Origin of the sequence: Pseudomonas sp. 10S5 (assembly GCF_035019745.1) — a bacterium.
Taxonomy (GTDB): domain Bacteria; phylum Pseudomonadota; class Gammaproteobacteria; order Pseudomonadales; family Pseudomonadaceae; genus Aquipseudomonas.
On record NZ_JASJVL010000007.1, the window covers coordinates 171624 to 272450 of the forward strand.

Below are 100827 nucleotides of genomic sequence, written 5' to 3' on the forward strand. Positions count from 1 at the left end.
TTACAGTTCGCCGATATCGGCTTCCTCCAGCCGGTCGATGCGCAGTAACGGGAACGGTAGGCGCCTAACGCAAGGGGTTGAATCAATACGTAATATCATCGTAATCGACTTGAACGATCTCAATAGCTAAGTCGAGGATAATTTCGATACCATCAGGGCACTCCACCAACTCGACCTCGTCGATGCTTTGAGTATTGGAGCAGTACTCAGCCGTGACACGCCATACGACAGGTCCAGCCTGGGTAGACCCAGTGAACACGACCGTGGAGGTTTCACGATCCTCCTTGAAATCGGGTGCTTCTACCAGCTCAGATGAGGACTGAACTATCGAATCTGCCGACATGGTTACCTTCTTGCCTGAAAGCTCGTAAACCACATCCTGAGTCACTTTGATCTCTGTTGCCATGGTGCCACCCCCTAATAAAAGGGCACCAGTGTAGTGACTATTAGCCAGTTGGTGTCAGTCCCGATGCAAAACTGACCCACTTGGGCAAAATGCAGTTCTCGTGAGCTGAACGACCCCACTCATATTTCTGATCCAACGCTTAAGGCAATAGTTTCCAGTTCAAAATGATCTGACCCGAAATGGTGGACACCTTAGGCACGACTCAGTGGAGCAACCTCGTCGACCAACCTCAACGGCCTGCAAATCGCTGCATAGTTCAGGGCACTGATTGCAAACAGCCATAAGTTGGATAGGACGTTTGGGTGATAGGTTGACAAAGGAGAAAATCTGCACAAAAATGCCGGTTGACAGTATTTGTTTTTTGCACGTTTTTATGGAGAGATCGCATGCCCCGAGTCCAACACCCGAGTGAGCGGGAACCGAAGCTGAAGCAAGAGTACCTTGATCTGGTCTGCAATAACGTTCTGGAGGTGGCTTACCGCGCGTTGGAGGTTACCTCTACAGATGATGACACCAATTGGACGATGGGGACGCTGCCATATGGCCGTGTTCATGGCCGATTCAAACGTCTGCATAAAGATCCCACTCTACCTTGGCTGAAACTCACAAATAGCACCATGGATTACACGGTGAGTGTGAACGGAGTACTCATGCAGGTGGTGATGGACGACCCTAATGTCCGCAAAAAAGGTCATCGTCTGCTGTCTAATCGGGTCGAGGTTTACCAGGCGAGCCTGCTAGGGCCATCCATCGACAAGAACATCACCTGGCGTCTCTATGTCGATAACGACGGTAACTTTGATGGGCCGACCTTGACCGCATCGATTCTGGGTTTTGACACCAATCGGAACGTGGTCTGTCAGTGGGTTCATGATTACGTTCCTCTGATCGCCCCTCGTACAACAGAGATGCCGCCCGAGGTTGAGATCGAGGACCCATTTCCGACTCGCCGGGACAAAAATGCCGACCAAAACGCACCACGAGATGCTGATTTAATAGATGAATGACAGAACAGGCCTTTTGCCTCTAGGCGATGAGTTCTCGCCCGATAAGCTCCGCCTTGCTAGATGCGCGGCGGGGCGCTCGCTTGCCGAAATCGGTGAGCTGTTAGGCGTAACACGTCAATACGCTCACAAGCTTGAAGTAAATGCTGTTCCTTCCAGAATGCAGCTTGCCCAGTTGTGTGAAACTCTGGGTGTCCACGAGAGCTTTTTTTTCGCCCCTCGGCGCGGTTCAGTAGAGTTAGAGCAGTGTCATTTTCGAAGCGTAAGAGCTTCCTCACAGACCCTGAAGAAGACCATTGCTGCGCAGGTCGAAATGTTCGAGCTGCTAATTGATGAGCTGGACAAGGAGGTAGCCTTTCCTACAGTGAGCTTCAGCATGCTTGATGAGCCAGTATCTGGCATAGGCAAAATCGAACAGGTTGCTGAAAAGTTCAGACGCGAGCAGGGGCTGGGAATCGGTCCTCTTTCCAGTGTGACCAAGCTGGCCGAGAAGGTTGGTGCACTGGTGGTGAATCTGGCTGAAGCCGATGACAAAGTGGATGCGTTCTCGTTGTTCAACAAACGACCTTTGATTGTCAGGAATACCGCGAAGCTCAACCCATGCCGGCAACGCTTTGACCTTGCCCATGAGCTGGGCCATTTGATTATGCACCAGGGCATAGAGACGGGATGCCGTGACACCGAGGATCAGGCCAACCAGTTCGCAAGTGCTTTGCTGATGCCCCGCGCAAGCTTTGCCGCAGAGTTTCCTCCAATGCGGGGCAAATACCTCAATTGGTCCGCACTCAAAGAGCTGAAGCTTCGTTGGAAGGTGAGCTTCAAGGCGCTCATCTATAGGGCTCAAAGCCTTGACCTACTCACGGCAGAGCAGGCCAAATCTGGCTTTACGTACCTCAACCGTAAAGGCTTCACGAAGCACGAGGAGTTTGATGAGCTGATTCCAATGGAGTCGCCCATGCTCGTTCAACGAGCGCTCAATCTGCTGGATTACGGTTCATGGAAGCGAGTTCTGACAGCTTCAGGTTTAGCCTCGGATACGGTGAGCATGCAGTACATGCTTCAGGTGCCTGCCTCTCCGCTCAGGCTCGTCCAGTGAGTGCGCCAAAACTGAACGAGGACGTCGCGAGTTGCACGACCCGGATCTTTGCAGTCCCACCCTTCAATCAATGATCGGATGCGGGCTGCCCAGCCTGGTGGCTTTCACATCGGTGCGACCACAAAAGCTTTAAAGGGCTTGGGATCAGGAAGCTGAGTTGGCCGGACGGTTACGTCTGAATAACGAACTCTAGGTAGAGACATAGGGATTTTATACAGGGCCTTATGCCTCTACATTGCCCCTAGCTGACCAGGCGAGCAGTTTGTGGATCGTAGATCACTTCGGTAATAGATCCATTTCGGATGCGCTCAACCGCTTCGTCAATCACATGGAGCGGTACTAGGAACCACTCTCTTGGTTTGACCGGATTTCCAAAGCGGTCTTCGATGGTCAGATCAAGCTGCACTGTGCCAAATAAGCGGTGGAAAATATTCTCTAGCCTAGTCCTATTCAGGTTGTGCAGCGTGTAGGCCGCGACCACCTCCACGCCGGCCAGCATATAGGTGGCGTCTTTTTCCGCGCCTGCGATGCGGGCTTCCACCTTGCCGCCAGTCACGCCGATCTTGTGGATCAGCTCGCGGTGCTCGGCTACGAATGGATGGCTAGATAAGCTCCGCAGTACATAGATAGTTCCGCTCTCAATGTCGTCAGGCTCTGGAGCATCGCCAAACAACGGCCCCATGTCAGGATCGGTAAGTCGGCGACCGGTGTCATCCTTGTAAAGCGCCCGTTGTAGCGAGCGACGCAACAAGTTACTTTCCGTGCCGTTGGCGTAGATGACGCGTAAACGTGCATCGCTTTCCCCATTAGGAGCCTTGATGGTTTCTCCTATTTCGGCCACATACGCTAGCTGTCCACCTACGATGAAGTAGTTTCCGGTTTCAACGCTGGTATCGCGTCCAAAACGCAGGGTTTTTCGAACGCCCGATTTCAGATCCCTCTCAGCCAGCTCGAATAGCGGTTGGAACTTGTCAAAATCCGCGCATGGAGCACGGTCGGCAATCTCCTCAGCTGCACGCTTTTCAGTGCTCGAACGTACGTGGCGCAGCACCGTGATGTCGTCCTGGTCGGCGGACTCACCGCCAATACCCAGCTCGGCAAGCAATGCGTCTTCATCCAGCTCATCCACATCCACCGAAGCCACTAAGGCACCAGAAAGCAGGCCGGGGCCATCCAACTCAGCCAGCAGGGTTTGCGCTTCCGGCAACTTGCGTAGCTGATCCAGGCGCACGGCATACAAACGCTCGAATATGTCGCGGTCTTCACTATGCAGTGGTGTGCGGCCGTGGATCTGATAAAAGCGCAGGATGTCCTCGAAGGCAGCGATGATACGCTCTTCACGCGGGGTTCGGTTTGCTGCCTTGAGTGGAGTAATTTCTACACCAAGCGCGTCCAGCAGTTCATCATCGTTCATATCAGCCATTGTCGGATTCTCTCAGAGCCTGTGCTGCCTTAGCCTGCGCACGGTAACGCGCTAGCACAGCCACTCCTTCGGCCATACGCTTTTCCCACGAATCGGCGGAATTGATGTCTGGCAGGCGACCACGTTCATTCTTGAACTGCAAAGCGCGCCTTGCCAGCTGGCGGGCTTCGTCTTCGGGTATACTCAACTTCTTGGCGGCAATGCTGGCCTGCACCTGGCGTAGTGATTTCTTATCCATCGCTTTCGCCAGCACCGCATAGGCTGCATCGAATGGGTTGATGCGGTCGATCAGGTCAATGTCCAGTTCGCGTACGTTAACGAACTTGCGCACTCCATCCAGCAGCGCTGTACTTCCTTGCACGGTGTCACCACCATTTGCATCGGCCTGCCCCAAGACCAACTTGGCCTGTTGGGTAATGTTCATGGCCGCGATGGCGTGCTGGCGGATGGCTTCCTGATCAACTTCGCTCAAGTCTGGGTAACGTTCGCGCACGATCTTACCCATGCGCAGCTGGGTCAGCTCCTCGGGCAGGGTGTTTTCCTTGTCGAACAAGCCGCGCTCTAACACAGTTCTGTCTTGCAAGAAGCTGGTCACCACTTCATTCAAGTCTTCTTTGCAAATGCGCGTAGCTTCTGTGCTTTGCGGCGTGGCCAGACCGTTGATCTCGACATGGAATTGACCTGTGGTTTCATTTACGCCCAGGTTAGTGCCGCCTAGCTGATAACCATCGACCCCATAATTGAAGCCCTCTTTCGGCCCTGTATCTTTAGGAGTGAACTCATATCGGGGAGCCAGCACCTGCTCCATCAGCAAGCTGGCGGAAATAGCCTTGAGCATATCGTTCACCGCCTCAGCAACAGCGGCTTGATCGGCTGAGGGCTCGGCGATTAGATTGGTGAAGCGTGAGCGCTCCTTGCCCTCGGCATCACGTGTTGCGCGGCCAATGATCTGCACAATCTCCGTCAAGCTCGAACGGTAGCCAATGGTCAGCGCATGTTCGCACCAGATCCAGTCAAAGCCTTCCTTCGCCATGCCCAGCGCAATGATCACATCTACGTTGTCTCGATTGTTCTTCTGCACAGGGTCTTTCAGCGCGGCAAGCACTTTGGAGCGTCTAGCCGCATCGCTGTCATCTACCAGATCGGCCAATTTCAGGGTACGACCATCCTTGGACTTAATGATATGGAAGCCGGTGGCCGGATCGACACCCTGCCAATCCCCCAGCGAATTCATTATTTCGTTGACCTCGCGCTCTTTGTCTTTGAGGCTTTCGCGGGCATTCACATTGGGGATATGGATGATAGTTTTCAACGCTGGGTCCAGCACCTTGGCGACGGCATCCACATACTTACCGGTGTAGAAAAAGTAGCCAATGTCCAGTGACTTGAGCCAACGGTAGCCGTTGAGCTGCTCGTAGTAGGTATAAGTGACCGTCTCAAACTTAGCTTCTTCCGCTGGGGCCAGCACTGCCTCGCTGTCGCCACGGAAATAAGAGCCGGTCATGGCTACTAGATGCACTTTATCGCGACTGATAAAGGCGCTCAGTTGGCCGCCTAGCTTGTTGTCTGGGTTCGCGGAAACGTGGTGGAATTCGTCGATGGCAATCAGACGGTTGTCGAAGGCTTCGATGCCCAACTCCTCCACAGCGAAACGGAAGGTGGCATGGGTACAAACCAGCACCTTATCAGCACTTTCCAAAAACTTGCCTACCGCGCCCACCTTGGACTTGGCTACACGTGGCTCGTCGATGCCAGGGGCATTGCACAGGTTCCACTGCGGAGATACCTGCCAATCCCAGTAGAAGCCAAACTTGCTCAGAGGCTCATCCGCAAAACTGCCCCCAATGGAGCGTTCTGGTACCACGACTATGGCCTGCTGCAAACTTTGGTTGTGGAGCTTGTCCAACGCTATAAACATCAGTGCACGGGATTTACCCGACGCCGGCGGTGATTTGATCAGCAGGTACTGCTCGCCACGTTTGGCATAGGCGCGTTCCTGCATGGCGCGCATACCCAGCTCGTTGGCTTTGCTAGATGCCCCCGTGCGCGCTGTGCTGATGGACACCGACGGCACGGTGTAGGTGTTAGTTGGATTGCCGGCTAGTTCCGTCACGCTTTCGCTTCCCTTTTTGCTTTGGGTGCGGCTTTGGCTGCACCTGCCGTCATCTTGCTGTAGAGGTCAAACAGTTTTTCCAGACGCTCGGTATCGTTCTTAAAGCGACGGCCGATGTAGATGCGTTCGAGCACTTCGTCGTTACGCTCGTGGGCACGACGGAGGTTGTCCGGCATCTTGTCAGGGTCGTACAGGTCGGCGATGGTGGCGGGAAAATGGACCTCACGGGCCAACAAGATGTCCTCGGCGCAGGCGGTCAGATCAGCCCTGTTTTGCTCGGTAAGCAGCGGCACGGGAAAGGTGTTCCAACCGAGGGTGTTCGAGTATCGGAAATCTGTTTTTAGCTTGCCGCAAACCGTTCCCACCCAGACTAGGTGCAGCCGCGAGACGATTAACGCAATGCTCCAAATGGAAGCGTTGTAGATCACAGAAGCAAGATTTGAGACAACTGTGGAGTAATCCGTGATCTCGCAAGGCAAATATTGCCTCCGTTCCGAGGACGCATTTGGGACCGCAACCGCGCCGTGGTCGTTATGGGGGGCAAATACGAAGCGATGAGGTGTATTGGCGTTGTCATTGGCCTGCGTCCCATCACTACTCAGCCGCAGCTGCCGCACCCTCTCAAAGCGAACTCGAAACTCATGAATTTTCCTGGCTTCTTCAAGTTCAGAGTCTTCGACCCAAATACACCAGCGACCGCCGCCATTGATTAGCTCTCGTGAACCAACGTAGCGTTTGATGAAGCCTGCAGCAGCTGGGTTTCCAGCTACGATCTGATTTTTCTCCTCGGTGGAGAGCACCAGTACTCCACCATCAGTGGGCTTATTCCCTGACTGCATGTGCCCAATGTCTGATAGCGCGCGCGATCTCTTCGTGACGATCACAGTATCAGTCGCGACAAGATAGGGGCTGATATTCGGCACGCTCCGGACGCTTTCTTGGTCAAACAGCTTTCTATCGCCCCTTGGCTTCGTGGAAAGGCCAAGAATGACGCAAGTGACCGCAGCTTTATTGCTCGCGAGATTGCTCCAAAGAAACGATGTGTGAGCAAAATTGATGAAGTTTGCCTCTTGAAAAATGAGCGGCCACAGCATCCCAACCTGCTCACCTTGAGTAACCGAATTAGTTGTCACAAACGCACTCGAAGCGCCCGTTTGCCTATTGAACTGAGCGGCCTTGAGAACGAAGGCAGCAACGTAGTCTAAATCCTTGTAGCGTTTGAGGTGGAGCGCGAATATTCTGGCCATATCCTCTTTTTGTTCCGCTGTCTGGTTTACGCTCCCTTGATATGGCGGGTTGGCACAGAGGTAGGTCTCACCACCTTCGTTCTGGAAGTTGATTTCCGTCTGATCGAGCGGTGTGCCAAACAAATCATCCGCCACTAGCTTCACGCCCGTTCCCGTGGGAGGGCAGATGCTCAACCAATCCAGCCGTAGCGCATTGCCGCAAATGATCCAGTTCTGCGCATCCAGCGGCAGAAACTCTGCTAGCGCGTCCTTCTGGCCGCGATACAGCACGTCGCACTGGTACTCGGCAATGATGAGCGCAAGCCTAGCAATCTCCGCCGGAAAATCGCGCAGCTCGATGCCCCGGAAATTGGTAAGCGGAATCTCGCTGCCCAGATGGGGTTCTCCCCGCCGGCGATTGATTTCCGCCTCGATCTCGCGCATTTGTTTGTAGGCGATTACCAGGAAGTTACCGGAGCCGCATGCCGGATCGAACACGCGGATGCGCGCCATACGCTTGCGCAGGTTCAGCAGCTTGCGCTCGTTGTGACCGGCCTCGGCCAATTGCGCGCGCAGGTCGTCCAAAAAGAGAGGGTTCAACACCTTCAGTATGTTGGGCACGCTGGTGTAGTGCATGCCCAATGCGCCACGCTCTTCATCATCGGCCACGGCCTGGATCATGCTGCCGAAGATATCCGGATTGATCTTTTTCCAGTTCAGGTTACCGGCGTGCAGCAGGTAAGTGCGCGCCATGCGCGTGAAACGCGGCACTTCGGTACTGCCGGAGAACAGGCCGCCATTCACATAGGGGAAGCCGTTGGCCCAGTTTGGCAAGCGGGGCTGGGCATTGGCGCGCTCGGTAGCTTTGATGTTCATTGCGCGGAAGATTTCGGACAGCACCTGATGGGTGTTGGAACCATCGCGCTCGCTGTACTGGTCTACAGTCCGGGTGAACAGGCCCTCTCCATTGAAAATGTCGGTGTCTTCCGCAAAGAAGCAGAACACCAGCCGTGCCATGTAGTGGTTCATGTCGGCGCGGCGATCGTCCTTGGCCCAGTCCGGGTTTTCACCCAGCAGCTCGATGTACAGTTTGTTCAGCCTGCTGGTGGCTCGCACATCGATGGGATTGTCCTTGATCTCCTTGATGGTGGAGATGCCGGCCAACGGCAGCAGGAAGCCGAAATGGTTAGGGAAGTCCGGGTAGTCGCATGTGATGGTTTCACCCGTGATCAGCTCTTCGGCCTCAAGGGTTTGGCCATCGGTGGCGAGAATGAACTTAGCTTTGCCTTTTGTGGTAGCCGGGCTGGCGAGTAACACCTTAAGAGTTTCGCCTACGGTACCAGCTTCGCATACGGCGATATGAATGTTACTGCGCAGCAGCACTCCACCGGACACATCCGATGCGTTGTTGTTGCCTGCACGCAGACGCTTGAGGGCCGTGTCTTTGCTACCGAATGCGGCCAGGAAGGCAAACGGGAACTCCGTCGCGTCGAAAGGCTGGAGAGCCAACTCCGATATTGCGGACTCGATTTCTACTGCGTTCATGGTTTACCACTGTCCAGATCGCTCAAAAGCGAATGCGGCCACTTTAGCCGCTGATTTTGATGGTTATTGCGTGGCCTCAGAGGGTGCTTGCTTTCATGCCGACAATTCTCCCGACAGCCTCTAGCGAGATGGCATCGCGCGTGCCACACGCAATCAGGGAATTGACGAGGCGGAGACATTCCACCCGAGTCAAAACGCATCGACTCAAAACAGGCTCGTAAGGAGCAGTGAAAAAAACTTAAATCAGTATCCAGAATCAATTTTTCAACCACTCCACGGTGCCGTGGATTGTAAAGGAAGGTTCTTCCTTATGGTAAACAACCGTAGTCTACTCGCAGTACGGAGCGGTCGGAGACTGCCGAGGCAGGGAGGTGATGGGAAAAGGACGAGAAGCGTCCGCCCCTCTTCCCGGCCCAACCCTACTCTGATATCGCTGCGATTCATTTGGCTTTTGTGCGTATCCGAGCTAATGGTAGAACTCCTAGCCAATAGCCATCCTAGGGCACTGGCGAACGAATGGTGATTAGCCCCCACACCTCGATTTTTCAGGTGAGGGCTGAATCAAATATCTGGAGTATCAGTCAGTGGCCTTCAACGCTTAGGACTCACTCGCACTCAGAGTGGGGGGACAAATGGGGGGGCAGAAATTTAAACCCTCACACAACCCAGTAAAACTTGGCTAGAGCTCAACAATAACGCCGCCCACAAGCCGGCTTTTTAATGTCTGCTTGTCCCGTCCTGAATAAGGTTTACACCTTCTGACCTATCCTCAGGAGGACGTAATGGATTCAGGAAAAAGGCGCAGTCAGCGCGATTACACACTGGCTTTTAAATTGTCGGTTGTTGACCAAGTCGAAAAAGGCGAGTTGAGTTATAAAGATGCTCAACGGCGCTATGGCATCCAAGGCCGGTCGACGGTGTTGGTTTGGTTACGTAAGCATGGTCGGCAGGATTGGAGCCAAGGCGCGTCTATTCGCGTGCTGAGGGTCAAGCCCATGACCGAGCCAAACCTACCGCTGACACCCGAGCAGCGGATCAAAGAACTTGAAGAACAACTCGTACTGAGTAATCAAAAGGCGCAGTTTTTCGAAGCCGTCGTGAATGTTTTGAAAAACGACTACGGCGTCTCTATCGTAAAAAAGCGACCCGGCAAGTCCTCTCGCAAGGGCAAATCCAAGACCTGAGCATCGCCAGGGCTTGCCTGTTCATGGGCATTTCGCGTCAGGCGTATTACAAGCGCAACCGAACGTATGATGCGCGTGTTAATAGTGACCAAAAAGTAGTGGATTTCGTTTTGGAAAAACGCCGCCGCCAGCCAAGGCTCGGTACGCGCAAGCTGCACTATTTACTGCATACCGAAGCAGAAGCAGCGCTGCAGGTGGGGCGAGACCGCTTGTTTAACATCTTGCGTGACGCTAGAGAACTTGTGCTCCCCAAACGCGCTTATCACAAGACGACACACTGCCATCACCGCTTCCGTCGCCATCCCAACCTGCTCAAGGCAGGTCCTGATCAGATCGTCGCCAGCGGCCCTGAGCAAGTTTGGGTTGCAGATATAACGTACTTGCCCACGCAAGAAGGCGTGGCGTATTTGAGCCTGATAACAGACGCTTACTCACGCAAGATAGTGGGTCATCACGTGCATGAGAGTCTGCATACGGAATCAGTGATCAAGGCATTCAAGAACGCAATTGAAGAGCGAAAAACCACACAGGCGCTGGTTCATCATTCTGACCGCGGCGCCCAGTACTGCTCTGATCTGTATCAGCGCACGCATATCAAATACGGGATCACCTGCTCGATGACAGATGGCTATGACTGCTATCAAAACGCTCTGGCCGAACGAGTAAACGGGATTTTAAAGACTGCATTCCTGCTACACCGTCCGAAGAATTTGGAAGAAGCCGTAAAAATGGTGGATGAATCGGTACGGATCTACAACGCTGAGCGCCCGCATCTGGCCCTAAAATACAAAACGCCCGATGCAGTGCACCGAGCGTTTTAAGACTGAGATAGGTGAAACCTATTTCAGGACTAGACAGTTAACAACCTGTTCGTCGTTTGAAACTCGTTTTTGTCGAAAAAAGTATTTGATTGCGCACCTAGAGCCCCGGGAATGCAGACCCCCGACAAATCAAACTTAACCACGCAACCATCGCGAAACACTTCCTCCGGTTTGTGCCCCCGTTGATGGCGCCTTCACGGTGAGCTTCACGCGATTGGTTTTTTCGTAATCAGGAGCGATGGCGTGCATTGTATTCATGAAGCCACTTGAGCTGAGCAGCTTCAGCGGCGCTGGGGCAGTTTTTGGTGCATCGGCGGCGTGACTCACGCAAGGAATCAACAGGGCACAGGACAGTAACAAGGGTTTAAATAATCGGCTCACGGCAGGTAATTCCTCGTCTGGAAAGGCCGTCACGCTAGCTCAGGCCTCTTCTCCCACCGCGTGAACCCGGGTTAAGAAAAATTTAGTTTACCTGCCCAACGTACCCGCCCAAGGTTTCCTGCCTTAGAATAAATGCCGCTTTTCGCCTGGAGATTCGAATGAATCGTGCATTGGTCATCGAGGATGACGAAGTCACGGCACAGGCCATTATTGCTGAGCTTGCGGCTCACGGTTTCACTACGCAGTGGGCCGACAACGGCCGCGAAGGCCTTGCGATGGCTATTGCCGGTGGCCACGAAGTCATTACGCTGGACCGCATGCTGCCAGACTTCGATGGGCTGACCATCGTCAGCACGTTGCGCCAGTTGGCAATCCAAACGCCCGTTCTGATGATAAGTGCTCTGTCGGACGTCGACGAGCGCGTGCGCGGTCTGCGCTCCGGTGGTGATGACTATCTAACCAAACCGTTTTCAATGGTGGAAATGATCGCGCGTCTGGAAGTTTTGTTACGTGATCCTGCCCCAGGCAACGCTGATCGCTGCCTGAGTTTTGGCTGTTTGCAGGTCGATTTGATTGAACAGTCAGCGACGCTCAACGGCGATGCAATCACTCTCCTCCCCACCGAGTTCAAGCTCCTGAGATACCTGATGCGCAACGCTGGGCAGCTGGTGACCCGTACCATGTTGTTTCAGGAAGTATGGGGGTATCACTTCGATCCCGGCACCAACATCATCGACGTCCACATCGGTCGGTTGCGTAAGAAAATAGAAGGCGCGACTGCACCGGCCATTCAGACGATTCGCGGGTCAGGTTATGTTCTGGTCGAAAAAAACTGATCGCTGGCGCTCCAGCAATAGCCGTCTGATCGGACTGTATGCAGTGTTTTTTGTCGCCTGGGGCGCGGTATTTACCGGCGTGCTGTATTGGGAAATTTCCCGCTACTTGGGCACCGTGGCCGAGCGCACCCTGATGCAGCGCGCGCATTACTATCAAAGGGTGGACGACGCCATGCTGGAGGCTGAACTGGCTGGGAGCGAGGTGTACTCCGTACCAGGAATCGACGCTTATGGCCTGTTTAAAGCCGATGGCAAGCACCTGACCGGGGATCTGCTCAAGCTACGTTTGAATCTCCCGGACGACGGCCAAGTGCATTATCTGGAACGTGGTTTGAGCATTGCGTTGCCCAGCGAGGAAACTCGCAGCAGTTACGCGCTCAGGCTGAACAGGCCCGATGGCAGAATCCTGATTCTGGCCCGTGATGGGGGCTCTATTTCCGCAGTGGGCGGCATCATTGGACAGGCGCTGTTTTGGGGATTGTCATTGACGCTGATTCCCGGCTTGGTTGGCTGGCGCCTGTTGCGCAGGCGGCCCATTCGCCGAGTGGAACGGCTACAGCGCAGTACCGAAAGTATCGTCTCAGGCAACCTGCGCGAGCGTCTGCCACTGTCTGCTCGCCGCGACGAACTCGACATGCTCGCTAACGCGGTGAACACCATGCTCGAACACATCGAGCAACTGATGCTGGAGGTCAAAAGCGTGTGCGACGGTATCGCTCATGACCTTCGAACCCCGCTGACCCGCCTTCGCGCGCGACTGTACCAACTGCAAAAGTTGCCGTTGCAACAGGCTCACGCCGATACGCTTAGCCTGGCGCTGGAAGAAAGCGAGTCAATCATGTTGCGGTTTCAGGGTCTGCTGCGAATCTCAGAACTGGAGGACACCCGGCGACGTTCGGCCTTCGAGTCGTTCCAGCCCGAAGCATTGCTGCAGCAGGCGCACGAGTTCTATGAACCGCTGGCTCAAGAAAAGGGTCAACGACTGATCCTGCACATGAGCGGTCACTATCCGACGCTACGCGGTGATGTATCGCTCCTGTTCGAGGCGCTGGTGAATCTCATGGATAACGCGATCAAGTTCACTCAGCCTGGGGGCGAAATACACCTGAGCTGCCTGCAAAAAGAGCACAGCCTGAGTATTGAAGTGCTCGATAACGGCCCCGGTATCCCGGCCGCCGAACGCAACAGTGTCACCCGGCGCCTCTATCGCGGCGACGCAACGCGACAGCAACCCGGCAACGGACTAGGCCTGTCGCTGGTCGCCGCCATTGCGCGCCTGCATGGGTTTGGCTTGCACATCGAAGAAGGCAATCAGGGTCGCGGCACTCGAATTATCCTTGACTGCCCATTACGTGGCGCTCAATACGAGGATTCTTAAATAATTCTTAACCCTGCTTAATTTGAGCGGGTCAGACAGCTCGCCTAGGTTGATGGACCTTCCGTCGACCCAAGGCTATATGTTCGTGAAACGCCCGATACTGCAGCTCGTTCTGACACTTGTTTGCGCTCACTGGATGCCGGCGTCTGCCGCACCTGTTCCCTCAGGACCAATGACCCCTTCACCGCCCCAGTTGAACGCCAAGTCCTGGGTACTCATGGATGCCGCCAGCGGTAACATCATTACCAGCCACGACCCGCAAGAACGCTTGCCGCCTGCCAGCCTGACCAAACTGATGACGGTGTACGTAGCCACCAACGAGATTCAGGCGAGCCGTCTGAAAGACGATGATGTAGTAACCATCAGCGAGAACGCCTGGCGCACCGGTGGTTCACGCATGTTCCTTGACCCGCGCAGCAAAGTGCCGGTACACGATCTGCTGCGCGGCATTGTGATTGACTCTGGCAACGACGCCAGCGTTGCCCTGTCGGAACATATCGCGGGAAGTGAAGAAAGCTTTGCCGGTTTAATGAATGCCACGGCCCAACGCCTGGGGCTGGAAGATACCCACTTCATGAATCCTACTGGCCTGCCTGTACCCGATCATTACTCGTCCGCCCTAGACATGGCGAAACTCGCGCGGGCGATCATCACTGACGAGTCGGCCTACTACTCGCTGTACAAAAACAAATACTTCACCTGGAACGGCATCCGCCAGCCCAATCGAAACCTGTTGTTGTGGCGCGATAGCTCAGTTGATGGCCTGAAGACCGGCCACACCGAGGCTGCTGGTTATTGCATGGTCACCTCTGCGGTGCGAGACGGTCGTCGCTTGATCACCGCAGTTTTCGGCTCTAGCTCCATGCGCAATCGTGCCAATGACGCCGAAAAATTGCTGACCTATGGATTCCGATTCTTCGATACCCAAACCTACGCGAAAGCCGCTGAAGTGCTGGCAAACCCAATGGTCTGGAAGGGTGAAAACCGCACACTGGCGGTGGGCTTACTGGACGATATTTCGCTGACCCTGCCGAAGACTCGGGATCGCAAAATCGAAACTCGTTTGAACATCGATAAACGTCTTGTGGCACCCGTTGCAATGGGCGCGGTGGTCGGCAGTCTTGAGCTTTACGACGGCGAGCAGAAACTGGCAACCCGCCCCTTGATTGCTCTCCAAGCCGAAGCACCAGGGCCTTGGTGGACCCGCGCATGGGATACGGTGCGGCTGTTTATTCTCGACCTGCTGGGTATCGTGGTTCCGACGGAGTGAGGGCGACACACCCGTCCAGAACCAACGTCGAAGCCCTCCCTGCGCTGCTCAGCGAGGATAACTTCGACCGTGCGTTGATGGCGCCGGGTCAGGCCGTTTCCAAGTCGTACTCCGCGGCCCCGGTAAACGAATAAAAAAACTTAAGCCCGCAACGCTTTTTCCCCAAACCGATACGTCGCCAAGCAACACACCAACAAACCGCTCACCGCAATCAATCCACCCACCAAGCCGATATTCGCAATACCCAGTTGGCTGATCACCATGCTGCCCAACAACGCACCGCCGCCGATGCCGATGTTGTAGATAGCCGAGTGCAGGGACATTGCCACGTCGGTTGCGTCTGGCGCCATGGCCAAGACTTTGGCTTGCATGACCAAGCCGAAGCACATGATTGCCATGCCCCAGACCACGCTCATGGTCGCGAGCCAAGAGGCTTTGCCGGAGAGCGGCAATAACAACATCAAGCACAGGGCCAGGGCGCCGATGGCGGTGATTAACATGCCTTTCGGGAAGCGGTTGTTGTAGCGGCTGAACACCACGGAGCCGAGGATACCGGCGCCGCCGAACAGCAACAACAGGATGGTGGTCATCTCGCCGCTCATGTGGGCGACGACTTCCGCGAAGGGCTCAATGTAGCTGTAGGCGGTGAATTGCGCGGTGATCACCAGCGCGGTCAGGACGTACAACGACACCAGTGCCGGGCGTTTGAAGAGAATCGGCAGACTTCTTAGGGAGCCGGAATTCTGACTGGGCAGTAGCGGTAACGATTTGATCAAGCACAACACCGTCACGCCGGCGGCGACGGCAATTGCCAGAAACGTGGTGCGCCAGCCTAGCGCTTCGCCTAACACGCGACCCAGCGGTATTCCGAGCACCATGGCCAACGACGTGCCGGTTGCCAGCAATCCCAGCGCCTGCACGTGTTTACCCGGCGGAGCAACGCGCACGGCCAAGGACGCGGTGATCGACCAGAACACCGCGTGGGCAAAGGCGATTCCGATGCGGCTGATCAGCAGCATGCTGAAGCTGGTCGCCATGCTGGAGAAGATGTGGCTGGCGATGAACAGCATGAAGACGAAGACCAGCAATTTACGCCGCTCAATGTTGCGGGTGAGCAGCATCATCGGCAGCGACGTCAAGGCCACCACCCACGCGTAAACCGTCAGCATCAGGCCGACCTGGGCCGTGGTCATGTTGAAGCTGTGGCCAATGGCGCTCAGCAGCCCGACCGGAACGAATTCGGTGGTATTGAAAATAAAAGCTGCTAGAGCCAGCGCGATCACGCTAAGCCAACTGCCGGTGCGAGCGTCCAGGATGCTGTTCATTGGATGCCGTGCAAACCTCAAATTAAAATCGATTAAAGCGGCCGCTCTTCAACACTCAAAAATCTTGCGTACAAAAACGCTACCCGAGGCTGGTTGCCGGGGCAGTGCATAGAGTAAGCAAAATATTATGAGTATGAGGGGTGCTGCGGGATGCCGAGAATTCTACGCGACTGCAAACGTTGTCACAACACGACACACTCAGGCTCAGGCCACAGAATGACGACTGGCACATGAACGCAAAATCGAAACGGGCCAAGCCCTGGACCTTCGACGTAAACAAAAGCCGGTTATGAGCTTCGCCAGGCTGTGCACAATCGCGCCGCCAGATCCGCTAAACGCGCCTCGAATTAGCGGGGATATTAAAATTTGGGCCGGAATCGCGCGCCAATAATCCAAGTGACTGAATCGACTGTCACACGACGTACACATCATAAGGCCACTATCCCAGTTCTCATTCAGTGTGATGGTTGGGTATGGACACTACTTTTTCGCCGTTCCGTCGTCCCGAAGTGCCGGGCGATCATCGGTGCGCCGGCGATTTGTGTCAGAACATGCCGACCATCGACGTAGCCGGTGCCAACTCACAAGTGATGGAAATGTTCTCCTCCCATCGTGACCTGGCCAGTTTGGCGGTGTTGGAAGATGACAAACCTATCGGTTTGATCAACCGCACCATTTTCCTGTCGCAGATGAGTAAACCGTTTCATCGCGAGTTGTATGACAAAAAAAGCTGCATCGCATTCATGGACAAAGAACCGCTGATTGTCGATGCCGCCATGAGCATCGAAGCGCTGACGTTCAAGACTGTGGAGTTCGGCGAAAAAACCTTGGCTGATGGTTTCATCATCACCCGCGAAGGGCGCTTCCTCGGGTTGGGCAGTGGGCTGCAATTGATGGGCGTGGTCGCCGCGTTGCAGGCGGAAAAAAATCGTCAGATCATGCAGAGCATCGAATACGCCAGCGTGATTCAGCGGGCCATGCTCCGCGCGTCTCGTGAAACCCTGGCTTTGACCCTGCGTGACGCGGCCTTGGTCTGGGAACCTCGGGACGTGGTGGGTGGCGATTTTTATCATTTCGCCACTCACGCCGATGGCTGGTTCGGCGCGGTCGCCGATTGCACCGGCCACGGTGTGCCGGGGGCGTTCATGACCTTGATCGCTTCATCATCGCTGTCCAAAGCCCTCGAACACCTCGGTCCACGCAACCCCGCAGCGTTGCTGGCGGCGGTGAATCGCAGCGTCAAAGGCCTGCTGGGGCAGGTCAATGGCGTCGACGAGACCCCCGAATCAGACGACGGCTTGGATGCCGCGTTTTTCTGGTTCGACACTGGACGTTCCGAGCTGACCTTTGCCGGGGCCAGAATTGCCCTACATATCCTCAGGCCCGACGCCGACCAGTTCGACACCCTCGCAGGTCAGCGCATGGGCGTTGGATACGTAGACAGCCACGCCGACTACGAATGGACTCAAAGCACCGTTGCCGTGCCGCCCGCAAGCGTCTTATTCATCGCCACCGACGGCCTGATCGACCAAATCGGCGGGCCGCGTAACATTGCATTCGGCAAGCGTCAAACCTGCGACGTAATCCTTGAGCACCGTGGCGAACCGGCGAGCGTGATCTGCGAGCAGTTACGGCAAAACCTCGGAACATGGCAGGCGACTCAAACCCGTCGCGACGACCTGACCCTATTTTGTGCCCGCATTCAGGACAACCTATGAGTGATTTGTCTTCGTCCGATCTGGACTGCGCGTTTTTCGACCTCGCCCAGCAGCGCAATGTGATTTTTTATCACATGGGTTATTTCTCCCACAGCATCGTCGCGGCCATGGCCGAGGTGGTGAAGCTACAACTGGAAGTTTCAGGGGTCAGTGGTCCGACACGGCGCAAGTTGTTTTCATCGTTTGTCGAACTGTCGCAAAACATCATTCACTACTCCTCGGACGCGCTGCCTCCAGGCCCAGATAACGGCGCACTACGGCAAGGCGCGGTGTGTATCACCGCGAACCCAGGTGGCCATTTGATGCTGTGCGCCAACCCCATCGCCACTGCGGACGTCGTTGCATTGCGTGCCAAGTTAGAGCCGTTACGTGACATGACGCTTGAGCAGATCAAGGTGGCCTACAAGGCAACACTACGTGCCGAAACTCCAGTGGACAGCAAAGGCGCGGGGCTAGGTTTTCTAACCATGGCGCGCGACGCCAGCGCGCCGCTGGAATTCGACTTTCACCCGCGCGCGGACGACCCCGAAACCACCTTGTTTTGTCTGAAAGCCATCATCTGAATAACAAGAGCGACAAGAGCCATGGATAACCTGCATATCGCTGCAACGGCTACTTCACCTGAAGTCGATTTTCGTTTCGATCAGCACCTGTTGTCTCTCAAGGGGGAGTCGTACCCAGAAAACGCGGCGGCGTTCTATGCCCCGATCATCCAACAGTTGCGCGCCTACCTGGAGACCTGCGAAAGCGTAGTGATTACCGCCAACGTCGCACTGGCCTACTTCAACAGTTCCAGCACCAAGATGCTTTTCAGCATCTTTGACGCCCTGGACCGATCGGCGCAGTCCGGTAACCGCGTGCAAATGAATTGGTATCACGACGAAGAAGACGAAACAATTCTGGAATTCGGCGAGGAGTTGCAAGCAGACTTCAAGGCCATCGACTTCACCGATCATCCGGTTTCAACTCAGTGAGGACACCATGCCCGCTCTAGCTTCTTCTCAGGACATGCCGATGGACGATCTCCCGGACTTGTTCAAAAGCGAGAACACGGCCCTCGACAGCGCCCGTGCAGCGTATGCCGCGTCTAACGCGGAGTCCCACGTGCATCGCCAATCGTTGGGTGAATTGATCACCCACTTCGAACGCTTGATGCGCGAGACCCGCCGCCTGATTGGCCGTAGCGACCGCGCCGAGCGAGAAATGAATGCGCTAAACGTGCAACTGAAGATGCTGGCTCAGCAACTCGAACACCGGGCGACCCATGATGCGCTGACAGGCGTACTGAACCGTGGCGCCGTGATTGAGCTGGCGGGGCAAGCATTGCGCGACGGCAGCGTGGTGATGATCGTGCTAGACATTGATTATTTCAAGCGCGTCAACGACGACTTCGGCCATCCCACCGGCGATGCGGTAATTCAAGGCATCGTCACCTGCCTGCGACGGATCGTGGCTGACCACGGAGTCATCGGCCGCGTCGGCGGTGAAGAATTCACCGTACTGCTTTCTACGCGAAACCTTGAGGAAGGCGCGCGTCTTGCCGAAGCCATGCGCGATGCCATCGCCAGCCACGTATTCGCAGCGCCGGTCAATCGCACTATAACGGCCAGTTTTGGCGTGAGCATCAGCCCCGGCGGCACCGACTTTGACACCGCGTACAGCATCGCCGACGCTGCGCTCTACGACGCAAAACGCAGCGGGCGTAATCGGGTGGAAGTGGCGGTTTAGCACACCCACTTCTTATAGGCCTACTGTCTATAGCGCGGTTCACGCCTACAATGGCAGCGAGTGCCGAACGGCCGTGCGCGGGCCCCAACCCTGCTGCATACCTGCTGCGGCCAGCAAAATCGCAATCACGCCCAGCCACTGCATAACGTTCAAGCGATGGCCGAACGCAAACCAGTCGACGAAAATCGCCGCAATCGGGTAGATAAACGACAGTGCACCGGTGTGGACCACGCCAAGGGTCAGAATCGATTTTCGCCGCCTGTCATTTGCCCCAAAGCCCTCGCTCTGCTAGTGTCGCGCCGGTTTAATGCCCATCGAGATCGCCACCCATGGCCCGCAAAAAAGCTGCATTGGATTTCGAACAGTCCCTCGCTGATCTGCAAACGCTGGTCGAACGTCTCGAAAACGGCGAACTGTCGTTGGAAGATTCATTGACCGCTTTCGAGCAAGGTATCCGCCTGACCCGTGACTGCCAAGGCGCATTGGCCCAAGCCGAGCAGAAGGTGCAAGTCCTCCTTGAACGCGACGGCGAATTGGCTGAAGAGCCTTTCGATGCGGACCAGCCGGAATGATTGCCGTCTATCAGGCCCTTATTCAGGCCCGCGTCAACGCGGCCCTTGATGGCCTGTTTCTGGCACCCAGCCCTGAATTGAATCGCCTCTACGCCGCCATGCGCTATAGCGTAATGAACGGTGGCAAACGTGTCCGCCCATTGCTCGCCTATGCTGCCTGCGAAGCGCTAGGATCGCCTTTGGCGCTGGCCGACGGCGTAGCGTGCGCAGTTGAGCTGATTCACGCTTATTCGCTGGTGCATGACGATTTACCGGCGATGGACGATGACGATCTACGTCGCGGCCAGCCCACTACTCACAAAGCTTTCGATGAAGCCTGCGCGATTCTCGCCGGTGATGGCCTGCAAAGTATGGCTTTCAGCGTGCTACTCGATTCAACCCTGACGCCACAGGATGCCGACACGCGACTCAACATGGTCCGCGTGTTGACTCATGCGGCAGGCCCGGCCGGCATGGTCGGCGGACAGGCGATTGATTTGGGGTCAGTGGGGCTCAAGCTTGATCAAGCCGCCTTGGCGTTTATGCATCGGCACAAGACTGGCGCACTGATCGAAGCCAGTGTCACGCTTGGTGCACTTGCCAGTGGTCGCGCAGCAACGTCTGAACTCAACGCTCTGCAGACCTATGCTCAAGTCGTCGGCCTCGCGTTTCAGGTGCAAGACGACATTCTTGACGTTGAAAGCGATACCGCCACCCTCGGCAAACGCCAAGGTGCCGATATTGCCCGCGATAAACCGACTTATCCTGCGCTGCTTGGCCTCGATGCAGCCAAAATCTATGCCCTGGAGCTACGCGATCAGGCGCTGCATGCACTGCGACCTTTCGACGCGGCTGCCAAGCCGTTACGCGAACTTGCGCGCTATATCGTTGATCGCCGCAGTTGAAATGCGCCATTCACCGAACTGACTGACATCAGTCGGGTCTAGAACCTAGGTGTATACCACCATTGTCTGATCATCCTCTGCCCTGCTTCGTGGGCAGCTCGCGATGCATCAGGTAAACTGCCGCCTCTTTTTACTTATATCGATTCGCCTGATGCCCACGACGTTCAAAGAGATCCCCCGCGAGCGCCCAACGACGCCCCTGCTCGACCGTGCGAATACGCCGGACGGCTTGCGCAGATTGGGCGAGGCTGAGCTGGAAACCCTGGCGGACGAACTGCGCCTGGAGCTGCTCTATACCGTAGGCCAGACAGGCGGGCACTTTGGTGCCGGCCTGGGCGTCATTGAGCTGACCATCGCCCTGCATTACGTGTTCGACACCCCGGACGACCGTTTGGTCTGGGATGTGGGCCATCAGGCCTATCCGCACAAGATCCTCACCGGGCGTCGCCAGCAAATGGGCAGCCTGCGGCAGAAGGACGGCGTCGCCGCTTTTCCGCGTCGCAGTGAAAGTGAGTACGATACTTTTGGCGTCGGCCACTCCAGCACTTCGATCAGCGCAGCACTGGGCATGGCCCTCGGCGCCCGCCTGCAAAAAAGCTCACGCAAGGCCATCGCTGTTATTGGTGACGGCGCGCTGACTGCAGGCATGGCTTTCGAAGCGTTGAACCACGCGCCGGAAGTCGCCGCCGACATGCTGGTTATACTCAACGACAACGATATGTCGATCTCGCGCAACGTTGGCGGGCTGTCGAATTATCTGGCGAAGATCCTCTCCAGCCGCACCTACGCCAGCATGCGCGAGGGCAGCAAAAAAGTGCTATCACGCCTGCCTGGTGCCTGGGAAATTGCCCGGCGCACCGAAGAGTACGCAAAGGGCATGCTGGTTCCCGGCACGCTTTTCGAAGAGCTCGGCTGGAACTACATCGGCCCTATCGACGGCCATGACTTACCCACCCTGATCGCAACCTTGCGCAACATGCGTGACCTCAAAGGCCCGCAGTTCTTGCACGTGGTAACCAAAAAAGGCAAAGGCTTCGCTCCGGCGGAAGCTGACCCGATTGGCTACCACGCGATTACCAAACTCGAACCGTTGAACGCCCCTGCCGCCGCGCCGAAAAAACCCAGCGGACCGAAGTATTCCGGGGTGTTCGGGCAATGGATCTGCGACATGGCCGAGGCTGACCCGCGTCTGGTCGGCATTACCCCTGCGATGAAAGAAGGCTCGGACCTGGTTGAATTCAGCGAGCATTATCCAGAGCGTTATTTCGACGTCGCCATCGCCGAGCAGCATGCCGTTACGCTGGCAGCGGGCATGGCGTGCGAAGGCGCCAAGCCGGTGGTAGCGATCTACTCCACGTTCTTGCAGCGCGGTTACGATCAACTGATCCATGACGTCGCCGTGCAAAATCTTGATGTGTTGTTTGCAATCGACCGTGCCGGTCTGGTGGGCGAAGACGGCCCGACCCATGCCGGCAGCTTCGACTTGTCATATTTGCGCTGCATCCCCGGCATCCTGGTGATGACGCCCAGCGATGAAAACGAATTACGCAAAATGCTCAGTACCGGGTATTTGTACGCCGGCCCCGCAGCCGTTCGTTATCCGCGTGGCACTGGCCCGAATGCTTTGATCGACAGCGGTCTTGAGCCTTTGGAAATCGGCAAGGGTGTTGTCCGTCGAACCGGGCAAAAGGTCGCCATTTTAGTGTTTGGCGTGCAAATGGCTGAAGCGCTGAAAGTAGCCGCAACCCTGGACGCCACCGTGGTCGACATGCGTTTCGTCAAGCCACTGGATGAAGCGCTGGTTCGAAAAATGGCCACTGAGCATGACCTGCTGGTGACCCTCGAAGAGAACGCCATCATGGGCGGCGCCGGCGCGGCGGTCAGTGAGTTCCTGGCCAGGGAAAACATCCTCAAGTCCGTGCTGCACCTTGGCTTGCCCGACAGCTACGTTGAACACGCCAAACCCGCGCAAATGCTGGCCGAGTGCGGGCTGGACGAAGCCGGGATCGAAGCGTCTGTAAGACAGCGTTTGGGATTGATGGCACGCTAAAAGCCGAGCGTTGAAGTGAGTTATACCTGATGCGCCGCATTAAGCAGCTCGCCACCAGTTGCCTCCCACAGGGGCGCAGATTTGGGGCTTAGCCCAACTGTCGTGGAATGCGGTAGAGGTAAAGCAGCACGGCGCTGGAGAACGCCAGAAGAAATAACGGCACCGCCTCCAGCCCGACAAAAACCGCTAACGCACCAACCCAAGCAGGTAAGCCAGCGGCCAGAAAGGCGATACGTCGACGCGCTGCCAACTCAATCCAGGCGGCGGGCTCTTCGGGAGTGTCCAAGGCTTTTTCAGTAGCGATCAACGCATGCTTGTAAGGGCCGAAGTATTTCAAACTAACGAACATCGTCGCCAAGCCGGCGACAAACATTGGCATCGCCAGAATCGGCACAAGCGCCTCGCTGGTGCCAAAAATCCCGTTGACCACCAGCAGCGGCGCCAAGGTCAAAAACAACTGCCACCACCACGCCAGAGCCAATCGGCGGCGTACGTTATTTCGGGTCACGCGCGGCCAGCCTCAGTCAGATGTTCGTTGCCCATCATATGGCCGAGTTTTCCGGCTTTGGTCGCCAAGTACTGTTTATTGTGCGGGTTATGCCCTGTGTGCAGCGGCACTCGCTCAGCGATGGTGATGCCCATGTCGGTCAGTGCCTTGACCTTGCGTGGGTTATTCGTCATCAAACGCAAGGATTTGACACCCATATGCTCAAGCATTGGCAAGCAGATGGCGTAATCACGCTGGTCGGCGGCGAAACCCAGACGTTCGTTCGCTTCAACGGTGTCAGCACCGCCATCTTGAAGCTCATAAGCGCGGATTTTGTTCAGCAGACCAATACCCCGGCCTTCCTGTCGCAGGTACAACAACACGCCACGGCCTTCTGCGGCGATGGCGCGCAATGCCGCTTCGAGCTGGGAGCCACAGTCGCAGCGCTGACTGAACAACGCATCGCCAGTCAGGCATTCGGAATGCACACGGCCCAGTACTGGCGCGCCATCAGCCACGTCACCGAGACTGAGAACGATGTGCTCGCGCCCAGTGGCCTTCTCAAGAAAGCCGTGCATGGTGAATTGCGCAAAGGGTGTTGGCAGCTTGGAAGCAGCGACGAAGACGACGGGCACCTTTGTGCTCCTGATCATGATTGGGACTTAGATTTCGCAAGGACAGTATTGTAACAGCAGGTTCTCAGGGACGCTTCGGCTGAATTATTGCCTATAAATATCGAGTTGATCGATAACACCCTATGAGCATCAATGAATTAGAAGACAAGGCGCTCATTAGAACGAGGCGGAAAGCCACACCAGCGCCTGCATCCCCAACCAGGCAAATACCCCCGCCAGCACGTCGTCCAGCATGATCCCGACGCCGCCGTGTACGTGCTTATCGATCCAGCTAATTGGCCACGGCTTGAGAATGTCGAAAAAGCGGAACATCAAAAATCCAGCCAGCAACCAATACCAGCCCTCGGGGACCAGCCACAGGGTAATCCACATCCCGACGAATTCGTCCCAGACGATGCCCTCATGGTCATGGACGCGAAGGTCATCGGCGACTTTGCCGCACAGCCAAAAACCAAACAGCATGGTGATGCCTAGCATCAGCCAATAACCCCAGTCCGGCAGCATTTGCCACAGCGGAACAAACGGCAGCGCGACCAGCGACCCCCAAGTACCTGGAGCTTTAGGCAGAGTGCCAGAGCCGAATCCGAAGGCTAGAAAATGCCACGGGTTGGTCCACACCGTCGGCGGCACCCGTTGTCCTGGCGTTTTTTTAGAATGATTTGTCACGGGTTCTCCTGAAAATGTTGATAGCCCCGCGCCAATGGCGTGACGTCTGCTCCGTCGCTGTCGATCAGGCGCACACCCTGCCCCGCCTCGACCCGACCGATCACATGCACGGGCAAGCCCGCGGCGAGCAACCCAGCCAAATTCGACGCGGGCAAGGTAAACGCGAGCACGTAATCGTCGCCGCCACTAAGCGCCGCCTCACGTGCAGCTTCCAGCCCAAGAAAACCTATCAGGGCCGCCGACATTGGCAGCGCATCGCGCTCAATCACCAGCCGCACAGCGGATGCCAAGGCGATGTGCCCGCAATCGGCCAATAACCCGTCAGAGATGTCCAACGCTGCCGTGGCCTTGCCGCGCAGAGCCAGGCCCAGCGTCAATTGCGGTTGCGGTGACCAATAGCGCGCCAACAACGCTTCAGCGATGGTCGACTCGGCAGCGCGCTGGTTGAGTACCAACGGTAATGCGCCGGCCCCGTCACCCAATTCGCCGCCAACGCACAATAGATCACCCACTTGGGCGCCACTACGAGTCAATGCCAAACCGGCCGGCACCCGGCCAAACACCGTCAACGTCAGGCTCAGCGGCCCGCGGGTGGTATCACCCCCCACCAGCCGTAGCGAGCACCGCTGAGCCATCAAGTCCAAACCCCGGGCGAACGCGTGCAGCCAGTCGGCGTGGACGTCGGGCAACGTCAGGGCGAGGGTAAAGGCTAGCGGGGTTGCACCCATGGCGGCCAAGTCGCTGGCAGCCACCGCAAGCGCACGCCGACCCAACAGAAAAGGGTCGCAGCGATCGGGGAAATGCACGCCAGATACCAGCGTGTCGGTAGAAATGGCTAACTGCTCGCCGGACGACACCGTCAGCAGGGCGCAATCGTCGCCGATCCCCAAGACAATGCCCTCGCCGACTTGCGCACAGGGCGCAGCGGCGAAGTAGTTACGGATCAGGGCGAATTCGTCCATGAGGATCAAGCGTTCAAGAACGCTTGTGAGCCTTTACCTCGGCTTCACGCAAGCGCGGAGCCAGTTTATCCAGCACACCGTTGACGAACTTGTGGCCGTCGGTAGAGCCATAGACTTTCGCCAGCTCGATACCTTCGTTTATTACCACGCGATACGGCACGTCGATGCGCTTGAGCAGCTCATACGTCGACAGACGCAAGATCGCCAGCTCAACCGGGTCGAGCTCGTCGATGGTAATGTCCAGGCAAGGCGCTAGAGCGGTGTCGATCTCGGTCTTGTTGGTCGGAACGCCGTGCAGCAATTCCTGGAAATAAGTAGCGTCGACGTTGCTGAAATCGTTATCGACGCGAAATTGCGCTTCGATTTCGTTTAGCGAATGTCCTGCCATGTGCCATTGATACAGCGCTTGTGTCGCGAGTTGACGCGCTTCACGACGCTTGGCGCTTTTGCCCTTGGCGATCTCAGGGTCTTTGGCATCGCGAGGGTTGAACTGGTCGCTTTCGTCGGAAATCATTGGGCCTCCAACTGTGCCAGCAAGCTGACCATTTCAATGGCGCAAAGGGCGGCTTCAGCGCCTTTGTTACCGGCTTTGGTGCCGGAACGTTCGATGGCTTGCTCAATGGAGTCGACAGTCAGCACACCGAAAGAAACCGGCACGCCGAACTCCATGGAAACCTGGGACAGGCCTTTGACGCATTCGCCAGCGACGTATTCGAAGTGCGGCGTGCCGCCACGAATAACAGCGCCCAAAGCGATGATGGCGGCGTATTCGCTGCGCTGAGCAACTTTTTGCACCACCAGCGGAATTTCGAAGGCACCCGGCGCACGGATGATGGTGATATTGCTTTCGCTCACACCATGGCGAACCAATGCATCAACAGCACCGCTCACCAGGCTTTCGACGACAAAGCTGTTGAAGCGGCCAACCACCAAGGCGTAACGGCCTTGGGGCGTGATGAAGGTACCTTCGATGGTCTTCAGGGTCATTAGGGTGCGTCTCATCTTAAAGAGCAAGCACGCCCAATCGGCGTGCTTTGAGGGATTTTAGGCCACCAACTGCAGACTGTCGGGCAGAACGCATGAAAATCATCGATTTTCAGCCGCTGCCTGACCGGTCGCTATTCGGAGGGCACGTATTCTACAACTTCCAGATCGAAACCGGATATCGCATTGAACTTCATTGGCGAACTCATGAGGCGCATTTTTCTTACGCCCAGGTCGCGAAGGATTTGCGAGCCAGCACCGACGATGCTGTAAGTGGTGGGCTTCTTCAGCGGTGTGCCCTCTGCGGTTTCACGAATATGTGCCAGCAACACGTCGCCATCCAGTGGGTGGCCCAGCAATAACACGACGCCACTGCCGGCCTCGGACACGGCGGTCATCGCGGCTCGAAGGCTCCAGCGACCAGGCTGCTTGACCATTAACAGGTCACGCAACGGGTCCATGTTGTGCACTCGCACCAAAGTCGGCTCGTCCGCGCAAATCTTGCCTAGGGTCAGGGCCAAGTGCACATCGCCTTCGACTGAGTCGCGGTAGGTCACCAGATTGAACTGGCCCAATTCGCTGTCCATTGGCTGCTCGGCAATCCGCTGAACGGTACGTTCGTGGATCATCCGATAATGGATCAAGTCGGCGATAGTGCCAATTTTAATGCCGTGTTCAGCCGCAAAGGTTTCCAGCTCAGGACGACGGGACATGGTGCCGTCGTCGTTCATTACTTCACAGATCACGCCGCTCGGTTCAAAACCGGCCATGCGCGCCAAGTCGCAGGCTGCTTCGGTATGGCCAGCGCGTGCAAGCGTGCCGCCGGCCTGGGCCATCAGCGGAAAAATATGGCCTGGGCTGACGATGTCTTCAGCCTTGGCGTCTTTGGACGCAGCCGCCTGCACGGTGCGGGCGCGGTCGGCAGCAGAAATACCGGTGGTGACGCCTTCCGCCGCTTCGATGGAAACCGTGAACTTGGTGCCGAAACCGGAGCCGTTGCGCGGCGCCATCAACGGCAACTTGAGGGTTTCGCAGCGCTCGCGGCTCATGGGCATGCAAATCAAGCCACGCGCATGCTTGGCCATGAAATTGATGTGTTCAGCCTGGACGCACTCGGCGGCCATGATCAGGTCGCCTTCGTTCTCACGGTCTTCGTCATCCATGAGGATGACCATTTTGCCTTGGCGGATATCTTCAACCAGTTCTTCAATGCTGTTGAGCGCCACACGGCACCCCCTATCGGTTCAGGATTTTAGGTAGCCATTGGCGGCTAGAAAACTTTCGGTAATGCCGCCTGCTGCAGCGTTCGGCTCTGCGGCCTTATCGCCCAATAACAGACGTTCCAGATAACGCGCCAGCAAGTCCACTTCCAGGTTGACCCGGCGTCCCGGCTTGTACTCGGCCATGATGGTTTCAGCCAGGGTATGCGGGACGATGGTCAGATCGAATTCAGCGCCATTGACAGCGTTCACGGTCAGGCTGGTGCCATCGACGGTGATTGAGCCTTTGTGCGAGATGTATTTGGCTAACTCACGCGGCGCTCGTATGCGGAACTGGATAGCGCGGGCATTTTCCTCCCGCGACAACACCTCACCCACTCCGTCGACATGCCCGCTGACCAGATGGCCGCCGAGGCGCGTGGTGGGGGTCAACGCTTTTTCCAAGTTTACCGGGCTGCCGGTCTTAAGATCGTCGAACGCCGTGCAATCGAGGGTTTCGCGGCTGACATCCGCCCAAAAACCATCACCCGGTAACTCGACGGCGGTCAGGCAGACGCCATTCACCGCAATGCTGTCGCCAAGCTTGACGTCGATGAGGTCGAGTTTGCCGGTGGCCACATGAACGCGAACATCGCCGCCTTTTGGGGTCAGCGCGCGGATACTGCCAATGGATTCAATAATGCCGGTAAACATGTGGTCCCCCTGGAGAACAAAGCCAGCGCGGAGCAGTGGCTAAAAATAATAGGCGCCTATCAGGCGGGTACGGCGATGACTCGCCAATCGTCACCGACAGCACGCATTTCAATGATTTTGAGTTCCAGCGCTTCGCTCATTTTTGCCAACGGCAAATCAAGCAGCGGCCGCGCCGAGGAGCCCAAGAACTTGCCTGCGACAAAAATCTGAAATTCATCGACCAGCCCGAGCCGAGTAAACGCACCTGCCAGTCCTGGGCCGGTTTCGATCAGCACGTCATTAACGCCGCGTGCCGCCAGCTCGACCATCAATTTATGCAGATCAACTTGACCTGCGCTGTTCGCCAACGCCAGCATTTCATGGCCTTCGGCGAGATAGCGTTCACGGGCAGATGCAGCAGCGCAGGTCACCACCAGGGTGCTACCTGCCTTAAAGAAAGGTGCATCAAGCGGTACTCGCAAGCGACCATCCACCAGAACGCGCAAAGGCGGCCGAGTGAGGGCCAGCGCGGTCAATTCAGCATCAAGGCCCAATTCGTCTGGGCGCACCGTCAGGCGTGCGCCGTCGGCCAATACCGTGTCGGCACCGGTCAATACCACGCTTGATTGCGCACGAAGCCGCTGTACTGCAGAACGCGCCGCAGGGCCGGTTATCCATTTGCTTTCGCCACTGGCCATGGCGGTGCGCCCATCAAGGCTCATGGCCAACTTGACCCTCACGTACGGAAGGCCGTGCTCCATGCGCTTCAAAAAGCCTTTGTTCAGTGCTCGCGAGTCACTTTCCAGCACGCCGCTTTGCACCGCGATACCCGCTGTCATCAAGCGCAACAAGCCTTTGCCCGCGACCTCCGGATTGGGGTCTTGCATCGCTGTCACAACCCGTGCGACACCGGCAGTGACCAAGGCGTCGGCGCACGGCGGGGTACGGCCATGGTGACTGCAAGGTTCAAGGGTGACGTAAACGGTGGCGCCATTGGCCTTGTCACCAGCCTGACGCAGTGCGTACACCTCAGCGTGCGGCTCACCGGCGCGGACATGCCAGCCTTCGCCGACCACCTGCCCGTCGCGGACGATGACGCAACCGACCCGTGGGTTCGGGTGCGCGGTATAAATACCCTTGCGCGCTAGTTCCAACGCACGGGACATGTAATGGCGGTCAAGGGCGCCCTGTTCAGTCGACAGTGAGTTCATTCTTTCACCGGTTCGCGGGCAAGACGGTCTATCTCTTCCCGAAATTCATTGAGGTCTTGAAAACGCCGATAAACCGAAGCGAAACGGATGTAGGCCACTTCGTCGAGCTTTTGCAGCTCGCCCATCACCAATTCGCCCACCACCAGCGATTTGACTTCGCGCTCGCCGGTCGCGCGCAGCTTGTGCTTAATGCGCGCCAGCGACGCCTCAAGAAGCTCAACACTAACGGGACGTTTTTCCAATGCGCGCTGCATGCCGGCACGGAGCTTATCGTCGTCAAAGGGCTGGCGACTGCCGTCTTGCTTGATCAGGCGCGGGAGTACCAGTTCGGCGGTTTCAAACGTCGTGAAACGCTCGCCACAGGCTAGGCATTCGCGACGGCGACGGACCTGCTCGCCTTCGGCGACGAGGCGTGAATCAATGACCTTGGTGTCATTGGCACCGCAGAAAGGACAGTGCATGGTGGCAGGCAACAAAAAAAGGGAGGCTCATGGTAGGGCGAGTTTTCATTTATTTCCAGCGCGGCAAACATAAGGCGCACGCCAGGACATATTACCGGCGAGACAAGACCAGAGGTTTACGGTATATAGACGCGCTGCGCGCAGTGTGAAATTCATCCGCTGGGCAATACTGCGCGCCCCTGTCGCGCCTCCCCCAGATTTTGTTTTGTTGGAGTTGTTCATGTCGCTACGACACTTTGTTTTGCTAAGCCTTGTTGGCCTTTTGGCCGCGTGCAGCAGCGAAGCGCCGAAAAAACCTGCCGAGGCCAAACCAGCAGTGCAGCAGCCTGCCGCCGTTAAAGTTCAGGAAGGCTTGGGTCCATTACCCGCCCATCAACGCGAATTAAGCGGCCAGTTACTCGGCGCGCCACCAGGCGCGCAAGTGGAACTGGCGCTGTTGGTCATTGATGACCGTGGCCGCCCCCAGCGTTTGTTAGCCAACACTACGCTGACCGGCACTAATCAGCCTCTACCGTTTCAACTGCGCTTCAACCCGGAATCGTTCCCGGTGGGTGCCCGCGTCGAATTGCGCGGCCGGGCGAGCCAGTCCGGTCAATTGATCCTGCACCTGCCGTCGCTGCGTATCGAACAAGGTAATACTCAGGCGCTGGGTGCGTTGCAGTTGGTTGTGGCGCCGTAAAGCGATGCCCCGAATCAATCGAAAAACCTCTGGGGCCGTATTTATTCGCGAAGGCCGCGCCGCCCGCGTCCCGAATAAGTTCGCTCGCACAGATCTCGATAAGCGCAGTAACTGAATCGAGGCCAAACGCGGTGATATAGTTGCGCCATTGAACGCACTTTTCGAGACTAGCGATGAGCCAGGACACCCCGTACATCTTCGACGCAACCACCGCGACCTTCGACCAACTGGTTATTGAGGCGTCGTTTCATCGGCCTGTGCTAGTGGACTTCTGGGCTGAATGGTGTGCGCCCTGCAAGGTGCTGATGCCGCTGCTGAAGAAAATCGCCGATGAGTACCAAGGTGAATTGCTGCTGGCGAAGGTCGATTGCGACGCCGAGCAAGACATCGTGGCGCGCTTTGGCATTCGCAGCCTGCCAACCGTAGTGCTGTTTAAGGACGGTCAACCGGTGGACGGGTTTACCGGCGCACAACCTGAGTCTGCCATTCGAACGATTCTCGAACCGCACGTCCAGTTACCTCTGCCTGCCGCCGCCGACCCATTGGAGCAAGCACAGTTACTGTTTGCCGAAGGCAGCATCGCGGATGCCGAAGCGGTGTTGAAGCATCTGCTCGGCGAAGACAACACCAACACCGCTGCGCTGATTCTGTACGCACGTTGCCTGGCTGAACGCGGTGAGCTGGTCGAAGCTGGCGCAGTGCTCGACGCGGTGAAGGGTGATGAACACAAGGCCGCTCTGGCTGGCGCAAAAGCGCAACTGACGTTCTTGGTTGAAGCGGCGAGCTTGCCGGACGTTGCCGACCTTAAAACCCGTTTGGCGAAAAATCCGCAGGACGATGAGGCCGCTCATCAATTAGCGATTCAGCAACTGTCCCGTCAACAATACGAGGCCGCGCTGGAAGGATTATTGAAGCTGTTCATCCGCAATCGCAGCTATGCCGAAGGTCTCGCGCACAAAACCTTGCTGCAAGTGTTTGACCTGCTGGGCAACGACCACCCGTTGGTCACCACGTATCGCCGCAAATTATTTGCCGCGCTTTACTAACTGACCCAGCTATAAAGCGGCGCGTCGGCACCGTTCACCACCTTGACATCGGCACTGTGGCGTAAACGCACTAACAAGCGTTTGCCTGCTGCAGTGCTACCGGTCATGGCCTCAAGTTGACCCAGCAGCTCCGGGCCATTCATTTGCCCTGCTTTGCGCAACAGATCTTTGGCAATCAGCCAGATGGCGTCATCCCGGCTGACAGGCGTCTGTGTTGGTGCCGGGCTTGCCGGTTTCGTCGCCTGTACTTGCGCGCCGAGTTGCGCCCAATCGCTTTCATCCAATTCGAGCGTCAGGTCCACCGGCCAATCGCCGATGGTTCCGCGAATTCGTAACATGTCTATTTCCCTATTAAGAATGACCGCCGCAGGGGCCTTCCCGAATGAATTTGGTTCCACAGGGTGATCGAATAGTATCAGTGGGACCGAACTCATTCGGGAAGCGGTCGCATGGCGCTAATTAATTGTTATAAGATCACATAACGAATTAATCCCCTCTGTCTCCGGAGTTACCATGCGTCATTTGCTGCTCGCCTTGCCTTTCGCTCTGCTTCCACTAGCCATGGTGCATGCCGCCGAAGTCGAGCATGCCAGTCTCGGCGCCCATGAGCACGGTGTTGCGCGCCTGGACATAGCGCTAGACGGTAAGTCGCTGGAATTCGAGCTAGACAGCCCGTCGATGAATATCGTCGGTTTCGAACACGAAGCGAGTACGGACACCGACAAAGCTAAACTCGCTAACGCCCGCGAATTGCTGCTGAAGTCCCAAGCGCTGTTCAATCTGCCGTTGGCCGCTAAATGCGCGGTGACCACGCAAAAACTCCAGAGTCCGCTGTTCGGCGACAAGCCTGATGCAGCCGATGATCACAACGACGATAACGACACGCATGCCCAGGCTGAAGCCGGCGAAACGGATCACCATAGCGAAATCCATGCGCATTACGTCTTTGTCTGCGATGCCCCTTCCGCATTGAAAAGTTTTGATCTTTCACAAATTTTCAAGACGTTCCCCAACACCCATAGAATTCAGGTACAACTGATCGCGCCGAGTGGCCAGCAAGGCACCGAAGCGACGCCTGATAACGCCACCCTGAAGTTCTGACAACCCTGTTTTGATCACCCTGTGAACTTGCCCCTCATGACCCAAGCACTTATCGAGCTATCCGATCTTGGCTTTAGCTGGCCGGGCCATGCGCCGCTGCTGGATATTCCGGTGTTTCGCCTGGAGCCAGGTGAAACCCTTTTCCTGAAAGGCCCTAGTGGCAGCGGAAAAACCACGCTGCTCGGGCTGCTGGGCGGCGTGCAGACTCCAGACCGAGGAAGTATCCGCCTGCTGGGCCAAGAGCTGACGCAAATGTCGGCCGGCGCCAAGGACCATTTCCGAGTGGACCATACCGGTTATATCTTTCAGCAGTTCAACTTGCTGCCGTTTTTGTCAGTGCGGGAAAACGTAGAGCTGCCTTGTCATTTTTCCAAACTCCGCGCCGCTCGGGCGGCCCAACGCCATGGCAGTGTCGATCAGGCTGCCGCAACGTTGCTCGCGCACTTGGGGTTGAAGGACCCGGCGTTGTTGAGTCGGCGCGCGGATTCATTGTCCATAGGCCAGCAACAACGAGTTGCCGCCGCCCGCGCACTGATCGGCCAACCCGAGCTGGTAATCGCTGACGAACCTACGTCTGCGTTGGATGCCGATGCCCGTGAAGCATTTATCCGCCTGCTGTTTGCGGAATGTCAGGAAGCCGGGGCCAGCCTGCTGTTTGTCAGCCACGACCAAAGCCTTGCGCCACTGTTCGACCGTAACCTGTCGTTGTCCGAACTCAATCGCGCCGCCGTCGCCGCAGAGGTCTGAGATGTATTTGTTTCGTCTAGCCATGGCTAGTCTGGCTAATCGCCGCTTCACCGCGTTTCTGACCGCATTCGCTATCGCTTTGTCGGTCTGCTTGCTATTGGCCGTCGAGCGCGTTCGCACCGAGGCGCGAGCCAGCTTCGCCAGCACTATTAGCGGCACCGACTTGATCGTCGGCGCGCGGTCCGGCTCGATTAACTTGCTGCTGTATTCGGTATTCCGCATCGGCAACGCCACCAACAATATTCGTTGGGACAGCTTTGAACATTTCGCCAACGATCCTCACGTGAAATGGGCCATCCCGATTTCCTTGGGTGACTCACACCGTGGCTATCGGGTCATGGGCACCAACGAAGCCTACTTCGAGCACTATCAGTACGGCCGTCAACAGCACCTGGAATTAGCCAGCGGTCGAGCATTTGCCACCGACCCGTTTGAAGTGGTGTTGGGAGCGGAAGTAGCCGATGCGTTGAAGTATAAGTTGGGCGACAAACTGGTACTGGCTCACGGCGTGGCGGTGGTCAGCCTGGTCAAGCACGACGACAAGCCGTTCACCGTGGTCGGGATTTTGAAACGTACCGGCACGCCTGTTGACCGCACGCTGCATATCAGCCTCGGCGGCATGGAAGCGATCCATATCGATTGGCATAACGGCGTTCCCGCCCGAGGCGCCGGCAGAATCAGCGCTGATCAAGCACGCAACATGGACCTGACACCCACCGCGATTACCGCCTTCATGCTCGGTTTGAACAACAAGATCGCGACCTTCGCCGTACAGCGCGACATCAACGAGTTCCGAGGCGAACCCATGCTGGCGATCCTGCCCGGCGTCGCCCTGCAAGAGCTCTGGAGCCTAATGAGCACCGCAGAACGAGCGCTGTTTATTATTTCGTTGTTCGTGGTGGTGACCGGCTTAATAGGAATGCTCACCGCAATTTTGACCAGTCTCAACGAGCGACGTCGTGAAATGGCGATCCTGCGTTCGGTGGGCGCGCGACCTTGGCACATTGCCAGCCTGTTAATTCTCGAAGCCTTCGCGTTGGCTTTGGGGGGCGTGGTCAGTGGCGTGGTTTTACTGTACGTCGGCATCGCATCGGCGCAGGGCTATGTGCAATCGAGTTACGGATTGTTCTTGCCACTGTCACTGCCCAGCACATATGAATGGACCCTGCTCGGCGGTATTCTGGCCGCTGCTCTGCTGATTGGCACCGTGCCCGCCTGGCGCGCCTACCGCCAATCTTTGGCTGACGGTCTGTCGATTCGCTTATGAGGGTTTTCATCATGTCGCGCACACTGTTCGCGCTGTTGCTGCTGATGGCGCCATTACTGGCCGCGACGGCCGCGGACGCGGCCGATGCCCAGCCGCGTGATTTGGCGTGGGAACAAATGATTCCCCCCGATGCGCCAAAACTCAAGCCACAACCCGCACCGATTCATAACCTGTCAGGTATGTCCGATGCGCTGTCAGCTGAGTCCGCTCCCGCAGCGAAACAGCAGTCGCCGTCTGCCCCTGTGGTCAAATCGCTCAACGGCCAACACATTCGTTTGCCAGGCTATATCGTGCCACTGGAAGTAACCGAAGAGGGCCGCGTGACCGAATTTCTGCTGGTGCCCTACTTCGGCGCCTGCATCCACGTGCCGCCTCCGCCTTCGAATCAAATTGTCTACGTCACCAGTAAAGTCGGGGTAAAACTCGATGAGCTGTATCAACCGTACTGGATCGAAGGCTCGATGAAAGTCGAATCATCCACCAGCGAATTGGCCGACGCAGGCTACAAAATGGCCGCGGAGAAAATCTACGCCTATGAACTACCCGATTCCTGAATCCAGCTTTCTCGCGTTGCAAACTCGGGACACAGACGCCCCGATATTGAGTGTGTCAGGTGCGAGACGGCACCGTTGCCCGGTTAGTTCCCTATAGTTCAATTTCATTGAGCTGGGTCAAAAGGGTCGCTGCATTGCCGCCATACCATTAGACATCGCCACAATTAATGTCTAACGGAGCCTTCATGCACAAATCACTGCTCGGCGCGTCTCTTTTTGCGCTGGCGCTCAGCGCCTCCCTCGTTGCCCAAGCCCACGAAGCTGGCGACATCATCGTTCGTGCGGGTGCGGCGGTCGTAGCCCCCAATGAAGATAGCGGTAACCTGAAGTTTGACGGGGTGAAAGCCGCCGGCACGAAAGCGACGTTGGACAGCGACACACAGCTCGGCCTAGCGGTAGCTTACATGCTGACCAACCACGTCGGCATTGAGCTGCTAGCGGCAACCCCGTTCAATCACACTGTTGGTGTCAAAGGCCTTAGCCCGGCACTGGATGGCAAGCTGGGTACCATCAAACAGCTGCCACCTACCTTGTCGTTGCAGTACTACCCGCTTGACACTGCGTCGAAGTTTCAACCCTATGTCGGTGTTGGCTTGAACTACACCGCATTTTTCAGCGGCGACTTGACCGGCGAGCGCAAAAACGAAGGCTTCAGCAACCTTAAGGTCAAGGACTCAGTAGGGATAGCCGGGCAACTGGGTGCCGACTACATGTTGACTGACCGAGTGATGCTTAACGCCTCTGTCTGGTACATCGACATGAGCACCAAAGCGACAGTGAACGGCCCATCCGCACTCGGCATCGGCCAGACCAAAGTTAGCCTTGAAGTTGATCCTTGGGTCTACATGGTTGGCCTGGGCTACAAGTTCTAACTGAGCGTTTTTTAGTTCGACATCTCGCGAATAAAGGCGCCCTCATCTAATGAGAGGCGACTTCATTCGCGAAGTGCTGTCTAGCGTCCCAGCAACCGTGCCAACCCCACACTTAAGGGCGTCGGTTCAGGGAACTTAAATCGCTCCAGCAAGCGCCCGTTATTGGCACGCGAGTGGCGAATATCCCCAGAGCGCGCCGGCAGGTAAGTAACCTCGGGCAATGCCCCAACCACTTGCGATAACGCTGCCAGCAACTGGTTCAACGTGGTGGCCTGATTAAGCCCGACGTTGATCGCGCCCGCCGCGACTTCCGGTAACTCCAATGCTTGCACCAACACCCCAGCCAGATCGCCCACGTAAACGAAATCACGGGTTTGCTCGCCATCGCCAAAGATAGCGATAGGCAGGCCGCTTTCGGCGCGCTTGCAGAAAATGCTGATCACACCCGAATAGGGCGACGATGGGTCTTGGCGTGGACCGAAGATATTAAAGAAGCGAAAAATTACCGGTTCCAGCCCATGTTGGCGGCGGTAGAAATCCAAATAATACTCGCTCGACAGTTTGTCTGAGGCATAAGGGGTTAGTGGTGACTTGGGCGTATCTTCGTCGATGGACTCCCCTTCACCGTTGTTGCCATAAACCGCCGCGCTCGACGCAAACAATACCCTTTTGATCCCGGCTTGGCGCATGGCTTCGCAGACGTTCAGGGTGCCGATGAAATTGCTTTGATGAGTGCGCACCGGATCGTCCACGGACGCTTGAACCGAAGCCACCGCCGCAAGGTGCGCCACCGCACTACAGCCCAACGCAGAACGAGCAACTAACATTGCATCGGCGACATCGCCTTCAATCAATTCGAGACGCGGGTTGTCCATCGGTAAATTACTGCGTTTACCGGTAGAAAGGTCGTCCAGTACGCGCACAGCGTAGCCTTTGGCGAGCAATGCATCGACCAAGTGCGAACCAATAAAGCCGGCGCCGCCGGTAATTAAAACAGGTGCATCAAGCATGGCGATAATAACGGTCCAGTAAGCTTGGCAAACCGGCACGCCAGGCGCGGGGCTTGATACCAAAGGTATGGAGGATTTTTTTGCAGGCAAGCACACCGTGTTGCGGCTCGTCAGCAGCGTCTGCGCGGGCGGCATGGGCCTGCGCGGTAGGGGCTTCGATCGCCAGCGGATGCAACAGACGAGCTTCGGTCAAAATTGCCTGACCCAACGCCAGTGGCGTAGTCGCTTCGTGTCCCGCGTAGTGATAAGTACCCCACAACGGCGCTGCACAATCGAGTTGCTTGAGTACGGAAATGATCACCCGTGCCGCATCGTCCACAGGCGTCGGGTTGCCGCGACGGTCATCGGCCATCAACAATTCTTCAGGTTGCTCAGCGCGTTTGAGCAAACGGCCAAGCACACCATCGCTGCTGTCATCAAGCAGCCAGCCAAAGCGTAACAGCACATGCTGCGGACAGATTGCTCGCACGCTTTGCTCAATTCGCCATAGCGCCTGGCCACGCAGGCCCAGCGGCACCGGCTCGTCTTTTTCACTGTACGCCGTTGCCCGCGAACCATCGAATACCCGGTAGCTGGACGGTTGCAGCAAACTGATATTGTGGTGCTGGCACAGTTCGGCAAGACGCTCCACGGAGCGTTCCTGTCCGGCCAGACGGGTTTCGCTCACGGTCTCCGCCTGAAACCAGTCGAAGTAGTAAGCGAGGTTGATCAAGGCATCAGGACGGGTGTCATCAAGCAGTTGCGTCAGGCTCGCGGCATCCCAACCGTCTTGCGGTGGGCGCGGTGCGAGGAAACCAACATTTTCCTCGGCACCAAGTCGAATCAGCGCCTGCCCAAGGGCATTCCCGCCGCCCAACAGCATAAGGCGCATTCGCATAGAGTCAGCAGGCTCGGTATCAGAATCGGTTCAAAAAAAAATTAATAAAAACGGCTGCAAACATAACACGTTGACTCCTTTCACCCAAGAGGCGCCCGGCCGGTATGGGTTTGCGTCTTTTTTTGGTGCCGATGAAACGCGTTCGGAGTGAGCGTCGAAACGGTATCTAAAGGGACGCTTGTTTGACGAGAGGCGCTTGCATCTTTACGGCCCCGCCCGCATAAAAAGCGGATGAATCTTCTAACCCTTCCCGACCCGGTGCTGAGCCCGTTTCATCCGGCGGTCAGCGCTTGGTTTAGCAATACATTCCCGGCGGTCACTCCCGCTCAGGCGCAAGCATGGCCGTTGATCAAGGCACGGCGCTCGACCTTGATTGCAGCGCCCACCGGCTCAGGCAAAACCCTGACCGCGTTTCTGGCAGTGCTTGACGATTTGGTCCATGAAGGTTTGGCGAACGGCGGTGAGTTGCCAGAGCAGACCTTCGTAGTCTACGTGTCCCCGCTTAAAGCGCTGTCCAACGACATTGAGATCAACCTGCAAAACCCGCTGACCGGGATCACCGAGCAGTTGGCGCGGATGGGCCTGCCCGAGTTGCGCATCACCACCGCGGTGCGCACCGGCGATACCCCGCAAAAAGCCCGCACAGCAATGCGCAAGACGGCGCCGCATATTCTGGTAACCACCCCCGAATCGCTTTACGTACTACTGAGCTCGGACTCGGGACGACGCATGCTGTCCAGCACCCGCACGGTAATTGTCGATGAAATCCATGCCATTGCATCGAGCAAACGCGGTAGCCACTTGGCGCTGAGTCTGGAGCGTTTACAAGCCCTGTGCGACAAACATGGGGGTAGCAATGGTGAGCAACTGCTGCGCATCGGTTTGTCCGCCACGCAAAAACCCATCGAACAGGTGTCCAGATTTCTGGTGGGCAGCGATCCGCTAAAACGACCCTGTGCCATCGTCGACATCGGCCACGCCCGACCACGGGATCTGGCGATTGAAGTACCGCCCGTGCCGTTGGGTGCAGTGATGGCCAACGACGTGTGGGAGTTGGTGTATGACCGGCTCGCGCAGTTGGCCCGAGAACATCGAACCACGCTGATTTTCGTCAACACCCGGCGCCTGGCCGAGCGTTTGGCCCGACATTTAAGTGATCGACTGAGCAAAGACGCGGTCGCCGCACACCACGGCAGCTTGGCGAAAGAACAACGTCTGGACGCCGAACAACGGCTCAAACGCGGCGAACTACAGGTGTTGATTGCCACGGCCTCGCTGGAACTGGGGATTGATATTGGCGACGTCGATTTGGTCTGTCAGATTGCCTCGCCGCGTTCCATTGCTGCATTCCTGCAAAGAGTCGGTCGTTCTGGGCATCAGGTCGGGGGCACCCCCAAAGGTCGGTTATTCGCCACTTCACGCGATGACTTGATCGAATGCACCGCGCTGCTCGATTGCGTGCGCCGTGGCGAACTGGACACGCTGCTGATACCCAAAGCACCGCTGGACGTGGTGGCGCAACAAATCATCGCCGAGGTCAGTTGCGAGGAATGGCAAGAACAGGCGTTGCTGGACATGATTCGTCAGGCATCACCCTATGCAGACTTCGATGACGCGCACTTTCAAGCGCTGCTGCGAATGCTCGCCGAAGGCTACAGCGGTCGCCAGGGCGTGCGCGGCGCTTACCTGCATCGCGACGCACTGACCCGCAGCTTGCGCGGGCGCCGGGGCAGCAAACTGACGGCCGTCACTAGCGGCGGCACGATTCCGGATAACGCCGATTACAGCGTCATTCTTGAACCACAGGCATTGAATATCGGCACGGTGAACGAAGACTTTGCCGTGGAGAGTATTGCAGGCGACGTGTTCCAACTGGGCAATACGTCGTATCGAATTCTGCGAGTGGAGACTGGCCGGGTACGGGTTGAGGATGCCCACGGTCAATCGCCGACCATTCCCTTTTGGCTCGGTGAGGCGCCGGGCCGTAGCGCAGAGTTGTCCTCGGCGGTGGCGCGTCTGCAAGCCCACATTGATGAACTGCTCGGCGCCAGCCTCGGCGATTTACAACCCTGTATCGACTGGTTGATGGACACCTTGGGACTGGACTTGGCCAGCGCTGAACAACTGGTGGATTATCTGGCGCGGACACGGCTGGCGCTTGGCGCGCTGCCGTCCCAGGACACCTTGTTGATGGAACGCTTTTTCGACGAGTCGGGCGGCACGCAACTGATCATCCACACCCCGTTCGGTAGCCGGATCAACCGTGCCTGGGGCCTGGCGTTGCGCAAACGCTTTTGCCGCACCTTCAATTTCGAGCTGCAAGCGGCGGCCAGTGAAGACGCCATCGTGCTGTCGTTATCCACCAGCCACAGTTTCGAGCTCGACGACGTCTGGCGTTACATCAAGGCCCACAGCGGCGAACATTTGCTGATTCAAGCGCTGCTGGATGCGCCATTGTTTGGTGTGCGTTGGCGCTGGAATGCCGGTACAGCGCTGGCTCTGCCCCGTTTCAGCGGCGGGCGAAAGGTGGCGCCACAGCTGCAACGGATGAAAAGCGAAGACTTGATTGCCACGGTGTTTCCCGATCAGATTGCCTGCCTGGAAAACGTAGTCGGCGAGCGTGACATTCCCGACCATCCGCTGATTGAGCAAACCCTCGACGATTGCCTGCACGAAGCCATGGATTGCGAAGGCTGGCTAACGCTGCTGCGGCGCATGGAAAGCGGCGATGTGCGCTTGATCAGTCGGGATTTGCCCGCGCCCTCACCATTGGCGGCGGAAATCCTCAATGCACGGCCGTTTGCATTTCTCGACGACGCGCCGCTGGAAGAGCGCCGCACCCAAGCAGTGCTCAACCGGCGCTGGAGTGATCCGAGTTCCACCGACGATCTCAGCGCACTGGACGCCGACGCGATTACCGCCGTTGGCGCAGAAGCCTGGCCACAACCGCACACTCTGGATGAAATGCACGAAGCGCTGATGACCCTCAGTTGCGTCAGCGGCGCCGAACTTCGTGAGCACCCGCATTGGTTAGTGTGGCTGGAAGCGTTGGCCAAGAGTGGCCGCGCCACCCGCTTGCAGGTCAGCCCGGATAACGCGTTGTGGTTCGCTATTGAACGCCTGACGTGTTTGCGCGCTGTTTATCCAGAGGCGCAAATGCACCCGTCATTAGAGCCATTAGCCGGCTTTGATGATCCATGGGACGCAGACGAGGCCACGGTAGAAATCGTCCGCGCGCGCCTCGCCGGTTTTGGACCGTTGTCGCTGGCGGCGATTGCCGAGCCGCTGGCCTTGTCCGCCGCCCGAGTGAGTCAGGCACTGGCGCGACTCGAAACCAACGGCTATGTGCTGCGCGGTCGCTTCAGCCCCGGCGCAGTCGGCGATCAATGGTGCGAGCGGCATTTGTTGGCGCGCATTCATCGCTACACGGTGAAACGCCTGCGACGGGAAATCGAGCCAGTTTCATTGCAGGATTACATGCGGTTTTTATTTGATTGGCAGCATCTGTCCAGCGTCACCCGCAGCCAAGGTAAAGCCGCACTGCCGGAGGTGGTCGGACAGCTCGAAGGTTATTCGGCGGCGGCCGGGGCCTGGGACAGCGATATTCTCCCGGCGCGGCTCAAGGACTATTCACTGTTGTGGCTCGATGAGCTGTGTCGGTCGGGCAAAACAGTGTGGACACGTTTGGCCCCGCGCAACAAAACCGCTGCCTCAGCGCTGCGCAGTACGCCCATCGTGTTATTGCCCCGGCGCCATGTGAACCTGTGGAGCGAGCTGACTGAACAGCCATCGCCTTGGCAGTTGTCATTGCGCGCGCAAAAAGTCCACGCGGCGTTGGTCAGCCACGGTGCGCTGTTTTTCGATGAGCTGGTTCACGAAGCCCATTTGTTGCGCAGCGAATTGGAGACTACGCTGCAGGAATTGGTCGGCGCCGGACTGGTAAACGCCGACAGCTTTGCCGGGCTGCGGGCGCTGATCACACCGGCCAGTAAACGCTCGGCCCACACCAGCCGACGCAACCGTGGCGCTTTTATCGGTGGTATGGACGATGCCGGGCGCTGGGCGTTGCTGCGTCGTGTACCGGCTTCGGTGGACAGCGAAACCCTAAAGCAAAAACAAACAGCAGCGGCGACGCTGGAACATGTAGCCATGACCCTGCTGCGACGTTACGGCGTGGTGTTCTGGCGGATGCTGGAACGTGAAGCGGATTGGTTACCCAACTGGCGAGAATTACTGCGCACCTTCCACCGATTAGAAGCCCGGGGTGAAATTCGTGGCGGTCGGTTTATCAGCGGGTTAGCGGGCGAGCAATTTGCGCTGCCGGAAGCCATCCCGCTACTGCGAGAGATTCGCCGGCGGCCGCTGGATGGAAGCTTGATCCGACTCTGCGGCGCGGACCCGCTCAACCTGGTGGGCACCCTACTCCCCGGCCAAAAAGTCCCGGCGTTGGCGGGCAATCGATTGGTCTACCGCGACGGCATTCCGGCAGCCGCGATCATCGCCGGGAAACCGCAGTATTGGCTGGAGCTGGAACCACAAGCTGCGGCGCTGCTTAGGGATCGGTTGCTGCATTGAAGCCTCACCGCGCCCTTCGCGAATGAATTCGCTCCCACCAAAACCGTGGTGCAGCCACTGTTCCCTACAGACTCTTGCGAAGGCGGTTTATACGGTCGGCGCCGGGCTCTCCGATCCGTCGCCATTGGTCACCGTAGGTTTGGCGAGCGCCGGTTGTTCTTCAACGCCAGGCTCACGTTGGGGGCTCATGACCATCTGTGGATAAGTTTGGGCAAAATGCACATTCGGGGTTTTATCCACAAGCTTTTTCAACCGCTCGTTGAACGCACGGCTCACGCCATATTGCCCGCCCGAAACGGTGCGGAATTGCGCAGTCAATACGACGCCATTGAGGTCCATGCGGTCCAGACCGAACACTTCCAACGGCCCTTGCAGATTGCTGCTGAGCAACAAGTCATCACTGATGGAGCTACCCGCCTCGCGAATCAACGCCATGGCCGAATCGATGTCGGTGTCATACGTGAACTGCACGGCAAAAAACGCGTAGGCGAATTGCCTGGATTGGTTGGTCACCGCCTTAATCTGTCCAAACGGCACCGAATGCACAAACCCTTTGCCGTCGCGCAAGCGCAGGGTGCGAATGGTCAAGCTTTCAACGGTTCCGGAGTGCCCGGAATCCAGGACTACCCAATCGCCGATGGAAATGGTGTCTTCGATGATAATGAACAATCCGGTGATCACGTCTTGAACCAGTTGCTGCGAACCAAAACCGATGGCTAAGCCGACTACACCGGCACCGGCCAGAAGGGGCGCGACGTTAATTCCGAGATTGGCCATGGTGGTGATCGCACATATCACCAGCAGAATGATTTTTATCGCGTTGCGCAACAGCGGCAAAATGGTTTTTATCCGGGTGCTGGGCTGATGCGAAGAGCGTTTGTTCATCGGCGGCTTTAGGGCTTCCTGAATCGCCGTATCGAGGATTACCCACAGCAACCAGGTGACCAGGAAGATCAGACCAATCCGACTCAGAGAATCACTGATAGCTCGGCCAACGGTATTGCCTTGAGCAAACTCCAGCAGCGAAAAACCCCAAATACGCGCCAACACTTCAATAAACGTCACCGCCAATGCGATGCGCAGCACTGCATGCAGCAGGCTTAGTAAACGAGTTTTATACACATGATCGTTGCGATCATTTGTCTGCAACGGTTTGAACAGGTGCTGAAACACCGTGCTCAAAAACACGGTGGAAATCAATAGGACGGTGGTCAGTAATGCACAGCGCAGAGCCTTTTGGCTGTCTTGGCCAGCGCCAATCAGGTGGATCGCCGAGACCAGAATCATCAACAGAATCGGCAGGTACCATACGCTGGAAAATATGTTCAGAGACTCTTGCAGCGCAGGTTGCCGCAAGCGGCCCGCCAACGAACGATCGCGAATCAAGTGCGCAACCGGGCGCCGTAATTTGATTACCAGCATGCAAAACACTACCGACGCAAACAGCCCGGTGAACACCGCGATGCTACTGGTGATATTGCTGCCCAACTGACGAGAGATCTGCGGGCTGGTCAGCGCATCGCTCAGCGCCGCGAGAAAGCCAATCAAGAATAGGGGTCGTGGACTGTATTGGCGGATGATGCGCACCGCAACGCGCTTGTGTCCGGCGTTGAACATCACGATGACGCACAGGATCACTGACGTCGAGACGATGCCGCTGCTGGTGGCATAGGCGAAGCACAGCGCCAAAGCCCGACCTACTGAAGCTTGCAGAAAATGGCTGACGTATAACGTCAACGGCAGGCTGATCACCGCAGGTAATGTGTACGCCAGCAAGTAGCTCAGCAGTGCTTGCGGACGGTATCGCGTGGCAAGGAATCGGTGCTGGTTGAGGCGCGCGGTAAAGAAGCGTCCTGTCAGCAAAAGCATCACAAACGCGCCCATCCACACCGCCGAGAGCACCAGAAAGTCACCGGCGATGCTGACCTTCGAGCGCGAGGTACGCTGATTCACCAGAACATCTATTTCATCGGCGGCGCGATCTGCTCGCAAGCGCCAAGCGTCAATCAGGTTGTTGTCCAGATCAATATTATTTTGGACGTTATCGATGCTGGAGCTTATGGCCCCCAACAAACCACCCTGCACCAGGATCTCAGGTTTGGCGGGAATCGCTACGGGAGCGACAGGTACGGGTATAGCCGCAGCAGGAGTAGCCGGGGCGGTCTTTGGTGCGGCGGGTGCTGCCGGTGCAGTGGTGGCTGCATCAGCTGCCGTGGCGGGCGTTGCAATCCCCACAGCATCAAGTACAAACCCCGGAAGTTCAGCAGCCTGCACGTTGAAAATACCCGCGCAGAACAGAATGCACATCAGCGAAATGGTCTTGAACTTCAACAAAACTCTGGCCCCTCCAACGTTTGATACACCCGTGAATGTGAAGCACTTTGGAACTGATCGATATTAGCTCGCCAAGTTCGGTTCACATTGCTTATGGTCATGCAGCTTTCGAAAAAACAGGCTCTATCGCCGTCCGTAAGCAGCTGCGAACCTTTTGCCGCGTCGGCTCGTCGTAGCTTGATAACGCTGAAGTTGTAACAGCATTACGGTCTGGTCGAGGTGACATTCAATGCTTATTCATCCCAAAGCACGTTATAAGCCCTACGAATCATCGTCTGGGGGCTGGGGCTCAGCAAAATCGGTGATGGAAATTCTTTGGCGTGAGCAAGCACTCGCCAAGGCGCCCAGCGCACTGTTTAAACAAAACAAGCCCGGCGGATTTGCGTGCGTCAGTTGTGCGTGGGCCAAACCCGGGAAACCGCATCATCTGGAGTTTTGTGAAAACGGTGCTAAAGCCACCGCTTGGGAGTTGACCTCGCTCAAAACCAGCCCCGAGTTTTTTAAGCGGCATACGGTCAGCGAACTGCTGCAATGGGCCGATTACGACCTCGAACAGCACGGACGTCTGACTCATCCGCTACGTTATGACCGCACCAGTGATAAATACTTGGAAACCACTTGGGAAGAAGCCTATCGCGAGATCGGCGCGCAACTGCGGGCCATGGACCCTGAAAGCGTAGTGTTTTATGCCTCGGGCCGCGCCTCGCTGGAAACATCGTTCATGTATCAGCTGTATGCCCGGGCTTATGGCAGCAACAACCTGCCCGACAGCTCAAACATGTGCCACGAAAGCACTTCAGTAGGTTTGCAAGAAAGTATTGGAGTCCCGGTCGGGACGGTAACGCTGGCGGATTTCGAGTTAACGGACTGCATCTTTTTCTTCGGCCAAAACGTTGGCAGCAATAGCCCGCGCATGCTTCACCCGTTACAGGAGGCGCGCAAGCGGGACGTGCCAATTATCACCTTCAACCCCCTACGCGAGCGTGGACTGGAGCGCTTCGTCAATCCGCAATCGCCCATTGAAATGCTCGGTCCTGAATCCACCGTCATTAGCACCCAATACCATCAGGTAGCCATTGGCGGCGACACCGCCGCCGTGATGGGTATCGCCAAAGCGTTGTTTGAGATGGACAAAGCGGCGCTGATCAAGGGCGAACCGGGGGTCATTGATCAAGCGTTTATCGCCGAGCACACCGAAGGTTTTAACGAGTTTGCCGTCGCCGCTCGCGGCTGCGATTGGAGCGCCCTGGAAGCCCGTGCCGGGCTTTCGCGCTCGGCGATGGAGGCGGCGGCCACGGTGTACGCCCGCAGCCAACGCACGATGTTCGTGTATGGAATGGGCCTGACTCAGCATCGCCACGGCGTGGAAAACGTGCAGATGCTGGTCAACCTCCTGCTGCTGCGCGGCAACATTGGCAAACCCGGTGCCGGCATTTGCCCAGTGCGTGGGCATTCGAACGTGCAAGGTCAGCGCACGGTTGGCATCACCGAGGATCCGAAAAAAGTCCCTGTGGATAAGATCGAAGCGCTGTTCGGTTTCCACGTACCGGAGAAAAAGGGCCTGTGCACGGTGGATGCCTGCGAGGGCATTCTCGACGGCAGCGTGCGTGGCTTCATCGGTCTGGGCGGTAATTTCCTGCGCGCGGTTCCCGATACCTCGCGCATGGAACCCGCTTGGGGAAACTTGCAGTTAAATGTACAAATTGCGACCAAGCTCAATCGCACTCACTTGGTGACCGGCAAACAGAATTGGCTGCTGCCGTGTTTGGGCCGAATCGAAATCGATCGGCAAAACGGCAAGGCCCAGGCTTACAGCACAGAAGACAGTACCGGGTGTATCCACGGCTGGTGGGGCAATAGCGAGCCAGCGAGCGAACACCTTCGATCAGAAACAGCGATCATTGCCGGATTGGCTGTCGCAACGTTGTATGGCATTGAACGTGTCGACTGGGACGCGTGGCGCGGCGACTACGCGAAGATCCGCTTAGCTATTGCTGAAATTTATCCAGAAATATTTCACGACATGGAAACCCGAATGTGGGAACCCGGTGGCTTTCACCGGCCTATTGCGGCAGCCGAGCGAAAGTGGAAAACCCCCAGCGAATGCGCGCAGTTCATTGTCCCGAAGAGCTTGGACGAAAATACCGACGTCAGTCCCGGACTCCAGCGGCGCGACGTTCTGCAACTGATGACGCTGCGCAGCAATGATCAATTCAACACCACAATTTATGGCTATGAAGACCGCTTCCGAGGAATAAGTGGCACTCGCAAAGTGATCTTCATGAACCGAAACGACATCGTACGTTTAGGGTTCGTCGTCGGGGACTGGGTCATGCTCACCACGGCTGTCGAGCTGGAAGTAATTCGGGAAGCAGGACCGATGCAAATTGTCGCCTATGACATTCCCGAAGGCTGCAGCGCGGGCTATTACCCGGAATGTAATCCACTGGTTCCACTCTGGCACCATGCCGAGCGAAGCAAAGTGCCGGCTGCGAAATCAGTGCCTATTACCTTGCGCAAAACCAAACCGGAGCCTGAAGACCTTGAACATGCGGTGCCGGACAAGGACCAGATTCATTGAGATTCCTACGGACATTGTAGTTCTACCACTTGACCAAGGAGAACGATCGTTCTACCATCCCCAACATGAACACACAGCCCCATTCAGATATCCGCGACACCGTTCTTAAAACAGCAGAACAACTTATTTACCAACATGGAATTCACGCCACCGGCATGGACCTGCTGGTGAGAACCTCGGGGGTCTCGCGCAAAAGTATTTATCGGTACTTCGGCACCAAAGATGACATCGCGGCTCACGCGTTAATGGCCCGAGATATTCGCTGGATGGCGTGGTTCAGGACTGAAGTCGATAAAGCCCCCACTCCCGAGGCCCGTATTCTCAATCTGTTTACAGTGCTTAAAGGCTGGTTTCTCAGCGATGGCTTTCGTGGCTGCGCCTTCATCAATACCGCAGGTGAAGTCGGTGACCCTACCGACCCTGTTCGTTTGATTGCCAAAGAACACAAACAGAAGTTGCTGGATTACACGCTGGAACTATGTGGAGCGCTGGCGGTGGTTGCCCCTATAACTTTGGCCAAACAACTGCTGATATTGATGGATGGCGCAATTACCGTGGCGCGTGTCATGGGCGATCCGACCTCGGCAGATAACGCGCGTGACATTGCTCGACGTCTGCTGGATACCTGATGCCAAACAGAATTTGGAGGCCTCCTCCAATTTGCTAAACCGGCATGCGTTTTTAACTGGAGACCTAGTAATGCCTAACGCCGAAACTCGTCCACCGTTACCTCCGTTTACCCGCGAGTCTGCCACGTTGAAAGTTCGCTTGGCTGAAGATGGCTGGAACGGCCGCGACCCGGAAAAAGTCTCGCTGGCTTACACCCTTGATACCAAATGGCGTAATCGAGCGGAGTTCGCCGTTAACCGCGAAGAAGCCAAGGGGTTTTTGACTCGCAAATGGGCTAAGGAGCTGGATTATCGCTTGATCAAGGAACTGTGGGCCTTCACTGATAATCGTATTGCGGTGAGGTACGCCTACGAATGGCATGACGACTCAGGTAATTGGTTTCGCTCATACGGTAACGAAAACTGGGAGTTTGCTGAGAACGGTTTGATGGCTAATCGATTTGCGTGCGTCAACGACATGCCGATTAAAGAGTCCGAACGCAAATTCCATTGGCCGCTGGGCCGCCGTCCAGACGATTACCCAAGCCTCTCCGACCTCGGCCTATAGCGCGCAGCATCGGCTGTAGCCAACACGGAGGCTGGTCGATAGATGCCATCTATCATGTCTTCATCAATAGCTATTTGATAAATACCTTTCAGCCGCTTAGGCTCGCACGGTCAAGACCGTCTGACGGTTAACTCACATTAGCGCGCTCAGTTTTGAGCGAACGAGGTGTCATTGCACGATCAGATCTTGATGGACAGCTACTCTCGCAAGGTTGATTACTTGCGAATGTCGGTGACTGATCGTTGCGATTTTCGCTGCGTCTATTGCATGGCCGAAGACATGGAGTTTTTGCCGCGCCAACGCATCCTGACCCTGGAAGAAATTTTTCAGCTGGCCGAACGCTTCGTTGCCCTAGGCACCCGCAAAATTCGCCTGACCGGTGGTGAGCCGCTGGTTCGTCCTGGCGTGGTCGAGCTGTGTCGGCAAATCGCCGCACTACCCGGCTTGCGCGAGCTGTGCATGACCACTAACGGATCGCAATTGGGCAAATTGGCTGGGCCACTATTCGATGCCGGCCTCAAGCGCCTAAACGTCAGCCTCGACAGCCTCAACCCTGAGCGCTTTCGTGAATTGACCCGCACCGGCGACCTGAACAAAGTGATTGCCGGTATCGATGCCGCCAACGCCGCCGGGTTTACCCATACCAAGCTCAACTGCGTGGTGATGAAGGGCCGCAACGATCACGAAGTCAAAGATCTGGTCAGCTTCGCCATCGATCGAAAACTCGACATCACGTTCATCGAGGAAATGCCGTTGGGCATCATCAGTGAGCACAGCCGCGCCGATTCTTTTTTCTCCAGCGCTCAAGTACGAGAACTTATCGCCCAACGCTACACCTTGATTGAATCCGCAGAATCAACCCAGGGCCCCTCGCGTTATTGGCGCTTGGCCGAGGCGCCAGAGATTCGGATCGGCTTCATTTCGCCCCACAGTCATAACTTCTGCGCCACCTGCAACAGGGTGCGCTTAACTGTGGAAGGCCGTTTGTTGTTGTGTTTGGGTAATGAGCATTCGGTGGACCTGAAAACCGTATTGCGCAGCCATCCGGGTCAGCCGCAGAAACTGGAAAAAGCCATCATCGACGCCATGCAACTCAAGCCCTACAGCCATAACTTCGAAATCAACGATGATGTTCAGGTCGTGCGATTCATGAACATGACGGGCGGCTAGTGCCGCTGTCTTGAACCGCTTTTGCTGCACAGCCAGGCGCCACCATGATCATTTCTCCACGTGACAACCCGTGTTCGATCCTGTTACTGGCCGGTGGCCGAGGGCAGCGTATGGGCGGCCAGGACAAGGGGCTGATGCTGTGGAATGGACAGCCATTGATTACGTATGTGCACGAGGTTGTCAGGCCGCTGACAACCCATGTGATTATTTCCTGCAACCGGAATCAGTCGAGCTATGCGGCGTTTGCGGATCAGCTAGTGGGCGATGAACAACAGGATTTTCCGGGACCGCTGGCGGGTGTTCTGGCGGGACTCGGGGTTGCTCGTCATCCATGGATGTTGGTGCTGGCGTGTGACGCGCCGAGAATTGACCGCGCTTTGATTGAACAACTGTTGCAAGGTGCTAGCTCCATGTCCTCCCCATTAATGGTGCGGCAGGCGGGGCAGTGGCAGCCGATGTTTAGCTTGATTCCGACCGCGTTATTACCGGTGTTACGCGAATGCTGGGAGGCAGGCGAACGCAGCCTGTTGCGAGCGTTGCTGAGTCAGGATTTAAGGGCAATGGAATGCGCGCCTGATGATCCCCGACTGACCAACTTCAACACACCGGATTTGTTGGAAACGTAAATCCGTGTCGCCTGCATTCGCGAAGCAGGCGACACGGTTGCCCAAGTCACTGCGTTGGTTCCTTCTTAGGCAAGCCTGCTCTCACCGGGCATCCCCCTGGCCAGATTCTAAGCCGTGCCCCGATCAGCGCAACTGCGCCAAACACCCTTCAAGAATATCCAGCCCTTCGTTGAGCACATGCAGCTCGGTGGTCAGCGGCGGCAGCAAGCGGATGATGTGTCGCGCTTTGCCACTGGGCATCAACAGCAGGCCTTTGTTCCTGGCCGCTTCTAGCAGCGCGGCCAATTGGGCGGTGGCGGGCTCGCCTTCTAGGGTCATCAGTTCGATTCCGCGCATCGCGCCGACACCGGTCAAACGCCCGAGAAATGGCGAGCGCGCGGTGTCGATCCAATGTTGATAACGGGTGGCTATGGCTTGGCTCTGGGTCTCACTCCACGCAGACAAGTTAGCGTCGGTCAATTGCTCCAGCGTCGCCAAACCTGCTGCGCAGGCGATGGGGTTGCCCGAATAGGTCCCGCCCAATCCGCCTTTAGGCAGCACGTCCATCAGCGCTTTTTTGCCGACTACCGCGCCAAGGGGCATTCCGCCCGCGATACTTTTACCGAGTAGAAGCAGATCCGGTTCGATCCCCAATCGCGAAAAAGCGAAGCGCTCACCCGAGCGACCGAAGCCGGATTGAATTTCGTCGATGATCAGCAAGATACCTTTTTCATCGCAGAAAGCCCGCAGGGTTTGCGCGAACTCAATGTCCATCGCGAGAAATCCGGCTTCGCCCTGAATCGGTTCAAGAATGAAGCAGGCGATGTCGTTCACGTCGATTTCAACACTGAACAAACGATCCATGGCCTTCAAGGCTTCGGCGGCGGTAACGCCGTTATCTTTGCTCGGGTAAGGCAAGTGGTAGACCGGACCGGGCAGTACGCCGACTTTTTGTTTGTAAGGCGTCACTTTGCCGTTGAGGTTCAGGGTGGCGAGGGTTCGGCCGTGAAAGGCGCCGTCGAAGGCGATCACGGCCGTGCGACCGGTATAGCCACGGACGATTTTCAGCGCGTTTTCCGCCGCCTCGGCCCCACTGTTGGTGAGCATGCCACTGACCGGGTAACTCACCGGAATGAACGCTGCGAGCTGGGCCATGAATTGTTTATACGGGCTGTGGGGCACGGCGTTGAAGCAGTAATGGGTCAGTTTGGTGGCTTGTTCGCGAATGGCGTCGACGATACGCGGGTTGCAATGCCCAAGGTTCAAAACACCAATGCCGCCGACGAAGTCGATGTAGCGTTTGCCGTCTTCATCCCAGACTTCGGCGTTCTTGCCGTGGTCCAGGGTGATGGGGTGGACCCTGGAAATCGAACCGCTGATCGATGAATCGCTCATGCTTGGCTGCTCATACAAAAGACTTCGTCAAAAAAGACAGTGGGTTATATAAGCGAGGAATACACACCGGTCACAAGCGAAATAAACTCGCGGGGTTATTCCTGAAATTCGTGAATGCCTACTTCGATCAATGCGGGGACTCAGAGGCAAAGCTTCCCGAATGAATTCGGTCCTACAGAGATCAGGTTTATCTGTGGGACCGAATTTATTCGGGAAGGGAACGACCCGGTGTTTCAGGCACATTGCGAAGCCTGCGATTTAACTTCTTCCCCCAAAAATCTGCGAAGGCCGGCGCAGGGTGGGGTCGAAAGGGTTGATCTTCGGGCCGATTGCCGCCGCTTCGCGTTTGAGCAACTCAACCACGGTTGGCAGTCGATCTGGCCCCAGGCGATCAGTGATGGTCGCAACGCTGAGCGCCGCGACGGCATGCCCATTGCGGTTGAGAATCGGCACGGCGAGGCCAGCCATTCCCGGCAGCGCGCCGGTATTGCGCGCCGCGTACCCGAGTCGCCGAACGTTCTCCACCTCCGAACGCAGAAACACTTCGTCGTACAGGTGAAAGTCCTTGAGCCGTGGCAGGTTGTAACAGATTACGGTCTCGCGTTCTTCCTCAGGCAAGAATGCCAGAATTGCCAAGCTGCCCTGCCCCACGCCCAACGCCACGCGCCCGCCGATGTCGCCGGTGAAGGTCCGAATCGGGTATGGCCCCTCGCTGCGGTCCAGGCAGATGGCATCGAAACCGCTGCGGGCCAACAGAAATAATGAATCCCCCAACGAGGCGCTTAGTCTCAACATGCTTGGCCGGACCAGATCCCGCAGGTTGCCGGTATTCCCCGCCAGCGCCGCCAATGCAAAAAATTCCAAGCTCAGGCGGTAGCGCTTGCTGCGCTCATCCTGCTCGACCATGCCTTCGTCCATCAGGCTACGCAGCAAACGATGGGTGGTCGGTTGCGACAAACCGACCTGCTGCGCCAACTGGGTCACTCGGGCGCCACCGTCGGGCGCAGTGCCGAGGCTGCGCAGCACGGCAAACATTCGAGAGACGCTGCCAACGCCGACTTCCTTCAACTCACCATTCCGTTCAGCGGAAGACATAAGGTTATTTCCTTCTTATAAATTTGCTGAGCGAATGAAAATGAAAAAAACAGTTCTTTCAGTGAAATTCGCTCTTTCGCCCATCCTAGGCTTCGTCCTAATGTGAGTCCACAGGGGCGAATCGAACAACACATGGCAGCCGACTTAGAGCGAGCGCCGACGCACCCAGCGGTATCCCTTCGCATCTGCCCATTACAAAAGAGCGTGTTTCGACGCGCCCAATAAACAAGGTGGACCGCGCACATGGCATTTCTCCAACTCGAAGGCCTCAGCAAGCGCTATGGCGCCATCGACGCCGTTGTCGCCACAGATCTGGCGGTTGAAAAAGGCGAATTCGTTTCTCTGCTCGGCCCGTCCGGTTGCGGTAAAACCACCACCCTGCAAATGATCGCGGGCTTTGTCGACGCCACGGCAGGGCGCATCGCGCTAGATGGTCGTGACATCACCCACGCCAAACCAAGCAGTCGTGGTCTCGGCGTTGTGTTCCAGAGCTATGCGTTGTTTCCCCACATGACCGTGGGCGACAACGTCGCCTTTGGTCTGCGTATGCGTAAGGTGCCATCGGCCGACATGGCGCGGCGCGTGGCGACGGTGCTGGACTTGGTGCGCCTGGCACCGCATGCCGAGCGCTACCCGCGAGAACTGTCCGGCGGCCAACGCCAGCGTGTGGCTCTGGCACGGGCGCTGGTGATTGAACCACCGGTGCTGTTGCTCGACGAACCGCTGTCTAACCTCGACGCCAATTTGCGCGAAGAAATGCAATTCGAGATTCGCCGCATCCAATGCGAAGTCGGAATCACGACCTTGATGGTGACTCACGATCAAGCCGAAGCGCTGTCGATCAGTGACCGGGTGGTGGTGATGCAGGCGGGCCGCGTGACCCAGATCGACGAGCCCTACAAACTCTACGAACACCCACGCACGCCGTTCATTTCCGGCTTCGTCGGCAAGGCCAACATGCTTGCTGGCGATCTCGACGCCGATGGTTGCCCGCAGGTACGCCACACCCCTGGCCATGGCGCGCTAACCCTCAGTTTGCGCCCGGAAAAAATCGACCTGCTCGACGCCGGCAACGGTCGGTTGCAGGGGCGTATTTCAGTCCGCTATTTCCTCGGCAGCCAATGGCTGTACCGCATCGACACGGCGTTGGGCGAACTAACCGTGGTCCGCCGCAACGACGGCAGCGCGCCGCTGACTGAAGGCACGGCGGTGGGCCTCGACTGGCAAGCTGATTTATTGCGCGTGCTGGCCGCCGACGAGGTGCATGCATGAATGCGCTCGCCTTTTTGCGCAACGGCGGACGTGGTTATCTGCTGTCACTGCCGGCCATTATTCTGTTCAGTTGCCTGTTGATACTGCCGCTGGTGCTGACGCTGGTGTTGTCGTTCAACGTGTTCGACTACCAGCTTGGGGTCAAAAACGGCGAATTCACCTTCGCCCATTACATCGGCCTATTCAGTGATTCGTACTATTACGAGATCTTTTTTCGCACCCTGTGGATCAGCGCCGTGGTCACGTTGTTGTGCATGGTGATCGGCGTTCCCGAGGCCTATATCCTCAGCCGTATGGGCACACCGTGGCGCTCAATTTTCCTGATTTTGATTTTGACCCCGCTGCTGATTTCCGTGGTGGTGCGGGCCTTTGGCTGGAGCCTGCTGCTCGGTTCCGATGGCTTGATCAATCAAGCGATTCAGGCGCTGGGTGGGCATCCGGTGAAGCTGCTCTATACCTCGTTCGCGATAATCATCGCGCTGGTCCACGTGATGCTGCCGTTCATGATCATCCCGGTCTGGACCTCGCTGCAAAAGCTCGACCCCTCGGCTGAACAAGCCGCACTGTCTCTAGGCGCGAGTCAGGCCAAGGTCATGCGGCTGGTGGTGTTGCCCCAAGTCATGCCCGGCGTGCTCTCGGGGACATTGATTGTCTTCGGGCTGTCTGCCAGCTCCTTCGCGATTCCCGGCCTGTTAGGTGGACGACGTTTGAAAATGGTCGCCACCGTGGTGTACGACCAATACCTCTCGGAACTGAATTGGCCCATGGGCGCGACTATTGCGGTGGTGCTGCTGGTGATCAATCTACTGGTGATGCTGACGTGGAACCGGGTTGTCGAACGCCGCTATAAAAAGATCCTGGGGGAATAAGACATGTCCAAAAACGGTCCTTTGTCGCTGGGTTTTCATACCTTAGTGGTGGTGTTCATGCTGGCGCCGCTGGTGGTGGTATGCCTGGTGGCGTTCACCCCGGAAAATACCCTGAGCTTGCCAACGTCCGGGTTTTCCCTGCGATGGTTCAGGGCAGTGTTTGAACGCGCTGATTTCATTCATGCGTTCTACAACAGTCTGATTCTGGCGTTCGTGGCCGCCTCGCTGGCCACCCTGATTGCCGTGCCCGCCGCACTAGCGATCACCCGCTATACATTCCCTGGCCGCGACTTCCTGAACAGCCTGTTTCTGTCGCCGATCATCATGCCGCACTTGGTCTTGGGCGTGGCCATGCTGCGGCTGTTCGCGCTGATGGGGGTCAACGGCAGTTTCGCCTGGCTGATGCTTGCCCACGTGGTGATCATCACGCCGTACGTATTGCGGTTGGTGATCGCCGCCGCCATCGGCATCGACCGCAGCGCTGAACAAGCCGCTGAATCATTAGGCGCCAGTCGCTTTACCCTGTTTCGCCAAATCACCTTACCGATGATTTTGCCGGGGGTCGCCGGCGGCTGGCTGCTGGCGTTCATTAACAGTTTCGACGAGGTCACCCTGTCGATCTTCGTCAGCTCGCCATCGACCCAGACCCTGCCGGTGCGCATGTACGTGTACGCCACCGAATCCATCGACCCGATGATGGCGGCAGTGTCGGCATTGGTTATTGCGTTGACCGCTGCGGCCATGATCGTGCTCGACCGGGTCTATGGCCTGGACCGCGTTCTGGTTGGTAAACATTGAGGAAGGCACTGAAATGGCGTTGTTTAAACGACTGGTCGAGACAGATCGACCAGCGCTGGTGTTCACCCTCGACGGTCAACCGGCCACTGGCTTACAAGGTGACACCCTGCTGACCGCCGTGTTGACCTGCGGCGAGCACGTGCGTGGTAGTGATTTCAGCGCCGAACCGCGAGCGGGCTTTTGCATGATGGGCGCCTGCCAGGAGTGTTGGGTGCGCCTGGGTGACGGTCGCCGCGTGCGGGCCTGCTCGACGTTGCTGGAAGCCGGACAGATCATCAGCCGAGAACCGGGGCGCAGCCTATGAGCGTCGTAATTGTTGGTGCTGGCCCGGCCGGAATTCGGGCGGCACACACTTTGTTGGCCCACGGCGTTAAAGCCTGTTTGCTTGACGAATCGCCACGCGGCGGCGGTCAGGTCTATCGCCGCCAACCGGCCAACTTTCGGCGCACGGCTAAACAGATTTATGGCTTTGAGGCGTCGAAGGCCGAATCGGTGCATCGCGCCATCGACCATCTGTCGACCCAAATCGACTACCGTCCCGAGACGCTGGTGTGGAATGCCGAAGACGGGCGCCTGGACACCTTGAGCGATGGTCATGCTCGCGCAGTCAATTATTCGCAGATCATCGTCGCCACCGGCGCCACCGACCGCATTTTGCCGGTGCCGGGCTGGACGCTGCCCGGGGTCTACAGCTTGGGCGCGGCGCAGATTGCGTTGAAGTATCAGGGCTGCGCCATCGGTGAGCGCGTGGCGTTTTGTGGCAGCGGGCCACTGCTGTATCTGGTCGCTTATCAGTACGCCAAAGCCGGGGCCACGGTGGTCGCGGTACTCGACAGCGCACCGTTCAGTGCCCAATGTCGGGCGTTACCTGCGCTGCTTGGCCAGCCTGCGACCTTGGCCAAAGGTTTGTATTACCGCAGCTGGCTCACCGCCCATGGCATCCCGGTGCATCAGGGTGCAACCCTGGAGCGTATCGAGGGTGAGCACCGCGTCGGCGCGATCACTTGGCGTCAGGGTAAGCGCCATCAACGGTTGGAATGTGATGCGGTGGGGTTCGCCCACGCCCTGCGCAGTGAAACGCAATTGGCCGATTTGTTGAGCTGCGACTTTCACTGGAATGAATTGAACCGCGCCTGGTTGCCCACCCGTGACAGCGCTGGCCGCAGCTCGGTCCACGGTGTGTACCTGGCTGGCGATGGCGCTGGAATCATGGGCGCCGACGCCGCGGAAATGGCCGGTGAGCGCGCCGCGCTGGCCGTGCTTGAAGACAGCGGACGCGTCATCGACAGCGCCCGTCGCCGGTCTCTGGAACACAAGCTCGCAGGCATAGAACGCTTTCGCCACGGATTGGAAATCGCCTTCCCATTCCCGACTGACTGGGCGGCCAACGCGCCCGACGAATTGATGATTTGCCGCTGTGAGGAAGTCTCAGCCGCTGAAGTCCGTGCGGTGGTGGATGATGGTCACTGGGAACTCAATCGAGTCAAAGCCCATTGCCGAGTAGGCATGGGCCGCTGTCAGGGTCGGATGTGCGGGTCGGCGGCGGCAGAGATTGTCGCCCAACGCAGCGGCCGAGCACTGAACAGCATCGGTCGGTTGCGCGGTCAGGCGCCGATCAAACCCTTGCCGTTTGGCGTGGAGATTGAGTCATGAGCACGCTGATCGAAACCGATGCCGTGGTGCTCGGCGGCGGCATCGTCGGGGCTTCGGCGGCCTTGATGCTCGCGCGCAAAGACAAACGGGTGGTGCTGCTGGAGCGTGATTTTTGTGGCTCGCATTCCAGCGGGGTTAACTATGGAGGTGTTCGCCGGCAAGGTCGGCCACTGAGTCAGTTGCCCTTGTCCCAGCGCGCCCACGCGATGTGGGACAACCTGCTCGAACTGATCGGCACCGACGGCGAATACGTGAAATCAGGGCATTTGAAACTGGCCCGCAGTCACGCGGACATGGCTGCGCTTCAATCGTATGCCGACGCCACGCGGGGGTTTGGCTTGGGCTTGCGGTTGCTTGATCGCGCCGAATTGCGCGCGCGATACCCCTGGGTGGGTGACGTGGCGCAGGGAGCATCGTTGTGCCCGGAAGATGGTCACGCCAATCCGCGTTTGATTTCGCCTGCCTTCGCCCGCGCCGCGCAACGTGCTGGCGCCCAGGTGTTCGAGCAGGCCAACGTCATCGACATCGAACATGACGGGCAAGCATTCAACGTCCACTGCGCCAACGGGATCAAGGTTCGCGCGCCGTGGCTGCTCAATTGCGCTGGCGCCTGGGCCGGGAACGTCGCCGCCCAATTTGGCGAGTCGGTGCCGATGCGCACCGGGCACCCGGCGATGCTGGTCACCGAACCGTTGCCCATGGTGATGGACGTCAGCACCGGGGTAGAAGGCGGTGGGATTTATGCGCGCCAAGTGGCGCGAGGTAATTGCGTGTTGGGCGGCGGCCAAGGGTTTGCAATGACCCCGGAGCAGGCACGTCCAGGCCAAGCCGCCGTGCTTGAGATCCTGCGCAACGCCGCCGAGCTGTATCCGTTTCTTGCGCACGCTCAAGCGATTCGGACCTGGAGCGGCACCGAAGGTTATCTGCCAGATCGCGAACCCGTGATTGGCGTCAGCACCACCCAAGCGGGTTTGCTGCACGGTTTCGGTTTCGCCGGGTCCGGTTTCCAGATCGCCCCGGCGGTGGGTGAAGCCCTCGCCGAACTGGTGTGTTCAGGTTCCGCTACACAGCCGATTGAAGCGTTTTCAATCGCTCGTTTTCAAACCACTCAAACCGCGCAAGCGGGGACCGTCGTTCAATTGCCTAGAGGAAGATCGCGTTAATGAAGAACATCAATCGTATCGCCCTGTCTTGTCTACCCTTGGCCAGCTTGCTAATGACGGGCACGGCCCACGCCGATCCGACGCTGTACTTGGGCATGAACGGCGGCACCATGGAACGGGTTTACGCCGACAAGGTGTTGCCCGCGTTCGAGAAGGCCAACCACGTTAAAGTCGTGATCGTGCCTGGCACCTCGTCGGACATTTTGGCCAAAGTTCAAGCGAGCAAAGACAACCCACAGATGCACGTCATATTCCTCGACGACGGCATCATGTACCGCGCCATTTCCATGGGCTTGTGCGACAAGCTTCAGGACAGCCCGGTGCTGGCGGATATTCCGGCCAAAGCGAAGATCAAGGATCAGGCCGTGGCCGTGACCCTCGGCGTAACCGGCCTTGCCTACAACACGCGGATGTTCAAAGAAAAAGGCTGGAGCGCACCGACCTCGTGGATGGACCTGGCCGACCCGCGCTTCAAGGACAAAGTAGTGTTCCAGTCACTCGCGTCATCGACGTTCGGCCTGCACGGTTTCTTGATGTTCAACCGTATTCAGGGCGGCAGCGAAGCCAACGTTGAACCTGGCTTTAAAGCGTGGCCGAAAACCATTGGCCCTAACGTCCTGGAATACATCGCCAGCTCGGCGAAGATCTCGGAAATGGTACAGACCAATGAAGCGGCCATCTTTCCGCTGACCCCGACCGGCGTCAGCACCCTGCAACTGCTGGGCGTGCCGGTGGAATACGCGCAACCGAAAGAAGGCGCCGTGGTGCTCAACGTCGCCGAATGCGCCATCGCCCACAACGACCAACCGGAACTGGCGCAAAAACTGGCGGCGTTTCTGCTGAGCCCAGAAGCCCAAGGCCCGGCACTGGAAGAAGGCGATCAAATTCCTTCCAACCCAAAAACCCCAACCACCGACAAAACCCGCGCGCGAGTCGAGGCCATGAACAAATACCTGGAAACAGCGATTTCGATCGATTGGGATCAGGTGAATCAGCTACGACCCGAGTGGAATGCGCGCTGGAGCAAGACGATTGAGCGATAGGTGAGGCGGCTGTCAGCTTGAACTGCTCTGAGTATTTACTCATGAAAAAACCCCAAAAGTCAGGACGGGTGTCCAACTTTTGGGGTGCAGTTCAGAACCGGGCTTTTTGATTGATTTCTAGAACGGAATATCGTCATCAAAACTATCAAAATCCGGAGCCGGTTGCGGCGCTTGCTGCTGGGGAGCAGGGCGCGATTCGCGTTGTGGCTGGGATTGCTGCGGCTGCGATGACTGCTGCGGACGCTGCTGTTGAGGGCGTGGCGCAGAGTTGCTGTTGCCGCCTTGACCCTGTGGAGCACCGTCACCTTGTGGGCGACCGCCCAGCAGTTGCATGGTGCCTTGCATGTCGACGACGATTTCAGTGGTGTAGCGCTTGATGCCGTCTTTTTCCCACTCGCGGGTTTGCAGCTTGCCCTCGATGTAAACCTGCGAACCTTTGCGCAGGTATTCGCCGGCGATCTCAGCGACTTTGCCGAACATCGAAACACGGTGCCATTCAGTCTTTTCGACTTTCTGACCGGTTTGTTTGTCGGTCCATTGTTCGCTGGTCGCCAGACTCAGGTTGGTCACGGCGTTACCGTTAGGCAAGTAGCGAACTTCGGGATCCTGGCCGCATGTACCGACCAATATGACTTTGTTAACCCCACGGGCCATAACGCTCTCCTAGGCTTCGCATTCCGCTGGCTTCGGGTCGTTGACCAGGCGCTCAAGGGAGTTGCGATCCAATAATTCGGTATCTAGTTTGATATAAATGGCAGCTTCGTCACTGACGACCACTGCATCTGTTACCCCCGGGACGGCCATCAAACGCGCGATCAAGCCACCTTCGCGTTGTGCTTCAGGCGTCAACGGCACACGCAGGCTCGTCACATACGGTGGTTCGCGCATAGTTACAGCAAAGGCTAGCCAGATGGCACATAGAGCGGCACCGCCGAGGAACACAATACTGAGTCCTCCGTGCTGAAAAAGCCAGCCTCCAAGAATGCCTCCTGCTGCTGAACCGAGGAACTGACTGGTGGAATAAATCCCCATGGCCGTGCCTTTGGCGCCTGCCGGTGACACTTTACTGATCAGCGATGGCAACGAGGCTTCAAGCAGGTTGAACGCGGTGAAAAACACCACCGTACCAATCACCAAGGCCCGCAACGTATCGCCGAACGCCCAGAAGAATAGCTCAGTCATCAGCAACACGCTGACGGCGCCAAGCAGTACGCGTTTCATCTGGCGTTTTTTCTCGCCATAGATGATGAACGGAATCATCGCGAAGAACGAAATCAACAACGCGGTCAGGTACACCCACCAATGCTGTTCCTTGGGTAAACCGGCTTTTTCGACTAACGCCAAGGGCAGCGCAACGAAGCTGGACATGAGCATCGCGTGCAACACGAAGATACCTAAATCCAGTCGCAGCAGGTCGGGATGACGCAGCGTCACACCCAACTCCGCTCGTGCAACGCCCGATTCTCTATGGGTCAGAGGTCCAGTCGAATGCGGCACCATAAAAGCGACGACGAAAATGCCCAATAACGCTAGGCCGCCAGTGGCAAGAAACAACCCGGAGAGGCCGAAAGCCCTGGTCAACAACGGCCCGACAACCATGGCCACCGCGAACGAAAGACCAATGGTCATACCGATCATGGCCATGGCCTTGGTGCGATGCTGTTCACGGGTAAGGTCCGACAGCAACGCCATTACGGCCGCTGATATTGCGCCTGCACCTTGTAAGATTCGCCCGGCGATTACGCCCCAGATCGAATCTGCATTGGCGGCAAGCAGGCTGCCGAGGGCAAATATTATCAAGCCCAAATAAATGACCGGGCGTCGACCGATGCGGTCGGAAATTATCCCGAAAGGTATTTGCAGCACTGCCTGAGTCAGGCCGTAAGCGCCGATTGCCAGACCGATGAGCGCTGGAGACGCGCCCGCGAGGTCCATGCCGTAGGTGGCGAGGACCGGTAAAACCATAAACATGCCAAGCATTCGGAAGGCAAACACCAGCGCCAGGCCGCTTGCTGCGCGGGTTTCGCTGCCACTCATGCGTTCGCTAAGGGGATCGTGCATGGATAAACCTCATGTGAACCGGCAATGATTCTACCAGTCCCATCGATGAGCAGCACATACGTGACGCTTTGCCGCGTACTGGCATGGAGCCGTATACTCCCGTGTTTATGCCCGCCAAGCGAGGCCGCAGTGGACAAGATCGTGATACGTGGGGCCCGAACCCACAACTTGAAGAACATTGACTTAACCCTGCCACGCGACAAATTGATCGTGATTACCGGGCTTTCCGGCTCTGGCAAGTCGTCACTGGCCTTTGACACGCTGTACGCCGAAGGGCAGCGGCGCTATGTCGAATCGCTTTCGGCGTACGCGCGGCAATTTCTGTCGATGATGGAAAAGCCGGACGTCGATACGATAGAAGGGCTCTCGCCTGCAATTTCTATTGAGCAGAAGTCTACATCGCACAACCCGCGCTCGACCGTGGGTACGATTACTGAAATTTACGATTATTTGCGCCTGCTTTACGCTCGCGTCGGCCAACCGCGCTGTCCGGATCACGATATTCCGCTCGAAGCGCAGACGGTCAGCCAAATGGTTGATCTGGTGCTAGCTCAGCCAGAGGGCAGTAAGCTGATGCTGCTCGCACCCGTGATCCGGGAACGCAAGGGCGAGCACCTGGCGATCTTTGAGGAATTGCGCGCCCAAGGCTTCGTCCGCGCCCGAGTGAATGGCCGACTATGCGAGCTGGATGAGCTACCCAAGCTCGACAAGCAGAAGAAGCACTCCATTGATGTGGTAGTTGACCGATTCAAGGTTCGTGAGGACATGCAGCAGCGGCTCGCTGAATCGTTTGAGACTGCACTGAAGTTGGCCGACGGTATCGCTTGGGTAGCGCCGATGGACGACGAGCCCGGCGAAGAAATGATTTTCTCGGCGCGCTTTGCTTGCCCAATTTGCGGGCATGCAATCAGCGAACTAGAACCCAAGCTGTTTTCTTTCAACAACCCGGCTGGTGCGTGCCCAACCTGCGACGGTCTGGGCGTGAAGCAATTTTTCGATATCAAGCGGTTGGTCAATGGTGAACTGACACTGGCCGAAGGGGCGATTCGTGGCTGGGACCGGCGTAACGTTTATTACTTCCAGATGCTCGGCTCGCTGGCGAGTCACTATGGCTTCAGCCTGGAAGTACCGTTCAATGAGTTGCCGGCTGACCAGCAAAAGATTTTGTTGAATGGCAGCGGCACGCAAAACGTCGATTTCCGTTATCTCAATGATCGCGGCGACATCGTTAAGCGTGCGCACCCCTTCGAAGGCATCGTGCCAAACCTTGAGCGACGCTATCGCGAGACTGAGTCGGCGACGGTTCGTGAGGAGCTGGCCAAGTTTCTCAGCACTCAGCCTTGCCCAGACTGCCGTGGCACGCGTCTGCGTCGCGAAGCGCGTCACGTGTGGGTCGGCGAGAAAACCTTGCCTGCTGTCACCAGCCTGCCGATTGGCGACGCAACAGAATATTTTTCCACGCTAAAACTGACGGGCCGACGCGGCGAAATTGCCGACAAGATTCTCAAGGAAATCCGCGAGCGTTTACAGTTTCTGGTCAACGTCGGGCTCGATTACTTGTCCCTCGACCGTAGCGCCGACACGTTGTCTGGCGGTGAAGCTCAGCGTATCCGTCTGGCGAGTCAGATCGGCGCAGGTCTGGTGGGGGTTTTGTACATTCTCGACGAGCCGTCCATTGGTTTGCATCAGCGGGACAACGATCGCCTGCTGGGCACGCTGAAACACCTACGCGATATCGGCAATACGGTGATCGTGGTTGAGCATGACGAAGACGCTATTCGTTTGGCCGACTACGTAGTGGACATCGGCCCAGGCGCTGGTATTCACGGAGGGCACGTTGTCGCTGAGGGCACACCCGCTGAAGTCATGGCTCACCCTGATTCGCTGACCGGTAAATATTTGTCGGGGCGAGTCAAAATTGAAGTGCCGGCCAAACGTACGCCGCGCAACAAGAAGCTGTCGCTGACACTCAAAGGCGCTCGCGGCAACAACTTACGCAATGTCGATTTAGAAATCCCGATTGGCTTGCTGACCTGCGTGACCGGCGTTTCCGGCTCGGGGAAGTCAACGCTAATAAACAATACGCTGTTTCCCTTGAGCGCCACGGCCCTTAACGGTGCCACCACGCTTGAAGCGGCGGTGCATGACAGCATTGATGGCCTGCAACATTTGGATAAGGTGGTCGATATCGATCAGAGCCCTATCGGACGGACGCCGCGGTCTAACCCAGCGACCTACACCGGGCTGTTTACGCCAATTCGCGAATTGTTTTCCGGGGTGCCGGAGTCGCGGTCACGAGGTTACGGCCCTGGACGTTTCTCGTTCAACGTGAAGGGCGGACGCTGCGAAGCCTGTCAGGGCGACGGCTTAATCAAGGTCGAAATGCACTTTCTGCCGGATATCTACGTGCCGTGCGACGTGTGTAAGAGCAAGCGTTACAACCGAGAAACGTTGGAGATCAAATACAAGAGCAAGAGCATCCACGAAGTCTTGGAAATGACCATCGAAGAAGCGCGCGTGTTCTTCGATGCGGTGCCAGCGTTAGCACGCAAACTTCAGACGTTGATGGACGTGGGGCTTTCATACATCAAGCTAGGACAATCTGCGACCACGCTGTCCGGTGGTGAAGCGCAACGGGTCAAGCTGTCTCGTGAGCTGTCCAAGCGCGATACCGGCAAAACTCTTTATATCCTCGACGAGCCGACTACCGGCCTGCACTTCGCAGATATTCAGCAGTTGCTCGACGTACTGCATCGCTTGCGCGATCACGGCAATACCGTGGTGGTGATCGAGCACAACCTGGACGTGATCAAAACAGCCGACTGGCTCGTTGACCTTGGGCCTGAAGGCGGTTCCAAAGGCGGCCAAATCATCGCCTGTGGCACGCCGGAAGAAGTGGCTGAGATGGAACAGTCCTATACCGGTCACTACCTTAAGCCGCTACTGATACGGGATAAGGCCACAGCGATCTAGTTTGATAGTGCATAAAAAACGCCCCTGTCGCATCGCTGCGGCAGGGGCGTTTTATTGTGGCAGTGAATCAGAACTGCGATTGCAGGTAGTTCTCCAATCCGATTGATTTAATCAGACCTAACTGCTGCTCCAGCCAATAGGTGTGATCCTCTTCGGTATCGGCCAACTGAACACGAAGAATGTCGCGGGAAACGTAGTCCTTGTGCAGCTCACAGAGGGCGATACCTTGGCAAAGCGCGGCACGGACCTTGTATTCCAACCGTAAGTCGCTGGCGAGCATCTCAGGGACCGTGGTACCGATATCTAGATCATCGGCACGCATGCGCGGCGTACCTTCTAGCATCAGAATCCGGCGCATCAACGCATCGGCATGCTCCGTTTCTTCCTGCATTTCATGGCTCATACGTTCGTAGAGCTTACTGAGGCCCCAGTCTTCGTACATCCGGGAATGGATAAAATATTGATCACGGGCCGCCAGTTCGCCTGTAAGCAACGTTTTGAGGTAATCGATTACTACTGGGTGACCTTGCATCGCCCTAAATCTCCTGCTTAAAGCTGCCAGTTTGGACCAAGCTGAAGGTAAGGTCACTTCTGAAAACATGTTGAATTGGAAAAGCTGCGAAAGTGGAACACTGGATAGAAAAAACCGCCCTGACATGGGCGGTTCTTGTTATCACTTAGATTCAGCCGAGTTGTACACCTAACGCTTTGGCAAGTCCTTCGCCATACGCTGGATCAGCCTTGAAGAAATACTGCAGTTGACGCTGCACGACATCGCTGGTTACACCTGCCATTGATCCGGCAATGTTCTCAATCAATAGAGCCTTCTGCTCGGCACTCATCAAGTTGAAGAGTGCGCCTGCATGACTGTAGTAATCGGTGTCTTCCCGATGATCGTGACGCGCAGCAACACCGCTTAACGCCAGCGCCGGTTCAGCGTAGGCCGGCGCTTGTTTTGGAGCGTCCGCATAGCTGTTGGGCTCGTAGTTCGGTGTGCCGCTGCCATTGTTTCCAAACCGCATGGCGCCGTCACGCTGATAGCTATGAACCGGGCTTTTCGGCGCATTGATCGGCAGTTGTTGATGGTTAGTGCCAATGCGATAGCGATGCGCATCGGCGTAAGCGAAGACCCGGCCTTGCAGCATGCGGTCTGGTGAGAGACCAACGCCAGGAACCATGTTGCTTGGACCGAATGCTACTTGTTCAACCTCTGCGAAGTAGTTCGCCGGATTACGGTTCAGCTCCAGCTCGCCGACTTCAATCAGCGGATATTCTTTCTGCGACCACGTCTTGGTGACGTCGAAAGGATTCTCATGATGAGCGACTGCTTGAGCCTCGGTCATGATCTGTACGCAGACCTGCCACTTGGGGAAGTCGCCTCGCTCAATTGCAGAGAACAGATCACGCTGAGCGTAATCCGGATCCGTACCCGCCAAACGTGCGGCATCCTTCGGAGCAAGGTTTTTGATGCCCTGCATTGTCTTGTAGTGCCATTTGACCCAATGACGTTCACCGTTCGCTCTGACCAGACTGTAAGTGTGGCTGCCGAAGCCGTGCATGAAGCGATAGCCGTCTGGAATTCCGCGATCCGAGAACAGGATAGTGACCTGATGCAAAGCTTCAGGCGAATGCGACCAGAAGTCCCACACCATTTGACCGCTTTTCAGGTTGGTTTGGGGTTGGCGTTTTTGAGTGTGAATGAAATCAGGGAATTTGATCGGATCACGAATGAAGAACACCGGAGTGTTGTTACCAACGATGTCCCAGTTGCCTTCTTCTGTGTAGAACTTGACCGAAAAACCACGTGGGTCGCGCTCGGTGTCGGCCGATCCGCGTTCGCCGCCTACGGTAGAGAAGCGGATGAAGATTGGGGTTTGCTTACCTACGGTATCGAACAGTTTGGCGCTGGTGTATTGAGTGATGTCGCGACTTACCGTGAAGGTACCGTGGGCACCTGAACCCTTAGCGTGGACACGGCGCTCGGGAATGTTTTCGCGGTTGAAGTGGGCAAGCTTTTCGATCAGATGGAAGTCATCAAGCAACAGCGGGCCACGGGGGCCAGCGGATCGGGAATTCTGATTGTCGGCAACAGGGGCGCCGCTGGCGGTTGTAAGCGTTTTATTCTGACTCATGCAAAGTCTTCCTCTGGCGAACGTATCTTGCCGGCTAATCGGCATGGAACGAAGTATTCGACAAAAAGATTACACCAGCAAATTCATTAAATTGTGAGGATCGATAGAATTTTATAATTTATAGATAACAAAAAACCGGGCACTAGGCCCGGTTCTTTGATCAGACTAACGTCTTATTCAGCAGCTTCTACAACGCCACCAACAGGACGATCAACCAGTTCGACGTACGCCATAGGCGCGTTGTCGCCAGTGCGGAAGCCGCACTTGAGGATGCGCAAGTAGCCACCCTCACGGGTTGCATAGCGCTTGCCCAGATCGTTGAACAGCTTACCAACAATGGCTTTCGAACGAGTACGGTCGAATGCCAGACGGCGGTTAGCCAGACTGTCGATCTTAGCCAAGGTGATCAGCGGCTCAGCAACGCGACGCAGTTCCTTGGCTTTTGGCAGTGTAGTTTTGATCAGCTCGTGCTCGAACAGCGACACCGCCATGTTTTGAAACATGGCCTTACGGTGAGAGCTAGTACGGCTCAGATGACGTCCACTTTTACGATGACGCATGATTCATTCCTTACCAAACATGACGTTCGGTGATTACGACGATCAGGCAGTCGCCTTGTCGTCCTTCTTAAGACTTGCAGGCGGCCAGTTGTCGAGGCGCATGCCGAGGGACAGACCGCGGGAGGCCAGAACGTCCTTGATTTCCGTCAAGGATTTCTTGCCCAGGTTCGGAGTCTTCAACAGTTCTACTTCGGTGCGCTGAATCAGGTCACCAATGTAGTAAATGTTCTCCGCCTTAAGGCAGTTGGCCGAACGTACAGTCAGTTCCAGATCGTCAACCGGACGAAGCAGGATCGGATCGATCTCGTCTTCCTGTTCGATAACCACTGGCTCACTATCACCTTTGAGATCGACGAACGCAGCCAACTGCTGTTGCAGAATGGTTGCAGCGCGGCGAATAGCCTCTTCAGGATCCAACGTACCGTTGGTTTCCAGATCAATAACCAACTTGTCCAGGTTAGTACGCTGCTCGACACGGGCGTTTTCCACCACGTATGCGATACGGCGAACCGGGCTAAATGAAGAGTCAACTTGCAAGCGACCAATGCTGCGGCTTTCGTCTTCATCGCTCTGACGCGAATCAGCCGGTTCATAACCACGACCACGAGCTACGGTGAGCTTCATGTTCAAGGCGCCGTTAGACGCCAGGTTAGCGATTACGTGATCGGGATTAACGATCTCGACATCATGATCCAGCTGAATATCGGCAGCGGTAACCACCCCCGAACCCTTCTTCGACAAGGTCAGCGTAACTTCGTCACGACCGTGCAGCTTGATAGCCAGACCTTTAAGGTTTAACAGGATTTCAATGACATCTTCCTGTACACCTTCGATGGCGCTGTACTCATGGAGTACACCGTCAATCTCGGCCTCGACTACTGCACAGCCGGGCATTGAGGACAACAGGATGCGACGCAGCGCATTGCCCAGGGTATGGCCGAAACCACGCTCGAGAGGCTCGAGTGTGATTTTAGCGCGGGTTGGACTGACAACCTGCACGTCAATGTGACGGGGTGTCAGGAACTCATTTACCGAAATCTGCATGGATGCACCTATTTTCTAGCCCTTACTTGGAGTAGAGCTCGACGATCAGGCTTTCGTTGATGTCGGCGGACAGATCACTGCGAGCTGGAACGTTTTTGAAGACGCCAGATTTTTTCTCAGTGTCTACTTCTACCCATTCTACGCGGCCACGCTGGGCACACAGATCGAGAGCTTGGACAATACGCAGTTGGTTCTTTGCTTTCTCGCGAATAGCGACCACGTCACCAGGACGAACCTGGTATGACGGAACGTTAACGGTTTTGCCGTTAATGCTGACCGACTTGTGCGATACCAACTGACGAGATTCGGCACGAGTCGAACCAAAGCCCATACGGTATACAACGTTGTCCAAACGGCATTCGAGCAATTGCAGCAGATTCTCACCAGTAGCGCCTTTCTTGCCGGCTGCTTCTTTGTAATAACCGCTGAATTGACGTTCGAGAACGCCGTAAATACGACGGACCTTCTGCTTTTCACGCAGTTGGGTGCCGTAATCGGACTGGCGACCGCGGCGTTGGCCGTGGATACCAGGAGCTGCTTCGATGTTGCACTTGGATTCGATAGCGCGGACGCCGCTCTTCAAGAAGAGATCGGTGCCTTCACGACGTGCAAGCTTGCATTTTGGACCAATGTAACGAGCCATTTTTTACAGTCTCCTGGATTACACGCGGCGCTTCTTCGGCGGACGGCACCCGTTGTGCGGGATTGGCGTCACGTCGGTGATGCTGGCGATCTTATAGCCACAGCCGTTCAAAGCACGGACAGCAGACTCACGACCTGGACCTGGACCCTTGACGTTAACGTCGAGGTTCTTCAAGCCGTATTCCAGCGCAGCTTGGCCAGCACGTTCAGCAGCTACTTGAGCAGCGAACGGAGTGGACTTGCGTGAACCGCGGAAACCCGAGCCACCGGAGGTAGCCCAAGAAAGCGCATTACCTTGACGGTCGGTGATGGTGACGATTGTGTTGTTAAACGACGCGTGGATGTGGGCGATGCCATCAACCACTGTCTTTTTAACTTTTTTACGAGGACGAGCAGCAGGTTTTGCCATGACTAAATTCCTGTCGATTCGCTGGTGCGATTACTTGCGGATCGGCTTACGCGGACCTTTGCGAGTACGCGCGTTGGTCTTGGTACGCTGACCGCGCACTGGAAGACCACGACGATGGCGCAGACCGCGATAGCAGCCCAAATCCATCAAGCGCTTGATTTTCATGTTGATTTCGCGACGAAGGTCACCTTCAGTGGTGAACTTCGCCACTTCGCCACGCAGCTGTTCAATCTGCTCGTCGCTCAGATCTTTGATTTTTACCGCTGGGTTTACCCCAGTAGTTGCACAAATTTTCTGTGCAGTGGTGCGACCAACACCATAGATGTAGGTCAACGAGATAACAGTATGCTTGTTATCTGGAATGTTAACGCCTGCAATACGGGCCATTCAGTGGGACTCCAATTGACAGCTACCTACGCCCCGGAAGCCAAGAAATAGGGCGCGAGATAATATCGCTGTAATAACAAATAATCAACCCAGCAGCGCACTAGCTACTGGGCTTTTAGCACAAATCACAATCAGCCTTGGCGCTGCTTATGACGTGGTTCCGCGCTGCAAATTACTCGAACCACACCTTCGCGGCGAATAATCTTGCAGTTACGGCACAGCTTTTTAACCGATGCACGAACTTTCATGACCAACTCCTAAACCTTATGGGTGCTTCAGCGCAGCATGCCGCTACCGTAGCCCTTCAGGTTGGCTTTCTTCATCAGGGATTCGTACTGGTGCGAAACGAGGTGCGATTGTACTTGGGACATGAAGTCCATCACAACCACTACGACGATCAGCAACGAAGTCCCGCCAAGGTAGAACGGTACGTTTGCCGCCACCACCAAAAACTGGGGAAGCAGACACACGGCCGTCATATAAAGAGCACCGAACATGGTTAAGCGAGTCAAAACGCCGTCAATGTAGCGCGCCGACTGCTCACCTGGACGAATGCCCGGAATAAAGGCACCGGACTTCTTCAGGTTTTCCGCTACGTCTTTCGGATTGAACATCAACGCCGTATAGAAGAAGCAGAAGAAAATAATCCCTGCACTAAACAGCAGAATATTCAACGGCTGACCAGGAGCGATCGACTGCGAGATGTCCTGCAACCAGCCCATACCTTCGGACTGACCAAACCAGGCACCTAACGAAGCCGGGAACAGCAAAATGCTGCTCGCAAAAATGGCCGGAATTACACCAGCCATGTTCACTTTCAGCGGCAAGTGGCTCGTCTGCGCAGCAAAAACCTTGCGGCCCTGCTGACGCTTAGCGTAGTGAACAGCAATACGACGCTGACCACGCTCAATGAACACCACAAAACCGATGATCGCTACTGCCAGCAAACCGATGGCAACCAAGGCGAAGATATTGATATCGCCCTGACGCGCAGACTCGAAAGACTGCCCTATCGCTCTCGGAAGACCGGCGACGATACCCGAAAAAATCAACATCGAGATACCGTTACCAACACCGCGCTCAGTAATCTGCTCACCCAGCCACATCATGAACATTGCACCAGCCACAAACGTGGACACCGCAACGAAATGGAAGCCAAAGTCACCAGTAAACGCTACACCCTGCCCCGCCAAGCCAACGGACATACCGATTGCCTGAACAAGAGCGAGAACGACGGTGCCATAGCGGGTGTATTGACTGATCTTACGACGACCAGCCTCACCTTCCTTCTTCAACTGCTCCAACTGCGGACTGACGGCGGTCATCAACTGCATGATGATCGATGCCGAAATGTACGGCATGATCCCCAGCGCAAAGATGCTCATCCGTTCCAGCGCGCCGCCGGAAAACATGTTGAACAAGCTAAGAATGGTCCCCTCATTCTGTCGAAACAGGTCCGCCAACCGGTCCGGGTTGATACCAGGAACTGGGATGTGTGCGCCTATCCGATAGACGATAATCGCCAACAGAAGAAAACGCAGTCGAGCCCAGAGCTCGGATAACCCGCCTTTGCTGAGCGCTGAGAGAGCACCTTGCTTAGCCATTTATTCCTCGAACTTGCCGCCAGCTGCTTCGATAGCCGCACGCGCACCTTTGGTGGCTGCGATACCTTTGATGGTGACAGCGCGAGTAACTTCACCGGACAACATGATTTTCACACGCTGTACGTTTTGGTTAATCACGTTGGCATCCTTCAGGGACTGCACAGTGACGATGTCGCCTTCAACTTTAGACAGTTCGGACAAACGCACTTCTGCGCGGTCCATTGCCTTAAGGGAAACGAAACCGAACTTCGGCAGACGACGATGCAACGGTTGTTGGCCGCCTTCAAAGCCCGGAGCGATAGTGCCACCGGAGCGGGAGGATTGACCTTTGTGGCCGCGGCCACCCGTCTTACCCAAACCACTACCGATACCACGGCCCGGACGATGCTTTTCGCGACGGGAACCCGGCGCTGGACTCAGATCATTGAGTTTCATCGATTAACCCTCGACTCGCAGCATGTAGTAAGCCTTGTTGATCATCCCGCGATTCTCAGGAGTATCAAGCACTTCTACAGTGTGACCGATGCGACGCAGACCCAAACCCTTAATACACAATTTGTGGTTAGGGATGCGTCCGGTCATGCTTTTGATCAACGTTACTTTAACGGTAGCCATGATCAGAAGATCTCCTTGACACTTTTACCGCGCTTGGCAGCAATAGATTCAGGAGATTGCATAGCTTTCAACCCTTTGAACGTAGCGTGAACCACGTTTACCGGGTTAGTCGAGCCATAGCACTTGGCGAGCACGTTCTGAACACCAGCAACTTCCAACACTGCGCGCATAGCGCCGCCAGCGATGATGCCGGTACCTTCAGAAGCAGGCTGCATGTACACCTTCGAAGCGCCATGGGCAGACTTCATTGCGTACTGCAGAGTAGTGCCGTTCAGGTCTACTTGGATCATGTTACGGCGAGCAGCTTCCATTGCTTTCTGAATCGCAGCAGGCACTTCACGTGACTTGCCGCGACCGAAACCAACACGCCCTTTACCATCACCAACCACGGTCAACGCGGTAAATGTGAAGATACGGCCGCCTTTTACAGTCTTAGCAACGCGGTTCACTTGAACCAACTTCTCGATGTAGCCTTCGTCGCGCTTTTGGTCGTTATTTGACATAACTTAGAACTCCAGTCCGCCTTCACGAGCAGCATCAGCCAGCGCTTTCACGCGGCCGTGGTACTTGAAGCCAGAACGGTCGAAAGCCACTTGTGAAACGCCGACGGCTTTCGCACGCGCAGCGACCAGCTGGCCAACCTTAGTGGCCGCGTCGATGTTGCCAGTGGCTCCATCACGCAGGTCTTTGTCCAAAGTCGAGGCGCTCGCCAAGACTTTGCTGCCGTCGGCCGAAATGACCTGGGCATAAATGTGCTGCGAAGAGCGGTACACGCAGAGACGCACGACTTCTAATTCGTGCATTTTCAAGCGTGCTTTGCGAGCGCGACGCAGTCGGGTAACTTTTTTGACGGTCATTTGCTATGCCCTACTTCTTCTTGGCTTCTTTACGGCGGACGACTTCGTCCGCGTAACGCACACCTTTGCCTTTGTATGGCTCAGGACGGCGGAAGTCGCGGATCTCAGCGGCCACTTGACCAACCAACTGCTTGTCGATACCTCGGATGAAGATATCGGTCTGGTTGGGAGTCTCAGCGGTGATGCCGTTCGGCAGGTCGTATTCCACCGGGTGCGAAAAGCCAAGTGCCAGAGACAGCACTTTGTCTTTTGCTTGCGCTTTATAACCAACACCGACCAGCTGGAGCTTACGCTCGAAGCCTTGGCTTACGCCCTGGACCATGTTGTTAACCAGTGCACGAGTGGTGCCGGCCATTGCGCGAGTTTGTTGATCGCCATTGCGAGCAGCGAAACGCAGCTCACCAGCTTCTTCAACAATCTCAACGGACGAATGGATGTTCAGATCTAGAGTGCCCTTGGCACCCTTCACCGAAAGCTGCTGGCCGACGAGCTTAACTTCGACGCCTGCTGGCAACTTTACGGGGTTCTTAGCTACGCGTGACATGCTTATCCCCCCTTAGAACACTGTGCAAAGAACTTCGCCGCCGACACCGGCAGCGCGCGCAGCACGATCCGTCATCACACCTTTATTGGTGGAGACGATAGACACACCGAGACCGCCACGAACTTTAGGCAGATCATCGACGGACTTGTACTGACGCAGGCCTGGACGGCTAACGCGCTTCACTTCTTCGATGACTGGACGGCCTTCGAAGTATTTCAGCTCGATGGACAGCAACGGTTTGATTTCGCTGCTGATCTGATAACCCGCAATGTAACCTTCGTCCTTCAGGACTTTGGCAACAGCAACCTTCAACGTGGAAGATGGCATGCTTACGACGGGCTTTTCAGCCATCTGGGCATTACGGATACGAGTTAGCATGTCCGCTAACGGGTCCTGCATACTCATGGGCTAGACGCTCCTATTACATAAAAATAAGCCTTACGGCTACAGCTTGTCGCCGAGAAACTCCGGGCAATTGAACGCACGGGCTCAGGCGAGCCGATCATTCTAGACACACCCCGAAAATGAATCAAGCCCCAAAAGGGGCCTGATTCAAATTCTTGCTTCACGCGGGTCGATCTTATGCAAGATCGACCGACGCAAAACGAGATTAACGCTTTACCAGCTGGCTTTAACCAGACCCGGAACGTCACCACGCATAGCTGCTTCACGCAGCTTGTTACGGCCGAGACCGAACTTGCGATAGACGCCGTGTGGACGACCAGTGATGCGGCAGCGGTTACGCATGCGCGAAGCGCTTGCGTCACGGGGCTGCTTTTGCAGAGCTACTTGAGCTTCCCAGCGTGCTTCTGGACTTGCGTTCAGATCCACGATGATAACTTTCAACGCTGCACGCGCCTTGGCGTACTTGGCAACCGTGAGCTGACGCTTCAGCTCGCGGTTCTTCATGCTCATCTTGGCCATTGTCCTACTCCAATCAGTTGCGGAACGGGAACTTGAAAGCACGCAGCAATGCGCGACCTTCATCATCCGTCCGAGCAGTGGTGGTCAGGGTAATGTCCAGACCGCGAAGAGCATCGATCTTGTCGTAATCGATTTCCGGGAAAATAATCTGCTCTTTTACACCCATGCTGTAATTACCACGACCATCGAAGGACTTGGCATTCAGGCCGCGAAAGTCGCGAACCCGAGGCAGGGAGATCGACAGCAGACGATCCAGAAATTCATACATACGATCGCGACGCAAAGTGACTTTAACGCCGATCGGCCAGCCTTCACGAACCTTGAAGCCCGCGATGGATTTCCGAGCGTAAGTAACAACGCACTTCTGACCCGTGATCTTTTCAAGGTCTGCAACAGCGTGCTCGATGACTTTTTTGTCACCGACCGCCTCACCCAGACCCATGTTCAAGGTGATCTTTGTAACGCGCGGAACTTCCATCACGTTCGAAAGCTCAAGTTCTTCTTTGAGCTTCGGAGCGATTTCCTTCCGGTAAATCTCTTTTAGTCGTGCCATGGTCTTCTACCTAGCAGTGTTCAAGCATCAACCGCTTTTTGGGTCGACTTGAAGACACGAATTTTCTTGCCTTCTTCAACTTTGAAACCAACGCGATCTGCCTTGTTGGTTGCGCCGTTGAAAATGGCGACGTTAGAAGCGTGCAATGGCGCTTCTTTTTCGACGATACCGCCTTGTACGCCCGACGCAGGGTTTGGCTTGGTATGACGCTTTACCAGGTTGATCCCACCAACGACCAGACGGTCATCAACGAGAACCTTAAGCACCTTACCGCGCTTACCTTTGTCTTTGCCGGCGATCACGATGATCTCGTCGTCACGACGAATCTTTTGCATGTCGGATCTCCTTACAGCACTTCTGGGGCGAGGGAGACGATCTTCATGAACTTTTCAGTCCGAAGTTCGCGCGTCACTGGCCCAAAGATACGGGTGCCGATCGGCTCTTGCTTGTTGTTCAACAGAACAGCAGCGTTGCCATCAAAGCGGATAATGGAGCCGTCTGCGCGACGAACACCATGGCGAGTGCGGACTACTACAGCAGTCATCACTTGGCCTTTTTTCACTTTGCCGCGAGGAATTGCTTCCTTCACGGTTACTTTGATGATGTCACCGATGCCAGCATAACGACGGTGGGAGCCACCCAGAACCTTGATGCACATAACGCGGCGTGCGCCGCTGTTATCAGCCACATCGAGCATGGATTGAGTCTGAATCATATAATTTCTCCGACCCCTAGTCCTTAGACTTCCACAGCGCGTTCGAGAATCTCAACCAGCGCCCAAGACTTGGTCTTGGCAACTGGACGAGTTTCACGAATAGTGACTTTGTCACCGATGTGGCTCTGATTAGTTTCGTCATGCGCATGCAGCTTCGTCGAACGCTTAACGTATTTACCGTAGATCGGGTGCTTTACGCGACGCTCGATCAGAACGGTGATTGTCTTGTCCATTTTGTCGCTGACAACACGGCCAGTCAGCGTACGGACGGTCTTTTCGGCTTCAGCCATGATCACTTACCTGCCTGCTGGTTGAGCACAGTCTTCACGCGAGCAATGTCACGCTTAACTCGCGAGAGCAGATGAGACTGCCCCAACTGGCCAGTTGCTTTCTGCATACGCAGATTGAACTGGTCACGCAGCAGGCCGAGCAGTTGCTCGTTCAGCTGCTGTGCTGATTTTTCACGAAGTTCATTCGCTTTCATCACATCACCGTCCGTTTAACAAAGGAGGTGGCGAGTGGCAGCTTTGCAGCAGCCAGGGCGAAAGCCTCACGCGCCAGCTCTTCAGAAACACCCTCGATTTCATACAGGACTTTGCCTGGCTGAATCTGGGCAACCCAGTATTCCACGTTACCCTTACCTTTACCCATTCGAACTTCGAGTGGCTTTTTGGTGACGGGCTTGTCCGGGAATACACGGATCCAGATTTTGCCGCCACGTTTAACGTGACGGGTCAGTGCACGACGCGCTGACTCAATCTGACGGGCGGTAAGACGACCACGAGCAACAGACTTCAGCGCATATTCGCCGAAGCTGACTTTGCTACCGCGCTGTGCCAAGCCACGGTTGTGGCCTGTCATCTGCTTGCGGAACTTCGTACGCTTTGGTTGCAACATTTGGCGTACCCCTTACTTAGCAGCTTTTTTACGAGGCGCTGGTGCTTGTGGTTTCAGCTCTTCTTGGCGACCACCAATTACTTCGCCTTTAAAGATCCAAACCTTTACACCGATCACACCATAAGTGGTGTGAGCTTCGTAGTTGGCATAGTCGATATCGGCACGCAAGGTGTGCAATGGAACACGACCCTCGCGATACCATTCAGTACGTGCGATTTCAGCACCGCCGAGACGACCGCTCACTTGGATTTTGATGCCTTTGGCACCAATGCGCATGGCGTTCTGAACAGCGCGCTTCATAGCGCGGCGGAACATTACACGGCGCTCCAGCTGCTGAGCTACGCTCTGCGCAACCAACATACCGTCCAGTTCCGGCTTACGGATCTCTTCGATATTGATGTGCACAGGCACACCCATTTGCTTGGTCAGGTCCTGACGCAGTTTCTCAACATCTTCACCTTTCTTCCCGATCACAATGCCAGGACGAGCGGTGTGGATGGTGATACGTGCAGTCTGAGCCGGACGATGGATATCGATACGGCTTACGGACGCGCTTTTTAATTTGTCTTGGAGATACTCGCGCACCTTCAGATCAGCGAACAAATAGTCCGCATAAGTCCGACCGTCTGCGTACCAGACGGAGGTGTGCTCCTTGACGATTCCCAGGCGAATGCCAATGGGATGTACTTTCTGACCCATCTCTTCGACTCCGTTACTTGTCAGCAACCTTGACAGTGATATGGCAAGACCGCTTGACGATGCGATCAGCGCGGCCTTTGGCACGCGGCATGATGCGCTTCAGCGAACGCCCTTCGTTGACGAAAACGGTGGAAACCTTAAGGTCATCAACGTCTGCGCCTTCGTTATGCTCGGCGTTGGCTACAGCCGACTCCAGCACTTTTTTCAGGATCTCGGCGGCTTTCTTACTGCTGAAAGCCAACAGGTTGAGCGCTTCGCCCACCTTCTTCCCGCGGATCTGGTCGGCGACCAAGCGGGCTTTCTGGGCGGAGATTCGAGCGCCCGACAACTTAGCGGCTACTTCCATCGTTCCTTACCCCTTAACGCTTGGCTTTCTTGTCTGCCACGTGCCCACGATATGTGCGGGTACCGGCAAACTCGCCTAGTTTATGGCCGACCATGTCTTCGTTCACAAGAACTGGGACATGTTGACGACCGTTATGCACAGCAATGGTCAAACCGACCATTTGCGGCAGGATCATAGAACGGCGCGACCAGGTCTTAACTGGTTTGCGATCGTTCTTTTCCGCCGCCACTTCGATCTTCTTCAGTAGGTGAAGATCAATAAAAGGACCTTTTTTCAGAGAACGTGGCACTGTCGTATCCCTCTATTTACTTGCGACGACGGACGATCATTTTGTCGGTACGCTTATTACCACGAGTCTTCGCGCCCTTAGTCGGGAAGCCCCACGGCGATACCGGATGACGACCACCAGAGGTACGACCTTCACCACCACCATGTGGGTGGTCAACCGGGTTCATGGCAACACCACGAACGGTTGGGCGAACGCCACGCCAGCGTTTGGCACCAGCTTTACCTAATGAACGCAGGCTATGCTCGGAGTTCGAGACTTCGCCAAGCGTTGCACGGCATTCAGCCAATACTTTACGCATTTCACCAGAGCGAAGACGCAGGGTCACGTAGACACCATCACGCGCTACCAGCTGAGCCGAAGCACCAGCGGAACGTGCGATTTGCGCGCCTTTACCCGGCTTCAACTCGATGCCGTGTACGGTGCTACCAACTGGAATGTTACGCAGTTGAAGAGCGTTGCCCGGCTTGATCGGTGCCAAAGCACCTGCGATCAGCTGGTCGCCAGCACTAACGCCTTTAGGGGCGATGATGTAGCGGCGCTCGCCGTCTGCGTACAACAGCAGTGCGATGTGAGCAGTACGGTTTGGATCGTATTCAATTCGCTCAACAGTGGCACTGATGCCATCTTTGTCGTTGCGACGGAAATCGACCAGACGATAATGCTGCTTATGACCACCACCAATGTGACGCGTGGTAATACGGCCATTGTTGTTACGACCACCAGTCTTCGATTTCTTCTCGAGCAGCGGTGCGTGAGGAGCGCCTTTATGCAGCTCCTGATTGACCACCTTGACCACGAAACGGCGGCCAGGGGAAGTCGGTTTGCATTTAACGATTGCCATGATGCACCCCTTCCTTACTCAGCACTGCTGCTGAAATCGAGATCTTGGCCCGGTTGAAGGGAGATAACTGCCTTCTTCCAGTCATTACGCTTGCCCAGACCGCGAGCCGTGCGCTTGCTCTTACCCAGAACATTCAGGGTAGTAACGCGCTCCACTTTCACGCTGAACAGGCTTTCGACGGCCTTCTTGATTTCCAGCTTGGTTGCGTCAGTTGCAACCTTGAAAACAAACTGGCCTTTCTTGTCAGCCAGAACCGTGGCCTTCTCGGAAACGTGCGGGCCAAGTAGAACTTTAAATACGCGTTCCTGGTTCATCCCAGCAGCTCCTCGAATTTCTTCACGGCCGACACAGTGATCAACACTTTGTCGTATGCGATCAGACTAACTGGGTCGGAACCTTGGACGTCACGTACATCTACGTGCGGAAGGTTGCGAGCAGCCAGGTACAGATTCTGGTCAACAGCATCGGACACGATCAGAACATCGGTCAGACCCATGCCATTCAGCTTGTTCAGCAGATCCTTGGTTTTCGGTGCTTCAACAACGAAGTCCTGAACCACGACCAGACGGTCAGTACGAACCAGCTCGGCAAGGATGGAGCGCAATGCTGCGCGATACATCTTCTTGTTAAGCTTCTGAGAGTGGTCTTGTGGACGAGCTGCGAAAGTAGTACCACCGCCACGCCAGATTGGGCTACGAATAGTACCGGCACGAGCACGGCCAGTACCTTTCTGACGCCAAGGGCGCTTACCGCCACCAGAAACGTCGGAACGGGTCTTCTGCGCCTTGCTACCCTGACGGCCGCCGGCCATGTAGGCCACGACTGCTTGGTGTACCAGTGTTTCGTTGAACTCGCCGCCAAATGTCAGTTCGGAAACTTCGATCGCTTGAGCGTCATTTACATTTAATTGCATGTCAGCTTCCCCTTAACCGCGAGCCTTGGCTGCCGGACGTACAACCAGGTTGCCGCCAGTAGCGCCAGGAACAGCACCCTTGACCAACAACAGATTGCGTTCAGCGTCCACGCGCACCACCTCCAAGGACTGCACGGTCACGCGCTCAGCGCCCATATGACCGGACATTTTTTTGCCCTTGAATACACGACCAGGAGTCTGGCACTGGCCGATAGAGCCTGGGACGCGGTGGGATACGGAGTTGCCGTGAGTATTGTCTTGGCCACGGAAATTATGGCGTTTGATAGTACCCTGGAAACCTTTACCCTTGGACTGACCGGTCACATCGACCATCTGCCCAGCGGCGAAGATTTCTGCATTGATTACGTCGCCAGCCTGGTAGTCGCCTTCTTCAAGACGGAACTCCCAAACACCGCGACCAGCAGCAACGTTCGCTTTAGCGAAGTGACCTGCTTGAGCAGCAGTCACACGCGAAGCACGACGCACACCGACAGTAACTTGCACTGCACGATAGCCATCGGTTTCTTCGGTTTTAAACTGGGTGACGCGATTCGGCTCGATCTCAATGACCGTAACCGGAATGGAGACACCTTCTTCGGTGAAAATACGGGTCATACCGCATTTACGACCGACTACACCAATAGTCATGTTGTAAACCTCATGAGTGTACGGGGCTTTCACCCGCTATGGCCGCCCATTTCAGAGCGTTACACGACTAAGACCGAGTCTTAGCCGAGGCTGATCTGTACTTCCACACCGGCCGCAAGGTCTAGCTTCATAAGTGCGTCTACGGTTTTATCCGTAGGCTGGACGATGTCCAGAACGCGCTTGTGAGTGCGGATCTCATACTGGTCGCGCGCGTCTTTGTTGACGTGCGGAGAAACCAGAACAGTGAACCGCTCTTTACGGGTAGGGAGTGGAATCGGACCACGCACTTGTGCACCAGTACGTTTCGCGGTTTCCACGATTTCCTGGGTAGATTGGTCGATCAGACGATGGTCAAAAGCCTTCAACCTGATACGGATTTGCTGATTTTGCATTGGATTTCAGACTCCCAGCTGCTGTTCCCACCGAGCGCAATACGCCCGTTAAAAGGAGGCGCAATTCTATAGACGCTCCCACATAGTGTCAACCCAATAAAAAAGCCCCCGCAAGCGGGGGCTTTTTCGACAGATCATCGATTACGCGATGATCTTGGCTACGACGCCAGCGCCGACGGTACGACCGCCTTCACGGATAGCGAAACGCAGGCCATCTTCCATCGCAATGGTCTTGATCAGCGTAACAACCATTTTGATGTTGTCGCCAGGCATAACCATTTCAACGCCTTCTGGCAATTCGCAGTTACCGGTCACGTCAGTTGTACGGAAGTAGAACTGCGGACGGTAGCCTTTGAAGAAAGGAGTATGACGACCGCCTTCTTCTTTGCTCAGAATGTAAACTTCAGCTTCGAACGTAGTGTGCGGCTTAACCGAACCCGGCTTAACCAGAACCTGGCCACGCTCTACGTCGTCACGCTTGGTACCGCGCAACAGAACGCCGCAGTTTTCGCCTGCACGGCCTTCGTCGAGCAGCTTACGGAACATTTCAACGCCAGTGCAGGTGGTGACAACAGTGTCACGCAGACCAACAATTTCCAGCGAATCTTGAATCTTAACGATACCGCGCTCGATACGACCAGTCACAACAGTACCGCGACCAGAGATCGAGAATACGTCTTCGATCGGCATCAGGAACGGCTTGTCGATAACACGGATTGGATCTGGGATGTAAGTATCCAGAGTCTCAACCAATTTACGAACAGCAGTGGTGCCCATCTCGTTGTCATCTTGACCATTCAACGCCATCAGCGCCGAGCCAATGATGATCGGAGTGTCGTCGCCCGGGAAGTCGTAAGTGCTCAGCAGATCGCGCACTTCCATCTCAACCAGCTCTAACAGCTCAGCGTCATCGACCATGTCAGCCTTGTTCAGGAAGACAACGATGTACGGAACGCCAACCTGACGGGACAGCAGGATGTGCTCACGAGTTTGCGGCATCGGACCATCAGCAGCCGAACAAACCAGAATTGCGCCATCCATCTGCGCAGCACCGGTGATCATGTTCTTCACATAGTCAGCGTGACCTGGGCAGTCAACGTGAGCGTAGTGACGAATCTTTGAGTTGTACTCAACGTGTGCGGTATTGATGGTGATACCACGAGCCTTCTCTTCCGGAGCACTGTCGATTTTATCGAAAGCAACAACGGCGCTACCGAAGATTTCGGAGCAAACACGGGTCAGTGCAGCAGTCAACGTGGTTTTGCCATGGTCAACGTGACCGATGGTGCCAACGTTTACGTGCGGTAAATCACGTACAAATTTTTCTTTAGCCACGACAATTAACTCCTAGCCTAAAGGGGCTGAATCAGCCTTGTTTTTTAGTGACAGCTTCGACGATATGCGACGGAGCTACATCGTATTTTTTGAATTCCATAGAGTAGCTTGCGCGACCCTGGGACATCGAGCGAACGTCGGTCGCATAACCGAACATCTCACCCAACGGAACCTCGGCACGAATCACTTTGCCGGAAACCGTGTCTTCCATTCCCAAGATCATGCCGCGACGACGGTTCAGGTCACCCATCACGTCACCCATATAGTCTTCAGGCGTCACAACTTCTACTGCCATGACTGGCTCAAGCAGAACGCCACCGCCCTTGGAAGCCAATTGCTTGGTCGCCATGGAAGCAGCCACCCTGAACGCCATCTCGTTTGAGTCGACGTCATGGTAAGAACCATCGAACACAGTAGCCTTCAGGCCGATGAGCGGATAGCCGGCAACAACGCCGTTCTTCATCTGCTCTTCGATACCCTTCTGGATAGCCGGGATGAATTCCTTAGGAACCACACCACCCACTACTTCGTTCACAAATTGCAGACCTTCCTGACCTTCGTCAGCCGGTGCAAAACGGATCCAGCAGTGGCCGAACTGACCACGACCGCCAGACTGGCGCACGAACTTGCCTTCGATCTCACAGGCCTTCGTGATTTTCTCACGGTAGGAAACCTGAGGCTTACCGATGTTGGCTTCGACGTTGAACTCACGGCGCATCCGATCTACCAGAATGTCCAGGTGCAACTCGCCCATGCCAGAGATGATCGTTTGACCAGTCTCTTCATCAGTTTTGACGCGGAAAGATGGATCTTCCTGAGCAAGCTTGCCCAAAGCGATACCCATTTTTTCCTGGTCATCCTTGGTCTTCGGCTCAACGGCAACCGAAATAACCGGTTCCGGGAAGTCCATACGAACAAGAATGATCGGCTTATCAGCCGAACAAAGGGTGTCACCCGTGGTGACGTCCTTCATACCAATCAAGGCCGCGATGTCACCAGCGCGCACTTCCTTGATTTCTTCACGGGTGTTCGCATGCATTTGCACCATACGACCAACACGCTCTTTCTTGCCCTTGACCGAGTTGATCACGCCGTCGCCGGAGCTCAACACGCCCGAGTAAACGCGCACGAAAGTCAGAGTACCCACGAATGGGTCAGTAGCAATTTTGAAAGCCAGAGCCGAGAACGGTTCTGTATCGTCTGCATGACGCTCCATTGCGACTTCTTCATCATCAGGATCGGAACCCTTGATGGCTGGAATATCGGCTGGAGCCGGCAGGAAGTCGATAACAGCATCAAGAACCAAAGGAACACCCTTGTTCTTGAAAGAAGAGCCACAGACAGCAAGGACGATCTCGCCAGCGATAGTACGCTGACGCAGAGCAGCCTTGATCTCATCGATAGTCAGCTGCTCCTCATTGAGGTACTTGTCCATCAGCTCTTCAGAAGCTTCGGCAGCAGCCTGGACCATGTTGTCGCGCCATTCAGCAGCGAGTTCAAGCATGTCCGCAGGAATTGCTTCGCGACGAGGAGCGGCACCTTTGTCAGCATCATCCCAGTAAACCGCTTCCATGTTGATCAGATCAACCTGACCCTGGAAGTTGTCTTCTGCACCGATAGCCAACTGGATCGGCACCGGAGTGTGACCCAGGCGCTTTTTGATCTGCTCAACCACACGCAGGAAGTTCGCACCAGCACGGTCCATCTTGTTTACATAAACAAGACGTGGAACGCCGTACTTGTTGGCTTGACGCCATACGGTTTCCGACTGAGGCTCAACACCTGAGGTGCCACAGAACACAACTACCGCGCCATCAAGTACGCGAAGCGAACGCTCAACTTCAATGGTGAAGTCAACGTGGCCCGGGGTATCGATGATGTTAAAACGATACTTGTCGAACTGCTTGGCAGAGCCGGCCCAGAAGGCCGTGGTCGCAGCGGAGGTGATAGTAATACCACGCTCCTGCTCCTGCACCATCCAGTCCATGGTCGCGGCGCCGTCATGCACCTCGCCCATTTTATGGTTTACGCCGGTGTAAAAAAGGACGCGCTCAGTGGTGGTGGTTTTACCAGCATCCACGTGAGCAACGATACCAATGTTACGGTAGCGGTTAATCGGAGTAGTACGAGCCATAAAGCCCTCGCAAAATTAGTGACGCTAAAATTAGAAGCGGTAGTGCGAGAAAGCCTTGTTGGCTTCAGCCATACGGTGCACGTCTTCACGCTTCTTAACTGCAGCACCTTTACCTTCAGCAGCGTCCATCAATTCACCAGCCAAACGCAGTGCCATAGACTTTTCGCCACGCTTGCGCGCGAAGTCTACAAGCCAGCGCATTGCCAGAGCATTACGACGGGACGGGCGAACTTCAACAGGAACCTGGTAGGTAGCACCGCCTACACGGCGCGACTTCACTTCGACCAGCGGAGCGATGGCGTCGAGAGCTTTCTCGAAGATTTCCAGGGGATCGCTGTTCTTGCGTTCTTTAACTTTTTCCAGCGCGCCATAAACGATACGTTCGGCAACGGCTTTCTTGCCGCTTTCCATAACGTGGTTCATGAACTTGGCCAAGATCTGGCTGCCGTATTTTGGATCGTCAAGCACATCGCGCTTGGCTGCTACGCGTCTTCTTGGCATGGATAAGCCCTCAAACGGTCTTCAGGTTAGCTCGGGACTACTACTCTCTTGCGAGGCGCGCCCGACCTTACTCTTATCGACTCAGAAAAATAGAAATCTGCAATTTACTACTAAGCGTCAAATTACTTCTTCGGACGCTTGGTACCGTATTTCGAGCGACCTTGGTTACGACCTTTAACACCGGAAGTATCCAGGGAGCCACGAACGGTGTGGTAACGGACACCTGGCAAGTCTTTTACGCGACCGCCACGAATCAATACAACACTGTGTTCTTGAAGGTTGTGACCTTCACCACCGATATACGAGGAAACCTCGAAACCGTTGGTCAGGCGCACACGACATACTTTACGCAATGCCGAGTTAGGTTTTTTCGGCGTAGTGGTATACACGCGAGTGCATACGCCACGACGCTGCGGGCAGTTCTGCAGCGCAGGTACGTCGGATTTCTCGACGATACGCTTACGCGGCTGACGTACCAGCTGGTTAATCGTTGCCATCTTAAGCTCCACTGTTGTCTTTCGACGCTATTGCTTTACGAAAAAGCAAGATGGCAGGACATCAGTCCCGCCAAATTTAGGGGTACAAGAGTCTAAAGAGGATCTTGCCCCCAGTCAAGACAAAGCCCCAGCATCCCTGACCATCAAGACAGCAGAGATATCTCTGCAGCTTTAGGCCGAAAATGCCAGGGCTCTACTCTCAATTACCGCTGGAGTTCAACGCTTCGGTCAGTGCTGCTTCCACTTCACTCGCGCTAACACGCATCGGCTTGTCTGCTTCACGACGACGCTTACGCTCGCTGTGATAAGCCAGACCAGTACCGGCCGGAATCAAACGACCCACGACCACGTTCTCTTTCAGACCACGCAGGTAATCGCGCTTGCCAGTCACCGCCGCTTCGGTTAGCACGCGGGTTGTCTCCTGGAAGGAGGCCGCAGAGATAAACGACTCGGTGGACAGCGATGCCTTGGTAATACCCAGCAATACACGGGTGAACTTGGAAACGAATTTCTCGTCCGCGCTCAGACGCTCATTCTCTACCAGAACGTGCGTCAACTCCATCTGATCGCCTTTGATGAACGTGGAATCGCCAGACTCAGCGATCTCAACTTTACGCAACATCTGACGAAGAATCGTCTCGATGTGCTTATCGTTGATTTTCACGCCCTGCAGACGATAGACGTCCTGAATCTCGTTAACGATGTACTTAGCCAGCGCACTCACACCCAGCAAACGCAAGATGTCGTGTGGATCGCTAGGACCGTCGGAGATAACTTCGCCGCGGTTCACTTGCTCGCCTTCGAAGACGTTCAGGTGACGCCACTTTGGAATGAGCTCCTCATACGGATCGCTACCGTCATTCGGGGTAATAACCAAACGGCGCTTGCCTTTGGTCTCCTTACCGAATGCGATGGTGCCGCTGACTTCAGCCAAGATCGAGGCTTCTTTCGGACGACGAGCTTCAAACAAGTCAGCTACGCGGGGCAGACCACCCGTGATGTCGCGAGTTTTCGAGGTTTCTTGCGGGATACGAGCGATAACATCACCGATCGCAACCTGCACACCATCCGCTACACCGACTAAGGCGTTGGCTGGTAGGAAGTACTGAGCCGGTACGTCTGTACCCGGCAGCAGAAGGTCCTTGCCATCCACACCCACCATCTTAACGGCAGGACGGATATCTTTACCGGCTGCAGGACGGTCTTTGGCGTCGAGAACTTCGATGTTGGTCATACCGGTCAATTCGTCGGTCTGACGCTTGATCGTGATGCCTTCTTCCATGCCCACGTAGGTCACGGTACCTTTCATCTCGGTGACAATTGGGTGAGTGTGCGGATCCCACTTGGCCACGATAGCGCCAGCGTCGACCTTGTCACCCTCTTTAACCGAAATCACGGCACCGTAAGGCAGCTTGTAACGCTCGCGCTCACGACCGTAGTCATCAGCGATCGCCAGCTCACCCGAACGGGATACCGCAACCAGGCAACCATCTACCCGCTCAACGTGCTTCAGGTTATGCAGACGGACGGTACCGCCATTCTTAACCTGAACGCTGTCAGCAGCGGAGGTCCGGCTTGCCGCACCACCGATGTGGAACGTACGCATGGTCAGCTGCGTACCTGGCTCACCGATAGACTGAGCGGCAATAACGCCGACCGCTTCACCGATGTTGACCTGATGTCCGCGAGCCAAATCACGGCCGTAGCATTTGGCGCAAATACCGAAACGGGTTTCGCAGCTGATCGGCGAACGCACGATCACTTCATCGATGCTGTTCAGCTCGATGAACTCAACCCATTTCTCGTCAACCAATGTGCCAGCAGGAACGATGATGTCATCGGTACCCGGCTTGAATACGTCGCGGGCGATTACTCGACCCAATACGCGCTCACCCAATGGCTCAACAACGTCACCGCCTTCAATGTGAGGCGTCATCAGCAGACCATGTTCGGTACCGCAATCAACCTCGGTAACAACAAGATCCTGTGCGACGTCCACCAGACGACGAGTCAGATAACCGGAGTTCGCAGTTTTCAACGCGGTATCCGCCAAACCCTTGCGAGCACCGTGAGTAGAGATGAAGTACTGAAGTACGCTCAAACCTTCACGGAAGTTCGCGGTGATCGGCGTTTCAATGATCGAGCCGTCTGGCTTGGCCATCAAACCACGCATACCTGCAAGCTGACGAATCTGTGCAGCCGAACCCCGGGCGCCGGAGTCAGCCATCATGTACATCGAGTTGAACGACTCTTGGTCAACCTCGACGCCGTGACGGTCGATAACGCGCTCTTTCGAGAGGTTCGACATCATCGCCTTCGACACTTCGTCGTTAGCCTTGGACCAAAGGTCGATTACCTTGTTGTACTTCTCGCCCTGGGTTACCAGGCCTGATGCGTACTGGGCTTCGATTTCTTTAACTTCGTCGGTAGCAGCTTCGATGATGCGAGCTTTTTCATCAGGGATAACGAAGTCGTTAACGCCGATGGAGACACCCGAAATGGTCGAATAAGCAAAACCGGTGTACATCAATTGGTCAGCGAAAATTACGGTTTCTTTCAAACCAACCACGCGATAGCACTGGTTGATCAGTTTAGAGATCGCTTTTTTCTTCATCGGCTGGTTGACCACGTCATACGACAGGCCGGCCGGGACCACTTGGAACAACAGCGCACGGCCGACAGTGGTGTCGACGATACGGGTGTTCTTGACGCTACCGCCGTCACGATCGTTAACCGTTTCGTGGATGCGGACTTTGACTTTGGCATGCAGCGCAGCTTCGCCGGCGCGGAATACACGGTCAACTTCCTGCAGATCCGCGAACACTCGGCCCTCGCCCTTGGCGTTGATCGCTTCACGAGTCATGTAGTACAGACCCAATACAACGTCCTGCGACGGGACGATGATCGGCTCACCGTTGGCTGGCGACAGGATGTTGTTGGTCGACATCATCAGCGCACGCGCTTCGAGCTGAGCTTCCAGCGTCAACGGTACGTGAACGGCCATCTGGTCGCCGTCGAAGTCGGCGTTGTACGCAGCGCAGACCAACGGGTGAAGCTGGATAGCTTTACCCTCGATCAGAACCGGTTCAAACGCTTGGATACCCAGACGGTGAAGAGTTGGTGCACGGTTGAGCAACACCGGGTGTTCGCGAATGACTTCAGCGAGAACGTCCCAAACTTCTGGCAATTCACGCTCAACCATTTTCTTGGCGGCTTTAATGGTGGTGGCGAGACCACGCATTTCCAACTTGCCAAAAATGAACGGTTTAAACAGCTCAAGAGCCATTTTCTTAGGCAGACCGCACTGGTGCAGACGCAGGGTCGGGCCTACGGTAATTACCGAACGACCCGAGTAGTCAACACGCTTGCCGAGCAAGTTCTGACGGAAACGACCCTGCTTACCCTTGATCATGTCAGCCAAGGATTTCAGAGGACGCTTGTTGGAACCGGTAATCGCGCGACCGCGACGACCGTTGTCGAGCAGTGCATCGACCGCTTCCTGCAACATACGCTTTTCGTTACGCACGATGATGTCCGGAGCGGACAGATCAAGCAGACGCTTCAAGCGGTTGTTACGGTTGATTACTCGACGATACAGATCGTTAAGATCAGATGTAGCGAAACGACCGCCATCAAGCGGAACCAAAGGACGCAGATCTGGCGGCAGAACCGGCAGAACGGTCAGAACCATCCACTCAGGAAGGTTGCCGGAACCTTGGAAGGCTTCCATCAACTTCAGGCGCTTGGACAGCTTTTTGATTTTGGTTTCGGAGTTGGTTTGCGGAATTTCTTCGCGCAGACGGCCAATCTCGTGCTCCAGATCGATAGCGTGCAGCAGTTCACGGACAGCTTCAGCACCCATACGGGCATCGAAGTCATCGCCGAACTCTTCGAGCGCTTCAAAATACTGCTCGTCGTTGAGCAACTGCCCTTTTTCAAGGGTGGTCATGCCTGGATCGATAACGACATAGCTCTCGAAATAGAGAACGCGTTCGATATCACGCAGGGTCATGTCCATCAGCAAGCCGATACGGGACGGCAGCGATTTCAAGAACCAGATGTGTGCAACTGGCGAGGCCAGTTCGATGTGAGCCATACGCTCGCGACGAACTTTTGCCAGTGCGACTTCAACGCCACACTTCTCGCAGATTACACCGCGGTGCTTCAAGCGCTTGTACTTACCGCACAAGCACTCGTAATCCTTGACCGGGCCAAAGATCTTGGCGCAGAACAGGCCGTCACGCTCAGGCTTGAACGTACGGTAGTTGATGGTTTCCGGCTTTTTAACTTCACCGAACGACCACGAACGGATCATCTCAGGCGATGCCAATCCAATGCGGATGGCGTCGAACTCTTCGACTTGACCCTGGTTTTTCAGCAAATTCAATAGGTCTTTCAAGGCCTTTCCTCCTGGCGGAGCAGGGAGCAGGCAATACCGCCCTACCCCCAATTCGCGTCACGTGTTATTCGGTTTCCAGATCGATATCGATACCGAGCGAACGAATTTCTTTGATCAGTACGTTGAAAGACTCGGGCATGCCCGGCTCCATACGGTGATCGCCGTCCACGATGTTTTTGTACATCTTGGTCCGACCGTTCACATCGTCCGACTTCACTGTGAGCATTTCTTGCAGAGTGTAAGCCGCGCCGTATGCTTCCAGCGCCCACACTTCCATCTCCCCGAAACGCTGACCACCGAACTGAGCCTTACCACCCAGCGGCTGCTGGGTAACCAGGCTGTAAGAACCAGTGGAACGCGCGTGCATCTTGTCGTCCACCAAGTGGTTCAGCTTCAGCATGTACATGTAGCCAACAGTGACCGGACGCTCAAACTTGTTACCGGTACGACCGTCGAACAGCTGCATCTGGCCACTTTCTGGCATATCTGCCAGTTTCAGCATGGCCTTGATTTCGCTTTCCTTGGCACCGTCGAAGACCGGCGTAGCCATTGGAACGCCGCCACGAAGGTTCTTCGCGAGATCCAGAATTTCTTTATCGGACAGATCTTCCAGACTTTCTTGGCGACCGCCGATTTCGTTGTAGATCTCGTTCAAGAACTTACGCAGGTCTGCAACTTTACGCTGCTCTTCCAGCATGCGGTTGATCTTCTCGCCCAAACCTTTAGCTGCAAGGCCAAGGTGAGTCTCAAGGATCTGACCGACGTTCATACGCGAAGGTACGCCCAGCGGGTTGAGGACGATATCTACCGGGGTGCCATTGGCATCGTGCGGCATGTCTTCAACTGGCATGATTACGGAAACCACACCTTTGTTACCGTGGCGACCGGCCATCTTGTCGCCCGGCTGGATGCGGCGACGGATTGCCAAGTAAACCTTAACGATTTTCAGAACGCCAGGTGCCAGATCATCGCCTTGCTGCAGCTTGCGCTTCTTGTCTTCGAACTTGTCGTCCAGAAGGCGGCGACGATCAACGATATAAGCTTGGGCTTTTTCGAGTTGATCGTTCAGAGCATCCTCAACCATGCGCAGTTTGAACCACTGACCATGCTCAAGACCGTCGAGTGTTTCGTCGGTGATGTCCTGACCTTTCTTCAGACCTGCGCCGCCTTCAGCCTTACGGCCAACCAAAGCGGAACGCAGACGTTCAAAAGTTGCGCCTTCAACGATGCGGAACTCTTCGTTCAAGTCTTTGCGAATTTCATCGAGTTGGGTCTTCTCGATCGACAGGGCACGAGCATCACGCTCAACACCATCACGAGTAAACACTTGAACGTCGATAACAGTACCCTTGGTACCGGTAGGTACGCGCAGGGAAGTGTCCTTAACGTCGCTCGCTTTCTCGCCGAAGATTGCACGCAACAGTTTCTCTTCCGGGGTCAGCTGAGTCTCGCCTTTCGGAGTGACTTTACCAACCAGGATGTCGCCTGCGCCTACTTCAGCACCTACATAGACAATACCGGCTTCATCAAGCTTGTTCAGTGCAGCTTCACCCACGTTAGGGATGTCTGCAGTGATTTCCTCAGGCCCAAGCTTGGTGTCACGGGCCACACAGGTCAGTTCCTGAATGTGGATCGTGGTGAAACGGTCTTCTTGGACTACACGCTCCGAAAGGAGGATGGAGTCTTCGAAGTTGTAACCGTTCCATGCCATGAACGCGATGCGCATGTTCTGACCAAGTGCCAGCTCACCCATATCGGTGGATGGACCGTCAGCCATGATGTCGCTGCGCTCAACTCGATCACCCTTGCTCACCAGCGGGCGCTGGTTGATGCAGGTGTTCTGGTTGGAGCGGGTGTATTTGGTCAGGTTATAGATGTCTACGCCGGCTTCACCAGTTTCAACTTCATCATCAGCAACACGAACCACAATACGGCTAGCATCTACCGAATCGATCACGCCGCCGCGACGAGCAACAACACAAACGCCTGAGTCACGAGCAACGTTACGCTCCATCCCGGTGCCGACCAACGGCTTATCGGAACGCAGGGTCGGTACTGCTTGGCGCTGCATGTTCGAACCCATCAACGCACGGTTGGCGTCATCGTGTTCAAGGAACGGGATCAACGAGGCTGCAACCGAAACTACCTGCTTCGGCGAAACGTCCATCAGCGTGACGTCTTCCGGCGCCTTGACGGTGAATTCGTTGAGGTGACGTACCGCAACCAATTCATCAACCAGGTGACCGGTTTCGTTCATTGTCGCCGAAGCTTGAGCGATAACGTGATCCGCTTCTTCAATTGCCGACAGGAAAACGATCTCGTCAGTTACCAGCGCGTCTTTAACAACACGGTATGGGCTTTCGAGGAAGCCATACTTGTTGGTACGCGCATAGGCCGCCAATGAGTTGATCAGGCCGATGTTCGGACCTTCTGGCGTTTCAATCGGGCATACACGACCGTAGTGAGTAGGGTGTACGTCACGAACTTCAAAACCAGCACGCTCACGAGTCAAACCGCCGGGGCCGAGCGCTGAAACACGACGCTTGTGGGTGATCTCTGACAGCGGGTTGTTCTGGTCCATGAACTGCGAAAGCTGGCTGGAACCGAAGAACTCCTTCACCGCTGCCGCAACCGGCTTGGCGTTGATCAGGTCCTGCGGCATCAAGCCTTCGCTTTCCGCCATCGACAAGCGCTCTTTAACTGCACGCTCTACACGCACCAGACCTACACGGAACTGGTTTTCAGCCATTTCGCCAACGCAACGAACACGACGGTTACCCAAGTGGTCGATGTCGTCGACAATGCCTTTGCCGTTACGGATATCAACCAGAGTCTTGAGGACGGCGACGATATCTTCTTTGCACAACACGCCCGAACCTTCGATCTCGGTACGACCGATACGACGGTTGAACTTCATCCGGCCGACCGCAGACAGGTCGTAACGCTCAGGGCTGAAGAACAGGTTGTTGAATAGCGTTTCGGCTGCATCTTTTGTTGGTGGCTCGCCAGGACGCATCATCCGATAGATTTCGACCAGCGCTTCCAATTGGTTGCTGGTGGAGTCTATTTTCAGCGTATCCGAGACGAACGGTCCGCAGTCGATATCGTTGGTGTACAACGTTTCGATACGGACAACCTGAGATTTGGCGATTTTTGCAAGAATCTCAGTGTTCAGTTCAGTGTTGCATTCAGCGATGATTTCGCCAGTCGCAGGGTGCACGATGACCTTGGCGGTAGTACGACCCAAGACATAGTCCAGAGGCACTTCCAGCTCTTTGATCCCGGCTTTTTCCATCTGGTTAACATGGCGAGCGGTAATCCGTCGGCCTTGCTCGACAATGACCTTGCCTTTGTCATCCAGAATATCCAATACCGCAATTTCACCACGAAGGCGCTGAGGAATCAGCTCCAAATTCAGGTTTTCACCCTGCACGTGGAAGATGTTGGTGGTGTAGAACGCATCGAGCACTTGCTCAGTCGTGTAGCCGAGTGCGCGCAACAATACGGACGCAGGCAGCTTACGACGACGGTCGATACGAACAAACACGCAGTCTTTCGGATCGAACTCGAAGTCCAACCACGAACCACGGTAAGGAATAATACGCGCGGAATAGAGCAGTTTACCGGAGCTGTGCGTTTTGCCGCGGTCGTGATCGAAGAACACGCCCGGGGAACGGTGCAACTGGGAAACGATTACGCGCTCGGTACCGTTGATTACGAAGGTACCGTTTTCAGTCATCAGGGGGATTTCACCCATGTAGACTTCTTGCTCTTTGATGTCCTTGATCGCTTTGTTCGACGATTCTTTGTCGAAAATGATTAAACGAACCTTGACCCGCAAAGGCACAGCGTAAGTCACACCGCGCAGCACGCACTCTTTGACATCAAATGCCGGTTCGCCCAAGCGATAACCCACATACTCCAGCGCAGCATTGCCGGAGTAGCTGATGATCGGGAAAACGGATTTGAAGGCTGCATGCAGACCGACGTCGCGGAACCCATCTTTGGTTGCTCCCGCTTGCAAGAATTCGCGATACGAATCCAGCTGGATGGCCAATAGATACGGCACATCCATTACGTCCGGCAACTTGCTAAAGTCCTTGCGGATACGTTTTTTCTCAGTATATGAGTAAGCCATCAGCGTTCCCCAGCTTGGTCACCTGCTTGTTTGGCTCCTCCCGACGGGAGCAACCAGAAAATCGTGCAAACCCCTTGGTCTGCACCACCACATCGGGTGGGTCTTGCACGCTATAGATGCCGACCAGGCCGGCGATCTATAACGGAAAAAGGCCGGTGGCAAAAGCCACCAGCCATCAGCCTTTTGCTTTACGCTTGGGCTGGAGACACAAGTCGATGCTTACTTCAGCTCGACTTTAGCGCCTGCTTCTTCCAGTGCAGCTTTAGCTTTGTCAGCAGCGTCTTTCGATACTGCTTCCAGAACCAACGAGCCAGCACCAGCATCAACTACTGCTTTGGCTTCTTTCAGGCCAAGACCAGTCAATTCACGTACAGCCTTGATCACGTTGACTTTTTTGTCGCCAGTTTCAGTCAGGATCACGTTGAATTCAGTCTGCTCTTCTGCTACGGCAGCAACAGCAGCTGGACCAGCGGAACCGGCAGCAGCAGTAACGCCAAATTTTTCTTCGAAAGCTTTGATCAGCTCAACAACCTGCAGTACGGACATTTCGCCTACAGCGTTGAGGATATCGTCTTGAGAGATAGACATGACTCTAATTCCTAATTGGGGGACGGCCTACATGACCATCAAAATAAACAAAAAAGCGCGAGAGAAAGTGCTCAGCTTTAAGCTGCGGCCGCTTCTTTTTGCTCGCGAATAGCCGCCAGAGTACGAGCCAATTTGCTGGTAGCGCCTTGAATCACGCTCATCAGCTGAGAAATTGCTTCGTTACGGGTCGGCAGAGTTGCCAGTACGTCGATCTGATTAGCTGCGAGGTACTTGCCCTCAAACGCAGCTGCCTTGATCTCGAACTTATCCTGACCCTTCGCAAATTCTTTGAACAAACGAGCAGCAGCGCCCGGATGTTCGTTGGAGAATGCGATCAAGGTCGGGCCCGTGAACACGTCGTTGAGAACACTGTATTCAGTGTCAGCAACTGCGCGCTTAAGCAGCGTGTTACGTACTACTCGTACATAAACGCCGGCTTCACGAGCCTCTTTACGGAGTCCGGTCATAGCGCTAACTGTCACACCACGGGCATCAGCCACGACAGCAGACAGAGCAGCTTTGGCAGCCTTGTTGACTTCAGCGACGATGGCCTTCTTGTCTTCAAGTTTAATTGCCACGGGTTTAACTCCTGCTTGTTACCGTTTCATCCAACCGGAGCCGGATGTCGTTTTGGTGTCTGATTCGGTAAGGAACCGGGAGCACCATCTGCGTAGGCTTGAGGTTTAAGACTCGCGCCGCCTACGGTCTTGGATAGCCCCCGCCAGGCAGGGACCCCAATTTTCATGGATGCAGTGCAACACACCCATTGTGTCTTACGCGTCCAACGACCCTTGGTCGATGATCAAACCTGGGCCCATAGTAGTGCTCAGGGTAACGCGCTTGACGTAAATACCTTTCGAAGAAGCTGGCTTGATACGCTTCAAATCAGCGATCAGCGCTTCTACGTTTTCCTTCAGCTTGGTAGCGTCGAAACCGACTTTACCAACTGAGGTGTGGATGATGCCGTTTTTGTCGGTGCGATAACGAACCTGACCAGCTTTTGCGTTTTTAACGGCAGTAGCTACGTCGGGGGTTACGGTACCAACTTTAGGGTTAGGCATCAGGCCGCGTGGGCCGAGGATCTGACCCAACTGACCAACAACCCGCATCGCGTCCGGGGAGGCAATAACAACGTCGAAGTTCAAGTTGCCTGCTTTCATTTCGGCAGCCAAGTCGTCCATACCAACGCGATCAGCGCCGGCAGCCAAAGCAGCCTCAGCAGCTGGGCCCTGAGTAAACACTGCAACGCGAACGGTCTTGCCAGTGCCGTGTGGCAGCACAGTAGCGCTACGAACAACTTGGTCAGACTTACGCGGATCAACGCCAAGGTTTACAGCGATATCCACGGATTCGCTGAATTTGACAGTCGACAATTCGGTCAGCAACGCAGCAGCATCTACGAAGTTATAGGCTTTGCCCGCTTCGATTTTGCCGGCGATAGTTTTTTGGCGCTTAGTTAGCTTAGCCATTACACACCCTCCACGTTAAGGCCCATGCTACGAGCAGAACCGGCGATGGTACGCACGGCTGCATCCATATCAGCTGCAGTCAGATCCGCATTTTTTGCTTTTGCGATATCTTCCAGCTGAGCACGAGTAACGGTGCCAACCTTAACGGTGTTTGGACGAGCTGAACCGCTAGTCAAACCGGCAGCCTTCTTCAGCAATACTGAGGCTGGCGTGCTTTTCGTTTCGAAAGTAAAGCTGCGGTCACTGTAAACAGTGATAATCACGGGAGTCGGCAAACCCGGCTCAATACCCTGAGTACGGGCGTTGAACGCTTTGCAGAATTCCATGATATTGACGCCGTGCTGACCCAACGCAGGACCAACAGGCGGGCTAGGGTTAGCTTGAGCGGCTTTCACTTGCAGCTTGATGTAAGCGGTAATTTTCTTGGCCATGAGGCACTCCAATTACGGGTTCAGACGCCTAAATTAGGCTCCCCGGTTACTTGCGCGTATATCCCAGTGACGACAAAACCCCACAGCCTAGGGCTGCGGGGTATGGGACTTTCGTTCATCTATGCCTTTTCGACCTGGCTAAACTCAAGCTCTACAGGAGTAGAGCGACCAAAAATGAGAACTGCCACTTGAATTCGGCTCTTTTCATAATTAACTTCTTCTACGGTGCCGTTAAAATCAGCAAACGGCCCGTCGGTGACACGAACAACCTCACCCGGTTCGAAAAGTGTTTTAGGCTTCGGCTTATCGCTGCCGTCTGCAACACGGCGCAGAATCGCCTCTGCCTCTTTATCAGTAATCGGCGCAGGCTTATCAGCTGTACCGCCAATAAAACCCATCACTCGAGGAGTATCCTTGACTAAGTGCCAAGTACCCTCATTCATGTCCATCTGGACCAGTACATAACCTGGGAAAAATTTACGCTCACTCTTGCGTTTCTGGCCGTTACGCATCTCAACCACTTCTTCAGTGGGAACCAGAATCTCGCCGAAGCCATCTTCCATACCAGCCAGTTTCACACGCTCCAATAAAGAGCGCATGACATGCTTCTCATAACCCGAGTAGGCATGCACTACGTACCAACGCTTAGCCACGGGACACCCTTAGCCGACGATCGAGGAAACAAGCCAACCGAGCAGGGAATCTAAACCCCACAGCAGCAGCGCCATAACCAAAACAACAGCCACCACAATCAGTGTGGTCTGCGTAGTTTCTTGGCGAGTAGGCCAAACAACTTTACGAATCTCGGCACGAGCTTCCGTTGCCAAAACGAAGAAAGCCTTACCTTTAGCCGTCTGCAAACCTACAAATGCCGCAGCAGCAGCAATAGCCAGCAATACGAGCACGCGGTACAGGATCGGTTCCGCTGAGTAGTACTGATTACCGACAACGCCAACAACTACCAAAGCGCCAACAAGCAGCCATTTAGGTAGATCAAAGCGAGAGTCTTGGGCTTCAGCCTTAGGAGTCATCTACGAGGATCCTGTGAAAAGAAAGCCAGATTACACCGAGTGAATCTGGCAGGTCAGGAGGGAATCGAACCCCCAACCTACGGTTTTGGAGACCGTCGCTCTGCCAATTGAGCTACTGACCTAAAAGCAAAATTAGGCCGACCATTATGCCGACCCAACGAGAGTTTTTCAACCACTTACGCAACATTTTCCGCACGAATCTAAAATGTCAGCGGAGCAAACTTGATACCCGACGCATATCAGCCCATCATTGCCGACCAAAACAGTCTAACAAACGCTCTACTCCGAACTGCGGCACTAAAACACTGGAGTCGCACCGCCGCAAGTAGCCATCGACCTTATAAATCCGAAACAAACCGAAAACATGCAACACTTAAAACAAAGGCAGATATTTTCATATCTGCCTTAGTAATGGAGCTCTTGAGCAGATTCGAACTGCTGACCTCACCCTTACCAAGGGTGTGCTCTACCAACTGAGCTACAAGAGCAAACACATGCATAAACAAAAAACTTGGAGCGGGTAGCGGGAATCGAACCCGCATCATCAGCTTGGAAGGCTGAGGTTTTACCACTAAACTATACCCGCAGAGCTTATGATTACGCTCAAATTTGGTGGAGGGGGAAGGATTCGAACCTTCGAAGTCGTAGACGTCAGATTTACAGTCTGATCCCTTTGGCCGCTCGGGAACCCCTCCTGAACGAGGCAGCATTTTCAACTCATGCTACCCTTCTGTCAACCTTTTTCTCATTAAAAACCTGAGGTTACATACGCTGACAACTGCGACACCGCTTTCGCGATCATTCTCTCACTGCGAAGCGGGCGCCATCATATGCAAACTAGTCGATAGTTGCAATGCCCTTACAAGACATTATTTTCTGTTTTAGCTGCGTAAAATCTTGAGCAAGCTCTTGAATCAAACTGTCGTCAATTAGTCGTCGATTGGCGGGCAGGATTTTCAACCAAAAAGTGGCATTGAAGTCTCCTTCTAGAGAGACCGGCTGTGACTGTATGTCTAGACTGGTTAAGCGCTGCTCAACTGAGAGCACATCTTTTTGATTAGTAAATCCGCCTAAATAGAGGCATTTGTCATCGCCCTTACCAGTTGAATCCGATTCGCTGAGGAGCCTAATATCTTGCTGAGACCCTTTGTATAGTGAGAATGGGATTATCTCCTTTGCACGCAAAGGCGCTTCTTGCTGATGCCAGAGGTAATAAAATGAATTTAGCACCAGCAATAAAAGAAATATCCAGCGCATACACACCTCAATTCAGCGGGCAAGCCAATGCCAGTCCAACAAAAACCAAATCAGGCAATACTCGCGCAAATGGCAAAATATCTTGGACCAAGATAGCGTCTCCACCTGTCACAAAAACGGAGAAATCTTCGCCCCAATACTTCTTAGCCATATCTAACTGCGTCAGCACAAAACCTTTCAACATAAGCGAACAACCGCGCTCAACAGCCTCCGCAGTTGAACGACCTGGCGCGAAGCTCGCAAGGGCAGCATGTGCGGTATCGCCGCTGTAGCGAATACGCCGGGTATGGGTCCGCAGCTGACTGCGCATAAGCGGCGCACCGGGGCAAATAAAACCTCCCAGGTGTAGGCCACCTGGAGAAACAAAATCCGAAGTTATTGCCGTACCTAAATCGATGACCAAGCAGGCACCCGCGGCGAGTTGGAAGGCGCCAACCAGGGCAAGCCACCGGTCAAGACCCAATCGCTCGTATTCGTCATAGCCATTGGTAACGCCTGCCAGGTGCTCGGTCGAGGAGGCCTTAATAATCTTTACCGCAAATGTGACAGACAACACCGCGACCAATAACTCTGTCTCCTCATCACTGCGCACACTTACAAGCCGACACCCGAAGAGACTTAATTCTTTTACTAACTTAACAGCCTGCAGTAAAGCTGCATTAGAATCGACTATCCCGCCAGCAACCACCTCAGTACCGTTCAGCAAAACCACTCGCCATTTTATGAAACTGTTTCCGCAATCAAGCTCAAGAATCATCACGTAGCCTCAGACTAATCTCGCCACCACTGAAAATCTTTTCTTCTCCCGCGACCTCAAGTCGCAAAGCTCCGCGCACGTCAACCCCCAAAACCACTCCGTCGATTTGGTTCGCCGCTGTCAGCAGCGTTACAGTGCGACCCTGCCAAAGATGGTTTTTCTCCCAGTCAGCCTGCACTGCAGTGAAACCGTTTTTCAGATGCATATCGAAGTAATGCTCAAGCGAGCGATTAAGGCGAGCGATTAAGTCGTTCCGATCCGTTAGAGCACCGGTCTCTAGCCGGACAGAGGTCCATCCTTGGTCTACTTCTGGCGCAGTTTGCATATTCACGTTGATTCCCACACCAACTACCACATGGCAAATATCTGCAGGGTCACCCACCAGCTCTAAAAGAACACCCGCCAACTTTCGCTGTCCTACGAGGATATCGTTTGGCCATTTTAGGCCAGCACCCTTGACTCCAACCTCACGCAGGACATGCAATACCGCCAGACCCACTAACAAGCTCAGACCTTCAAGCTGACGCATACCACCTTCAACTCTTAAAGCAAGACTGTAGTAAATATTCTCAGCAAAAGGACTTACCCATGTTCTTCCGCGCCGACCTCTACCAGCAGTTTGCCGCTCGGCAAGCACTAGGATCGGCATTTGGTGTCCATGCGAAATCAAACGCATTGCTTCTGCGTTGGTTGAATCAACGGAATCAAAAATTAACATCGGCCATTCCGGAGAAAAGCCCCGCCCCAGGATTTTATCTTGACTCAACAACGAAATAGGATTTGCCAGACGATACCCTTTACCTCTCACCTTATGGATTTCAATTCCCAGTTCAGCCTCAAGCTGCTGGAGCTGTTTCCAAACCGCGCTACGACTGACCCCTAAAGCATTCCCTAATGCCTGCCCTGAATGAAAAGCGCCATCCTTGAGAAGTTTTAACAACGTTAGCATGCGGATATCGCCTAACAGTGAGGCACGCATAATAACTATGCACACCGTTAATGCATAGAAACCACAGCGCCTTTAATTTGCACAAACAAAACCCCTGAACGCGTAAGCGATCAGGGGTTCTGGAATTTAATCTTGACGATGACCTACTCTCACATG

The 100827-nt window shown here is 55.6% G+C and carries 103 protein-coding genes, 4 tRNA genes and 2 pseudogenes (1 of these 109 cut by a window edge); 34 read left to right on the forward strand and 75 right to left on the reverse strand.

Features of this window, described 5'->3' with window-relative positions; all coding sequences use genetic code 11:
• Positions 1 to 51, reverse strand: a pseudogene (locus QN378_RS23585) (hypothetical protein) (its annotated part extends 131 nt beyond the left edge of the window); the annotation flags it as partial.
• A 31-nt stretch (positions 52 to 82) separates the two neighbouring features.
• Complete coding sequence (locus QN378_RS09775) at positions 83 to 406, reverse strand: hypothetical protein (protein ID WP_323547421.1); 324 nt, start codon at positions 404 to 406, stop codon at positions 83 to 85.
• Between the two features lie 386 nt (positions 407 to 792).
• Between QN378_RS09775 and QN378_RS09780 the strand changes: the two genes are divergently transcribed.
• Positions 793 to 1413 carry a hypothetical protein gene (locus QN378_RS09780; RefSeq protein WP_323547423.1) on the forward strand — a complete coding sequence of 207 codons (621 nt, stop codon included), beginning with the start codon at positions 793 to 795 and terminating at the stop codon, positions 1411 to 1413.
• Entirely contained in the window at positions 1406 to 2506 is a 1101-nt protein-coding gene (locus QN378_RS09785; RefSeq protein WP_323547425.1) for an XRE family transcriptional regulator, read from the forward strand. Before QN378_RS09780 ends, QN378_RS09785 begins: the two co-directional genes overlap by 8 nt.
• Positions 2507 to 2747: 241 nt before the next feature.
• On the opposite strand, the gene QN378_RS09790 is transcribed toward QN378_RS09785, so the two are convergent.
• Genes QN378_RS09790 through QN378_RS09800 form a run of 3 tightly spaced genes read right to left on the reverse strand, consistent with a single transcriptional unit; the run spans position 2748 to position 8813 of the window.
• Entirely contained in the window at positions 2748 to 3929 is a 1182-nt protein-coding gene (locus QN378_RS09790) for a GIY-YIG nuclease family protein (RefSeq protein WP_323547427.1), read from the reverse strand.
• On the reverse strand, positions 3922 to 6042 hold the full coding sequence (locus tag QN378_RS09795) for a DEAD/DEAH box helicase (protein WP_323547428.1): 2121 nt from the start codon (positions 6040 to 6042) through the stop codon (positions 3922 to 3924). The genes QN378_RS09790 and QN378_RS09795 overlap by 8 nt, the downstream gene beginning before the upstream one ends.
• Positions 6039 to 8813, reverse strand: coding sequence for a class I SAM-dependent DNA methyltransferase (locus QN378_RS09800; RefSeq protein WP_323547430.1), 2775 nt, complete (start codon positions 8811 to 8813; stop codon positions 6039 to 6041). The genes QN378_RS09795 and QN378_RS09800 overlap by 4 nt, the downstream gene beginning before the upstream one ends.
• A 782-nt stretch (positions 8814 to 9595) precedes the next feature.
• Here QN378_RS09800 and QN378_RS09805 point away from each other — a divergent pair.
• Positions 9596 to 10818 (forward strand): IS3 family transposase gene (locus QN378_RS09805; protein ID WP_323547432.1). Its coding sequence is split into 2 segments (ribosomal slippage): positions 9596 to 9947 and positions 9947 to 10818, totalling 1224 coding nucleotides; the frame shifts between segments, so codons are not numbered across the junction.
• Positions 10819 to 10953: 135 nt separating this feature from the next.
• On the opposite strand, the gene QN378_RS09810 is transcribed toward QN378_RS09805, so the two are convergent.
• The gene (locus tag QN378_RS09810; RefSeq protein ID WP_323547434.1) at positions 10954 to 11232 is read right to left on the reverse strand and encodes a hypothetical protein; all 279 of its coding nucleotides are present in this window, start codon (positions 11230 to 11232) and stop codon (positions 10954 to 10956) included.
• Positions 11233 to 11357: 125 nt separating this feature from the next.
• On the opposite strand from QN378_RS09810, the gene QN378_RS09815 reads away from it, so the two are divergent.
• The 3 genes from QN378_RS09815 (at position 11358) to QN378_RS09825 (ending at position 14683) form a co-directional block, all read left to right on the forward strand.
• On the forward strand, positions 11358 to 12035 hold the full coding sequence (locus QN378_RS09815) for a response regulator transcription factor (RefSeq protein ID WP_323547436.1): 678 nt from the start codon (positions 11358 to 11360) through the stop codon (positions 12033 to 12035).
• The gene (locus QN378_RS09820) at positions 12013 to 13413 is read left to right on the forward strand and encodes a HAMP domain-containing sensor histidine kinase (protein ID WP_322205549.1); all 1401 of its coding nucleotides are present in this window, start codon (positions 12013 to 12015) and stop codon (positions 13411 to 13413) included. The genes QN378_RS09815 and QN378_RS09820 overlap by 23 nt, the downstream gene beginning before the upstream one ends.
• 217 nt (positions 13414 to 13630) lie before the next feature.
• The gene (locus tag QN378_RS09825; protein WP_323547438.1) at positions 13631 to 14683 is read left to right on the forward strand and encodes a D-alanyl-D-alanine carboxypeptidase family protein; all 1053 of its coding nucleotides are present in this window, start codon (positions 13631 to 13633) and stop codon (positions 14681 to 14683) included.
• A 140-nt stretch (positions 14684 to 14823) separates the two neighbouring features.
• On the opposite strand, the gene QN378_RS09830 is transcribed toward QN378_RS09825, so the two are convergent.
• Complete coding sequence (locus tag QN378_RS09830) at positions 14824 to 16008, reverse strand: sugar transporter (protein WP_322205551.1); 1185 nt, start codon at positions 16006 to 16008, stop codon at positions 14824 to 14826.
• A gap of 551 nt (positions 16009 to 16559) precedes the next feature.
• On the opposite strand from QN378_RS09830, the gene QN378_RS09835 reads away from it, so the two are divergent.
• The 4 genes from QN378_RS09835 to QN378_RS09850 are packed head-to-tail and all read left to right on the forward strand — an operon-like array spanning position 16560 to position 19454.
• The gene (locus tag QN378_RS09835; protein WP_323547977.1) at positions 16560 to 17726 is read left to right on the forward strand and encodes a SpoIIE family protein phosphatase; all 1167 of its coding nucleotides are present in this window, start codon (positions 16560 to 16562) and stop codon (positions 17724 to 17726) included.
• Positions 17723 to 18289 carry a SiaB family protein kinase gene (locus QN378_RS09840; protein ID WP_322205552.1) on the forward strand — a complete coding sequence of 189 codons (567 nt, stop codon included), beginning with the start codon at positions 17723 to 17725 and terminating at the stop codon, positions 18287 to 18289. Before QN378_RS09835 ends, QN378_RS09840 begins: the two co-directional genes overlap by 4 nt.
• 21 nt (positions 18290 to 18310) lie before the next feature.
• The gene (locus QN378_RS09845) at positions 18311 to 18700 is read left to right on the forward strand and encodes a DUF1987 domain-containing protein (protein WP_322205553.1); all 390 of its coding nucleotides are present in this window, start codon (positions 18311 to 18313) and stop codon (positions 18698 to 18700) included.
• A gap of 7 nt (positions 18701 to 18707) precedes the next feature.
• Positions 18708 to 19454, forward strand: coding sequence for a GGDEF domain-containing protein (locus QN378_RS09850; RefSeq protein WP_322205554.1), 747 nt, complete (start codon positions 18708 to 18710; stop codon positions 19452 to 19454).
• A gap of 45 nt (positions 19455 to 19499) precedes the next feature.
• Here the strand turns inward: QN378_RS09850 and QN378_RS09855 are convergent.
• Positions 19500 to 19703 (reverse strand): annotated as a pseudogene (locus QN378_RS09855) (EamA family transporter); the annotation flags it as partial.
• Positions 19704 to 19783: 80 nt separating this feature from the next.
• Here QN378_RS09855 and QN378_RS09860 point away from each other — a divergent pair.
• From QN378_RS09860 to dxs, 3 genes are all read left to right on the forward strand, one after another.
• The gene (locus QN378_RS09860; RefSeq protein WP_297836734.1) at positions 19784 to 20026 is read left to right on the forward strand and encodes an exodeoxyribonuclease VII small subunit; all 243 of its coding nucleotides are present in this window, start codon (positions 19784 to 19786) and stop codon (positions 20024 to 20026) included.
• Positions 20023 to 20910: a farnesyl diphosphate synthase gene (locus QN378_RS09865; protein ID WP_322205557.1), complete on the forward strand. Its 888-nt coding sequence runs from the start codon at positions 20023 to 20025 to the stop codon at positions 20908 to 20910. The genes QN378_RS09860 and QN378_RS09865 overlap by 4 nt, the downstream gene beginning before the upstream one ends.
• 151 nt (positions 20911 to 21061) lie before the next feature.
• A complete protein-coding gene (gene dxs / locus QN378_RS09870; protein ID WP_323547441.1) occupies positions 21062 to 22960 on the forward strand; it encodes a 1-deoxy-D-xylulose-5-phosphate synthase in 1899 nt (632 codons plus the stop codon).
• 88 nt (positions 22961 to 23048) lie between these two features.
• Here dxs and QN378_RS09875 read toward each other — a convergent pair whose 3' ends face one another.
• The 10 genes from QN378_RS09875 to nrdR form a co-directional block, all read right to left on the reverse strand.
• On the reverse strand, positions 23049 to 23468 hold the full coding sequence (locus QN378_RS09875; RefSeq protein WP_322205559.1) for an MFS transporter: 420 nt from the start codon (positions 23466 to 23468) through the stop codon (positions 23049 to 23051).
• Positions 23465 to 24082, reverse strand: coding sequence for a GTP cyclohydrolase II (gene ribA / locus QN378_RS09880; RefSeq protein ID WP_322205560.1), 618 nt, complete (start codon positions 24080 to 24082; stop codon positions 23465 to 23467). The genes QN378_RS09875 and ribA overlap by 4 nt, the downstream gene beginning before the upstream one ends.
• A gap of 156 nt (positions 24083 to 24238) precedes the next feature.
• Positions 24239 to 24748, reverse strand: a complete 510-nt coding sequence (locus QN378_RS09885) for a phosphatidylglycerophosphatase A (protein WP_322205561.1) — start codon at positions 24746 to 24748, stop codon at positions 24239 to 24241.
• Positions 24745 to 25710 (reverse strand): thiamine-phosphate kinase, encoded by a 966-nt coding sequence (gene thiL, locus QN378_RS09890; RefSeq protein ID WP_323547443.1) that lies wholly within the window; start codon positions 25708 to 25710, stop codon positions 24745 to 24747. Before thiL ends, QN378_RS09885 begins: the two co-directional genes overlap by 4 nt.
• A 13-nt stretch (positions 25711 to 25723) precedes the next feature.
• Complete coding sequence (nusB, locus tag QN378_RS09895) at positions 25724 to 26224, reverse strand: transcription antitermination factor NusB (protein WP_322205563.1); 501 nt, start codon at positions 26222 to 26224, stop codon at positions 25724 to 25726.
• Positions 26221 to 26697: a 6,7-dimethyl-8-ribityllumazine synthase gene (ribE, locus tag QN378_RS09900; protein WP_322166286.1), complete on the reverse strand. Its 477-nt coding sequence runs from the start codon at positions 26695 to 26697 to the stop codon at positions 26221 to 26223. The genes nusB and ribE overlap by 4 nt, the downstream gene beginning before the upstream one ends.
• A 131-nt stretch (positions 26698 to 26828) precedes the next feature.
• Positions 26829 to 27920: a bifunctional 3,4-dihydroxy-2-butanone-4-phosphate synthase/GTP cyclohydrolase II gene (gene ribBA, locus QN378_RS09905; RefSeq protein ID WP_323547446.1), complete on the reverse strand. Its 1092-nt coding sequence runs from the start codon at positions 27918 to 27920 to the stop codon at positions 26829 to 26831.
• Between the two features lie 18 nt (positions 27921 to 27938).
• Positions 27939 to 28607: a riboflavin synthase gene (locus QN378_RS09910; protein ID WP_322205565.1), complete on the reverse strand. Its 669-nt coding sequence runs from the start codon at positions 28605 to 28607 to the stop codon at positions 27939 to 27941.
• 59 nt (positions 28608 to 28666) lie between these two features.
• The gene (gene ribD, locus QN378_RS09915) at positions 28667 to 29797 is read right to left on the reverse strand and encodes a bifunctional diaminohydroxyphosphoribosylaminopyrimidine deaminase/5-amino-6-(5-phosphoribosylamino)uracil reductase RibD (RefSeq protein WP_322205566.1); all 1131 of its coding nucleotides are present in this window, start codon (positions 29795 to 29797) and stop codon (positions 28667 to 28669) included.
• Positions 29794 to 30258, reverse strand: coding sequence for a transcriptional regulator NrdR (gene nrdR, locus QN378_RS09920; RefSeq protein ID WP_322206950.1), 465 nt, complete (start codon positions 30256 to 30258; stop codon positions 29794 to 29796). The genes ribD and nrdR overlap by 4 nt, the downstream gene beginning before the upstream one ends.
• 220 nt (positions 30259 to 30478) lie before the next feature.
• Here nrdR and QN378_RS09925 point away from each other — a divergent pair, with 220 nt between their 5' ends.
• Both QN378_RS09925 and trxA read left to right on the forward strand, forming a co-directional pair.
• Positions 30479 to 30937 carry a YbaY family lipoprotein gene (locus QN378_RS09925; protein ID WP_322205567.1) on the forward strand — a complete coding sequence of 153 codons (459 nt, stop codon included), beginning with the start codon at positions 30479 to 30481 and terminating at the stop codon, positions 30935 to 30937.
• Positions 30938 to 31110: 173 nt separating this feature from the next.
• Positions 31111 to 31983, forward strand: coding sequence for a thioredoxin (gene trxA / locus QN378_RS09930; RefSeq protein ID WP_322205568.1), 873 nt, complete (start codon positions 31111 to 31113; stop codon positions 31981 to 31983).
• Here the strand turns inward: trxA and QN378_RS09935 are convergent.
• Positions 31980 to 32321, reverse strand: a complete 342-nt coding sequence (locus tag QN378_RS09935) for a hypothetical protein (RefSeq protein WP_322205569.1) — start codon at positions 32319 to 32321, stop codon at positions 31980 to 31982. The two genes, trxA and QN378_RS09935, sit on opposite strands and share 4 nt — an antisense overlap.
• A gap of 175 nt (positions 32322 to 32496) precedes the next feature.
• On the opposite strand from QN378_RS09935, the gene QN378_RS09940 reads away from it, so the two are divergent.
• The 5 genes from QN378_RS09940 to QN378_RS09960 all read left to right on the forward strand — a co-directional run bounded on the left by QN378_RS09940 (position 32497) and on the right by QN378_RS09960 (position 36524).
• Positions 32497 to 33084, forward strand: a complete 588-nt coding sequence (locus tag QN378_RS09940; protein WP_323547449.1) for a DUF2796 domain-containing protein — start codon at positions 32497 to 32499, stop codon at positions 33082 to 33084.
• A gap of 36 nt (positions 33085 to 33120) precedes the next feature.
• Positions 33121 to 33831, forward strand: coding sequence for an ABC transporter ATP-binding protein (locus tag QN378_RS09945; protein WP_323547979.1), 711 nt, complete (start codon positions 33121 to 33123; stop codon positions 33829 to 33831).
• A gap of 1 nt (position 33832) precedes the next feature.
• On the forward strand, positions 33833 to 35098 hold the full coding sequence (locus tag QN378_RS09950) for an ABC transporter permease (protein WP_323547451.1): 1266 nt from the start codon (positions 33833 to 33835) through the stop codon (positions 35096 to 35098).
• A gap of 11 nt (positions 35099 to 35109) precedes the next feature.
• Positions 35110 to 35652 (forward strand): DUF3299 domain-containing protein, encoded by a 543-nt coding sequence (locus QN378_RS09955; RefSeq protein WP_323547453.1) that lies wholly within the window; start codon positions 35110 to 35112, stop codon positions 35650 to 35652.
• A 185-nt stretch (positions 35653 to 35837) separates the two neighbouring features.
• The gene (locus QN378_RS09960) at positions 35838 to 36524 is read left to right on the forward strand and encodes an OmpW/AlkL family protein (protein WP_322205574.1); all 687 of its coding nucleotides are present in this window, start codon (positions 35838 to 35840) and stop codon (positions 36522 to 36524) included.
• An 80-nt stretch (positions 36525 to 36604) separates the two neighbouring features.
• Here QN378_RS09960 and QN378_RS09965 read toward each other — a convergent pair whose 3' ends face one another.
• Entirely contained in the window at positions 36605 to 37534 is a 930-nt protein-coding gene (locus tag QN378_RS09965) for an NAD-dependent epimerase/dehydratase family protein (RefSeq protein ID WP_322205575.1), read from the reverse strand.
• On the reverse strand, positions 37527 to 38411 hold the full coding sequence (locus QN378_RS09970; RefSeq protein WP_322205576.1) for a sugar nucleotide-binding protein: 885 nt from the start codon (positions 38409 to 38411) through the stop codon (positions 37527 to 37529). The genes QN378_RS09965 and QN378_RS09970 overlap by 8 nt, the downstream gene beginning before the upstream one ends.
• A gap of 231 nt (positions 38412 to 38642) precedes the next feature.
• Here QN378_RS09970 and QN378_RS09975 point away from each other — a divergent pair, with 231 nt between their 5' ends.
• Positions 38643 to 42986, forward strand: coding sequence for a DEAD/DEAH box helicase (locus QN378_RS09975; RefSeq protein ID WP_323547455.1), 4344 nt, complete (start codon positions 38643 to 38645; stop codon positions 42984 to 42986).
• A gap of 87 nt (positions 42987 to 43073) precedes the next feature.
• Here QN378_RS09975 and QN378_RS09980 read toward each other — a convergent pair whose 3' ends face one another.
• A complete protein-coding gene (locus QN378_RS09980) occupies positions 43074 to 45293 on the reverse strand; it encodes a mechanosensitive ion channel family protein (RefSeq protein ID WP_323547980.1) in 2220 nt (739 codons plus the stop codon).
• A 256-nt stretch (positions 45294 to 45549) separates the two neighbouring features.
• Here QN378_RS09980 and QN378_RS09985 point away from each other — a divergent pair, with 256 nt between their 5' ends.
• From QN378_RS09985 to mobA, 5 genes are all read left to right on the forward strand, one after another.
• Positions 45550 to 47901: an FdhF/YdeP family oxidoreductase gene (locus tag QN378_RS09985; RefSeq protein ID WP_322205578.1), complete on the forward strand. Its 2352-nt coding sequence runs from the start codon at positions 45550 to 45552 to the stop codon at positions 47899 to 47901.
• A 65-nt stretch (positions 47902 to 47966) separates the two neighbouring features.
• The gene (locus QN378_RS09990; RefSeq protein ID WP_322205579.1) at positions 47967 to 48530 is read left to right on the forward strand and encodes a TetR/AcrR family transcriptional regulator; all 564 of its coding nucleotides are present in this window, start codon (positions 47967 to 47969) and stop codon (positions 48528 to 48530) included.
• A gap of 70 nt (positions 48531 to 48600) precedes the next feature.
• Positions 48601 to 49077, forward strand: a complete 477-nt coding sequence (locus QN378_RS09995) for a nuclear transport factor 2 family protein (RefSeq protein WP_323547456.1) — start codon at positions 48601 to 48603, stop codon at positions 49075 to 49077.
• 189 nt (positions 49078 to 49266) lie between these two features.
• The gene (gene moaA, locus QN378_RS10000; RefSeq protein ID WP_407074075.1) at positions 49267 to 50247 is read left to right on the forward strand and encodes a GTP 3',8-cyclase MoaA; all 981 of its coding nucleotides are present in this window, start codon (positions 49267 to 49269) and stop codon (positions 50245 to 50247) included.
• Between the two features lie 44 nt (positions 50248 to 50291).
• The gene (gene mobA, locus QN378_RS10005) at positions 50292 to 50873 is read left to right on the forward strand and encodes a molybdenum cofactor guanylyltransferase MobA (RefSeq protein WP_322205582.1); all 582 of its coding nucleotides are present in this window, start codon (positions 50292 to 50294) and stop codon (positions 50871 to 50873) included.
• A gap of 123 nt (positions 50874 to 50996) precedes the next feature.
• Here the strand turns inward: mobA and QN378_RS10010 are convergent, their stop codons facing one another.
• Positions 50997 to 52247, reverse strand: coding sequence for an aspartate aminotransferase family protein (locus tag QN378_RS10010; protein ID WP_322205583.1), 1251 nt, complete (start codon positions 52245 to 52247; stop codon positions 50997 to 50999).
• Between the two features lie 258 nt (positions 52248 to 52505).
• Entirely contained in the window at positions 52506 to 53342 is an 837-nt protein-coding gene (locus tag QN378_RS10015) for an IclR family transcriptional regulator (protein WP_322205584.1), read from the reverse strand.
• Between the two features lie 243 nt (positions 53343 to 53585).
• On the opposite strand from QN378_RS10015, the gene QN378_RS10020 reads away from it, so the two are divergent.
• Genes QN378_RS10020 through QN378_RS10050 form a run of 7 tightly spaced genes read left to right on the forward strand, consistent with a single transcriptional unit; the run spans position 53586 to position 60140 of the window.
• Positions 53586 to 54614, forward strand: a complete 1029-nt coding sequence (locus tag QN378_RS10020; protein WP_323547458.1) for an ABC transporter ATP-binding protein — start codon at positions 53586 to 53588, stop codon at positions 54612 to 54614.
• Positions 54611 to 55483 (forward strand): ABC transporter permease, encoded by an 873-nt coding sequence (locus QN378_RS10025; RefSeq protein WP_323547460.1) that lies wholly within the window; start codon positions 54611 to 54613, stop codon positions 55481 to 55483. Before QN378_RS10020 ends, QN378_RS10025 begins: the two co-directional genes overlap by 4 nt.
• A gap of 3 nt (positions 55484 to 55486) precedes the next feature.
• Complete coding sequence (locus QN378_RS10030; protein WP_322205585.1) at positions 55487 to 56281, forward strand: ABC transporter permease; 795 nt, start codon at positions 55487 to 55489, stop codon at positions 56279 to 56281.
• Between the two features lie 13 nt (positions 56282 to 56294).
• Complete coding sequence (locus tag QN378_RS10035) at positions 56295 to 56585, forward strand: (2Fe-2S)-binding protein (protein WP_323547462.1); 291 nt, start codon at positions 56295 to 56297, stop codon at positions 56583 to 56585.
• Entirely contained in the window at positions 56582 to 57934 is a 1353-nt protein-coding gene (locus tag QN378_RS10040) for an FAD/NAD(P)-binding oxidoreductase (RefSeq protein WP_323547464.1), read from the forward strand. Before QN378_RS10035 ends, QN378_RS10040 begins: the two co-directional genes overlap by 4 nt.
• Positions 57931 to 59097 (forward strand): FAD-dependent oxidoreductase, encoded by a 1167-nt coding sequence (locus QN378_RS10045; protein WP_322205588.1) that lies wholly within the window; start codon positions 57931 to 57933, stop codon positions 59095 to 59097. The genes QN378_RS10040 and QN378_RS10045 overlap by 4 nt, the downstream gene beginning before the upstream one ends.
• Positions 59097 to 60140 (forward strand): ABC transporter substrate-binding protein, encoded by a 1044-nt coding sequence (locus QN378_RS10050; protein ID WP_323547466.1) that lies wholly within the window; start codon positions 59097 to 59099, stop codon positions 60138 to 60140. Before QN378_RS10045 ends, QN378_RS10050 begins: the two co-directional genes overlap by 1 nt.
• Before the next feature lie 117 nt (positions 60141 to 60257).
• Here QN378_RS10050 and QN378_RS10055 read toward each other — a convergent pair whose 3' ends face one another.
• The gene (locus tag QN378_RS10055) at positions 60258 to 60794 is read right to left on the reverse strand and encodes a single-stranded DNA-binding protein (protein ID WP_322166316.1); all 537 of its coding nucleotides are present in this window, start codon (positions 60792 to 60794) and stop codon (positions 60258 to 60260) included.
• Between the two features lie 9 nt (positions 60795 to 60803).
• Positions 60804 to 62201: an MFS transporter gene (locus tag QN378_RS10060; protein WP_322205589.1), complete on the reverse strand. Its 1398-nt coding sequence runs from the start codon at positions 62199 to 62201 to the stop codon at positions 60804 to 60806.
• A 129-nt stretch (positions 62202 to 62330) separates the two neighbouring features.
• On the opposite strand from QN378_RS10060, the gene uvrA reads away from it, so the two are divergent.
• A complete protein-coding gene (gene uvrA / locus QN378_RS10065) occupies positions 62331 to 65174 on the forward strand; it encodes an excinuclease ABC subunit UvrA (protein ID WP_322205590.1) in 2844 nt (947 codons plus the stop codon).
• Between the two features lie 67 nt (positions 65175 to 65241).
• Here the strand turns inward: uvrA and bfr are convergent, their stop codons facing one another.
• From bfr to birA, 49 genes are all read right to left on the reverse strand, one after another.
• Complete coding sequence (gene bfr, locus QN378_RS10070) at positions 65242 to 65706, reverse strand: bacterioferritin (RefSeq protein WP_322205591.1); 465 nt, start codon at positions 65704 to 65706, stop codon at positions 65242 to 65244.
• A gap of 151 nt (positions 65707 to 65857) precedes the next feature.
• Complete coding sequence (locus tag QN378_RS10075) at positions 65858 to 67306, reverse strand: catalase (RefSeq protein WP_322205592.1); 1449 nt, start codon at positions 67304 to 67306, stop codon at positions 65858 to 65860.
• Between the two features lie 173 nt (positions 67307 to 67479).
• On the reverse strand, positions 67480 to 67866 hold the full coding sequence (rplQ, locus tag QN378_RS10080; protein WP_322205593.1) for a 50S ribosomal protein L17: 387 nt from the start codon (positions 67864 to 67866) through the stop codon (positions 67480 to 67482).
• 42 nt (positions 67867 to 67908) lie between these two features.
• Entirely contained in the window at positions 67909 to 68910 is a 1002-nt protein-coding gene (locus tag QN378_RS10085; protein ID WP_322166321.1) for a DNA-directed RNA polymerase subunit alpha, read from the reverse strand.
• Positions 68911 to 68932: 22 nt separating this feature from the next.
• On the reverse strand, positions 68933 to 69553 hold the full coding sequence (rpsD, locus tag QN378_RS10090) for a 30S ribosomal protein S4 (protein WP_322166322.1): 621 nt from the start codon (positions 69551 to 69553) through the stop codon (positions 68933 to 68935).
• A gap of 18 nt (positions 69554 to 69571) precedes the next feature.
• Positions 69572 to 69961, reverse strand: coding sequence for a 30S ribosomal protein S11 (gene rpsK, locus QN378_RS10095; RefSeq protein WP_002555466.1), 390 nt, complete (start codon positions 69959 to 69961; stop codon positions 69572 to 69574).
• Between the two features lie 30 nt (positions 69962 to 69991).
• Positions 69992 to 70348 carry a 30S ribosomal protein S13 gene (gene rpsM, locus QN378_RS10100; protein ID WP_002555467.1) on the reverse strand — a complete coding sequence of 119 codons (357 nt, stop codon included), beginning with the start codon at positions 70346 to 70348 and terminating at the stop codon, positions 69992 to 69994.
• 131 nt (positions 70349 to 70479) lie between these two features.
• Positions 70480 to 70596, reverse strand: coding sequence for a 50S ribosomal protein L36 (gene rpmJ, locus QN378_RS10105; RefSeq protein ID WP_002555468.1), 117 nt, complete (start codon positions 70594 to 70596; stop codon positions 70480 to 70482).
• Positions 70597 to 70623: 27 nt separating this feature from the next.
• Positions 70624 to 71952 carry a preprotein translocase subunit SecY gene (gene secY / locus QN378_RS10110; protein WP_322205594.1) on the reverse strand — a complete coding sequence of 443 codons (1329 nt, stop codon included), beginning with the start codon at positions 71950 to 71952 and terminating at the stop codon, positions 70624 to 70626.
• Entirely contained in the window at positions 71953 to 72387 is a 435-nt protein-coding gene (gene rplO, locus QN378_RS10115) for a 50S ribosomal protein L15 (RefSeq protein ID WP_150642939.1), read from the reverse strand.
• A 3-nt stretch (positions 72388 to 72390) separates the two neighbouring features.
• Positions 72391 to 72567 (reverse strand): 50S ribosomal protein L30, encoded by a 177-nt coding sequence (rpmD, locus tag QN378_RS10120; RefSeq protein ID WP_003444363.1) that lies wholly within the window; start codon positions 72565 to 72567, stop codon positions 72391 to 72393.
• Positions 72568 to 72569: 2 nt separating this feature from the next.
• Positions 72570 to 73070 carry a 30S ribosomal protein S5 gene (gene rpsE / locus QN378_RS10125; protein WP_003186035.1) on the reverse strand — a complete coding sequence of 167 codons (501 nt, stop codon included), beginning with the start codon at positions 73068 to 73070 and terminating at the stop codon, positions 72570 to 72572.
• A 3-nt stretch (positions 73071 to 73073) separates the two neighbouring features.
• A complete protein-coding gene (gene rplR / locus QN378_RS10130; RefSeq protein ID WP_322205595.1) occupies positions 73074 to 73424 on the reverse strand; it encodes a 50S ribosomal protein L18 in 351 nt (116 codons plus the stop codon).
• 10 nt (positions 73425 to 73434) lie between these two features.
• Positions 73435 to 73968, reverse strand: coding sequence for a 50S ribosomal protein L6 (rplF, locus tag QN378_RS10135; protein WP_322166326.1), 534 nt, complete (start codon positions 73966 to 73968; stop codon positions 73435 to 73437).
• Between the two features lie 12 nt (positions 73969 to 73980).
• Complete coding sequence (gene rpsH, locus QN378_RS10140) at positions 73981 to 74373, reverse strand: 30S ribosomal protein S8 (protein ID WP_065833640.1); 393 nt, start codon at positions 74371 to 74373, stop codon at positions 73981 to 73983.
• Positions 74374 to 74586: 213 nt separating this feature from the next.
• Entirely contained in the window at positions 74587 to 74892 is a 306-nt protein-coding gene (gene rpsN, locus QN378_RS10145; protein ID WP_322166327.1) for a 30S ribosomal protein S14, read from the reverse strand.
• A gap of 13 nt (positions 74893 to 74905) precedes the next feature.
• Positions 74906 to 75445 carry a 50S ribosomal protein L5 gene (rplE, locus tag QN378_RS10150; RefSeq protein WP_322166329.1) on the reverse strand — a complete coding sequence of 180 codons (540 nt, stop codon included), beginning with the start codon at positions 75443 to 75445 and terminating at the stop codon, positions 74906 to 74908.
• 20 nt (positions 75446 to 75465) lie between these two features.
• Positions 75466 to 75780: a 50S ribosomal protein L24 gene (gene rplX, locus QN378_RS10155; RefSeq protein ID WP_322166330.1), complete on the reverse strand. Its 315-nt coding sequence runs from the start codon at positions 75778 to 75780 to the stop codon at positions 75466 to 75468.
• Positions 75781 to 75791: 11 nt separating this feature from the next.
• Complete coding sequence (gene rplN / locus QN378_RS10160; protein ID WP_002555479.1) at positions 75792 to 76160, reverse strand: 50S ribosomal protein L14; 369 nt, start codon at positions 76158 to 76160, stop codon at positions 75792 to 75794.
• A 23-nt stretch (positions 76161 to 76183) separates the two neighbouring features.
• Positions 76184 to 76450, reverse strand: coding sequence for a 30S ribosomal protein S17 (gene rpsQ, locus QN378_RS10165; RefSeq protein WP_322166331.1), 267 nt, complete (start codon positions 76448 to 76450; stop codon positions 76184 to 76186).
• Positions 76451 to 76452: 2 nt separating this feature from the next.
• Positions 76453 to 76644: a 50S ribosomal protein L29 gene (gene rpmC, locus QN378_RS10170; RefSeq protein ID WP_322166333.1), complete on the reverse strand. Its 192-nt coding sequence runs from the start codon at positions 76642 to 76644 to the stop codon at positions 76453 to 76455.
• Positions 76644 to 77057: a 50S ribosomal protein L16 gene (gene rplP, locus QN378_RS10175; protein ID WP_282379294.1), complete on the reverse strand. Its 414-nt coding sequence runs from the start codon at positions 77055 to 77057 to the stop codon at positions 76644 to 76646. The genes rpmC and rplP overlap by 1 nt, the downstream gene beginning before the upstream one ends.
• Before the next feature lie 12 nt (positions 77058 to 77069).
• Positions 77070 to 77756, reverse strand: coding sequence for a 30S ribosomal protein S3 (gene rpsC, locus QN378_RS10180; protein ID WP_003176422.1), 687 nt, complete (start codon positions 77754 to 77756; stop codon positions 77070 to 77072).
• A gap of 13 nt (positions 77757 to 77769) precedes the next feature.
• Positions 77770 to 78102, reverse strand: coding sequence for a 50S ribosomal protein L22 (rplV, locus tag QN378_RS10185; protein WP_002555485.1), 333 nt, complete (start codon positions 78100 to 78102; stop codon positions 77770 to 77772).
• A 13-nt stretch (positions 78103 to 78115) separates the two neighbouring features.
• Positions 78116 to 78391, reverse strand: a complete 276-nt coding sequence (gene rpsS, locus QN378_RS10190; protein ID WP_002555486.1) for a 30S ribosomal protein S19 — start codon at positions 78389 to 78391, stop codon at positions 78116 to 78118.
• 16 nt (positions 78392 to 78407) lie between these two features.
• Positions 78408 to 79232: a 50S ribosomal protein L2 gene (gene rplB, locus QN378_RS10195; protein WP_322166334.1), complete on the reverse strand. Its 825-nt coding sequence runs from the start codon at positions 79230 to 79232 to the stop codon at positions 78408 to 78410.
• Between the two features lie 14 nt (positions 79233 to 79246).
• Complete coding sequence (rplW, locus tag QN378_RS10200) at positions 79247 to 79546, reverse strand: 50S ribosomal protein L23 (RefSeq protein ID WP_002555488.1); 300 nt, start codon at positions 79544 to 79546, stop codon at positions 79247 to 79249.
• Positions 79543 to 80145, reverse strand: a complete 603-nt coding sequence (gene rplD / locus QN378_RS10205; protein WP_219062785.1) for a 50S ribosomal protein L4 — start codon at positions 80143 to 80145, stop codon at positions 79543 to 79545. The genes rplW and rplD overlap by 4 nt, the downstream gene beginning before the upstream one ends.
• Positions 80146 to 80157: 12 nt before the next feature.
• Positions 80158 to 80793 (reverse strand): 50S ribosomal protein L3, encoded by a 636-nt coding sequence (gene rplC / locus QN378_RS10210; RefSeq protein WP_219062787.1) that lies wholly within the window; start codon positions 80791 to 80793, stop codon positions 80158 to 80160.
• Positions 80794 to 80873: 80 nt separating this feature from the next.
• Positions 80874 to 81185, reverse strand: a complete 312-nt coding sequence (gene rpsJ / locus QN378_RS10215) for a 30S ribosomal protein S10 (RefSeq protein WP_003186070.1) — start codon at positions 81183 to 81185, stop codon at positions 80874 to 80876.
• Positions 81186 to 81326: 141 nt separating this feature from the next.
• On the reverse strand, positions 81327 to 82520 hold the full coding sequence (gene tuf, locus QN378_RS10220) for an elongation factor Tu (protein WP_322166335.1): 1194 nt from the start codon (positions 82518 to 82520) through the stop codon (positions 81327 to 81329).
• A 31-nt stretch (positions 82521 to 82551) separates the two neighbouring features.
• Positions 82552 to 84654, reverse strand: a complete 2103-nt coding sequence (fusA, locus tag QN378_RS10225) for an elongation factor G (RefSeq protein ID WP_322205597.1) — start codon at positions 84652 to 84654, stop codon at positions 82552 to 82554.
• A gap of 30 nt (positions 84655 to 84684) precedes the next feature.
• A complete protein-coding gene (gene rpsG / locus QN378_RS10230; protein WP_003400433.1) occupies positions 84685 to 85155 on the reverse strand; it encodes a 30S ribosomal protein S7 in 471 nt (156 codons plus the stop codon).
• Positions 85156 to 85277: 122 nt separating this feature from the next.
• A complete protein-coding gene (gene rpsL / locus QN378_RS10235) occupies positions 85278 to 85652 on the reverse strand; it encodes a 30S ribosomal protein S12 (RefSeq protein WP_213879453.1) in 375 nt (124 codons plus the stop codon).
• A 199-nt stretch (positions 85653 to 85851) separates the two neighbouring features.
• Positions 85852 to 90051: a DNA-directed RNA polymerase subunit beta' gene (gene rpoC, locus QN378_RS10240; protein WP_322205598.1), complete on the reverse strand. Its 4200-nt coding sequence runs from the start codon at positions 90049 to 90051 to the stop codon at positions 85852 to 85854.
• A 64-nt stretch (positions 90052 to 90115) separates the two neighbouring features.
• On the reverse strand, positions 90116 to 94189 hold the full coding sequence (rpoB, locus tag QN378_RS10245; protein ID WP_322205599.1) for a DNA-directed RNA polymerase subunit beta: 4074 nt from the start codon (positions 94187 to 94189) through the stop codon (positions 90116 to 90118).
• A 219-nt stretch (positions 94190 to 94408) separates the two neighbouring features.
• On the reverse strand, positions 94409 to 94777 hold the full coding sequence (rplL, locus tag QN378_RS10250; protein WP_322205600.1) for a 50S ribosomal protein L7/L12: 369 nt from the start codon (positions 94775 to 94777) through the stop codon (positions 94409 to 94411).
• A 77-nt stretch (positions 94778 to 94854) separates the two neighbouring features.
• A complete protein-coding gene (gene rplJ, locus QN378_RS10255; protein ID WP_322166340.1) occupies positions 94855 to 95355 on the reverse strand; it encodes a 50S ribosomal protein L10 in 501 nt (166 codons plus the stop codon).
• Between the two features lie 195 nt (positions 95356 to 95550).
• Entirely contained in the window at positions 95551 to 96246 is a 696-nt protein-coding gene (gene rplA, locus QN378_RS10260) for a 50S ribosomal protein L1 (protein WP_322205602.1), read from the reverse strand.
• Positions 96246 to 96677: a 50S ribosomal protein L11 gene (gene rplK, locus QN378_RS10265; protein ID WP_065833634.1), complete on the reverse strand. Its 432-nt coding sequence runs from the start codon at positions 96675 to 96677 to the stop codon at positions 96246 to 96248. The genes rplA and rplK overlap by 1 nt, the downstream gene beginning before the upstream one ends.
• 119 nt (positions 96678 to 96796) lie before the next feature.
• Positions 96797 to 97330 carry a transcription termination/antitermination protein NusG gene (gene nusG, locus QN378_RS10270; protein ID WP_322205604.1) on the reverse strand — a complete coding sequence of 178 codons (534 nt, stop codon included), beginning with the start codon at positions 97328 to 97330 and terminating at the stop codon, positions 96797 to 96799.
• Positions 97331 to 97339: 9 nt separating this feature from the next.
• Entirely contained in the window at positions 97340 to 97708 is a 369-nt protein-coding gene (secE, locus tag QN378_RS10275; RefSeq protein WP_322205605.1) for a preprotein translocase subunit SecE, read from the reverse strand.
• Between the two features lie 46 nt (positions 97709 to 97754).
• Positions 97755 to 97830, reverse strand: a tRNA-Trp gene (locus QN378_RS10280).
• A gap of 290 nt (positions 97831 to 98120) precedes the next feature.
• Positions 98121 to 98196: transfer RNA gene (locus QN378_RS10285), tRNA-Thr, on the reverse strand.
• A gap of 24 nt (positions 98197 to 98220) precedes the next feature.
• Positions 98221 to 98294, reverse strand: a tRNA-Gly gene (locus tag QN378_RS10290).
• Between the two features lie 24 nt (positions 98295 to 98318).
• A tRNA-Tyr gene (locus tag QN378_RS10295) sits at positions 98319 to 98403 on the reverse strand.
• 142 nt (positions 98404 to 98545) lie between these two features.
• The gene (locus QN378_RS10300; protein WP_323547975.1) at positions 98546 to 98965 is read right to left on the reverse strand and encodes a hypothetical protein; all 420 of its coding nucleotides are present in this window, start codon (positions 98963 to 98965) and stop codon (positions 98546 to 98548) included.
• A gap of 7 nt (positions 98966 to 98972) precedes the next feature.
• On the reverse strand, positions 98973 to 99722 hold the full coding sequence (locus tag QN378_RS10305; protein WP_322205607.1) for a pantothenate kinase: 750 nt from the start codon (positions 99720 to 99722) through the stop codon (positions 98973 to 98975).
• Positions 99712 to 100671, reverse strand: coding sequence for a bifunctional biotin--[acetyl-CoA-carboxylase] ligase/biotin operon repressor BirA (gene birA / locus QN378_RS10310; RefSeq protein WP_322206952.1), 960 nt, complete (start codon positions 100669 to 100671; stop codon positions 99712 to 99714). The genes QN378_RS10305 and birA overlap by 11 nt, the downstream gene beginning before the upstream one ends.
• Positions 100672 to 100827: the final 156 nt, after the last annotated feature.

Coding starts and splice junctions, on each gene's coding strand:
- ribD (WP_322205566.1), bottom strand. CDS start 29,797: ATGAACTCACTGTCGACTGAACAGGGCGCCCTTGACCGCCATTACATG.
- ribE (WP_322166286.1), bottom strand. CDS start 26,697: ATGACCCTGAAGACCATCGAAGGTACCTTCATCACGCCCCAAGGCCGT.
- QN378_RS09850 (WP_322205554.1), top strand. CDS start 18,708: ATGCCCGCTCTAGCTTCTTCTCAGGACATGCCGATGGACGATCTCCCG.
- rplQ (WP_322205593.1), bottom strand. CDS start 67,866: ATGCGTCATCGTAAAAGTGGACGTCATCTGAGCCGTACTAGCTCTCAC.
- QN378_RS09940 (WP_323547449.1), top strand. CDS start 32,497: ATGCGTCATTTGCTGCTCGCCTTGCCTTTCGCTCTGCTTCCACTAGCC.
- QN378_RS10015 (WP_322205584.1), bottom strand. CDS start 53,342: ATGTCTTCCGCTGAACGGAATGGTGAGTTGAAGGAAGTCGGCGTTGGC.
- rplK (WP_065833634.1), bottom strand. CDS start 96,677: ATGGCCAAGAAAATTACCGCTTACATCAAGCTGCAAGTGAAAGCCGCT.
- secE (WP_322205605.1), bottom strand. CDS start 97,708: ATGACTCCTAAGGCTGAAGCCCAAGACTCTCGCTTTGATCTACCTAAA.
- rpsN (WP_322166327.1), bottom strand. CDS start 74,892: ATGGCCAAGATGAGCATGAAGAACCGCGAGCTGAAGCGTCAGCTCACG.
- QN378_RS09840 (WP_322205552.1), top strand. CDS start 17,723: ATGAGTGATTTGTCTTCGTCCGATCTGGACTGCGCGTTTTTCGACCTC.
- rplA (WP_322205602.1), bottom strand. CDS start 96,246: ATGGCTAAGCTAACTAAGCGCCAAAAAACTATCGCCGGCAAAATCGAA.
- QN378_RS10025 (WP_323547460.1), top strand. CDS start 54,611: ATGAATGCGCTCGCCTTTTTGCGCAACGGCGGACGTGGTTATCTGCTG.
- QN378_RS09910 (WP_322205565.1), bottom strand. CDS start 28,607: ATGTTTACCGGCATTATTGAATCCATTGGCAGTATCCGCGCGCTGACC.
- rplL (WP_322205600.1), bottom strand. CDS start 94,777: ATGTCTATCTCTCAAGACGATATCCTCAACGCTGTAGGCGAAATGTCC.
- rpsE (WP_003186035.1), bottom strand. CDS start 73,070: ATGTCAAATAACGACCAAAAGCGCGACGAAGGCTACATCGAGAAGTTG.
- nrdR (WP_322206950.1), bottom strand. CDS start 30,258: ATGCACTGTCCTTTCTGCGGTGCCAATGACACCAAGGTCATTGATTCA.
- rplE (WP_322166329.1), bottom strand. CDS start 75,445: ATGGCACGACTAAAAGAGATTTACCGGAAGGAAATCGCTCCGAAGCTC.
- QN378_RS10010 (WP_322205583.1), bottom strand. CDS start 52,247: ATGAGCGATTCATCGATCAGCGGTTCGATTTCCAGGGTCCACCCCATC.
- QN378_RS09945 (WP_323547979.1), top strand. CDS start 33,121: ATGACCCAAGCACTTATCGAGCTATCCGATCTTGGCTTTAGCTGGCCG.
- QN378_RS10300 (WP_323547975.1), bottom strand. CDS start 98,965: ATGCGCTGGATATTTCTTTTATTGCTGGTGCTAAATTCATTTTATTAC.
- QN378_RS10085 (WP_322166321.1), bottom strand. CDS start 68,910: ATGCAGATTTCGGTAAATGAGTTCCTGACACCCCGTCACATTGACGTG.
- fusA (WP_322205597.1), bottom strand. CDS start 84,654: ATGGCTCGTACTACTCCGATTAACCGCTACCGTAACATTGGTATCGTT.
- birA (WP_322206952.1), bottom strand. CDS start 100,671: ATGCTAACGTTGTTAAAACTTCTCAAGGATGGCGCTTTTCATTCAGGG.
- rpoB (WP_322205599.1), bottom strand. CDS start 94,189: ATGGCTTACTCATATACTGAGAAAAAACGTATCCGCAAGGACTTTAGC.
- rplP (WP_282379294.1), bottom strand. CDS start 77,057: ATGTTGCAACCAAAGCGTACGAAGTTCCGCAAGCAGATGACAGGCCAC.
- QN378_RS10030 (WP_322205585.1), top strand. CDS start 55,487: ATGTCCAAAAACGGTCCTTTGTCGCTGGGTTTTCATACCTTAGTGGTG.
- QN378_RS10050 (WP_323547466.1), top strand. CDS start 59,097: ATGAAGAACATCAATCGTATCGCCCTGTCTTGTCTACCCTTGGCCAGC.
- QN378_RS09835 (WP_323547977.1), top strand. CDS start 16,560: ATGCCGACCATCGACGTAGCCGGTGCCAACTCACAAGTGATGGAAATG.
- rpsG (WP_003400433.1), bottom strand. CDS start 85,155: ATGCCAAGAAGACGCGTAGCAGCCAAGCGCGATGTGCTTGACGATCCA.
- rplR (WP_322205595.1), bottom strand. CDS start 73,424: ATGACCGTCAAAAAAGTTACCCGACTGCGTCGCGCTCGCAAAGCACGC.
- rplV (WP_002555485.1), bottom strand. CDS start 78,102: ATGGAAGTAGCCGCTAAGTTGTCGGGCGCTCGAATCTCCGCCCAGAAA.
- rplF (WP_322166326.1), bottom strand. CDS start 73,968: ATGTCACGCGTAGCTAAGAACCCCGTAAAGTTGCCAGCAGGCGTCGAA.
- QN378_RS09865 (WP_322205557.1), top strand. CDS start 20,023: ATGATTGCCGTCTATCAGGCCCTTATTCAGGCCCGCGTCAACGCGGCC.
- trxA (WP_322205568.1), top strand. CDS start 31,111: ATGAGCCAGGACACCCCGTACATCTTCGACGCAACCACCGCGACCTTC.
- rpsQ (WP_322166331.1), bottom strand. CDS start 76,450: ATGGCTGAAGCCGAAAAGACCGTCCGTACGCTGACTGGCCGTGTTGTC.
- QN378_RS10045 (WP_322205588.1), top strand. CDS start 57,931: ATGAGCACGCTGATCGAAACCGATGCCGTGGTGCTCGGCGGCGGCATC.
- QN378_RS09800 (WP_323547430.1), bottom strand. CDS start 8,813: ATGAACGCAGTAGAAATCGAGTCCGCAATATCGGAGTTGGCTCTCCAG.
- QN378_RS09995 (WP_323547456.1), top strand. CDS start 48,601: ATGCCTAACGCCGAAACTCGTCCACCGTTACCTCCGTTTACCCGCGAG.
- QN378_RS09975 (WP_323547455.1), top strand. CDS start 38,643: ATGAATCTTCTAACCCTTCCCGACCCGGTGCTGAGCCCGTTTCATCCG.
- rpmD (WP_003444363.1), bottom strand. CDS start 72,567: ATGGCTACCGTTAAAGTAACGTTGATCAAAAGCATGACCGGACGCATC.
- rplD (WP_219062785.1), bottom strand. CDS start 80,145: ATGCAATTAAATGTAAATGACGCTCAAGCGATCGAAGTTTCCGAACTG.
- rpsH (WP_065833640.1), bottom strand. CDS start 74,373: ATGAGTATGCAGGACCCGTTAGCGGACATGCTAACTCGTATCCGTAAT.
- QN378_RS10075 (WP_322205592.1), bottom strand. CDS start 67,306: ATGAGTCAGAATAAAACGCTTACAACCGCCAGCGGCGCCCCTGTTGCC.
- rpsJ (WP_003186070.1), bottom strand. CDS start 81,185: ATGCAAAATCAGCAAATCCGTATCAGGTTGAAGGCTTTTGACCATCGT.
- QN378_RS09815 (WP_323547436.1), top strand. CDS start 11,358: ATGAATCGTGCATTGGTCATCGAGGATGACGAAGTCACGGCACAGGCC.
- nusB (WP_322205563.1), bottom strand. CDS start 26,224: ATGATTTCCGACGAAAGCGACCAGTTCAACCCTCGCGATGCCAAAGAC.
- QN378_RS09790 (WP_323547427.1), bottom strand. CDS start 3,929: ATGGCTGATATGAACGATGATGAACTGCTGGACGCGCTTGGTGTAGAA.
- QN378_RS09830 (WP_322205551.1), bottom strand. CDS start 16,008: ATGAACAGCATCCTGGACGCTCGCACCGGCAGTTGGCTTAGCGTGATC.
- QN378_RS09825 (WP_323547438.1), top strand. CDS start 13,631: ATGGATGCCGCCAGCGGTAACATCATTACCAGCCACGACCCGCAAGAA.
- thiL (WP_323547443.1), bottom strand. CDS start 25,710: ATGGACGAATTCGCCCTGATCCGTAACTACTTCGCCGCTGCGCCCTGT.
- rpmC (WP_322166333.1), bottom strand. CDS start 76,644: ATGAAAGCGAATGAACTTCGTGAAAAATCAGCACAGCAGCTGAACGAG.
- QN378_RS09980 (WP_323547980.1), bottom strand. CDS start 45,293: ATGTGCATTCTGTTCTGCGCGGGTATTTTCAACGTGCAGGCTGCTGAA.
- QN378_RS09950 (WP_323547451.1), top strand. CDS start 33,833: ATGTATTTGTTTCGTCTAGCCATGGCTAGTCTGGCTAATCGCCGCTTC.
- QN378_RS10305 (WP_322205607.1), bottom strand. CDS start 99,722: ATGATTCTTGAGCTTGATTGCGGAAACAGTTTCATAAAATGGCGAGTG.
- rpsC (WP_003176422.1), bottom strand. CDS start 77,756: ATGGGTCAGAAAGTACATCCCATTGGCATTCGCCTGGGAATCGTCAAG.
- QN378_RS09935 (WP_322205569.1), bottom strand. CDS start 32,321: ATGTTACGAATTCGCGGAACCATCGGCGATTGGCCGGTGGACCTGACG.
- QN378_RS09985 (WP_322205578.1), top strand. CDS start 45,550: ATGCTTATTCATCCCAAAGCACGTTATAAGCCCTACGAATCATCGTCT.
- QN378_RS09820 (WP_322205549.1), top strand. CDS start 12,013: ATGTTCTGGTCGAAAAAAACTGATCGCTGGCGCTCCAGCAATAGCCGT.
- QN378_RS09775 (WP_323547421.1), bottom strand. CDS start 406: ATGGCAACAGAGATCAAAGTGACTCAGGATGTGGTTTACGAGCTTTCA.
- QN378_RS09990 (WP_322205579.1), top strand. CDS start 47,967: ATGAACACACAGCCCCATTCAGATATCCGCGACACCGTTCTTAAAACA.
- QN378_RS09965 (WP_322205575.1), bottom strand. CDS start 37,534: ATGCTTGATGCACCTGTTTTAATTACCGGCGGCGCCGGCTTTATTGGT.
- QN378_RS09970 (WP_322205576.1), bottom strand. CDS start 38,411: ATGCGAATGCGCCTTATGCTGTTGGGCGGCGGGAATGCCCTTGGGCAG.
- QN378_RS10035 (WP_323547462.1), top strand. CDS start 56,295: ATGGCGTTGTTTAAACGACTGGTCGAGACAGATCGACCAGCGCTGGTG.
- QN378_RS09780 (WP_323547423.1), top strand. CDS start 793: ATGCCCCGAGTCCAACACCCGAGTGAGCGGGAACCGAAGCTGAAGCAA.
- QN378_RS10020 (WP_323547458.1), top strand. CDS start 53,586: ATGGCATTTCTCCAACTCGAAGGCCTCAGCAAGCGCTATGGCGCCATC.
- rpsK (WP_002555466.1), bottom strand. CDS start 69,961: ATGGCAAAACCTGCTGCTCGTCCTCGTAAAAAAGTTAAAAAGACAGTG.
- QN378_RS09925 (WP_322205567.1), top strand. CDS start 30,479: ATGTCGCTACGACACTTTGTTTTGCTAAGCCTTGTTGGCCTTTTGGCC.
- QN378_RS09860 (WP_297836734.1), top strand. CDS start 19,784: ATGGCCCGCAAAAAAGCTGCATTGGATTTCGAACAGTCCCTCGCTGAT.
- rplW (WP_002555488.1), bottom strand. CDS start 79,546: ATGAACCAGGAACGCGTATTTAAAGTTCTACTTGGCCCGCACGTTTCC.
- rplO (WP_150642939.1), bottom strand. CDS start 72,387: ATGAAACTCAATGATCTGAGTCCAGCGCCGGGTTCCCGTCGCGAAAAG.
- QN378_RS09960 (WP_322205574.1), top strand. CDS start 35,838: ATGCACAAATCACTGCTCGGCGCGTCTCTTTTTGCGCTGGCGCTCAGC.
- QN378_RS10060 (WP_322205589.1), bottom strand. CDS start 62,201: ATGCACGATCCCCTTAGCGAACGCATGAGTGGCAGCGAAACCCGCGCA.
- QN378_RS10055 (WP_322166316.1), bottom strand. CDS start 60,794: ATGGCCCGTGGGGTTAACAAAGTCATATTGGTCGGTACATGCGGCCAG.
- rplX (WP_322166330.1), bottom strand. CDS start 75,780: ATGCAAAAGATTCGTCGTGACGACGAGATCATCGTGATCGCCGGCAAA.
- rplC (WP_219062787.1), bottom strand. CDS start 80,793: ATGACTATTGGTGTAGTCGGTCGTAAATGCGGTATGACCCGTATTTTC.
- QN378_RS09845 (WP_322205553.1), top strand. CDS start 18,311: ATGGATAACCTGCATATCGCTGCAACGGCTACTTCACCTGAAGTCGAT.
- rpsD (WP_322166322.1), bottom strand. CDS start 69,553: ATGGCTCGTTACATTGGTCCAAAATGCAAGCTTGCACGTCGTGAAGGC.
- bfr (WP_322205591.1), bottom strand. CDS start 65,706: ATGCAAGGTCACCCAGTAGTAATCGATTACCTCAAAACGTTGCTTACA.
- rplN (WP_002555479.1), bottom strand. CDS start 76,160: ATGATTCAGACTCAATCCATGCTCGATGTGGCTGATAACAGCGGCGCA.
- QN378_RS09785 (WP_323547425.1), top strand. CDS start 1,406: ATGAATGACAGAACAGGCCTTTTGCCTCTAGGCGATGAGTTCTCGCCC.
- secY (WP_322205594.1), bottom strand. CDS start 71,952: ATGGCTAAGCAAGGTGCTCTCTCAGCGCTCAGCAAAGGCGGGTTATCC.
- moaA (WP_407074075.1), top strand. CDS start 49,267: ATGGACAGCTACTCTCGCAAGGTTGATTACTTGCGAATGTCGGTGACT.
- rpsL (WP_213879453.1), bottom strand. CDS start 85,652: ATGGCAACGATTAACCAGCTGGTACGTCAGCCGCGTAAGCGTATCGTC.
- rpsM (WP_002555467.1), bottom strand. CDS start 70,348: ATGGCCCGTATTGCAGGCGTTAACATTCCAGATAACAAGCATACTGTT.
- QN378_RS10040 (WP_323547464.1), top strand. CDS start 56,582: ATGAGCGTCGTAATTGTTGGTGCTGGCCCGGCCGGAATTCGGGCGGCA.
- rpmJ (WP_002555468.1), bottom strand. CDS start 70,596: ATGAAAGTTCGTGCATCGGTTAAAAAGCTGTGCCGTAACTGCAAGATT.
- mobA (WP_322205582.1), top strand. CDS start 50,292: ATGATCATTTCTCCACGTGACAACCCGTGTTCGATCCTGTTACTGGCC.
- rplB (WP_322166334.1), bottom strand. CDS start 79,232: ATGGCAATCGTTAAATGCAAACCGACTTCCCCTGGCCGCCGTTTCGTG.
- dxs (WP_323547441.1), top strand. CDS start 21,062: ATGCCCACGACGTTCAAAGAGATCCCCCGCGAGCGCCCAACGACGCCC.
- QN378_RS09955 (WP_323547453.1), top strand. CDS start 35,110: ATGTCGCGCACACTGTTCGCGCTGTTGCTGCTGATGGCGCCATTACTG.